The 115,343-nt window shown below is 72.5% G+C and carries 96 protein-coding genes, 3 pseudogenes and 3 riboswitches (2 of these 102 cut by a window edge); of the genes and pseudogenes, 51 read left to right on the top strand and 48 right to left on the bottom strand.

The features are described 5' to 3' along the window. Window positions 1-691, top strand: partial view of a glycoside hydrolase family 43 protein gene (locus tag O7608_RS22040; RefSeq protein WP_289206415.1) — the final stretch only. 764 nt of this gene lie to the left of the window's left edge; 691 of the gene's 1,455 nt are visible here — the last part of the coding sequence; the start codon falls outside the window, past its left edge; it ends in the stop codon at window positions 689-691. A gap of 124 nt (window positions 692-815) precedes the next feature. Then, window positions 816-1,802, top strand: coding sequence for a diacylglycerol/lipid kinase family protein (locus O7608_RS22035; RefSeq protein ID WP_289206414.1), 987 nt, complete (start codon window positions 816-818; stop codon window positions 1,800-1,802). A gap of 47 nt (window positions 1,803-1,849) precedes the next feature. Here O7608_RS22035 and O7608_RS22030 read toward each other — a convergent pair whose 3' ends face one another. Both O7608_RS22030 and O7608_RS22025 read right to left on the bottom strand, forming a co-directional pair. After that, complete coding sequence (locus O7608_RS22030) at window positions 1,850-3,937, bottom strand: amylo-alpha-1,6-glucosidase (RefSeq protein WP_289206413.1); 2,088 nt, start codon at window positions 3,935-3,937, stop codon at window positions 1,850-1,852. Continuing rightward, a complete protein-coding gene (locus tag O7608_RS22025) occupies window positions 3,885-4,322 on the bottom strand; it encodes an SCP2 sterol-binding domain-containing protein (RefSeq protein ID WP_289206412.1) in 438 nt (145 codons plus the stop codon). Before O7608_RS22025 ends, O7608_RS22030 begins: the two co-directional genes overlap by 53 nt. A gap of 280 nt (window positions 4,323-4,602) precedes the next feature. On the opposite strand from O7608_RS22025, the gene O7608_RS22020 reads away from it, so the two are divergent. Continuing rightward, window positions 4,603-5,817 (top strand): S8 family peptidase, encoded by a 1,215-nt coding sequence (locus O7608_RS22020; protein ID WP_289206411.1) that lies wholly within the window; start codon window positions 4,603-4,605, stop codon window positions 5,815-5,817. 89 nt (window positions 5,818-5,906) lie between these two features. Here O7608_RS22020 and O7608_RS22015 read toward each other — a convergent pair whose 3' ends face one another. Beyond that, the gene (locus O7608_RS22015) at window positions 5,907-6,878 is read right to left on the bottom strand and encodes a pyridoxal-phosphate dependent enzyme (RefSeq protein ID WP_289206410.1); all 972 of its coding nucleotides are present in this window, start codon (window positions 6,876-6,878) and stop codon (window positions 5,907-5,909) included. 480 nt (window positions 6,879-7,358) lie between these two features. Between O7608_RS22015 and O7608_RS22010 the strand changes: the two genes are divergently transcribed. The 3 genes from O7608_RS22010 (at window position 7,359) to O7608_RS22000 (ending at window position 13,601) form a co-directional block, all read left to right on the top strand. Further along, complete coding sequence (locus O7608_RS22010; protein WP_289206409.1) at window positions 7,359-8,795, top strand: endo-1,4-beta-xylanase; 1,437 nt, start codon at window positions 7,359-7,361, stop codon at window positions 8,793-8,795. A 226-nt stretch (window positions 8,796-9,021) separates the two neighbouring features. After that, complete coding sequence (locus O7608_RS22005) at window positions 9,022-11,079, top strand: DNA gyrase/topoisomerase IV subunit B (RefSeq protein ID WP_289210982.1); 2,058 nt, start codon at window positions 9,022-9,024, stop codon at window positions 11,077-11,079. Between the two features lie 38 nt (window positions 11,080-11,117). Then, the gene (locus O7608_RS22000) at window positions 11,118-13,601 is read left to right on the top strand and encodes a DNA gyrase/topoisomerase IV subunit A (protein ID WP_289206408.1); all 2,484 of its coding nucleotides are present in this window, start codon (window positions 11,118-11,120) and stop codon (window positions 13,599-13,601) included. Between the two features lie 55 nt (window positions 13,602-13,656). Here O7608_RS22000 and O7608_RS21995 read toward each other — a convergent pair whose 3' ends face one another. The 5 genes from O7608_RS21995 to O7608_RS21975 are packed head-to-tail and all read right to left on the bottom strand — an operon-like array spanning window position 13,657 to window position 18,312. Beyond that, on the bottom strand, window positions 13,657-14,604 hold the full coding sequence (locus O7608_RS21995) for an aldo/keto reductase (RefSeq protein ID WP_289206407.1): 948 nt from the start codon (window positions 14,602-14,604) through the stop codon (window positions 13,657-13,659). A 19-nt stretch (window positions 14,605-14,623) separates the two neighbouring features. Continuing rightward, window positions 14,624-15,874, bottom strand: a complete 1,251-nt coding sequence (locus O7608_RS21990) for a glycosyltransferase 87 family protein (protein WP_502959137.1) — start codon at window positions 15,872-15,874, stop codon at window positions 14,624-14,626. Beyond that, window positions 15,871-16,503 carry a class I SAM-dependent methyltransferase gene (locus tag O7608_RS21985; protein ID WP_289206406.1) on the bottom strand — a complete coding sequence of 211 codons (633 nt, stop codon included), beginning with the start codon at window positions 16,501-16,503 and terminating at the stop codon, window positions 15,871-15,873. Before O7608_RS21985 ends, O7608_RS21990 begins: the two co-directional genes overlap by 4 nt. Window position 16,504: 1 nt before the next feature. Then, the gene (locus tag O7608_RS21980; RefSeq protein WP_289206405.1) at window positions 16,505-17,305 is read right to left on the bottom strand and encodes a polysaccharide deacetylase family protein; all 801 of its coding nucleotides are present in this window, start codon (window positions 17,303-17,305) and stop codon (window positions 16,505-16,507) included. After that, window positions 17,302-18,312 (bottom strand): glycosyltransferase family 2 protein, encoded by a 1,011-nt coding sequence (locus tag O7608_RS21975; RefSeq protein ID WP_353850455.1) that lies wholly within the window; start codon window positions 18,310-18,312, stop codon window positions 17,302-17,304. Before O7608_RS21975 ends, O7608_RS21980 begins: the two co-directional genes overlap by 4 nt. Window positions 18,313-18,655: 343 nt before the next feature. Here O7608_RS21975 and O7608_RS21970 point away from each other — a divergent pair, with 343 nt between their 5' ends. The 8 genes from O7608_RS21970 to O7608_RS21935 all read left to right on the top strand — a co-directional run bounded on the left by O7608_RS21970 (window position 18,656) and on the right by O7608_RS21935 (window position 27,318). Beyond that, a complete protein-coding gene (locus O7608_RS21970; RefSeq protein ID WP_289210980.1) occupies window positions 18,656-19,972 on the top strand; it encodes an aspartate aminotransferase family protein in 1,317 nt (438 codons plus the stop codon). Next, window positions 19,966-21,009, top strand: a complete 1,044-nt coding sequence (locus O7608_RS21965) for an NAD-dependent epimerase/dehydratase family protein (protein ID WP_289206403.1) — start codon at window positions 19,966-19,968, stop codon at window positions 21,007-21,009. The genes O7608_RS21970 and O7608_RS21965 overlap by 7 nt, the downstream gene beginning before the upstream one ends. Before the next feature lie 13 nt (window positions 21,010-21,022). Then, the gene (locus tag O7608_RS21960) at window positions 21,023-22,015 is read left to right on the top strand and encodes a UbiA prenyltransferase family protein (RefSeq protein ID WP_289206402.1); all 993 of its coding nucleotides are present in this window, start codon (window positions 21,023-21,025) and stop codon (window positions 22,013-22,015) included. Between the two features lie 64 nt (window positions 22,016-22,079). Then, window positions 22,080-23,090 (top strand): glycosyltransferase family 2 protein, encoded by a 1,011-nt coding sequence (locus tag O7608_RS21955; protein WP_289206401.1) that lies wholly within the window; start codon window positions 22,080-22,082, stop codon window positions 23,088-23,090. Window position 23,091: 1 nt separating this feature from the next. Next, window positions 23,092-24,111 carry a glycosyltransferase family 2 protein gene (locus O7608_RS21950; RefSeq protein ID WP_289206400.1) on the top strand — a complete coding sequence of 340 codons (1,020 nt, stop codon included), beginning with the start codon at window positions 23,092-23,094 and terminating at the stop codon, window positions 24,109-24,111. Continuing rightward, window positions 24,108-25,229: an endonuclease/exonuclease/phosphatase family protein gene (locus O7608_RS21945; RefSeq protein WP_289206399.1), complete on the top strand. Its 1,122-nt coding sequence runs from the start codon at window positions 24,108-24,110 to the stop codon at window positions 25,227-25,229. Before O7608_RS21950 ends, O7608_RS21945 begins: the two co-directional genes overlap by 4 nt. A 14-nt stretch (window positions 25,230-25,243) precedes the next feature. Beyond that, window positions 25,244-26,296: a glycosyltransferase gene (locus tag O7608_RS21940; protein WP_289206398.1), complete on the top strand. Its 1,053-nt coding sequence runs from the start codon at window positions 25,244-25,246 to the stop codon at window positions 26,294-26,296. After that, window positions 26,257-27,318, top strand: coding sequence for a lysylphosphatidylglycerol synthase domain-containing protein (locus O7608_RS21935; protein ID WP_289206397.1), 1,062 nt, complete (start codon window positions 26,257-26,259; stop codon window positions 27,316-27,318). The genes O7608_RS21940 and O7608_RS21935 overlap by 40 nt, the downstream gene beginning before the upstream one ends. On the opposite strand, the pseudogene O7608_RS32020 reads toward O7608_RS21935, so the two are convergent. From O7608_RS32020 to O7608_RS21925, 3 genes and pseudogenes are all read right to left on the bottom strand, one after another. Continuing rightward, window positions 27,293-27,994: pseudogene (locus O7608_RS32020) on the bottom strand (tetratricopeptide repeat protein); the annotation flags it as partial. The gene O7608_RS21935 and the pseudogene O7608_RS32020 overlap by 26 nt on opposite strands. A 480-nt stretch (window positions 27,995-28,474) precedes the next feature. After that, window positions 28,475-30,340 (bottom strand): annotated as a pseudogene (locus tag O7608_RS32015) (AfsR/SARP family transcriptional regulator); the annotation flags it as partial. Window positions 30,341-30,781: 441 nt separating this feature from the next. Beyond that, window positions 30,782-31,762 (bottom strand): sporulation protein, encoded by a 981-nt coding sequence (locus tag O7608_RS21925; RefSeq protein ID WP_289206395.1) that lies wholly within the window; start codon window positions 31,760-31,762, stop codon window positions 30,782-30,784. Window positions 31,763-31,945: 183 nt separating this feature from the next. Between O7608_RS21925 and O7608_RS21920 the strand changes: the two genes are divergently transcribed. Next, entirely contained in the window at window positions 31,946-32,989 is a 1,044-nt protein-coding gene (locus O7608_RS21920; RefSeq protein WP_421356890.1) for a sodium:calcium antiporter, read from the top strand. Between the two features lie 25 nt (window positions 32,990-33,014). Here the strand turns inward: O7608_RS21920 and O7608_RS21915 are convergent, their stop codons facing one another. Further along, the gene (locus O7608_RS21915; protein WP_289206393.1) at window positions 33,015-33,473 is read right to left on the bottom strand and encodes an ATP-binding protein; all 459 of its coding nucleotides are present in this window, start codon (window positions 33,471-33,473) and stop codon (window positions 33,015-33,017) included. Beyond that, window positions 33,466-34,332, bottom strand: a complete 867-nt coding sequence (locus O7608_RS21910) for an MEDS and STAS domain-containing protein (protein ID WP_289206392.1) — start codon at window positions 34,330-34,332, stop codon at window positions 33,466-33,468. The genes O7608_RS21915 and O7608_RS21910 overlap by 8 nt, the downstream gene beginning before the upstream one ends. Before the next feature lie 206 nt (window positions 34,333-34,538). Between O7608_RS21910 and O7608_RS21905 the strand changes: the two genes are divergently transcribed. Next, entirely contained in the window at window positions 34,539-35,483 is a 945-nt protein-coding gene (locus O7608_RS21905; RefSeq protein WP_289206391.1) for a serine hydrolase, read from the top strand. Here O7608_RS21905 and O7608_RS21900 read toward each other — a convergent pair. Further along, window positions 35,480-35,935: a hypothetical protein gene (locus O7608_RS21900; protein WP_289206390.1), complete on the bottom strand. Its 456-nt coding sequence runs from the start codon at window positions 35,933-35,935 to the stop codon at window positions 35,480-35,482. The two genes, O7608_RS21905 and O7608_RS21900, sit on opposite strands and share 4 nt — an antisense overlap. Before the next feature lie 234 nt (window positions 35,936-36,169). On the opposite strand from O7608_RS21900, the gene sthA reads away from it, so the two are divergent. Beyond that, window positions 36,170-37,573 (top strand): Si-specific NAD(P)(+) transhydrogenase, encoded by a 1,404-nt coding sequence (sthA, locus tag O7608_RS21895; protein ID WP_289206389.1) that lies wholly within the window; start codon window positions 36,170-36,172, stop codon window positions 37,571-37,573. 8 nt (window positions 37,574-37,581) lie between these two features. Here the strand turns inward: sthA and O7608_RS21890 are convergent, their stop codons facing one another. From O7608_RS21890 to O7608_RS21875, 4 genes are read right to left on the bottom strand one after another with little or no spacing between them, the layout of a single operon-like run. Further along, window positions 37,582-38,199 (bottom strand): hypothetical protein, encoded by a 618-nt coding sequence (locus tag O7608_RS21890; RefSeq protein ID WP_289206388.1) that lies wholly within the window; start codon window positions 38,197-38,199, stop codon window positions 37,582-37,584. Then, window positions 38,196-39,050: a carbohydrate ABC transporter permease gene (locus O7608_RS21885; protein ID WP_289206387.1), complete on the bottom strand. Its 855-nt coding sequence runs from the start codon at window positions 39,048-39,050 to the stop codon at window positions 38,196-38,198. Before O7608_RS21885 ends, O7608_RS21890 begins: the two co-directional genes overlap by 4 nt. Continuing rightward, the gene (locus O7608_RS21880) at window positions 39,047-40,021 is read right to left on the bottom strand and encodes a carbohydrate ABC transporter permease (RefSeq protein WP_289206386.1); all 975 of its coding nucleotides are present in this window, start codon (window positions 40,019-40,021) and stop codon (window positions 39,047-39,049) included. The genes O7608_RS21885 and O7608_RS21880 overlap by 4 nt, the downstream gene beginning before the upstream one ends. Window positions 40,022-40,040: 19 nt before the next feature. Then, window positions 40,041-41,300, bottom strand: a complete 1,260-nt coding sequence (locus O7608_RS21875) for an ABC transporter substrate-binding protein (RefSeq protein WP_289206385.1) — start codon at window positions 41,298-41,300, stop codon at window positions 40,041-40,043. Window positions 41,301-41,540: 240 nt separating this feature from the next. On the opposite strand from O7608_RS21875, the gene O7608_RS21870 reads away from it, so the two are divergent. From O7608_RS21870 to O7608_RS21850, 5 genes are read left to right on the top strand one after another with little or no spacing between them, the layout of a single operon-like run. Continuing rightward, window positions 41,541-41,792 carry a hypothetical protein gene (locus O7608_RS21870; RefSeq protein ID WP_289206384.1) on the top strand — a complete coding sequence of 84 codons (252 nt, stop codon included), beginning with the start codon at window positions 41,541-41,543 and terminating at the stop codon, window positions 41,790-41,792. Beyond that, entirely contained in the window at window positions 41,789-42,103 is a 315-nt protein-coding gene (locus O7608_RS21865; RefSeq protein WP_282227517.1) for a type II toxin-antitoxin system PemK/MazF family toxin, read from the top strand. Before O7608_RS21870 ends, O7608_RS21865 begins: the two co-directional genes overlap by 4 nt. A gap of 58 nt (window positions 42,104-42,161) precedes the next feature. Continuing rightward, a complete protein-coding gene (locus O7608_RS21860) occupies window positions 42,162-42,764 on the top strand; it encodes a sulfite oxidase-like oxidoreductase (protein WP_289206383.1) in 603 nt (200 codons plus the stop codon). Then, complete coding sequence (locus O7608_RS21855; protein WP_289206382.1) at window positions 42,734-43,486, top strand: ferredoxin reductase; 753 nt, start codon at window positions 42,734-42,736, stop codon at window positions 43,484-43,486. The genes O7608_RS21860 and O7608_RS21855 overlap by 31 nt, the downstream gene beginning before the upstream one ends. A 28-nt stretch (window positions 43,487-43,514) precedes the next feature. After that, the gene (locus tag O7608_RS21850) at window positions 43,515-43,787 is read left to right on the top strand and encodes a DUF6510 family protein (RefSeq protein ID WP_289210979.1); all 273 of its coding nucleotides are present in this window, start codon (window positions 43,515-43,517) and stop codon (window positions 43,785-43,787) included. Window positions 43,788-43,864: 77 nt separating this feature from the next. On the opposite strand, the gene O7608_RS21845 is transcribed toward O7608_RS21850, so the two are convergent. The 3 genes from O7608_RS21845 to O7608_RS21835 are packed head-to-tail and all read right to left on the bottom strand — an operon-like array spanning window position 43,865 to window position 46,258. Further along, window positions 43,865-44,638: an aminotransferase class IV family protein gene (locus tag O7608_RS21845; RefSeq protein ID WP_289206381.1), complete on the bottom strand. Its 774-nt coding sequence runs from the start codon at window positions 44,636-44,638 to the stop codon at window positions 43,865-43,867. Between the two features lie 37 nt (window positions 44,639-44,675). Continuing rightward, window positions 44,676-45,668 (bottom strand): MerR family transcriptional regulator, encoded by a 993-nt coding sequence (locus O7608_RS21840; protein ID WP_289206380.1) that lies wholly within the window; start codon window positions 45,666-45,668, stop codon window positions 44,676-44,678. Between the two features lie 56 nt (window positions 45,669-45,724). Then, the gene (locus O7608_RS21835; protein ID WP_289206379.1) at window positions 45,725-46,258 is read right to left on the bottom strand and encodes a GNAT family N-acetyltransferase; all 534 of its coding nucleotides are present in this window, start codon (window positions 46,256-46,258) and stop codon (window positions 45,725-45,727) included. Window positions 46,259-46,374: 116 nt separating this feature from the next. Between O7608_RS21835 and O7608_RS21830 the strand changes: the two are divergent. From O7608_RS21830 to adhE, 4 genes and pseudogenes are all read left to right on the top strand, one after another. Continuing rightward, window positions 46,375-46,824 (top strand): annotated as a pseudogene (locus O7608_RS21830) (ASCH domain-containing protein); the annotation flags it as partial. Beyond that, window positions 46,798-47,556 carry a maleylpyruvate isomerase family mycothiol-dependent enzyme gene (locus O7608_RS21825; RefSeq protein ID WP_421361214.1) on the top strand — a complete coding sequence of 253 codons (759 nt, stop codon included), beginning with the start codon at window positions 46,798-46,800 and terminating at the stop codon, window positions 47,554-47,556. The pseudogene O7608_RS21830 and the gene O7608_RS21825, both read left to right, overlap by 27 nt. 108 nt (window positions 47,557-47,664) lie before the next feature. Continuing rightward, window positions 47,665-48,453 (top strand): helix-hairpin-helix domain-containing protein, encoded by a 789-nt coding sequence (locus O7608_RS21820; protein ID WP_289206378.1) that lies wholly within the window; start codon window positions 47,665-47,667, stop codon window positions 48,451-48,453. A gap of 159 nt (window positions 48,454-48,612) precedes the next feature. Then, a complete protein-coding gene (adhE, locus tag O7608_RS21815) occupies window positions 48,613-51,336 on the top strand; it encodes a bifunctional acetaldehyde-CoA/alcohol dehydrogenase (protein WP_289206377.1) in 2,724 nt (907 codons plus the stop codon). Window positions 51,337-51,415: 79 nt separating this feature from the next. Here the strand turns inward: adhE and O7608_RS21810 are convergent, their stop codons facing one another. The 6 genes from O7608_RS21810 to O7608_RS21785 form a co-directional block, all read right to left on the bottom strand. Then, a complete protein-coding gene (locus tag O7608_RS21810; RefSeq protein ID WP_289206376.1) occupies window positions 51,416-52,006 on the bottom strand; it encodes a hypothetical protein in 591 nt (196 codons plus the stop codon). A gap of 30 nt (window positions 52,007-52,036) precedes the next feature. Next, window positions 52,037-52,660: a hypothetical protein gene (locus O7608_RS21805; protein ID WP_289206375.1), complete on the bottom strand. Its 624-nt coding sequence runs from the start codon at window positions 52,658-52,660 to the stop codon at window positions 52,037-52,039. Then, window positions 52,657-53,640 carry a helix-turn-helix transcriptional regulator gene (locus tag O7608_RS21800; RefSeq protein WP_289206374.1) on the bottom strand — a complete coding sequence of 328 codons (984 nt, stop codon included), beginning with the start codon at window positions 53,638-53,640 and terminating at the stop codon, window positions 52,657-52,659. The genes O7608_RS21805 and O7608_RS21800 overlap by 4 nt, the downstream gene beginning before the upstream one ends. 299 nt (window positions 53,641-53,939) lie before the next feature. After that, on the bottom strand, window positions 53,940-54,230 hold the full coding sequence (locus O7608_RS21795; RefSeq protein ID WP_502959136.1) for a hypothetical protein: 291 nt from the start codon (window positions 54,228-54,230) through the stop codon (window positions 53,940-53,942). A gap of 98 nt (window positions 54,231-54,328) precedes the next feature. Further along, a complete protein-coding gene (locus tag O7608_RS21790; protein ID WP_289206373.1) occupies window positions 54,329-55,087 on the bottom strand; it encodes a CbtA family protein in 759 nt (252 codons plus the stop codon). A 16-nt stretch (window positions 55,088-55,103) separates the two neighbouring features. Further along, entirely contained in the window at window positions 55,104-55,304 is a 201-nt protein-coding gene (locus O7608_RS21785; protein ID WP_282227508.1) for a CbtB domain-containing protein, read from the bottom strand. A gap of 32 nt (window positions 55,305-55,336) precedes the next feature. Continuing rightward, window positions 55,337-55,513: riboswitch (cobalamin riboswitch) on the bottom strand. A gap of 112 nt (window positions 55,514-55,625) precedes the next feature. Continuing rightward, window positions 55,626-55,753: riboswitch (cobalamin riboswitch) on the top strand. Between the two features lie 80 nt (window positions 55,754-55,833). Here O7608_RS21785 and O7608_RS21780 point away from each other — a divergent pair. The 3 genes from O7608_RS21780 to O7608_RS21770 are packed head-to-tail and all read left to right on the top strand — an operon-like array spanning window position 55,834 to window position 59,854. Then, on the top strand, window positions 55,834-57,858 hold the full coding sequence (locus O7608_RS21780) for a VWA domain-containing protein (RefSeq protein WP_289206372.1): 2,025 nt from the start codon (window positions 55,834-55,836) through the stop codon (window positions 57,856-57,858). Continuing rightward, the gene (gene cobO / locus O7608_RS21775) at window positions 57,858-58,460 is read left to right on the top strand and encodes a cob(I)yrinic acid a,c-diamide adenosyltransferase (RefSeq protein ID WP_289206371.1); all 603 of its coding nucleotides are present in this window, start codon (window positions 57,858-57,860) and stop codon (window positions 58,458-58,460) included. The genes O7608_RS21780 and cobO overlap by 1 nt, the downstream gene beginning before the upstream one ends. Continuing rightward, entirely contained in the window at window positions 58,454-59,854 is a 1,401-nt protein-coding gene (locus O7608_RS21770) for a cobyrinic acid a,c-diamide synthase CobB (protein ID WP_289206370.1), read from the top strand. The genes cobO and O7608_RS21770 overlap by 7 nt, the downstream gene beginning before the upstream one ends. A gap of 34 nt (window positions 59,855-59,888) precedes the next feature. Here O7608_RS21770 and O7608_RS21765 read toward each other — a convergent pair whose 3' ends face one another. Next, complete coding sequence (locus tag O7608_RS21765; RefSeq protein WP_289206369.1) at window positions 59,889-60,449, bottom strand: TetR/AcrR family transcriptional regulator; 561 nt, start codon at window positions 60,447-60,449, stop codon at window positions 59,889-59,891. A 116-nt stretch (window positions 60,450-60,565) separates the two neighbouring features. Here O7608_RS21765 and O7608_RS21760 point away from each other — a divergent pair, with 116 nt between their 5' ends. Both O7608_RS21760 and O7608_RS21755 read left to right on the top strand, forming a co-directional pair. Continuing rightward, complete coding sequence (locus O7608_RS21760; RefSeq protein WP_289206368.1) at window positions 60,566-60,784, top strand: DUF2277 domain-containing protein; 219 nt, start codon at window positions 60,566-60,568, stop codon at window positions 60,782-60,784. Between the two features lie 143 nt (window positions 60,785-60,927). Next, window positions 60,928-61,560: an SCO2207 family protein gene (locus O7608_RS21755; RefSeq protein ID WP_289206367.1), complete on the top strand. Its 633-nt coding sequence runs from the start codon at window positions 60,928-60,930 to the stop codon at window positions 61,558-61,560. Here O7608_RS21755 and O7608_RS21750 read toward each other — a convergent pair. Beyond that, window positions 61,526-62,272, bottom strand: a complete 747-nt coding sequence (locus O7608_RS21750; RefSeq protein WP_289206366.1) for a DUF2306 domain-containing protein — start codon at window positions 62,270-62,272, stop codon at window positions 61,526-61,528. The genes O7608_RS21755 and O7608_RS21750 overlap by 35 nt on opposite strands. Window positions 62,273-62,403: 131 nt before the next feature. Here O7608_RS21750 and O7608_RS21745 point away from each other — a divergent pair, with 131 nt between their 5' ends. From O7608_RS21745 to O7608_RS21735, 3 genes are read left to right on the top strand one after another with little or no spacing between them, the layout of a single operon-like run. After that, complete coding sequence (locus O7608_RS21745) at window positions 62,404-63,570, top strand: sensor histidine kinase (protein ID WP_289206365.1); 1,167 nt, start codon at window positions 62,404-62,406, stop codon at window positions 63,568-63,570. Next, window positions 63,567-64,241, top strand: coding sequence for a response regulator transcription factor (locus O7608_RS21740; RefSeq protein ID WP_289206364.1), 675 nt, complete (start codon window positions 63,567-63,569; stop codon window positions 64,239-64,241). The genes O7608_RS21745 and O7608_RS21740 overlap by 4 nt, the downstream gene beginning before the upstream one ends. 41 nt (window positions 64,242-64,282) lie before the next feature. Then, window positions 64,283-65,122: a sugar nucleotide-binding protein gene (locus O7608_RS21735; protein WP_289206363.1), complete on the top strand. Its 840-nt coding sequence runs from the start codon at window positions 64,283-64,285 to the stop codon at window positions 65,120-65,122. Here the strand turns inward: O7608_RS21735 and O7608_RS21730 are convergent. Then, window positions 65,081-66,313, bottom strand: coding sequence for a tetratricopeptide repeat protein (locus O7608_RS21730; protein ID WP_289206362.1), 1,233 nt, complete (start codon window positions 66,311-66,313; stop codon window positions 65,081-65,083). The genes O7608_RS21735 and O7608_RS21730 overlap by 42 nt on opposite strands. A 23-nt stretch (window positions 66,314-66,336) precedes the next feature. After that, window positions 66,337-68,250, bottom strand: a complete 1,914-nt coding sequence (locus O7608_RS21725) for a family 10 glycosylhydrolase (protein ID WP_289206361.1) — start codon at window positions 68,248-68,250, stop codon at window positions 66,337-66,339. A 376-nt stretch (window positions 68,251-68,626) separates the two neighbouring features. Here O7608_RS21725 and O7608_RS21720 point away from each other — a divergent pair, with 376 nt between their 5' ends. After that, window positions 68,627-69,313 (top strand): DUF4352 domain-containing protein, encoded by a 687-nt coding sequence (locus O7608_RS21720; protein WP_289206360.1) that lies wholly within the window; start codon window positions 68,627-68,629, stop codon window positions 69,311-69,313. A 54-nt stretch (window positions 69,314-69,367) separates the two neighbouring features. Here the strand turns inward: O7608_RS21720 and O7608_RS21715 are convergent, their stop codons facing one another. The 4 genes from O7608_RS21715 to cobN all read right to left on the bottom strand — a co-directional run bounded on the left by O7608_RS21715 (window position 69,368) and on the right by cobN (window position 76,194). After that, window positions 69,368-70,606 carry an MFS transporter gene (locus O7608_RS21715; protein ID WP_289206359.1) on the bottom strand — a complete coding sequence of 413 codons (1,239 nt, stop codon included), beginning with the start codon at window positions 70,604-70,606 and terminating at the stop codon, window positions 69,368-69,370. A 22-nt stretch (window positions 70,607-70,628) separates the two neighbouring features. Continuing rightward, window positions 70,629-71,381: a lytic polysaccharide monooxygenase gene (locus tag O7608_RS21710; protein WP_289206358.1), complete on the bottom strand. Its 753-nt coding sequence runs from the start codon at window positions 71,379-71,381 to the stop codon at window positions 70,629-70,631. A 136-nt stretch (window positions 71,382-71,517) separates the two neighbouring features. Next, window positions 71,518-72,489: a pirin family protein gene (locus O7608_RS21705; RefSeq protein ID WP_289206357.1), complete on the bottom strand. Its 972-nt coding sequence runs from the start codon at window positions 72,487-72,489 to the stop codon at window positions 71,518-71,520. A gap of 48 nt (window positions 72,490-72,537) precedes the next feature. After that, window positions 72,538-76,194, bottom strand: coding sequence for a cobaltochelatase subunit CobN (gene cobN, locus O7608_RS21700; protein WP_289206356.1), 3,657 nt, complete (start codon window positions 76,192-76,194; stop codon window positions 72,538-72,540). A gap of 57 nt (window positions 76,195-76,251) precedes the next feature. Beyond that, window positions 76,252-76,378, bottom strand: a riboswitch (cobalamin riboswitch). 118 nt (window positions 76,379-76,496) lie between these two features. Between cobN and O7608_RS21695 the strand changes: the two genes are divergently transcribed. Genes O7608_RS21695 through O7608_RS21685 form a run of 3 tightly spaced genes read left to right on the top strand, consistent with a single transcriptional unit; the run spans window position 76,497 to window position 79,917 of the window. Further along, a complete protein-coding gene (locus O7608_RS21695) occupies window positions 76,497-77,762 on the top strand; it encodes a ferredoxin-like domain-containing protein (protein ID WP_289206355.1) in 1,266 nt (421 codons plus the stop codon). Continuing rightward, window positions 77,762-78,397, top strand: a complete 636-nt coding sequence (locus O7608_RS21690) for a precorrin-8X methylmutase (protein ID WP_289206354.1) — start codon at window positions 77,762-77,764, stop codon at window positions 78,395-78,397. The genes O7608_RS21695 and O7608_RS21690 overlap by 1 nt, the downstream gene beginning before the upstream one ends. Continuing rightward, window positions 78,394-79,917 (top strand): precorrin-2 C(20)-methyltransferase, encoded by a 1,524-nt coding sequence (locus tag O7608_RS21685; RefSeq protein ID WP_289206353.1) that lies wholly within the window; start codon window positions 78,394-78,396, stop codon window positions 79,915-79,917. The genes O7608_RS21690 and O7608_RS21685 overlap by 4 nt, the downstream gene beginning before the upstream one ends. Here the strand turns inward: O7608_RS21685 and O7608_RS21680 are convergent. From O7608_RS21680 to O7608_RS21665, 4 genes are all read right to left on the bottom strand, one after another. Continuing rightward, the gene (locus O7608_RS21680) at window positions 79,905-80,696 is read right to left on the bottom strand and encodes a cobalt-precorrin-6A reductase (RefSeq protein ID WP_289206352.1); all 792 of its coding nucleotides are present in this window, start codon (window positions 80,694-80,696) and stop codon (window positions 79,905-79,907) included. The genes O7608_RS21685 and O7608_RS21680 overlap by 13 nt on opposite strands. Next, window positions 80,693-81,436 (bottom strand): precorrin-4 C(11)-methyltransferase, encoded by a 744-nt coding sequence (gene cobM / locus O7608_RS21675; protein WP_289206351.1) that lies wholly within the window; start codon window positions 81,434-81,436, stop codon window positions 80,693-80,695. The genes O7608_RS21680 and cobM overlap by 4 nt, the downstream gene beginning before the upstream one ends. Further along, complete coding sequence (gene cbiE / locus O7608_RS21670; protein WP_289206350.1) at window positions 81,433-82,662, bottom strand: precorrin-6y C5,15-methyltransferase (decarboxylating) subunit CbiE; 1,230 nt, start codon at window positions 82,660-82,662, stop codon at window positions 81,433-81,435. Before cbiE ends, cobM begins: the two co-directional genes overlap by 4 nt. A 127-nt stretch (window positions 82,663-82,789) precedes the next feature. Beyond that, window positions 82,790-83,191 (bottom strand): PPOX class F420-dependent oxidoreductase, encoded by a 402-nt coding sequence (locus tag O7608_RS21665; protein WP_289206349.1) that lies wholly within the window; start codon window positions 83,189-83,191, stop codon window positions 82,790-82,792. A gap of 588 nt (window positions 83,192-83,779) precedes the next feature. Here O7608_RS21665 and O7608_RS21660 point away from each other — a divergent pair. The 4 genes from O7608_RS21660 (at window position 83,780) to O7608_RS21645 (ending at window position 88,780) form a co-directional block, all read left to right on the top strand. Continuing rightward, the gene (locus O7608_RS21660; RefSeq protein WP_289206348.1) at window positions 83,780-84,631 is read left to right on the top strand and encodes a hypothetical protein; all 852 of its coding nucleotides are present in this window, start codon (window positions 83,780-83,782) and stop codon (window positions 84,629-84,631) included. A gap of 372 nt (window positions 84,632-85,003) precedes the next feature. After that, window positions 85,004-86,683, top strand: coding sequence for a hypothetical protein (locus O7608_RS21655; RefSeq protein WP_289206347.1), 1,680 nt, complete (start codon window positions 85,004-85,006; stop codon window positions 86,681-86,683). Next, a complete protein-coding gene (locus O7608_RS21650) occupies window positions 86,680-88,161 on the top strand; it encodes an NADH-quinone oxidoreductase subunit NuoF family protein (protein WP_289206346.1) in 1,482 nt (493 codons plus the stop codon). The genes O7608_RS21655 and O7608_RS21650 overlap by 4 nt, the downstream gene beginning before the upstream one ends. A gap of 49 nt (window positions 88,162-88,210) precedes the next feature. Further along, entirely contained in the window at window positions 88,211-88,780 is a 570-nt protein-coding gene (locus tag O7608_RS21645) for a hypothetical protein (RefSeq protein WP_289206345.1), read from the top strand. Window positions 88,781-88,823: 43 nt separating this feature from the next. On the opposite strand, the gene O7608_RS21640 is transcribed toward O7608_RS21645, so the two are convergent. Together O7608_RS21640 and O7608_RS21635 are read right to left on the bottom strand one after the other, a co-directional pair. Beyond that, window positions 88,824-89,489: a DUF1345 domain-containing protein gene (locus O7608_RS21640; protein WP_289206344.1), complete on the bottom strand. Its 666-nt coding sequence runs from the start codon at window positions 89,487-89,489 to the stop codon at window positions 88,824-88,826. After that, complete coding sequence (locus tag O7608_RS21635) at window positions 89,470-93,963, bottom strand: cation-translocating P-type ATPase (RefSeq protein WP_289206343.1); 4,494 nt, start codon at window positions 93,961-93,963, stop codon at window positions 89,470-89,472. The genes O7608_RS21640 and O7608_RS21635 overlap by 20 nt, the downstream gene beginning before the upstream one ends. A 238-nt stretch (window positions 93,964-94,201) precedes the next feature. Here O7608_RS21635 and O7608_RS21630 point away from each other — a divergent pair, with 238 nt between their 5' ends. Both O7608_RS21630 and O7608_RS21625 read left to right on the top strand, forming a co-directional pair. Beyond that, entirely contained in the window at window positions 94,202-96,028 is a 1,827-nt protein-coding gene (locus tag O7608_RS21630; RefSeq protein WP_289206342.1) for a S8 family peptidase, read from the top strand. Window positions 96,029-96,048: 20 nt separating this feature from the next. Beyond that, the gene (locus tag O7608_RS21625) at window positions 96,049-97,449 is read left to right on the top strand and encodes a hypothetical protein (protein WP_289206341.1); all 1,401 of its coding nucleotides are present in this window, start codon (window positions 96,049-96,051) and stop codon (window positions 97,447-97,449) included. Window positions 97,450-97,531: 82 nt separating this feature from the next. Here the strand turns inward: O7608_RS21625 and O7608_RS21620 are convergent, their stop codons facing one another. Together O7608_RS21620 and O7608_RS21615 are read right to left on the bottom strand one after the other, a co-directional pair. After that, window positions 97,532-98,245, bottom strand: coding sequence for a methyltransferase domain-containing protein (locus O7608_RS21620; protein WP_502959135.1), 714 nt, complete (start codon window positions 98,243-98,245; stop codon window positions 97,532-97,534). Window positions 98,246-98,287: 42 nt separating this feature from the next. Further along, window positions 98,288-98,476 carry a DUF2795 domain-containing protein gene (locus O7608_RS21615; RefSeq protein ID WP_289206340.1) on the bottom strand — a complete coding sequence of 63 codons (189 nt, stop codon included), beginning with the start codon at window positions 98,474-98,476 and terminating at the stop codon, window positions 98,288-98,290. A 253-nt stretch (window positions 98,477-98,729) separates the two neighbouring features. Here O7608_RS21615 and dnaK point away from each other — a divergent pair, with 253 nt between their 5' ends. Further along, window positions 98,730-100,514, top strand: a complete 1,785-nt coding sequence (dnaK, locus tag O7608_RS21610; RefSeq protein ID WP_289206339.1) for a molecular chaperone DnaK — start codon at window positions 98,730-98,732, stop codon at window positions 100,512-100,514. 64 nt (window positions 100,515-100,578) lie between these two features. On the opposite strand, the gene O7608_RS21605 is transcribed toward dnaK, so the two are convergent. The 3 genes from O7608_RS21605 to O7608_RS21595 all read right to left on the bottom strand — a co-directional run bounded on the left by O7608_RS21605 (window position 100,579) and on the right by O7608_RS21595 (window position 105,399). Then, window positions 100,579-101,856, bottom strand: coding sequence for a mechanosensitive ion channel domain-containing protein (locus O7608_RS21605; protein WP_289206338.1), 1,278 nt, complete (start codon window positions 101,854-101,856; stop codon window positions 100,579-100,581). Between the two features lie 98 nt (window positions 101,857-101,954). Beyond that, entirely contained in the window at window positions 101,955-102,635 is a 681-nt protein-coding gene (locus O7608_RS21600) for a BON domain-containing protein (protein WP_289206337.1), read from the bottom strand. A gap of 43 nt (window positions 102,636-102,678) precedes the next feature. Then, window positions 102,679-105,399, bottom strand: a complete 2,721-nt coding sequence (locus O7608_RS21595) for a winged helix-turn-helix domain-containing protein (protein WP_289206336.1) — start codon at window positions 105,397-105,399, stop codon at window positions 102,679-102,681. A gap of 164 nt (window positions 105,400-105,563) precedes the next feature. Between O7608_RS21595 and O7608_RS21590 the strand changes: the two genes are divergently transcribed. Both O7608_RS21590 and O7608_RS21585 read left to right on the top strand, forming a co-directional pair. Continuing rightward, window positions 105,564-106,103 (top strand): redoxin domain-containing protein, encoded by a 540-nt coding sequence (locus O7608_RS21590; RefSeq protein WP_289206335.1) that lies wholly within the window; start codon window positions 105,564-105,566, stop codon window positions 106,101-106,103. 100 nt (window positions 106,104-106,203) lie between these two features. Then, window positions 106,204-107,283 carry a glycosyltransferase family 4 protein gene (locus O7608_RS21585; protein WP_289210975.1) on the top strand — a complete coding sequence of 360 codons (1,080 nt, stop codon included), beginning with the start codon at window positions 106,204-106,206 and terminating at the stop codon, window positions 107,281-107,283. Between the two features lie 201 nt (window positions 107,284-107,484). Here O7608_RS21585 and O7608_RS21580 read toward each other — a convergent pair whose 3' ends face one another. Further along, entirely contained in the window at window positions 107,485-107,688 is a 204-nt protein-coding gene (locus tag O7608_RS21580) for an STAS domain-containing protein (RefSeq protein WP_289206334.1), read from the bottom strand. 338 nt (window positions 107,689-108,026) lie between these two features. Here O7608_RS21580 and O7608_RS21575 point away from each other — a divergent pair, with 338 nt between their 5' ends. The 3 genes from O7608_RS21575 to O7608_RS21565 all read left to right on the top strand — a co-directional run bounded on the left by O7608_RS21575 (window position 108,027) and on the right by O7608_RS21565 (window position 113,654). Beyond that, window positions 108,027-109,802, top strand: coding sequence for a PP2C family protein-serine/threonine phosphatase (locus tag O7608_RS21575; protein WP_289206333.1), 1,776 nt, complete (start codon window positions 108,027-108,029; stop codon window positions 109,800-109,802). Beyond that, window positions 109,802-110,839, top strand: a complete 1,038-nt coding sequence (locus tag O7608_RS21570; RefSeq protein WP_289206332.1) for a cobalamin B12-binding domain-containing protein — start codon at window positions 109,802-109,804, stop codon at window positions 110,837-110,839. The genes O7608_RS21575 and O7608_RS21570 overlap by 1 nt, the downstream gene beginning before the upstream one ends. A 325-nt stretch (window positions 110,840-111,164) precedes the next feature. Beyond that, entirely contained in the window at window positions 111,165-113,654 is a 2,490-nt protein-coding gene (locus O7608_RS21565) for a putative bifunctional diguanylate cyclase/phosphodiesterase (protein WP_289206331.1), read from the top strand. A gap of 31 nt (window positions 113,655-113,685) precedes the next feature. Here the strand turns inward: O7608_RS21565 and O7608_RS21560 are convergent, their stop codons facing one another. Next, window positions 113,686-114,132 (bottom strand): OsmC family protein, encoded by a 447-nt coding sequence (locus tag O7608_RS21560; RefSeq protein ID WP_289206330.1) that lies wholly within the window; start codon window positions 114,130-114,132, stop codon window positions 113,686-113,688. A 285-nt stretch (window positions 114,133-114,417) separates the two neighbouring features. On the opposite strand from O7608_RS21560, the gene O7608_RS21555 reads away from it, so the two are divergent. Then, window positions 114,418-115,343 carry the 5' end (the start) of a HelD family protein gene (locus O7608_RS21555; protein ID WP_289210974.1) on the top strand. It continues 1,423 nt past the right edge of the window, so the window shows 926 of its 2,349 coding nt (coding positions 1-926); its start codon is at window positions 114,418-114,420; its stop codon lies beyond the right edge, outside the window.

Raw genomic sequence — 115,343 nt, 5'->3', positions numbered from 1 at the left:
GTCCCACCTGGGCATCTCCAACGGCACCGGCGGCGGCAACGTCGTCGAGGGGCCGATGTGGGCGCAGTTCAACGGACGTAACGAGTGGGTGCTCTGGCTGGACCAGTACGCCACCGGGCGCGGCTACCTGCCGCTCACCTCGACCAGTCTGGGCAGCACCCGCAACTTCCAGGTCCGGTCGGACCAGAGCATGGGCGGCACCCGTAAACGCCACGGCTCGATCCTCAACCTGACCGCCGCCGAGCAGTCCCGGGTGCTCGCCCGCTGGGGCTCCACCGTGCCGGTCAACCGAATCCAGTCGTACAACTACCCCGACCGCTACGTGCGGCACGCCAACTTCGACGTGCGCATCGACGCCACCGTCAGCCCCGCTCAGGACGCCCAGTTCCGGCTCGTGCCCGGTCTGGCGGCCAACTCCGGGTACGTGTCGTTCGAGTCGGTCAACTATCCGGGTCACTACCTGCGGCACTACGGCTACGACTTCGTCCTGGCCGCCAACGACGGTACCGCCACGTTCGCGGCGGACGCGACGTTCCGTCAGGTGACCGGCCTCGCCGACGCCGGCTGGTCGTCGTTCCAGTCGTACAACTATCCGCAGCGCCACATCCGCCACTACGGCTACCAGTTGCGGCTCGACCCGATCACCGACGCCGCAGGCCGTGCCGACGCGACCTTCCGGGTGACGAGTTGATCATCGCGACGCGCGCTGATCACCGGTGACCGGATCACCGTGACCGACCGCCGACCGGCTGGCCAGTCGACCGCCGCGCAGCGGTCGACTGGCCAGCCGGTGCCCCGTCGGCCAGACTGACCCGGTGGATGAGCAGACATCGGCGGTCCGGTCCGCCGTCGTGGTCAACCCGGCGAAGGTCACCGACCTCGACGGGCTACGGGCGACGGTCGACGGCGCACTGACCGAGGCGGGCTGGGCCGCGCCGATGTGGCTGGAGACGACGGTCGACTCGCCGGGTGAGGCCCAGACCCGCCAGGCCGTCGACGCCGGGGTCGAGGTGGTGCTCGCCTGCGGCGGCGACGGCACCGTGATGGCCTGCGTGGCGGGCCTCGTCGGTTCCGACGTGGCGCTGGCCATCCTGCCGGCCGGCACCGGCAACCTGCTGGCGGCCAACCTGGGACTCTCCACCGACCTGACCGCCGGCATCGAGGTCGCGGTGGAACGGGCCACCCGCCGACTCGACGTGGGCCGGCTCGACGACGGCCGCTACTTCGTGGTGATGGCCGGCATGGGGTTCGACGCGAAGATGCTCGGCGCGACGTCCGAGCAGGCGAAAGCGAGGATCGGCTGGCCGGCGTACGTCGCGGGGGCGCTGCGGCACCTGCGCGACCGGCCGATGTCGGTACGGGTCCAGGTCGACGACCGGCCGCCGGTGGCCACCCGGGCGCTGACGGTCCTCGTGGCCAACGTCGGTCGGCTGCAGGGCGGGGTCACCCTGCTGGCCGACGCCGAACCCGACGACGGGCAGCTCGACGTCGCCGTACTGACCCCGCGGACCCTTCGGCACTGGCTGGCGCTGGGCTGGGCGGTGCTGCGGCGGCGCCAGCGGGTGCCCCGGATGCAGGTGCACCGGGGGCGGACCGTGTCGGTCGTCAGCGACCGGGTGCAGCCCCGTGAACTCGACGGCGACCTGATCGAGCCCGACCGTACGTTGCGGGCCACCGTACAGCCGGCGGCACTGCTGCTGTGCGTACCGGTCCCAGCGCAGGATCCGGACCTCGCCGTCGACGCGGACGCCGCCGCCCGGCGCGGCGAGCGGCTCGTCGACCGGGCCCGCACCGACCAGTGAACCGGGCCGGTATCTGACCGGTGGCCCCGGGACCACCGGTCACCGGGTCACCGGTTCTCGCCGTGTCCCAACCGGGCGAGCAACCGGGTGTGGTTGCGGCGGCGGTGCTCGGCCCGCCGGCCGAGCGCGTCGGCCCGCCCCCACCGCCCCGGTACGTCGAGCAGTTCGATACGGGCGATCGACGACGGCAGGCACGGGTCCACCCCGAGATGGTCGTGGTACGGCGTGAGGCCGAGCATGGTGCGCAGCAGGAGCAGTACGGCCCCGGCCGACCAGCCCTGTGGACTGCACGCCGTCGGGTACTCGACCGGATAGCCGGTCAGGTCGCGCCGGTAGCCCGCGAACGCCTCCGGCAGCCGGCCGTCGAAGTACTCCGACGCCTCGATCATGCCCTCGGCGATGCGTGCCGCCTCGTCGGCGAAACCGTACCGCCGCAGACCCCAGGCGATGATCGAGTTGTCGAACGGCCAGACCGTGCCGACGTGGTAGCCGACCGGGTTGTAGCGGGCCTCGGTCTCGGCCAGGGTACGCACCCCCCAGCCGGAGAACATCGCCGGGCCGAGCAGGTGGTCGGCGACCTTTCGGGCCCGCGACGGCTCCACGATGCCGCTCCACAGCAGGTGCCCCATGTTCGACGCGAGCGCGTCGACCGGGGTGCCGTCGGGGTCCAGCGCGAGCGCGTAGTACTCACCGTCGGCGACCCAGAAGTCCCGGTTGAACCGGGCCTTGAGCTCGGCGGCCTGCCGTTGCAGCTGGTCGGCGTACACGGGGTCGTTCCAGAACTCGCGGGCCAGGCGGGCGCCACGGATCTTGGCGTCGTAGGCGTACCCCTGTAGTTCGCAGGTCGCTCGCGGCAGCGCGGACAGCCGGCCGTCGCGGTACGAGATCGCGTCCCACGAGTCCTTCCAGCACTGATTTTCCAGACCGTTACGGGTGTTGCGCCGCCAGTACGAGAGGTAGCCGTTGCCGAGCAGGTCGCCGTACTCGTCGATCCAGCGCAGCGCCGCGCGGGCCTGACGTTCCAGACCGCGTACGAGGTCGGCGTCGCCACTCCAGCGCTCGTACTCGTCGAGCAGGATCACGAACAGCGGAGTGGCGTCGGCGGACCCGTAGTAGGGCGTGTGCGGCTGCTCCTCGAACGCTGCGGACTCGCCGTAGCGGAACTCGTGCAGGATCTTCCCGGGCTCCTCCTCGCGCAGGTCGTCGAGGCTGCCACCCTGCAACGAGCCGAGCAGCCGCAGCACCGGTGGGGTCAGCCGGGGCAGGAACGGCATCGTCTGCAGGCTGATGAAGATGCTGTCGCGACCGAACAGCGTCATGAACCAGGGCAGCCCGGCGGTGGGTATCGGACCGGTGGCGGTCAACGATGCGTACCGCATCGCGGCCAGGTCCACCAGGCTACGCTCGTACGCGGTCTTGAGCTGCTCGCTGTCGGCGTGCAGTTGCGGGGCCCGGTCGATCCAGTGTTCCAGCTCCTGGCGCAGCTGTGGTCGGGCCCGGCGCCGGTAGGCTCCCCACACCGTGGGGGAGTCGGCGTCCCCACCGTTGAGGATCGGTTCGACCTGCAGTTCGGTGTGCCACTGGCCGCGTGGCTCCAGATGGATGTCGAAGGTCATCCCACCCTCGTCGACGTTCGCTGGCGCGGTGCTGGTCACGATGGTGTCCCGGCGGAACGTGTCGCGCTGGTAGGTGTAGCGCAGGGCGTCCCGGTCCACCTGCACCGAGGTGGTGCCGCGCTTGCGCTGCACCTCCTTGATCTCGAACAGGTCGGCGAAGTCGCTGGCCATGTCCACCCGGACGGTGATGGTGGTGGCCACGACGTCGTGGTTGAGCACCGTCAGTCGTTCGACGAATGTCGCGCCGATCGACTGTTCCCGGATCACCGAGACCTTGGCGTCGACGTAGTGGGTGGGCCGGCCCGGTACCAGGAAGAACCGGGTCTCGAAGAAGTGCAGGTCGTCGCGAGAGAGGACGTTCAGCGGCGCGTCGTCGACCCGGAGCAGCCAGGTCGACAGGAACCGGGTGTCGAACGAGAACAGTCCGGTGGGAAAGTCCGGCGAGAGGGTGACGTCTCCGCGTTCGTCAGTGACGACGAACGTGTTCCCGTCCAGGATGCTGACGGTCTTCTCGTTCATGCTCGGCGGCTCCCTTGCGGGCGAAGTCCCTCGGATGCTGTCCGGACGGAGCGTCGGCGAACAGGGCCCGGGAGATCTGGTCGGCGATCCCCAGATCCCCTTCGACGACGAGGCTGTTGCGAAACAGCAGGGGGATGAACCGGTCGTCGCCCCGGGCCAGTCGGTCGAAGGTGGTCCGGTCACTGCGGATGATCGAGTCCGGCTCGGACCCGGTCGACGACACCTGCACCTTCCCCCTGTCGAGCAGGACAAACCAGCTCGTGGTGCGGCCGTCGTCGAGCACGTCCAGTCGTACGGTGCCGCGCATCCGGGGCGGCAGCCGGTTCACCACCGCCGGGTCGTTGCGTCCCAGCAGGTCGAGCGCGTCTTCGATCGTATCGGCCACGGTGCCGCACCCTCCCGTTCAGAGCGTCACCTGGCGAACCTAGGCCGGGCGACGACGGCCGCACATCACCCGGTCCGGGTGAATGCGCACCCGCCGTGAGCCGGTCAGCGGGCGGTCCGGTGACCGGGTGAGCCGGTGGCCCGGCGATCGGGGTGAGTGGTGCAGGGCCGATCGGTCGACGAATCCGCAGCAACGGATCTCCTACCGGGCGGCCCGATCGATATAGCCTGCCGTCAACGCGAATGATCATCTATCGGATGGTCCGCCTAGAGGAGGCTCTGTGTCACCAGCACGTCTACGGCGCCTGCGACGCGCCGTGGCCGCCGGCAGCATCATCGCGACGACCGTCGTGGCGACTCTGGCCGTACCGCCATCGGCGGCGATGGCCGCCGGCGGCCCGTACCGCGCCGTCGCGGTGCCGGTCACCACCCCGCGGGCGGCGTCGGACGTCACGGTCGTCGCTGACGCCTACGTCGTGACGATGCGGCCCGGAACCGACGCGACGGCACCGGTACGCGCGTTGCGAACCACCGCGACCAGGTACTTCCGTACCGCACTCAATGGATTCTCGGCCCGGCTGACCGCTGCCCAGGTCGCCGAACTGGCTCACAACGGCAACGTGCTGCGGATCGAGCGGGACGTGTTCCAGAGCGACGTCGTCGATGCTGTCCAGACCGATCCGCCGTCCTGGGGTCTGGACCGGATCGACCAGGTGGGACTGCCGTTGTCGGCCAGTTACCGCTACACCGCGACCGGAGCGGGGGTGCACGCCTACGTGATCGACTCGGGCATCCAGGCCGATCATCCGGATTTCGAGGGGCGGGCCCAGTTCGTCCACAACACGATCGACGACAACGACGTCGACTGCAACGGTCACGGGACCCATGTGGCGGGGACGCTCGGTTCGGCGACCCACGGCGTGGCCAAGAACGTCCGGCTGTACGGGGTGAAGTGGCTGGACTGTTCCGGGGGTGGGACGTTGTCGGCGGCGATCGCCGCGGTGGACTGGGTGACCGCCAACGCGGTCAAGCCGGCGGTGGCGAACGCCTCCTGGAACTACACCTACAGCGCGACGCTGGCCACCGCGCTGACCCGGATGATGGACAGCGGTGTGTTCCTCGCCGCGTCGGCCGGCAACACCGGGGCCGACTCGTGTGACCGGTTGCCGCGCAATCTCGCGGCGACGCTGGTGGTCGGTGCCTCCACCTGGACCGACGCCCGGGCCAGCTTCTCGTCGACGGGATCGTGCGTGGACATCTACGCCCCGGGATCGGCGATCGTGTCGACCTATCCGACGTCGACCACCAGGTCGGTCAACGGTACGTCGATGGCTGCGCCGCACGCGACCGGGGTCGCTGCGCTGTACAAGTCGATCTACGGTGACGTGCCCCAGTCGACGGTGCACAACTGGATCGTGGCCAACGGGGTCCCTGGTGCGGTCTCCGGGAACCTGGCCGGCACGCCGAGTCTGCTGCTGAACAAGCGCTGGTTGTGACGCGGCCGGACCGCCTGCGTCTCACGCAGGCGGTCCGGCACGCCGGGGTCGGCCGGGCACCCGGCCGACCCCGGCGTGCCGGACCGCTGTCAGCCGGTGCCGAGCAGGTCAATGAAGCGTCGGGTGTCGATGTTGCCGCCGGAGATGACGACGCCGACCCGGGCGGGCATCGGGTCCAGCCGGTGGGTCAGCAACGCGGCGAGACCGGTGGCACCGCTGGGCTCGACGGCCATCTTCAGCCGGTCGAACGCGAACCGCATCGCCGCGCGGATCTCGGCGTCGTCGACCACGACGACGCTGTCGAGCAGCCGTCGGTTGATGGCGAAGGTCAGTTCGCCGGGAATCTCGGCGGCCTGGCCGTCGGCGATGGTGCGGGGGACCTCGATGGCGACCCGGTGGCCGGCCGCCAGGGACCGTCGGGTGTCGTCCCCGGCGGCGGGTTCGACGCCGACGACCCGGATGCCCGGGCTGACGCCGGTGGCCGCGACGGCGGTGCCTGCGGCGAGCCCGCCCCCGCCGACCGGCACCAGTACGGCGTCGAGCCGACCCGCCTGTTCGATCAGTTCCAGTGCGGCCGTGCCCTGCCCGGCGATCACATGCGGGTGTTCGTAGGGAGGGATCAGCACCGATCCACGTTCCGCGGCGAGTGCCGCACCGATGGCGACCCGGTCGCCGGTGTACCGGTCGTAGGTGACGATCTGCGCGCCGTAGCCGGTGACGGCGGCGACCTTCGACGTGGGCGTGTCGGTGGGCATGACGATGACCGCGGTCGTGCCCAGTTCCCGCGCGGCCAGCGCGACGGCCTGGGCGTGGTTGCCGGAGGAGTAGGCGACGACTCCGTGCGCCAGTTCGTCGGGGGACAGGCGGGAGATCGCGTGGTAGGCGCCACGGAACTTGAAGGCACCGACCCGTTGCAGGTTCTCGCACTTGACGAAGACCTCGGCACCGACCAGTGCGTCCAGCGTGCGTGAGCGCAGCACCGGCGTACGGTGCGCGACTCCCGCGATCCGCGCGGCGGCGGCGCGGACGTCGTCGAGGGTGACGGACGACAACTGCGGCATGGTGCTTCCTCCCGGAGCTAGGATCTGACACAGTTTCATACAGCGGTCGGGCGAGTCGCAGCTGACCGGCGGGTGTCCATGCCGCATGTCCGGGCGCGGTCGGGCACCTCGACGCCGCAGCGCGACAGGTACCGCTGACGTCGCGCCCGCGACCCAGGTGTGGTCGTGGGTCGCGGCTGACCGGCGCGTGGGCCGGAACCGTTCGGGGCGTCGAGTCGGGGCCAGGGTGGTCCGCCGACTGTCCGATGCTGCACCCGATGGCCACCGTTCCGAAAGATTTTCGGTGCTGTCGATCGTGGTGTGCCGACGGTTGGCCGCTTTGACGTGCGCCGATGTCGATCGGGGCCGGTGCGGCATGGCTGAGTTCAACATTGAGTTTCCGGAATATTTCCGTTAGCATCCGGGCAGAACTTCGACCATGGTCGATGCGTGGCCGAGGTTTGTGCCGTCCACATCCTGTACCGAGAGGCAATCACCGACATGACAGACCATCACGCCAGCAGATCGAGGAGAAGGGGACCGCGGGCCGCCCTGGCTTCGGTCGCGGTGGTGGCCCTCGCGGCCGGCACCGCCCTGCTGTACGCCAGCTCCGCCAACGCCGCCGAGTCCACCCTCGGGGCGGCCGCCGCCCAGACCGGCCGGTACTTCGGTGCCGCCGTCGCCGCCCACAAGCTCGGTGATTCGACGTACGTGAACATCCTGAACCGGGAGTTCAACAGCGTCACCGCCGAGAACGAGATGAAGATCAACGCGACCGAGCCGCAGCCGAACCAGTTCAACTTCACCAACGGGGACCGGATCGTCAACCACGCCCTGGCCCGGGGCATGTCGGTACGCGGTCACACCCTGGCCTGGCACTCGCAGCAGCCGGCCTGGATGGAGCAGATGGAGGGCACCGCGCTGCGGCAGGCGATGCTCAACCACGTCACCCGGGTCGCGTCCTACTACCGGGGCAAGATCCACTCCTGGGACGTGGTCAACGAGGCGTTCGACGACGGCAACTCCGGTGCCCGGCGTAACTCGAACCTGCAGCGCACCGGTAACGACTGGATCGAGGCGGCGTTCCGGGCCGCCCGGGCGGCCGACCCGGGTGCGAAGCTGTGTTACAACGACTACAACATCGACAACTGGTCGTGGGCGAAGACCCAGGCGGCGTACAACCTGGTGCGGGACTTCAAGCAGCGGGGTGTGCCGATCGACTGCGTCGGTCTGCAGTCGCACTTCAACCCCCAGTCGCCGTACCCGTCGAACTACCGCACCACGCTGTCGAGCTTCGCCGCGCTGGGTGTGGACGTGCAGATCACCGAGCTCGACATCGAAGGCTCGGGGCAGGCACAGGCCAACGCGTACCGGGGTGTGGTCAACGACTGTCTGGCGATCGCCCGATGCACCGGGATCACGGTGTGGGGCATCCGGGACAGCGACTCGTGGCGGTCCTACGGCACGCCGCTGCTGTTCGACAACAACGGCAACAAGAAGCAGGCGTACGACGCCACTCTCGCCGCGCTGAACAGCGGCACCCCGCTGCCGACCACGGCGCCGCCGACGACCGCGCCGCCGACCACGGCACCCCCGACGACCGCGCCGCCGACCACGGCGCCACCGACCACGGCACCACCACCGCCCGGCAACTGCTCCGCCACCGTCTCGCTCAACCAGTGGCAGGGTGGGTTCGTGGCGACAGTGCGGGTCACCGCCGGCTCCTCGGGCACCAACAGTTGGGCGGTGACCATGACGATCCCGTCCGGGGCCGCGGTCACCAACACCTGGAACGCCCAGGCCAGCGGCAGTACCGGCTCGGTGCGGTTCGCCAACGTGTCCTACAACGGCCGGATCGGCGCCGGGCAGTCGACCGAGTTCGGTTTCCAGGGCACCGGCAGCGGCAGCGGGATGACACCGACCTGTAGCTCCAGCTGACCGACCCGATCACCTGGCCGGCCGGTGCGCGAGGAATGACACCCTCGTGCACCGGCCGGCGGCACGTGTCCGCCACGCCGGCCCGGCTTTCCGGCCCGGCGCGGCCCTGTCGGGGGCTGCGGTTACGCTCGTCAGGCGGTGGCCCGCAGGCCACCGGGTCCCGCCCGTCGGCGTCCGTGCCGGCGTGGACAGGGGCGCGCTGGCCGGCACCCGGGAGTTCGACGCGTTGACTGCACAACCTGAGACGCTGTACGGAGCAGACGACCTCACCCACCTCGAAGGGCTGGACGCCGTCCGTAAGCGGCCCGGCATGTACATCGGCTCGACCGACAGCCGGGGCGTCGGTCACCTGCTCAACGAGATCCTCGACAACGCCACCGACGAGGGGATCGCCGGGCACGCCAGCCGGATCGAGGTCACCCTGCACGCCGACGGCTCGGTGCAGATCGACGACGACGGCCGGGGCATCCCCACCGACGTGCACACCCGGTCCGGGCTGTCCGGCGTCGAGTTGGTGCTCACCCGGCTGCACGCCGGCGGCAAGTTCGGCGGCTCCGGCTACAAGGCCTCCGGCGGACTGCACGGTGTCGGCGCCTCGGCGGTCAACGCCCTGTCCCTACGGTTCGACGTACGGGTCAAGCGGGACGGCCGGGTCAGCGAGATGTCGTTCCAACGGGGCGTGCCGGGGGTGTTCGACGGCCCCGGCCCCGCGGCCCCGTTCACCCCCGAGTCGGGGCTGCGGGCGGTCGGCCGGATGAAACGGGGCGAGGCCACCGGCACCTGCGTGCGGTACTGGTACGACGCCCGCTACTTCGACGCCGGCGCCGCGTTGGACGTCGAGGCCGTCCGGACCCGGCTGCGCAACACCTCGTTCCTCGTCCCCGGCGTCACCTACGTGCTTCGCGACGCCACCGGGACGGAGCCGGTCGAGGAGGTCTACCACCATCCGCGTGGGCTGGTCGAGATGGTGGAGTTCCTGACCCCCGGCGGGGACAAGCCGGTCTGCGGCACCCTGCTGATCACCGGTTCCGGCACCTACAAGGAGAACGCCGCCGACGCCAACGGCGTGATGCAGTCGGACGTGCAGCGTCGGGCCGAGATCGAGGTCGCTCTCTCCTGGGGCACCGGCTACGAGCGGATCGTCGAGTGCTTCACCAACACGATCCGCAACGTGCACGGTGGCACCCACCGGCGCGGCTTCGAACGCGGCGTCACCCGGGCCGTCGTCGACGCCGTACGCAACACCCGTGGGCTGCTCAAGCCCAAGGAGGACGCACCGACCGTCGACGACGTGCTGGAAGGCATGACCGCCGTGGTGCACGTGCGGATCCCGGAGCCGCAGTTCACCTCGCAGACCAAGGACGAACTCTCCACCGCCGGGATCACCCGGGTGGTGCAGGGCATCGTGGAGCGGCACATCAAGACCTGGGTCGAGGAGCGCAAGACGCGCACCGAGGCTCGGACCGTGCTGCAGAAGGTGGTCGACGCGGCCCGGGTCCGGCTCACCCAGAAACAGCAGAAGGACGCCGCCCGGCGCAAGACGGCGCTGGAGGGCGCGTCGATGCCGCCGAAGCTGGTCGACTGCCGGTCGACCGGGCTGCAGCGCAGCGAACTGTTCATCGTGGAGGGCGACAGCGCTCTCGGCTCGGCCCGGATGGCCCGGGTCGCCGAGTACCAGGCGCTGCTGCCGATCCGGGGCAAGATCCTCAACGTGCAGAAGGCCAACCTGGCCGACACGTTGCGCAACGCGGAGGTCGCGGCGATCGTCCAGGTCCTCGGGGCCGGCACCGGGCGCACCTTCGACCTGGCCGCCATGCGGTACGGCCGGGTGATCCTGATGGCCGACGCCGACGTCGACGGCTCGCACATCCGTACTCTGCTGATCACCCTGTTCGCCAAGTACCTGCGCCCGGTGATCGAGGCGGGTCGGCTCTACGCGGCGATGCCGCCCCTGCACAAGATCACTACCAAGGGGCGCAACGCGGAGACCATCTTCACCTTCACCGAGGCAGAGATGGAGCAGACCGTACGGCGGCTGACCCGGTCCGGGCGGCAGGTGGTCACCCCGGTGCCCCGGTTCAAGGGCCTCGGTGAGATGGACGCCGACGAGTTGTGGGAGACCACCATGAACCCGGCTACCCGCTCCGTGCGCCGGATCACCCTGGCCGACGCGGAGGTCGCCGACCGCACCCTGGAGCTGTTGATGGGGGAGAAGGTCGAGCCCCGCCGCAACTGGTTGATCGACTCCGCTGGTCGGGTCGACCAGGAGAGCATCGACGCCTGAGCAGGCCCCGCTCAATCGAGGAAGCGTTGGAAACGTAGATGGCACGCAGCAAGAGCAAGCAGTCCCGGGTGGACCTGTCCGCGTTCGACCAGGCCGGCGCCCGGATTCTGGACAACCCGCTGGAGACCGAGATCCAGGACTCCTACCTGGAGTACGCCTACTCGGTCATCTACGCGCGGGCCCTGCCCGACGCGCGCGACGGCCTCAAACCGGTGCACCGGCGGATCCTCTACTCGATGAGCGAGCAGGGCCATCGTCCCGACCGCGGCTACGTCAAGTCGGCCCGGGTGGTGGGCGATGTGATGGGCAAGTTCCACCCGCACGGCGACACCGCCATCTACGACGCGATGGTCCGGATGGCGCAGGACTTCTCCCTCAACGTGCCGCTGATCGACGGGCACGGCAACTTCGGCTCGCCCGACGACGGCCCGGCCGCCAGCCGCTACACCGAGGCGCGGATGTCGCGCCCGGCGATGCTCCTTGTCGGTGAGCTCGACGAGGAGACCGTCGACGTCAAGCCGAACTACGACGGGTCGCTGACCGAGCCGAAGGTGCTTCCGGCGGCGTTTCCGAACCTGCTGGTCAACGGGGCGTCCGGGATCGCGGTCGGGATGGCGACCAACATGATCCCGCACAACCTCGGGGAGGTGGTGGCCGCCACCCGGTGGCTGATCCGCCACCCCGACGCCACGCTGGACAAGCTGATGGAGTTCGTGCCCGGCCCGGACCTGCCCACCGGCGGTCTGCTGCTCGGCCTCGACGAGGTGCGCCGGGCCTTCGAGACCGGCCGGGGCGTGGTCCGGATGCGGGCCAAGGTGCAGATCGGCCCGCTGGAGGGCAGCCGTGGCCGGCAGGCGATCACCGTCACCGAGTTGCCGTACGGAGTCGGCACCGAACGGATCATCGAAAAGATCACCGAAGAGGTCACCAAGACCAAACGGCTGCAGGGCATCGCCGATGTCAAGGATCTCACCGACCGGGAGAACGGCACCCGGCTGGTCGTCGAATGCAAGATCGGCGTCAACCCGCAGGCGCTGCTCGCCGACCTCTACCGGTTGACCCCGATGGAGCAGTCGTTCGGGGTGAACAACCTGGTCCTGGTCGACGGGCAACCCCGTACGCTGGGCCTCAAAGAGCTGCTGGAAGCGTTCCTCGCCCATCGCTACGAGGTGGTGACCCGACGCAGCGAGTTCCGCCGCCGCAAACGCGCCGAGCGGCTGCACCTCGTCGACGGGCTGCTCATCGCCCTGCTCGACATCGACCGGGTGGTCCGGCTGATCCGGGCCAGCGACGACGCGCAGTCCGCCCGCGACGCCCTGATGGCCGAGTTCGGGCTGAGCACCGTGCAGGCCGGCTACATTCTCGACACCCCGCTGCGGCGGCTCACCCGCTTCGACCGACTGGAGCTGGAGACCGAGCAGGAGCGGCTGCGCGGCGAGATCACCGAGCTGTCGCGCATCCTGGACGACCCGGCGGTGCTACGCAAGGTGGTCTCCGACGAGCTGGCCCAGGTGGCGAAGCAGTTCGCCGCCCCCCGCCGTACCACCCTGGTCGACGGTGACCTCAAGGAGGTGCTGGCCGCCTCCGTACCGGCCGGGCCGCTGGAGGTCGCCGACGACCCCTGCCAGGTGATCCTGTCGGCGACCGGGCTGGTCGCCCGGACCGTGGCGCAGAGCGAGGAATCCGTCGAGGACGCCCGCCGCAACAGCCGGGAACGCCACGACGCCGTCGCGGCGGTCGTCCCGGCCACCGCCCGGGGCCAGGTGCTGTTGATCACCAGCGCGGGTCGGGCGATCCGCACCGACGTACTGCCGCTGCCGGTGCTGCCCCAGCGGGCCGGCACGGTGTCGCTGTCCGGCGGGATGCCCGCCACCGAACTCGCCGCGCTGGGCCCGGGTGAGCGGGTCGTCGGCCTGGCCCCGGCGGCCCAGCGGGACACCCCCGGGCTGGCGCTGGGCACCCGCCAGGGGGTGGTGAAGATCTGCGCGCCGGAGTGGCCGGTCCGCGCCGACGAGTTCGAGGTCATCGGCCTGCGCGACGGTGACGAGGTGGTCGGCGCCAGTTGGCTCGCCGACGGCACCGAGAGTCTCGCGTTCGTGACCACCGACGCCGCCCTGCTGCGGTTTCCCGCGAAGCTGGTCCGCCCGCAGGGGCTCAAGGGCGGCGGGATGGCCGGGATCAGTCTCGCCACCGACGCCCGGGTGCTGTTCTTCGCGGCGGTACGCACCGACGACCCGGCGCACGGCGAACCGATGGTGGTGACCTGCACCGGGCGTGGCGTGAAGCTGACGCCGTTCGCCGCCTACCCCGCGAAGGGCCGGGCGACCGGCGGCGTACGGGCGCAGCGGTTCCTCAAGGGCGAGACAGCGCTCGACCTGGCCTGGATCGGTTCCCGTCCGGTCGGCTCCACCCAGTCCGGCGAGTCGGTGGCGTTGCCGCCGGTCGACCCGCGCCGGGACGGCTCGGGCAGCCCGGTGATGCTGGTCCCACAGGTCGTCGGGCACCTGCTGGAACGCGGCTGACCGATGGGTGCGCCCTGACGGACCACGCCGTGGCCGGGGCGCACCCACCGGCGCTTCACCAGTCCAGCGGCGCGGCGGCCAGCCGCTGGTCGTACCAGGCGCGGATGGCCCCGACCACCTCGGCTGGCAGCGGCCCGTCGGCGGCGGCGGCGACGCTGCTGTGCAGTTGTGCCACCGACTTGGTGCCGGGGATGACCGTCGACACCGCGTCGTAGCTGAGCAGGAACCGCAGCGCACCGGAGAGCAGACTCACCCCGGCGGGCAGCAGCGCCGCGAACTCCCGTACCAGGCCGGCCCGCACCGCCACGTCCGCGCGTGACCAGCGGTCCCGTACGTCGGTGAACACGCTGTCGGCGGTGTACCGCCCGGACAGCCAGCCGGACTCCAACGGCACCTTGACGATGATGCCGGCGCCCCGGTCGCGGGCCCGGCCCACCGCCGGCCACGGCTCCTGGTAGAGCGCGGACAGCCGGACCTCGAACGCGGTGGAGGCGCTGGTGTCCGCGGCCATGTCCAGGTCCGCGCTCCAGTCGACCGACGCCCCGTACGCCCGGATGTGGCCCTTGTCCTGCAGCCGTTGCAGGACGTCGTAGTGGTCGGATCGGCTGCCGTCGAGGATCTCCGGCGGTGGGTTGTGCAGCACCACGATGTCGACGTGGTCGACGTTCATCCGGTGGGCGCTGCGGGCCACCGAGGCCTCGATCTCGCTGGCCGACCAGTTCTCGCTGCCGTCGGGCAGGTAGCCGACCTTGGTGCAGATGATCGCCTCGTCGCGGCGTCGGCCGGTCAGCGCCCGGCCGATGTTGAGCTCGCTGGCCCCGTCGGCATAACCCGGTGCGGTGTCGATGAAGGTGACCCCGGCATCGAGCGCAGCGTGCACGATCCGCACCGCCTCGGCCTCGTCGGGGCCGTCCGGCCAGTGTGTCGAGCGGCCCAGCTGCCAGGCCCCGAGGCCGATCGCGCTGACCTGCATCCCGGTGGTGCCGAATGGTCTGATGTGCACGGTCGTGTCCCTTCGCGGATCACGGTTGACTGCCCGACAGGGTATCGACGGTCGCCGGTCGAGGCGGCCCCGTCGGCTGGCGCAGCCGCCAGCCGGCGACGCCGATCCCGGCCACGCCCAGCAGTACGTAGAGGTTGCTGTAGACCAGCCCGAGGCCGGTGAAGTGCAGGTCCCAGCCGCCCGGGGCGGCCAGCACCCAGCTGGTGCTGGCGACCAGCACGACCCAGACGCCGACGGTGGTGGCCGTCGCCGTCCGGTGCCGGTGCCGCCAGGCGTGCCCGCCGAGCAGCAGCAGCGCCGGCACCCACCACACCCAGTGGTGGTGCCAGGAGACCGGGGAGACCAGCAGGCCGGTCGCGGCGCAGACCAGGACGGCGGTCAGCACGTCGCCCCGGCGGTGCTGACCGACGGCGACTGCCAATCCGGCCACGGCGGCCACGGCGGCCAGCACCCACCAGACGAACCCCGGCGTCGGGTCGTCCGCCACCCGGGTCACCGCACCGGCCAGCGACTGGTTGAGCACGGTACGGGGGTCACCGGTGACCCGGTCGGTGTCCAGCAGACCGCCGGAGAAGAACCACGCCGAGTCGGCCGGGCGCCAGGCGAACCCGACCGCGACGGTCGCGGCGAAGCCGCCGAGCGCGGTGGCCGCGGCCCGCCACCGGCCGGTCAGCACCAGCAGCCCGATGAAGACCAACGGGGTGAGCTTGATCCCGGCGGCGATGCCCACACCGAGCCCGTGCCACCGGCGGTGCCGGCCGCCGACCAGATCCGCCAGCACCAGCCACATCAGGATCAGCCCGACCTGCCCGACCTGCAGGTGCCCGGCGACCGCGAAGACCGGCAGCGCGGCGACCAGCGCGCCGATCGTCGTGGCCGGCCGGTGCCGGTCCGGCGTACCGACCTGGTGCAGCACCAGGCCGATCACCGCGACCAGCGCCACGACGCTGACCACGGTCCAGGTGGCGACGGCGACCGGCATGCTCAGCACCGCCAGCGGCTGCATCAGCAGCGCGGCGAAGGGTGGATAGGTGAAACCCAGGGCGATGCCGTCGGGGGTGAGGTGGCTGGCCTGGTACAGGTTGCCGTCACCGGTGGCGGCGGCCACCGCTCCGGCCCGGTAGGCACCGAGGTCGCCCCAGAACCGTCCGGTGACCTGGTGCACCACCGCCGCCGCCGCGCCAGCCAGGCCGGTCGCGATCGCCACGGCGTACAGCCAGGTCCTGACCAACGGCCGGTCCGGCGTCGTACCGGCCACCGGTGCGGTCACGGCTGCCTGCTGTGCGCCGGGTCGTCGGCACCCAGCACCAGCACGACACCGTCACCGGTGTCGCCGTCGGGCAGTTCGGCGTGGACCGTCAACCCGCACTCCCGCAGCCGGGGCAGCACCGCCGCCACCGCTGCGGTGCCGTCGTACAGCCAGATCAGGACCCGGCCGCCCGGGTCGAGCATCCCGGCCGCGCGGCGCAGCACGGCGATCGCCTCCTGCGGGGTGAGGTAGTACATCACCTCGCGCAGCAGGATCGCGTCGTACCTGGCGGTGCTCTGGTAGGTGACCAGGTCGGCGACCTCGAACGAGGTGTTCGGCCGACGCAGCGACCTGGCCCGGCGGATCGCCGTACGACTGATGTCCACCCCGTGGTAGTGCCGGTACCCGTCGGCCGGCAGCGCCAGATTGACCGTCGTACCGCAGCCCAGGTCCAGGATCCGGGGCCGGTCGGTGACCCGCTGGGCGAGCGCCAACGGCACCGGGTCGCGGCCCCGGTCGAGGTAGCGCCACAGCCCGAGGGCGTACTGCAGGTCCCAGGCGATGGCGTTGAGCCGGGGGTACGGGCGGACCAGCACGGTCAACGGCCAGTTCAGCAGCCGTCCGGCCAGTCGGAAGATCGGGTGTGCCATCTCATGCCTCCTGGTCGGTGGTGGTGGGTCGGCCGGGCACCGGCGCGAACCGCAGTCCGCGTCGCAGCAGCCGGGGCAGTACGGTGTCGAGCGCGGCCACGGTCTGCGACCGGTCGCCGCCGCCGTCGTGGCAGAGCAGGATGTGCCCGGGGCGGGCCCGGGACAGGGTCCGGGTGATGCGGTCGACGCCGGGTTCCCTCCAGTCGCTGGAGTTGACGCTCCAGTCGACCGGGACCAGCCCGGCGTCGGCGGTCGCCGCGAGCACCTCGGTGGACCAGCCGCCGCTGGGGGCGCGGAACAGTTCGGCCCGTACCCCGGTAGCGTCGAGGATCCGCTGCTGCGCCTGGGTGATCTCGGCGCGCAGCGCGGCCGTCGGCAGCGCCGCGAACGGCATCGGATGCCGCAACGAGTGGTTGCCGATCCGGTGCCCGGCGGCCGCGATCCGCCGGGCCAGCTCCGGATACGCGGTGGCCCGCTCACCGATCAGGAAGAACGTCGCCGGCACGTCGTAGCGGGCCAGCAGGTCGAGCAGCGCCGGGGTCCAGCGGGGATCGGGACCGTCGTCGACGGTGAGCGCGACCGTGTCGGCGTCGATCCGGAACACCGGCCAGGTCGGCCCGGGGTGCGCCGGGCGGATGCGTAGCCGGTGGTAGGTCCGTACCCCGAGGAACATCGCCTCCCAGGCCCGCCCCCGCGCCCGCGCCAGGCGTCCGTCGGTGGACCTACCTCCGATCAGTGGGCTCCCGCCGGGGCGTTCCTCGTCGCGTCCCCGCCCGCCGGCCGGCGGGGTCGGCCCGGTCACCGGCCCGGCCTCGGGCGCAGCTGCCGGCTCGGGCCGAAGTCGCGGTCGAGCAGGAACCGTACGCCGCCGACCGCGGCGCCGCCGACGATCGCCAGATGCACCAGCAGGTGCAGGGCGAGGAAGAAGCCGACGAACGCAGTGCCGCGCTGGCGCCGGACGAACCGGACCAGGCCGGGGTCGGCGGCGGCGAACCAGACCAGCGCCGCGCCCGGCAGCACCAGCAGCGTCGGGGTCAGCGCCGCCAGGGGCAGGGTGGCCAGCATCGCGGCGGTGGCCAGCACCCCGGCCGGTCGGTTGGCGCGCAGCCCGGCCGGCCCGCGTTCGCGCACCGCCACCGGCACCAGCAGTTGCGAGCGGCCGAACTGCTTGCGCAGCAGCGATCCCAGCCGGCTGTCGTCGTCGTGGTGGCAGGTCATCTCGGCGGACAGCCAGATGCCGTGCCGGTCGGCCATCCGGTCGCTGAGTTCGACGTCCTCGGAGGCCCGCAACCGTTCGTCGAAGAGTCCGACGTCGTCGAAGACGTCGCGGCGCACCGCGCAGAGTGCGAAGATCGCGGTCCGGACCCGGCCGACGCTGCGTAGCCGCCAGTAGTGCGCGTGCAGCAGGCGGTACGCCTCGACCGGGCCGTCGTCGTACAGCGGCTCGGTCAGGTAGATCCCGTGTACGCAGTCGATACCCGGTGTCCGAGCGAGGATGTCCAGCGCGGTGGTGAGCGCGGTGGGGGTCGGGGCGCAGTCGGCGTCCACGAACAGGATCACCGCGCCGGTGCTGGCCCGGATGCCCCGGTTGCGGGCGGCGGCCGGGCCGCTGTTGACCGGTGTGTGCAACAGCCGTACCGGGAACTGGCGGGCGATCTCCCGGGTGCGGTCGGTACTCGCGTCGTCGACCACGATCACCTCGGTCGGCGGATGCGTCTGGGCGTACACCGCGGACAGGCAGGCGTGCAGGGTGCGTTCGTTGTTGTAGGCAGGAATGACGACCGATACGTGCGTAGGCACGGACACCACCTTGTCGGAGTGCGGGGACCGGGGAAGTTCACCCCGCCGTCGTGACTGGGCGAAAGGCTATCCGTGGCAGCGTCCCTGGTCAATTGGTCCCTGTGGTCGTCCAATCGTGATCCAGCATCAATTCAGTGGCGCTCCAGTCGCCATTCAGTGCGGTCCGGAAAAATCCATGCCGACTCCTGGTGGACGCCCGACGCCGACACCGGTTTCAGGAGAATTCCACCTGCTCTGGAGAAAGGGCCGATGCGTGGTGGCTCTGTTCAGCGTCGATGACTGCGACGAGCTTCCGGTCAAGCGAGTGCACGACCTCTACCGTCAGTACGTCAACCGCAGCCAGGTCGGGCTGATGACGTCCTTCGGCTTCGGCCGCGAGCTGGTCGACCACGCCGAGGGCGCCTACCTTTACCTGCGCGACGGCCGGCGCATCCTCGACTTCACCGGCGGCGTCGGCGTGCTCAACCACGGACACAACCACCCCCGGGTGATGGCCGTGCGGCGCCGATTCGCCGAGCGACGCCGCATGGAGGTGCACAAGACCTACTTCTCGCCGTACGTCGCCGGCCTGGCGCACAACCTGGCCGAGGTGCTTCCCGGCGACCTGAACATGTCGTTCCTGCCGAACTCCGGGGCGGAGGCGGTCGAAGGCGCGGTCAAGCTCGCCTACAAGTACCACGGGGGGCGACGCCATACGATCCTGCGCGCCGACATCAGTTTCCACGGAAAACTGCTCGGTTCGGGTAGTTTGACTGGCGGCGCGCAGAACCACTTCAAATTTCCCGGCATTTCCGGGGTCGTCACGTTTCAGTACGATGACCTGGAATCGGTACGGGCCGCCGTCGCCGCCCATCCTGACGACGTGTACGCGATCCTGATCGAGCCGTTCAGTGCCTCGACGATGCGCTGGTGCAGCGAGGAGTTCCTGCGCGGGCTGCGGGAACTGTGCACCGCGCACCGCATAGTGCTCATCTTCGACGAGATCTACACCGGGTGGGGCAAGACCGGCAGTCTGTTCTATTTCATGCGGTACCCGGGTCTGCTGCCGGACGTACTGACCACCTCCAAGTCCTTCGGTGGCGGCAAGTCGTCGATCTCGGCGTACGTCGCGCGGGAGCCGATCTTCCGCAAGGCATACGACAATCCGATGGACGCGTTGCTGCACTCGACGTCGACCACCTACTACGGCTTCGGTGAGGAATGCGCCACCGCCATCGAGGCGGTCAACGTCGCCATCGACGACGACTATCCGGCGCGGGCACGACACATCGAACAGCAGCTGGCCGCCGGGCTGCGCCGCATCGCCAAGCAGCACCCCGACTCGGTAGCCGACGTGACCGGCGCGGGAGCGCTGTGGGGGGTGTTCATCGACGGCGGACCGAAGGTACTGGACCTGGCGGCGAAGCTCGCCCCGGCCGGACTGGCCCGCGACCCCCGGCTGCGGACCAAGGTGGTGACCTGCGCGGTGATCAACGCGCTGTACCGCGACCACGACATCTACACCTACTACACCCTCAACGGGGCCAGCCCGTTGGTGGTCGGCCCGCCACTGGTCGTCTCCGACGACGACGTCGAGTACTTCCTCGACAGCCTCGACACCGTGCTCGGCCAGGGCCTCACCCGGCTGCTCACCCGGTTCGTGGCGCAGAAGGTGGGCTCGCTGTGGTGATCGCGGTGACCGGCGCCGCCGGGATGCTCGGCGCATCGGTGGTGGCCCGACTCGTCGCCGACGGTGCCGAGGTCGTCGGGGTCGACCTGCGTGAGCCGGCACCCGGCGGTCCGACCGGCGGGTACCGGCACCTGGTCGGTGACGTGCGGGATCCGGCAGTGCTGCGGGTCGCCTTCGACTGCGTCGACGCGGTCGTGCACTGCGCCGCCGCGCTGCCGAGCTACCCGGCGGCGCAGATCCGCTCCATCGTGGTCGACGGCTCGCGCGCGGTGCTCGACGCCGCCCGTACGGCCGGTGTCGCCCGACTGGTCTACATCTCCTCGACCGCCGTCTACGGACTGCCCCGCCAGGTGCCCACGCCGGAGGAACACCCGTACGCGCCGGTGGATCCGTACAGCACCGCCAAGGCCGACGCCGAACGGCTGGCGATCGGCTACCGCGACACCGGTCTGGTGCTGCCGGTGCTGCGGCCCAAGACGTTCCTGGGGCCCGGCCGGATGGGGCTGTTCTCGATGCTGTTCCAGTGGGCCCAGGAAGGGCGCAACTTCCCGGTGCTCGGTGACGGCCGGGTGCGGATCCAGATGCTGCACGTCGCCGACCTGGTCGAGGCCGTCGTCACCGTGCTGCGGGCACCGGCCGCCGTCGCCAACGACACGTACAACATCGGGGCCGCCGAGTTCGGCACCCTGCGCGAGGACTTCCAGGCGGTGCTCGACGCGGCCGGGCACGGCAAACGGGTCGTGGCGCTGCCGGCCGGCCCGGCCCGCGCCGCGCTCGGCCTGCTGCAGCGCACCGGGCTTTCCCCGGTGTACGGGCGGCTGCTGCACAAACTGCGCGACGACTCGTACGTCGACATCGGTCGCGCCCGGCACCGACTCGGCTTCACCCCCCGGTACAGCAACCAGGACGCGGTGCTGGAGACGTTCCGCTGGTGGCAGGCGCAGCGTGCCACCGCCGTCAGCCCTGCCGCCAGCGGCCGGACCAGCCGGGATCCGTGGCGCCAGGGCGTCCTCGCCGCCGCCAAGGTCTTCTTCTGACAGGAGGTGCGCGATGACCGCTGTGGAGGTGGCAGCCGAGCCGATGCCGGCACCCGGGTCGGTGGCGGGCGACCCCGCCGGCCCGACGGCCGACGTCCGGCCCGGCTGGATCGCCCGGTCGGTACGCGCCGGCACGGACCTGACCACGTTGCTGCGCCCGCAGCAGTGGACGAAGAACCTGCTGGCGGTGCCCCTGGCGCTGCTCGACGCGCCGGCGTGGACCGCGGCGACGGTGGGCCGGGTCGGGTGGGCGGTGCTGCTGTTCACCCTGGCGTCGTCGCTGGTGTACGTCGTCAACGACGTCGCCGACCGGCACTTGGACCGGGGGCACCCGGGCAAACGGTCCCGCCCGGTGGCCAGTGGCCGGATCTCGCCGACGTTGGCCTGGACGATCGCTGCGGTGCTGACCGGGCTGCTCGGCACGGCCGTCGTCGTCGGACCCGACATCGCCTGGTGGCCGCTGGCCGGCTACCTGGTGCTGAACCTGGCGTACAGCCGGTGGCTCAAACACGTACCGCTGATCGACATCAGCGTCGTCGCCGCCGGATTCGTGCTGCGCGTCCTGCTCGGCTACGCCGCGACCGGCGGCCCGGTGTCCGCCTGGCTGCTGACCACGGTCTTCGCCACCTGCCTGCTGCTGATCCTCGGCAAACGTCGGCAGGAACTCGCCGTCGACGGTGCCGCGCACCGCCCGGCGCTGCGCGGCTACAACCTCGGCCTGGCCGACCAGTTGATCACCGTGAACGCGACCGTGGCGGTCCTCGGGTTCCTGCTCTACCTCAACTCCGAGGCGCCGGTCGGCGCACACCGCGACGCCCTGCTGCTGGCGGCCGTTCCGTTGACCCTGTTCGGGGTCTCCCGGTACCTGCAGGCCGTGCTGGTCCGCCGAGGCGGCGGCGACCCGGTCCGGACCCTGCTGCGCGACCGGCTGATCCTGACCACCGCCGCCCTGCTGGCGGTGGTGGTTGGCGCGGCCCTGTTCGCCGTCAACTACCCGTCGTCCTGACCCCAGCGCCACCCGAACCCACCACAGTGCAACCTCGTGACCAGTGAAAGCGGTGTGTGTGTCCATGTCTGAACCGCTCGTGTCGGTCATCGTGCCGAACTACAACTACGCCCGGGCGCTCGGGCTGTGCCTGTCCGCCCTTCGAGCCCAGACGTACCCTCGCCTGGAGATCATCGTCGTCGACGACTGCAGCACCGACGACTCGGTCGCGGTGGCCGAGTCGTACGGCGTCCAGGTGGTGCGCACCCCGGCCAACGGCGGGCCGTCGGTGGCCCGCAACCTCGGGGCCGCCCACGCCACCGGCGAGATCCTGTTCTTCGTCGACTCCGACGTCGCGGCCAAGCCGGACGCCGTGGCCAACGCGGTGGCCCTGCTCACCGAGCGGCCGCAGATCGGCGCGGTCTGCGGCAACTACGACCCGGTGCCGCTGATCCGCGACAGCCTGGTCGAGGAGTACCGCTGTATGCAGCAGTCCTACTGGCTGATCGCCGACGAGGGCCGGATCTACACCATGTACACCGCGTTGCTGGCGATGCGGGCCGAGGTGTTCGCCGAGATCGGCCCGTTCAACCCCCGGCTGCGGGAGACCGAGAACGCCGACTACGGCTTCCGGCTGGCCAGCCGGTACGAGATCTGGCTGACCCCGGCGGTGCGGGGGGTCCACGACCACGACCACGAACTGCGGGTGATGATCCGCAAGGTCTTCACCCGCACCAGGTTGCACATTCCGATGTACGCCCAGAATCCGACCTTCCCCGGCGGGCTGCGCAGTGGGCCCCGGGCCTGGAGCAGCGTCGCCGCGCTGCTGGTGGTGCTGACCGCCGTCGCGCCGCTGGTGTTCGGTCCCTGGTGGAGTGTGCTGCCGGTACTCGCCGCCGCCGGCTTCGTCACCTGCGACTGGCCGATGTACCGGTTCGTCGCGGCTCGCCGCAACCCGCTGTTCGTCGCCTACTTTGTCGCCATGCACTTCTTCCTCAACGTGGTCATGGCGGTCGCGGCGGCCACCGGCTTCGCCAGCTACCTGACCTCGCGGGCGTTCCGGCGGCTCTACGACAAGCCGGCGCAGGCGGTGTGACATGACGCTGCCGAAGGTCTCGGTGATCGTGCCGAGCTACAACTACGCCGCCTCCCTGCACGTGTGCCTGCGGGCCATCGCCGCGCAGACCTATCCGCAGATCGAGGTGCTGGTGGTCGACGACCACAGCACCGACGACTCGGTGGCGGTCGCGCGGGCCCTCGGCGTACGGGTGATCGCCCTGCCGGACAACGGCGGCTGCGGCCGGGCCCGCAACGTCGGCGTGGCGAACACCAGCGGCGAGATCCTGTTCTTCGTCGATGCCGACGTGGCGATGGCACCCGACGCCGTCGCCGAGGCGGTGGCGCTGCTCGAGGCCGAACCGCAGGTCGGGGCGGTCTGCGGGATCGAGGACCCGGAGCCGTTGCTGCACGACACGTTGGTGGCCCGCTACCGGGGTCTGCAGTACCACCACTGGTCGGCCAGCGGAGAAGGCAACGTGACGTTCCTGTTTCCGGCGATGTGCGCGATCCGTCGTCGCGTCTACGCGGAGATCGGTCCGTTCAACCCGGCGCTCAAGCAGACCGAGGAGGTCGACTACGGCTACCGGCTGTCCCGTCGGCACCAGTTGCGGCTGACCTCCCGGGTCCGCGGCCGGCACGACCACGACCACGAGCTGCTGCCGCTGCTGCGCAAGCTGTTCCACCGGGCCCGGCTACGGATCCCGCTGTACGCGCGGGCTCGCCGGTTCGCCACCGGCTTCGAGACGGCCGCCCGAGCCTGGGGCAGCCTGATCGCGACCGCCGCCCTGCCGGCGTTGGCGCTGCCGGTGCTGTTCGGGCCGTGGTGGCTGCTCGTCCCGGCCGCGCTGGTCGCCGCGTCGGTCGCCGCCGACCGCGAACTTTATGCGCTGGCCTACCGCCGGCGCGGCCCGGTGTTCCTGATGTTCTTCGTAGCGGTGCACTTCCTGGTGAACGTGACCATCACCGCCGGGGTGGCGGCCGGTGCCCTGCAGTGGCTGGTGTCGCGACCGTTCCGGCAGATCTACGACAGCACCTTTCCGGTGGAGGCGACCGCGTGACCGCGTCACCGCAGATCGCGCCGGCCCCGGTGGAGGCCGTCGCCGCCGCACCGGGGCCGGGGCCCTGGGGGCGGTGGTGGCGGCGCTGGCTGGGCCGGCTGTTCCTGACCGGCTCGGCGGTGTGGCTGCTGTACGTGCTGGCCCACCGGGCACTCAGCGGGCGGGTGTGGTGGTGGCTGCTGGCCGAGCTGACCCCGCCGCTGCTGTTCGTCGCCGTACCGTTGACGTTCGCGGCGGCGGCCGCCGGGTGCCGGCGGACCCGGCGGCCCGCGGCGCTGTTGTGCGCGGCGGCCCTGATCCTCGGGGCCGGGCTGTCCGGGATCAACCTGCCGGGTCCGCTGCGTGGCGAGCAGCCGGTGCCGGCGGAGGCGGTACGGGTGGTGTCCTGGAACACCGGCTACTGGCATTCCGGTGAGCAGCCGGCGGACTTCTACCGGCTGCTGCGCGATCAGCGGGCCGACGTGTACCTGCTGCAGGAGTACATCGCCGAGGTCGACGGGGCGATCGTGCCGATCGACGACCTGGACCGGCTGGCCCGCGAGCTGCCCGGCTACCACGTCGCGGTCGTCGGCGAACTGGTCACCGTGTCGCGGTTCCCGATCGTCGAGCAGGTGCCGTTGGAGGCCGCCGGGCTGCCCCCGGCACCGGACGACTTCGTGGACTTCTGGCACTACCAGGTGCTCCGGACCGACCTGCAGGTCGGCGACCGGGTGCTCTCGACGTACAACGCGCATCTGCCGGTGCCGCTGTGGGTGGGCGGACCGAGCGTGTTCAGCCGGCAGTTCCACGACACGGTACGCCAACAGCGGCAGCGCCGCCTCGCACAGTGGCGGGTGCTCGCCGCCGATGTGGCGGCCAACCCGTACCCGGTGCTGCTGGCCGGTGACCTCAACACGACGCCGGCGATGGGGGACACCCGCCGGCTGCCCTCGGGGTTGCGTGACGCGGTGTCGGCCAGCAGGTCCTTCTACCCGGGCTCGTGGCCGACCGAGCAGCCGTCGGCGTGGCGGCTGGACTGGGCACTGGTCTCGGATCCGCTGACCGTGCACCGGTACGAGTTCGGCGACGCGCGGGGAATGTCGGACCACCTGCCTCAGACGATGTGGGTGTCGTGGTGACCGGGGTGCCGAGGGTGTCGGTGATCATTCCGACGTACAACAAGGCCAAGACGTTGGCCGAATGCGTACGGTCGGTGTACCGGCAGACCTGCCAGCCGGTGGAGGTGGTCGTGGTCGACGACGCCAGCACCGACGGGTCCCGGGAGATCGCCGCCGGCCTGCCGTGCCAACTGGTCTGCCTGCCTGCCAACCGGGGCGTCTCGGCGGCCCGCAACGCCGGTGCCGCCCTCGCCACCGGTGAGGTGCTCTTCTTCCTCGACTCCGACATCGCGCTCGCGCCGGACGCGATCGGCAACGCGCTGCGGGTGCTGGCCGCGCACCCCGAGTGCGGTGTGGTGCAGGGCATCTACGCCGCCGAGCCGTTCGCCGCCGACGGCCCGGTGGAGGTGTACAAGACACTGTTCGAGCACTACTGGCGGCGTCGGCGCGCGGGCGTCGCGGACTCGACCCTGTTCGCACTCACCGCGATCCGTCGCGAGGCGTTCGACGCGGTCGGTGGATTCGACGAGCGCCTGCGCGACTCCGAGGACGTCGAGTTCGGCACCCGGCTGCCGCAGCGTTACCAGATCAGGATGAGCGCGCAGGTGATCGGCCGCCACGACGACGTCGACCGACTGGGGCCGTTTCTCGCCGAGCACGTCCGGCGCGCCGTCAGCTACGGCGCGCTGCTCGCCGGCACCCTGGTCGGCGCCCGGCGGCGGTCGCCGCACCGACCGCACACGTCGGGCCTGTCCGACGGTACGGACCGACCGGGGCGCGGCTTCGACGTCGCCGCGGCCGTGGCCATGTTCTGCTGTACGGCGGCGTTGGTCACCCTCCCGTTGGCGCTGTTCGACAAGTGGCTACTGGTGCTACCGGCGTTGTTCGGCGCGGCCTTCCTCGTCGTCGACCGTGGACTGCTGCGCTTCGTGTGGCGACGCAAGGGCAACCGCTTCCTGGTGTACTTCGTCGGCATGCACTTCGTCATGCACACCACCCAGTTGGCCGGCATGGCCGCCGGGTTCGCTGCTGCGGCGCTGCGGAGCAGATGGCGCGCACCGGCCAGCTCGCGGCGGGCCGACCGGTGAGCGGCGGGATGCCACCGGCGGTCGGCGGGATGCGCCCGGCGGGCCGCTGGAGTCGCTGGTGGCGGCTACTGAACCGGGCCTTCGTGGTGCTCTTCGTGGTGCTGCTCGTCGTCGGCGTGGTGACCGTGCTGCGTACCCAGGACTGGACCCCGGTCGTCGAACTGGCCGCTTCGCTGGATCCGGTGACCGGCTACCTGGCGGTGGCGGCCGCGATCGGGATCAACTGTCTCGGCCTGGCCCTCGGCGTGCTGTCCTGGCGCGCGGTCTTCGTCGATCTCGGTGCCCAGGTGCCCACCTGGACCGCACTGCGGATCTTCTTCGTCGGGTTCCTGGTGAAGTTCGTGCCGGGCCGGTTCGTCGCGGTGCCGGTGCTGCTGCGGCTGGGTAGGCAGGTCGACGTCGGTCCGGTCCGGCTGGCGTCGGTGTTCGCGGTCAGCTGGAGCATCGTGGCGCTCACCGGGCTGACCATCGGCATCGCCGCCGGCCCGGCGGTCGTCGGTGGCGGGGTGTGGTGGCTGCTGCTGGCCGCCCTGCCGGTGGTGGTCCTGCTGATCCGCCCGCAGTTGCTCGACCGGACCGTACGGTTCGCCGCGAGGCTGCTGCGGCGGCCGGAGCCGCAGTTCGGTGCCACCCCGGGTGGCGTCCGCCGCGCGATCGTCGCGCAGGCGCTGTCCTGGTGGGTCTCCGGACATCACCTGTGGGTGCTGGCCGTGGTGGCCGGGGCGCCGCCCGGCCGTTCCTACCTCGTGTGTGTGGCCGGGTTCGGGTTGGCGACGGTCACCGGGCTGCTGGTGATGATCGCCCCGGACGGCATCGGGGTGCGGGAGGCGGTGCTCGTCGTGGGACTGGCCACGGTGATGCCACTGCCCCTGGCCGGCACCGTCGTGTTGGCCAGCCGGGTGGTGTCGGTGCTCAGCGACGTCGCGGTCGGTGCCGGCGGACTGGCGCTCGCCGAGTATCTGCACCGACGTCGACAGCGGGGTGTCGGTGCGCTGGTCAGCGACCCGGTGCCGGCGCGCTGACGCCGACCTCGTCGCGGTGGCGGCCCACCGCCGCCAGATGCGCGCGGATCTGCTCGGCCTCCGGGGCACCGATGGCGCTGAAGTGCGACAGCGCGTGGCACCAGTGGTCCCACACCTCGTCCGGGGTGCGTTCCGGCCCGGCTGCCGGCGCCCGGTCGGTGTCGACCAGCCGCTGCCCGGCCCGGGCCAGCCCGGCGTGGGCCCGGGCCTGCTGCGTCCGGTCACCGATCTGGGCGGCGATCGACAACGCCTGCCGGTAGTGCTCGCGGGCGGCTGCCGGGTCCCCGACCTCCATCAGCGCGTCCGCCAGACCGACCAGCGCCGAGGCCTGACCCACCGGCTGCCTGGTGTCACGGTAGATCTGCAATGCCCGACCGTGGTGGTCGGCGGCGTCCCGGAACCGCCCGAGCCGGGCGTGGAGTTGGCCGAAGGAGTCCAGCGCGAACGCCATCCCGACCCGGTGGCCGATCCGTCGGCACAGGACGATGGCCCGGTCGAGGTGTTCGCTGGCCTCGGCGTAGCGGCCCTGCAGGACATGAATCCAGCCGAGGTTGCCCAGCGCCATCGCCTCGCCGTGGGTCTCCCCGGTGGCCCGCAGCAGCGTGAGCGCCTCCTGCAGGTGTTCCCGGGCCTGGTCGTACTGGCCCTGCTGGCCGTGGAAGACACCGAGATTGCCCAGCGCCCGTGCCTCACCGGCGCGTTCGCCGGTCTGCCGGTACAGCACCAGGGCGCGTTGCAGATGGTCGACGACCAGCTTCCGGTGCCCCTGCATGCCGTAGACGACCGCGATGTTCGTCATCATGTGGGCCTGTGAGTCGCGGTCGCCGATCGCCGCCGCGGCGAGCAGACCGTGCTGGTGCGCGGTCACCGCGTCCGGGTAGTGCCCGGCGCCTTCCAGGTAGCGGAAGACGGTGAGCACGAGCCGACGGGCATGCTCGGGCCAGCCGTGCCCGGCGGCGTGCGCCATGATGGCGACCAGGTTCGCCCGTTCCTGCTCCAGCCAGGACCGGGCGTTCGCGGGGTCGGCCAGTGGCCGGGCGGCCGCCAACGGGCCGGTGACCGCCGGTCGGCGGTGGCGCTCGGCCGGATACAGCAGGTCCATCGCTGTCGCCGCGGTGTGCAGGTAGTGGTCGAACAGCGCGGTCATCGACCGGTGCCGGTCGACCGGCGCGTCCTGCGCCTCGGCGAGGTCCACCGCGTAGGCACGGAGCAGGTCGTGCATGCCGTACCGGTGCTGGGGACCACGTTCGAGCAGGTGGGCGCGGGCGAGCAGGTCCAGCAGCCGGCGGGCGTCGGCCACTGTCGTACCGATGACCGCAGCGGCGGCGTACGGCTCCAGTCCCGGACCGGGATGCAGGCCCAGCAGCCGGAACGCGCGGGCGGCGTCCGTCGGCAGATGCAGGTAGGACCAGGAGAAGACGGCCCGCACACCGGTACGCAGGTCGCCGCCGGCATCGAGCAGGTCCAGCCGGCGGTGCTGGTCGGCCAGTTCCCGTACCAGTTCCACCAGTGGCGCGCCCGGGCGGGTGGCGGCCATCTCCGCCGCCACCCGTAACGCCAGCGGGAGTCTGGCGCACTGCGCGGCGAGCACGGCGGCGGCGGTGTGTTCGGCGGTCACCCGGGCACCGATCAGCCGGTGGATCAGGGCGACGGCCTCGTCCAACGGCAGCGGGTCGAGGTCGATGCGCCGGGCCCCGTGCCGGGCCACCAGACCGGCGAGGGAGTCCCGGCTGGTGACCAGGACGAAGCATGACGGCGAGCCGGGTAGCAGCGGCCGGACCTGCTCGGCGGAGGCGGCGTTGTCCAGCACCACCAGCAGTCTGCGGCCGTCGACCAGGCTCCGGTAGCAGGCCGCTCGTTCGTCGAGATCAAGCGGCAGGTCGGGCCCGGTGACACCGAGCGCCCGCAGGAAACCGGCGAGCGCGTGACCGGGGGAGACCGGCTGGCCGGCGTCGTAACCCTGCAGGTCGACGTAGAGCTGGCCGTCGGGGAACCGGTGCCGGACGCGGTGCGCCCAGCGGATGGCCAGCGCCGTCTTACCGACGCCGGCGGTCCCCGAGGTCGCGACGAGCGTCACGCCCGGCACGGTGCCACCGCCCGGGTCGGTGGCGTCGAGCAGACTGTCCAGCCGGGCCAGTTCGGTGCCCCGGCCGGTGAAGTCCGGGATGTCGGCGGGCAGCTGGGCCGGTGCGGCAGGGGCCGTACGGGTGTCCCGTTGGTCGGACCGCTGTGCGCCGGTCGGGGCCGGCCCCGCGGCGGCAGTGTTCGGATCTTCGTCGTGCAGCAGCGTGGTGTGCGCCGCCGACAACTCGGGTCCGGGATCGACACCGAGTTCGTCGGTGAGGCGGTGCCTGACCTGATGATAGGTGTGGAAGGCGCGGGCACGTTGGCCGGCGGCCTGGTAGGCACGGATGAGCCGGGCCTGGGCCGCCTCGTCCAGTGGCTGGGCGGCGGCGGCCTCCTCCAGCGCCGGTACCGCCTCGGCGGCCCGCCCCGAAGCGATCATGACTTCGCCGTAGCGGGCGAGCGCGGCGTGCCGTTCCTCCACGAGGGCGACCACCCTGGGATGGGTGGTGAGGTCCGGGATGTCCGCCATCGGTGGGCCGTGCCACAGGGCGAGCGCCTCCTCGAGCTCGTCGGCGGCGCGGCGCAGGTCGCCGGCGCGCTGCCGGCCGGTGGCGGCGATCAGCAGGTCGCGAAAGCGCAGGGCGTCCACGGCGGAGTCCGGCAGCTGCAGGGCGTAGCCGTCCCCGACCTGTCGCAGCACCTGGCTGGGCGCACGCGGGGGACGGTCCGGCTCGAGTCGACGGCGCAGGTGCTTGACGTGGGTCTGGATGACGTTGCGCGCACTCGGCGGCGGACTACGGTCGGGCCACACGACCGCGGAGATCTCGGCGGTGCGCACCGGCTGGCCACAGGCCAGCGCGAGCAGGCCGAGCACGGCCCGCTGCGCGGCCGGTCCGAGATCCAGCTGTTCACCGTCGCGCCAGGCGCGCACCTGGCCGAGGATCTGGATACGCAACGTCGTCACCCTCGCCGGTCGTGCTGGTGCCGCCGCTCAGGACGGGGTGGCCGTATTCGGCGGTCGGTTCGCCTCACGCTAAATCAGCATCGGCGGCTGTGCAATCCTCCGCTGTGAATGATCAGAGTGAATTCCTTCATTGGTGGCCACCTGATGTCCCTCATGGACGAATTGGCGCCGGAGGTTGCGCTGATTGGTGGTGGTGCCCATGCGCGGCCGTGGACTGCCGGGACATTGGTAATAGGACGGTTTGTTGACACCTGTCGACTCCGGGCAGCCTGCCGCCGACGTCCGTGACGGCAAAAAACGGCGTTCGTACGGGTGAAGTGGAGGTGGGTAGGCGCGCGACAATTGTCGCCGGAGGTCGACATGGTCGTGGGCATCCGCATTTGTGCGACGCGTCTCCCGCGTCGCACCCGGACGCCCACGACCGTACGTCGGTCACTCCTCGCCGAAGTCCTCGTCGCCGCCGCCGTCGTCGCCGAAGCTGTCGAACACCTCGCCGGCGACCATCCCGCCGGCGAAGCCGAGCGCGGCACCGCCGACCGCCCCCGCGACCATGCCGCCCATGCCGGACCCGCCCCGATGGGCCGGCGGGTACCCGCCGTGCATCGGCTGGCCGTACCCGCCGCCGCCGAGGAACGACTGCCGCTGGGAAAGTGCCTGTCGGACCCAGCCGTCCACCTGCGCCGTCCAGTCCACGGTGTCGGCGTCGGCGTGGCTGACCCGGTAACGGCCGTACGAGTCGTGGCCCGGGGTGAACAGCCCGCCGCGCTTGTCGAACTCCAACACGACGTCCACGCCGTACTCGCTGGCGACGAAGGTCAGCTCGACCTCCCGGATGCCGCCGGCGTACTGCGGTGCGGCGAAGTACTCGATCTCCTGGTAGAACGGCAGGGTCTGCGGTACGCCGTGCAGCCGGCCGTACTCCAGATCGGCGCCCTTGAAGCCGAAACCGAGCCGGGCGAAGGCCTCCAGGATGCGCTCCTGCACCGGTAGCGGGTGCACGTGCACCGCGTCGAGGTCGCCCCGGTCGATCGCGCCCGGGATCGCCACCTCGGTGCGCAGCCCCATGGTCATCCCGTGCAGCCGCTGGCCGTACACGTCCGTTACCGGGGTCTCCCACGGTACGGCGAACTGGAAGGGCAACGAGACCTGCTGGCCCTCCCGTAGGGAGAATCCGCCACCCACCGCGACCCGGTGGAACTCGGCCGTCGCGTTGTGGTCCTCGCCGCCGGCCTCCACCTCCACCCGGGTGACCAGGCTGACGGTGATCTGGTCGAGCTGGGTCTCGTGGCTGCCGCCGACCAGGTTGACCTGGCCGCTGAGGACCAGGCCGGGGCGGATGTTGGGGTTGGGCAGCACCGTGTCGACGCTGGGGGCGCCGATGCCCAGGGCGCCCAACATCTTCTTGAAGACCACGTACGTTCCTCTCGTTCGGTGATGTCGTATCCGTTGTGCGGGATCGGGTGCCGGAGGCAAGGCGTCCATAATGGACGTGGATCAGACGATATCAGCGGTTTCTGAACGACTCCTGTGAGCTCGCCGGGGCGCTATACGGTGATCTGCCGGGTTTTGTGCAGCTCATGGTAGAGAATGCTCCCTGTGACTGACGCGGTGCTCGCGGCGAGCTGGCCGATCTCCTGGTCGGTCGTGGCGTTCGTCGCCGCCGGCGGACTCACTGTGGTGGGCAGTGTCCGACTGGTGGCCCTCGGCGACGCACTCGCCGACCGCACCGGCTGGGGCGAGGCGCTGTTCGGGGCGATCTTCTTCGGCCTGGCGACCTCGCTGTCGGGCATCGTGATGACCGCGGTGACGGCCGCCGGCGCCGCGCCGCAACTGGCGTACAGCAACGCCGTCGGCGGCATCGCCGCGCAGACCACCGCGGTCGCGGTCGCCGACCTGTTCTACCGCCGGGTCAACCTCGAACACGCGAGCGCCTCGCTGTCCAACGTGCTCTTCGGCTGCCTGCTGCTGGCGCTGCTGGCGCTCGCCCTGCTCGGCACCTACACCCCTGACGCGACGGTGGCCGGCGTCCACCCGGTCTCGGTGGTGATGGTGGGCTGTTACGTCGGCGGCGTCATGATCGTGCACTCCACCGACGTTACGCCGTACTGGCAAGCGGTCGACACCGTCGACACCCGCCAGGACCTGCCGCAGAGCCACGGACCGCTCGACAGTCCACCGTTGCCGGCACTGTGGGTCCGCTTCGTCGCGGTCGGCCTGATCGTCGCGGCCGGCGGTTGGGTCATCGCCCTGGCCGGGGAGAGCCTGGTGGCCGCGACCGGGCTGCGTGCGGGCTTCGTCGGCGGGGTGCTGATGGGCCTGATCAACGCGTTGCCGGAGGCCATCACGGCGATCGCCGCGGTCCGCCGGGGCGCGGTCACCCTGGCCGTCGCGGCGGTCCTGGGCGGCAACTGCCTCGACGCGCTCAACCTGGTCGTCGGCGACCTCTTCTACCGCGACGGTTCGCTCTACCACCAGGCGGGCACCGACGAACTGTTCCTCACCACCTCGGCGATGCTGATGACGACGCTGCTCCTCGGTGGCCTGCTGGTACGCCAGGTGCGGGGTTGGGGTCGGCTGGGCTTCGAAGGCACCCTGCTGCTCGTCGGCTATCTCGCGGTGGTCGCGGTGCTGGCCTTCTGAGTGCATCCGGCGGGCAGGTACGGCCTCAGCCCTCGGCCCTGAGGTCGATGACCGCGGTGACGACCGCCCCCGGGGCCGGGACGGCCCGCTCGATCAGCAGGGCGACGCACAGCTGCCGGCAGATCCACACGCCCCGGCCGCCGGTGCGCTCCTGGTCCGGCGGCAAGCTGCCCACCTGCGGGTCGTCGATCCCCGGACCGGTGTCGCTCACCTGGCAGAACAGGCTGTCCTGCGCGCGCCACAGCCGCAGCCGGCCGCCCCCACCGCCGTGGCGGATCGCGTTGGTGGCGAGTTCGCCGGCGACGATCAGCAGGTGTTCGGTCTGCTCGGCGGACAACTCCAGCCGGGGGGCGTGCGCGCTGAGCGTCGCCCGCAGCCCGTACAGCCCGTCACCGTCGAACTGGTGCTCGAGGCGGCCGTCGGTCGCCGCCACGCCCTCGGGACGGCCGCCGGTGCCCGTCGGCTGCGGATCCGGGCTACTCATGGCGTCTCTGTACCCGTAGCTGGGCCACGTCATCCGCGCCGACCAGGGACAGTACCGTGCCGACCAGCCGACGACAGGAGATGGTCATCCGCCGGGACCGGGGCAGTGCCCGGGCCGCCGCGACGACGATCCCGGCGCAGGCGCCGTCGATGTAGTCGAGGGCGGTCAGGTTGAGGTGCATCCGCCGGTCGATGCGCACGGATTCGGCCAACGCCAGCTCCAGGACGTCCTTGTGCCGGTAGTCGAGCTCACCGGCGATCCGCACCCCGGGCGGGCTGTACTGCCGACAGATCCGCAGCAGTGGATGCTCGAGGTAGACCTGGGCGGCCACCGTCCGGGGGTGCGCCCGCGCGGCGAAGGCGAGCGTGACCGCGTCGAACCGGCCCCGGTCGTACTGGCAGATCAGACAGAGCTGGCCGTGGGCCAACAGTTCGCCGACCCGGGTCTCGAACTCGAGCAGCTGTTCGGCGGCGGCGAACGGTCGGGTCGCCCAGCACATGTCCGCGGTGACCCGCAGGCCGGGGTAGCCCTCCCGGGTGGCGACGTGCATCTCGTGGGCCAGCGCGTCGACCATGCCGGCGGCGTCGGCCGGTACGTCACCGAGCAGCGATCCGGTGGCCGGGGCGATGCGCAGTTGACCTCGGCGCAACGCCGAGCCGGGGCGTACCGAACGGCCGTGCAGCTCACCGGTGAGCTCGTCCGGGCTCACCGAGTCGGTCCAGCAGACGACCTTCTGCCCGGCGCGCAGGCCGCCCCGCACGAAGGCTGCGACCAGGTCCAACCGCTCCTCCTGGTCGGAGAAGGTCAGACAGGCGTGGTCACCGGCACCGAGTGCGCCAACTGCAGCCGTGTCCGCCATCGTCGGTCCGCCTGTTCGTCATCGGAGGGATGGCTGCCACCTTAAGCGGTGGGTCCGACCACGCCCGGACATGCCCCCTCGCCTGGGCGTCGTGCGTCTGGTGCGCCCTCCCTGCCGATCTGGTCCAGCCAGGCATTGAACGCTCCGGCGGTCCGGTCCGTACCACCGGGCGGCAACGGAACCGGTGGCGACGTGGTGGAGCAGACGTGGCGAGCAGAAGAGTCCGTACCGGCGGTCGGCACACGCGGCGCGGCGGGACGTCGCGGCGGTCCCTGCTCGGTCTGGGCGTCCTCGGCACGCTCGCGGCCGGTGCCGCCGGCTACGGCTGGTACGAGGCGGGCCGGTTGCCGGCCTCGGCCAACGGCAGCCGGGTGGCGGCCCGCTTCGGCGACGCGCCGGCACCGACGGCGCCACCGCGCCCGGACCCGGTCGCTCAGCAACGGGAGCGTGCGGTCCGCGCCGCGCAGCAGGTCCGCCGGTACGCCGCCGACCTGCCTGGGCAGCTCAGTGTCGCGGTCGTCGACCAGGGTACGGGGACCGGGTTCCGGATCGGCGACGGCCTGCGGTTCCAGACGGCGAGCATCGTCAAGGTGGACATCCTGGCGGCGTTGCTGCTCCAGCAGGGTCGGCTCACCGGCGCGCAGCGGCGGACCGCCACCCGGATGATCACGGTCAGCGACAACGCGGCGGCCAGTGACATGTTCGCCCAGGTGGGTGGAGTGTCCGGGTTGAACCGCGCCAACGCCGCGCTGGGGATGACCGAGACCCGGCCGACGCCGTCGTGGGGGACGACGACCACCACCGCCGCCGACCAGATCCGGCTGATGCGGGCCCTGGCCGGCGACGATGGACCGCTGGGCTCGACCGAACGCGAGCTGGTGCTGGAGTTGATGGGTGACGTCGTAGCGGAGCAGCGGTGGGGGGTGTCGGCCGGGGCGTCGTCGGCGGGTTCGCGGGTCTGGGTGAAGAACGGCTGGGTCACCGTCGACGAGCACGACGGCCGGTGGCTGGTGAACAGCATCGGGCGGATCGCCGAGGGCGACCGGGACTGGCTGGTGGCGATCCTGTCCGACCGCCACGACACCTTCGACGCCGGTGTCGCGGTGGTGGAGCAGGTGGCCCGGACCGCGTTCGACGCCTGGCGCGACTAGCCGAACACCCGTTCGCAGGCCTGCCGGAGGCTGACCTGCGCGGCCGAGATCGCCAGGTTGCCCTCGATGGGGTCCTGGTCGGCGGCCTGTGCCGTGGCCTGTTCCAGTTCCTTGCCCAGCGCGGCGATGGTGTCGTCGGTCGAGGTCTGTGCCTGCCGAGCGATCGCCCGGTTGATGTCGTGACCGAGTTCGGCCGCGCTGAGCTCGCGCAGGTCCTGGCAGGCCTGCCAACCGTCGGTGTCGGCCGGCGGGGTCGGCTGTGCGGTGGTGCCGCTGGTCAGCGGCTGCGGGGTCGCCTGCAACTGTTCCTCGCGGGTCAGCGCACCGACGGCGATGACCCCGACGGCCAGCACGACCGGGGCGAGAACCCACAGCCAGACGGAGCGGCGTCGGGACCGCCGGGGGGACCTGTATCCAGAGTGGCCGGTGGGAGCGGGGCGTGGCTGGCTCACGGTGGTGCCTCTTTGTCTGACTGGGCGAAGGGAGACGAGGGAAGCAGCTTCGTACGGCATAGCGGACATTAGCGTCCGTGACGCCATATATTCACACACGTCACGTTCGTATGCCGCACGATGCCCCATAGTAGGCTTTTCGCTGCGGAAGGCAACCCATCCATCGCCGTAGTGGGTCCGGACGGGTGGGGCGGGCGTAAGCACCCCGAAACGCGGAGCTGGCACACTGGGGCGGTGTATGACGTCGACGTGCTCGTGATCGGTTCCGGCCCCAGCGGACAGAAGGCGGCGATCGCCGCGGCAAAGCTCGACCGGCGGGTCATGGTCGTCGAACGGGCGCACATGCTCGGTGGGGTGTGCATCAACACCGGGACGATCCCGTCCAAGACGCTGCGCGAGGCGGTGCTCTACCTGACCGGACTCAACCAGCGCGAGGTCTACGGCCGCAGTTACCGGGTCAAGGACGACATCACGGTCAGTGACCTGGCGGCCCGTACCCAGCACGTCATCGGCCGGGAGATCGATGTCACCCGCAGCCAGCTGACCCGCAACCGGGTGCGGATCATGACCGGGACGGCCCGCTTCGACGATCCGCACACGGTGGTCGTGACGGACCCGTCGGGGCACGGCAACAAGGTCACCGCGGAGAAGATCGTGATCGCGGCGGGGACCCGACCGGCCCGACCGGCCAGCGTCGACTTCGACGAGCAGACGATCATCGACTCGGACGGCATCATCAACCTCGAACGCGTACCGCAGTCGATGCTGGTGGTCGGTGCCGGTGTCATCGGCATCGAGTACGCCTCGATGTTCGCCGCGCTCGGCTCCGAGGTCACCGTCGTGGAACGCCGCGACCGGATGCTGGAGTTCTGCGACCTGGAGATCGTGGAAGCACTGAAGTACCACCTGCGTGACCTGGCCGTCACCTTCCGCTTCGGCGAGGAGGTGGCGTCGGTGCAGCGCCACGCCAAGGGCGCGGTCGCCGTGCTGGAAAGCGGCAAGCGGATCGCCGCCGACACGGTGATGTACTCGGCCGGACGCCAGGGCGTCGCCGCCGACCTCGACCTGGAACGGGCCGGCCTGTCCGCCGACCCGCGCGGCCGGGTCGAGGTCAACGAGAACTTCCAGACCTCGGCCGGGCACATCTACGCGGTGGGCGACATCATCGGCTTCCCCGCGCTGGCCTCCACCTCGATGGAGCAGGGCCGTCTCGCCGCGCACCACGCCTGCGGCGAGCCGGCGCGCGGCATGCCGCAACTACAGCCGATCGGCATCTACACCATCCCGGAGATGAGCTTCATCGGCGCGACCGAGGACCAGCTCACCGACCAGCGGGTGCCGTTCGAGGTCGGGATGGCCCGCTACCGCGAGCTCGCCCGGGGGCAGATCATCGGTGACTCGTACGGGATGCTCAAGCTGCTGGTCGCCCCGGAGACCCGGCAGTTGCTCGGGGTGCACATCTTCGGCACCGGTGCCACCGAACTCGTCCACATCGGGCAGGCGGTGATGGGTTGCCACGGCACCATCGACTACTTCGTCGACGCGGTGTTCAACTACCCGACCCTCGCCGAGGCGTACAAGGTCGCCGCGCTGGACGCGATGAACAAGATCCGTCACCTGGCCCAACTGCACGACTGAGCCGGGCGTCACCCGCGTCTGTCGGCCCGTGCCGCCGGCCGGCGGGCCACCGACACCGCCGCCAGCACCACGCAGCCGGTCATCGGCACCGCCAACGGGGTCAGCTGCCAGGTGACCAGCACCAGCCCGCCGACGGCGAGCCCGAGCAACGCCGTACCGCCGGGGTCGTGCACCGTGCGGATCGTCGCGGCCCGCAGCGTCACGGCCCAGCGCGCCCCCGGCCGCCACAACTGCGCGGCCCGCAGTGCCAGCGCCGCGAGTGCCACGGCGGCGAGCAGGCAGACGGCCGCGACGAGGCCGCCGCCGGGCAGTCGCCCGGTGCGCGCCACCGCCGCGTCGAACGCCAGCAGCCCGGCGGCGGCCAGCACCGCCAGCGACCACGGCCAACTGCCCGGCAGTGCCGCCCGTACGGTCGCGGCGAAGGCCCGGACGCTGGTGCTGCCGGTGCCGTCGACGTGCGCGCGCAGGTGGGCGCAGCCGGCGGCGAGGGCCGCCAGCAGGGTCACCAGCGGTACGGTCGCGGCCAGCACCAGCACCCCGACCAGCAGGGTCTCGCCGAACAGGGCGAACTGGGCACCACGTCGCTGGCAGTCGGCCCGCGCCGCCGAGGTGTCGTCGCCGGTCACCCTTTCAGCCCCGACGTCGACATCCCGTCCACCAGGAAGCGTTGGAAGAACAGGAAGAATCCGATGACCGGCAGCAGGGCCAGCATCGACATCGCCATCAACGCGCCGTAGTCCGACAGCGTCGTCTGGTCGATGTAGAGCTGCAGGGCCAGCGGCAGCGGGTACTTGTCCGGCGTACTGAGGTAGATCAGCGGGCCGAGGAAGTCGTTCCAGGTCCAGATGAAGGTGAAGATCGCCGTCGTGATCATCGCTGGTCGCGACAGCGGCAGGATGATGTGCCAGAAGGTGCCCCACTGCCCGGCACCGTCGATGCGGGCGGACTCGTCCAGCTCGGGCGGGATGGTGCGGATGAACTGGACCATCAGGAAGACGAAGAACGCCTCCGCCGCGAGGAACTTGCCCAACAGCAGCGGTACGTAGGTGTCGACCAGTCCCAGGTGCTGGAACACCGCGTACTGCGGCACGATGAGCACGTGGAACGGCAGCAGCAGGGTGGAGACCATCAGTACGAACATCGTCGAGCGGCCCCGGAACCGCAGCCGGGCGAAGGCGTACCCGGCGAGGGCTGACGACGCGACGGTGCCGACCACGGCGAGCACCGCCAGCACCGTGGAGTTCCAGAAGAACCGCAGCGTGCTGATGCCGGCCATACCCTCGGCGGCGCGCTGGTAGTTGCCGACCGTCGGGTCGCGGGGCAGCAGTCGAAGGTCGCCGAGGATCGACGCCGACGGGGTGAACGACGCCGAGACCACCCAGCCCACCGGGTAGAGGACCACCGCCAGCAACGCCAGCGCCGCCAGGTGCCAGCCGACGCTGTGCCGCAGTCGTCGGTGACCGGCCCGCCCGCTCATCGTGCGTCTCCCGCGTAGTGGACCCAGCCCCGCGCGGTGCGGAACAGCAGCGTGGTCACCAGGCCGACGCCGAGCAGCAGCATCCAGGCCATCGCCGAGGCGTAGCCCATCCGGAAGTCGGTGAAGCCCCGGTCGTACAGGTAGACCGTGTAGAACAGGGTCGACCCGGCCGGGCTGCCATTGCGTCCGCCGACGATGTACGCCGAGGTGAAGATCTGGAATGAGTTGATCGTCTCCAGCAGGAGGTTGAAGAAGATCACCGGTGAGATTATCGGTACGGTCACCGCCCGGAACCGCCGCCACCGGCCGGCGCCGTCGACCTCGGCGGCCTCGTAGAGTTCCCGGGGCACCTGCTTGAGCCCGGCAAGGAAGATCACCATCGGTGCGCCGAACTGCCAGACGGCCAGCAGCACCAGCATCAGCAGGGAGAAGTCGGGGTTGCCGACCCAGCCACCGGTGGGCAGCCCGACCGCCCCGAGCGCCCGGTCGACGATCGCGTCCTCGCTGAACAGCGCCTTCCAGACGATCGCGATGCTGACGCTGGCACCGATCAGCGACGGTCCGTAGAAGGCCGTCCGGTATCCGCCCTGGCCGCGTCGGGGGGTGTCGAGCAGCATCGCGACCGCGAGCGCCGCCGCGAGTTTGAGCGGTACGGCCAGCAGCACGTACGTCACGGTCACCTGCACCGACTGCAGCCACCGGCTGTCGTCGAAGAGCCGTCGGTAGTTGTCCAGGCCGACCCACTCCGGGGTGGTGAACAGGTTGTAGTCGGTGAACGACAGGTACAGCGAGGCGGCCATCGGGCCGATGGTCAGCAGCGCGATGCCGACGATCCAGGGTGACAGGAACAGGTAGCCGGCGAGCCCGTCGCCGGACCGGCGGCGGCGCGGTGACGGCGCCGCCGGTCGGCGCTCACCCGTCGCGGGCTCACCCGGTGGGGTCCGCCTCGCGCCGACGGTGGACGTGCGCATCGGTCGCCCTCCTCACCGGTCAGGACCGCAGGATGTCCTCGGCCTCGGTGAAGAACTGGTCGACGGCCTGCGCCACGCTGATCCGCCCGTAGTGCAGTTCCTCGCTGATCCGGATGAAGGCCGCCTCGATGCCACCGGCACCACGCGGCGGCGCCGGCGGGGCCTGGGTCAGCTGATCGGCGATGGTCTCCTCGTAGGCGGCGACGGCGGCCAGCGGCCCGTCGAGTTCGGCCGCGTCGCGCTGGGCGTTGGTGGCCGGCAGTCCCCGGTTGCCGCCGAAGATCCGACCCACCTCGGGGTCGTTGATCATGAAGGAGATCAGCTTCGCGGCGGCCTCCGGATGCTCGGTGCGGGCCGAGGCGCTCAGCAGCATCGCCGGCTTGAGGTACTGGCCGAGCCGGCCCGGGTTGTCGGTGGGCAGCGGGCCGAGGTGGATCTCGGTGTCGGTCTCACCCGCGTAGCGGACCAGGAAGTTGTCCCAGCCCAGGTCCGAGGCGGCCAGGTCGTCCACCCACAGCGACGCGGGTTTGATCGCGACGGCGGTCTCCACCGGCAGTACGACGTCCTGCGCGATCAGGTCCATGCCCTGCTGCCAGAATCGCGCCAGCCGCTCGGCGTCGAAGCCGAGTCGGCCGTCCTCGGTGAACAGCGCGCCGCCCTCCTGGCGCAGTTGGGCCTCCAGGTTGTAGATGACCCCGGTGTAGTTGCCGCCGCCGTAGGTGCCGGTGGTGGACCTGATGGTGGCCATCGTGGCGTGGTAGTCGTCCCAGGTCCAGCCGACCTGTGGGGCGGCCACACCGGCCTGGGCGAACAGGGCCGGGTTGTAGAACATGCTCCATGTGTTGCCGCCGATCGGCACCGCGTACCGGGTGCCGTCGACCTCGCCGACCCCGTCGAAGCCCGGGAGCAGGTCGGCCAGGACCAGCGCGTCGCCGGCCTGGCCGCCCAGGTCGTACAGGACGCCCCGGTCGGCGTACTCGCGCAGGTAGGAGAAGTCCATCTGGACGACGTCGGGCATGTTGCCGCCGGCGGTCTCGGTGGTCAGCTTCTGCCAGTACGCCTCGTACTCCTGGAAGCTGGGAGTGACCCTGATGTCCGGGTTCTGCTCCTCGAACAGGTCGATCGCCTGTTGCATCAGGTCGGCCCGTTCCGCGTTGCCCCACCAGGAGTACCGCAGGGTGACCGGCCCGGAGGCGTCGTCGTCACCGCAGGCAGCGGCACCGACCGCGACCAGGGCGAGCGCTGCGGACGCAGCGAGAACTGCCCTGAATCGTTTCATTGTCGCCATGCGGATCCTCCGGTTTCGGGATGACGAACGATGCCGGTCGGGTGTGTCGTCGACCACAGGAAGCGCTTGTCAACGTAGGTTAGGAGTCTGTTAGATCCACGTCGATGGCTGTCTTGAACGTTACAATCCGCCGGGGTTCGAGCACGACGACATGTCTGCCGGCCGCGATGGCCGACACCTGCGGGCGAGCCCGGGCAGGCGTACCGCCCAGCGACGTCGTACCATCGCGACATGGCAGAGATGGTCACGCTGCGCCTGAGCCCGGAGACGGTGGCCAGAGCACGCGCCGCTGCCGAGCGGGAAGGAATGACACTTTCCGACTGGATGGACCGCGCCGCCCGCCGGGAGGCCTGCCGCGACGCCGCACGGGCCCACGAGGAATGGCTCGCCGCCAACCCCGACGTGCGCGACGAGCTCGACGGCTTCGACCGGCTCGCCGACACGCTGGAGTCCGGCTGGTCCGACCTGTCTGACGCGGCGTGAACCGCGGCGAGATCTGGACCGTCGGCGAGCGATCCGACCTGCGCTACCGGGTGGTGGTGCTCTCCGGAGACGCCCACAACGACCGGCCCCGCGCCGCGCCGTACTGCGCCCCGATCGTGCGCCAGCGCGGCGCGACCACCCTGCCGCCGTTCGTGGTGCCGTTGGCCGAGACCGACCCGCTCTCCGGCGTCGTCGTGGTCAACCGGATGCGGCGCATCTCCGGCAAGTCCGGCGCCGAGCGGGTCGGCATGGTCACCGGGGCCAGCATGGCCCGCCTGGAAGAGGCGATGCGGGACCTGTTCGACCTCTGACGGGTGCAATCCCGGCAGCCGCTGGCAGCACCGCCCCAGCCGGTGATAGAACTGTCCGATGGGTATCGTGTCGCCCGGATTTCAGGGCCGTCCGCGTTCCCCCGGCGCAGTCACCCTGCCGCCGGGGCAGTACCTGACCGAGGACTTCCCGGTGCTCTCCGCCGGCCCGACGCCGCGGATCGACATCGCCGGCTGGGAGTTCGTCGTCACCACCGAGGACGGCACCGCCCAGCGCTGGAACTGGTCGCAACTGCTCGACCTGCCGAGCGAGGACATCACCGTCGACATCCACTGCGTGACCAAGTGGTCCAAGCTCGGCACCCGCTGGCGCGGAGTCTCGCTGGACACGCTGCTGGCCGACGTCGAGACCGCCGCCGACTACGCCGTGGCCCACTCGTACGGCGGCTACACCACGAACCTGCCCCTGGCCGACCTGCTCGACGGTCAGGCCTGGGTCGCCTACCGGTACGACGACGCCGACCTGAGCCCTGAACACGGCGGCCCGGCCCGGCTGCTGGTGCCCCACCTGTACTTCTGGAAATCGGCGAAGTGGGTGCGTGGCCTCCGGCTGCTGCTCGACGACGAACCGGGCTTCTGGGAGACCGCCGGCTACCACGACTACGGTGACCCGTGGCGCGAGCAGCGGTACCAGGGCGACTGAGCTGGCGGGTGGCCCGGCTCGCCGCCGTCCGCGACGAGACGCCGACCGCCCGTACCCTGCTGCTGGACGTGCCGGACTGGCCCGGACACCTGCCCGGCCAACACGTCGACGTGCGGCTCACCGCCCCCGACGGCTACCAGGCTCAGCGCAGCTACTCGCTCGCCAACGCCGTCGACGGCGACCGGGTCGAGCTGACCGTCGCGCGGGTGCCCGACGGCGAGGTCTCCGGCTACCTGGCCGGCCCGTACGCCGTCGGTGACCCGGTGGAGATCCGCGGCCCGGTCGGCGGTTGGTTCCTCTGGCGGCCCGGCACGACCGACCCGGTGCTGCTGATCGCCGGCGGCTCCGGGATCGTGCCGCTGATGGCCATGGTCCGCGCCCGGCGGGCCGCCGGCAGCCGGGTGCCGTTCCGGCTCATCTATTCGGTACGGACCCCGGCCGACATCTACTACGCCGACGAGCTGCGCCGCCGCGCCCGCGACGATGCCGGACTCGACGTCAGTTACGTCTACACCCGGGAAGCACCCGACGGCTGGCCCGGCCAGGTGGGCCGGATCGGCGTCGCCCGGATCAACACCGACGGCTGGCCGGCGACGCTCGAACCGGCCTGCTACGTCTGCGGGCCGACCGGCTTCGTCGAGGCCGTCGCCGACATCCTGATCGCCCTCGGGCACGACCCCCGCCGCGTCCGCACCGAACGATTCGGACCCACCGGAGGTTGACATGACCGACCAGCCCGCCGTCGCCCTGCTGCCCGACGAGCACCACCTGGACGGCAACGCCCTGGCCGGACCGCTGGGCGAGATCTTCGCGGTCGACGTCACCACGGCTGTCGGGCGCTGCGCCGGCTGCGGCCGGTCCGGGCCGCTCGCCGCCCTGATGGTCTACGCTGACGCGCCCGGCCTGGTCGCCCGCTGCCCGCACTGTGCCGGGGTGCTGCTGCGCCTGGTACGCGGCCCGGCCGACGTCTGGCTCGACCTGCACGGCGCACTCAGCCTGCGGATCGCCGTACCGACGAGCTGAGCCGCCGGACCGTGACCGCCTCGATGGTCGACTCGTAGCAGCCCACCGTCAGCCGAAGGAGCCCGACGTCCGGCGCATCAGAGCGGTTCACCGGGGATGGCGCTGTACTCCCTGCCGATCTGCTCGACCAGTGGGATCGTGCCGGTCCATCGAGTGGCGTCGACCGCGATGACGCTCCGGACGCCAACGGTTGCGTTGGTGGCGAACGCTGCGGTGTAACGATCCAGCTCCGTCACGTTGACGCGGCGCTCGTGCCCCGCGCGTACCTGTTTGATCAACGCCATCGTGACTCCCGGCAACACCGGTGCCTGCGGCCACACTATGTCGTCCCCTGCGACCAGGCCGAGGTTCCAGGTCGCCCCCTCGCAGATGAAGCCCTCCCGGTCGACGAACAGCACGTCGTCGAAGCCGGCGAGCTGAGCCTGTCGGCGGTGGAACATCGTTGCGAACAGGCCGATATGCTTGACGGGCGGCACGTCCCGTTCGTACCAGCGTGCAGTGAGCACCAGCGGCGGCGGTGGTGTCGACGACACCGTTCGCGTCGTGACGAGCACCTGGGGGTGTGCTGCGCCGGCGGGGTGTCCCAGGTCGAGATCAGGGTCGAATACCGTCACCCTGGCGACGGTCGGCTCGGCGCAGCCGTCTACCACCTGGCGGACGTAGCCGCGAACCTCGTCCTGGTCGAGATCGACGCCGAAGAGTGCGCGGCAGTCCGCTGTCAGCCGGTCGAGGTGAAGCGAGAGTCCGCGCACCCGGCCGGCGTCCACTCGCATGGACGTGAAGTGGCCGTAATTGGTGAGACCCAGGATCTTCAGGTGATCCAGATCGACGGGCTTTCCGTTCAGGATCATGACGCCAGTCTTCCCCATCGGCGTGCGGCCGCCGCGATCAACGGGCCGGTAGGGCGGACGCGCGAAGCGCGTCGGCCAGCCACTCGAACGGGAACCGTTCGGGCTCCACGCCGTTCACGGTGGTGACCAGCGCCATGTACCGGTCGAGCGGACCGGGCGGGTCCGGCGGCGTACGGTCCCACTCCGCACCGGTCAGCATGTGGTCGGCCGTCTGGATCCGGAACTCGGGTGTGTCCGGTATCCCCGGGCTGTCCGGTGTCGCGAAGACGGTGGTCAGCCACCCCATCCACCGGTCGGCGATCTCCCGCCCCTGCGGCGAGTCCGGCGGGACCTGTTCGCGCGCGGCGTCCATCGCCGCCTGGCCGATCGGGGTGGCCGCTTCCAGACGGTCCAACATCGGTCCGGAGGTCATCAACGGCCCGGCTCCGGTGGTGCACACCTTGTACAGGTCACGGCGTACGGCCTGTCGGATCTCCGGATCGCGGACCAGCTCGGCCAGCTCGATCCACGCCTCCAGCTGGGCCGTGGTGGGATGGTCCGGCAGCTTCGGGTGGGCCGACCGCCACCACTGCATCATCCGCTCCGGCGGCTCCCAGCCGGTGGAGACCTCGACCCAGAACTCCTCGATCAGCCGGTCGCGCTCCTCGTCGGACATGCCGGCCAGCTTGTGCATCAGCGTCACCTGCTCGGCGGTGGATCCCTGCCGGAGGATGGTGGAGAGCACCGCGCGACGGCTACGCAGCCGTGCCTCCTGCTGAGTCAGCAGGGCCAGGTGGGTGGTGGCCAGCTCGCGCAGCGTCGCCTCGCCGGCCAGCACCCGCCGGATCTCGTCCAGGCCGGCGTCGAGTTCCCGCAGCGTGCGGACCAGCTCCAGCCTGGCGATCGCCGACACGTCGTACAGCCGGTGGCCGCCCGGGGTACTGGCGGCCGGCGTGACGACACCGGCGTCGGCGTAGTAGCGGACGGCGCTGACACTCAGACCGGTGCGCCGGGCGACATCCCCGATGGGATAGAGCTCGTTCATGTCCACGACGCCAACTATGCGACCTCAAGCGGCTTGAGATGCAAGCCCGGCGCGCGGTGCCGTCACGCCTCCTCGGCTGGCGCTGCGGAGGTGGACCCGATCGGTTTGACCATCTGCTGGGCGGTGACCGCGTACCCGGCCGATTCGTAGAGCCGGCGGGCCACCGGATTGTCCGCGAAGACGTTGAGCCCGAGCCGGGTCACTCCGCGCGCCGCCAACAGCGGTTCCACGGCGGCCAGCAGCGCCCGGCCGTACCCGTTGCCGCGCTGCGCCGCGTCGACCTCGATGTCGTAGATCCAGGCGGGCCGTTCCGGCTCGGCCGGACCGGGCAGTCCCACCCAGATCCAGCCGACCGGTGGTGCGTCGTCGGCACCCGCCGACCGGGCCACCAGGAAGAGCATTCGCTCGGTCGCGAGCCCGTCGGGCAGCAGCTCGGCGTGCTGACGGCGCGACTCGGCCAGCGCCGTCGCGGTCGTCGCCCGCCCGGACCGCAGCAGGCTGCCGGCATAGCCGGCGATCAGCGCGGGAATACGTACGTCGTACTCGGCCTGGGTCATCGGGTGCAGCGTCACCGCGCGCGATCCGGTCGTCGTCACGGGGACATCGTGGCGCACCGGGCGCGGGCCGTCACGTCAATTGCGGGACCACCCGGGAAGCGCCGGTGCACTGCGGGGGCGGGACCGGTGACACCGGCCGTCAGTAGACTGCCGCTGTGACAGCCGAGGCGGGCCGTGGCGCCGGCCAGGACGTACCGGGTCGGCACGATGATCTGCCGCCCGCGCAGTTCGCGTTCCCCGGGCCGCTGCGGGACCGACTGGTCGCGGCGATCCTCACCGGCGCGAAGACCGCGACGTCCGGACTGCTGCGTGAGTACGAGCACGACGACGAGCCGCTGCCGCTGCCCGGGGACCGGTCCGTCCTGGTGGATTCGGCGGACCGGCCGTGCGCGGTGCTGGAAACCACCGGTGTACGGGTGGTCCCGTTGGCCGAGGTGGACCTGGCGCACGCCGTGGACGAGGGCGAAGGGTTCGCCGACGTGGCCGCCTGGCGTCGGGCGCACGTCGGCTTCTGGCAGTCGGCGCCGATGCGGGCAGCACTGGGTGACGACACCTTCACCGTCGACGACCGGACCATGGTGGTGGCCGAACGGTTCCGGGTGGTGCAGCGGATCTGGCGGGCCGACGAAGTGGCGGCCGCCTACGCGGCGGAGAGCCGGGCGATGGTCGACGCGCTGCGGACGGTCCCGGCGACACATTTCGACCGGCCGACCCGGTGTGCGCCATGGACGGTGAAGGAACTGCTGGGACACACGGTGATTGCGTCGTTCCGTACCGTGGAGATGCTTGCCTGCGACGGGCCTACCGCCGGTCCCGGCGGCCTGGTGGACGCGATCGGCTACTACGTGGCGGATGCCCGGTTCCGTCCCGACGTGGACGGGGCCCGGGTCGTCGACGCCCAGCGGTGGGCGGCGGCCCGGACGGTCGACGGCGCGGTCGACGAGCTCGCGGCCCGGACGGCGAGCGCCACCGCGCACGTCGCGGCCGCACCGATGGACCGGCTGGTCGTCACCCGGCACGGTGATCCGATGACCCTGACCGACTTCCAGGCCACCCGGGTCGTCGAGTTGGCCGTCCACGGTGTCGACCTCGCCGACGGCCTCGGTGTCAATCCGTGGCTGACCGACGCGGCGGCCGACCTGGTGGTGGCTCTGGCGGCGGGCACCACGCTGGCACCGGTGCGCGCGGCACGCGGATGGGACCGGGCACATCTGCTACGGGCCGTCACCGGCCGGGTCGGTCTGGCCCCGGCTGATTCGTCGGCGGTGCGACCAGCCGGCGTTCGCGCGCCGTACTTCGGCGGTACGCACCGTTCCTCGACAGTCGGCGAAGAGTAGCGAAGCATCCCTGCCCTCGTCACGTCCTGCCGCTGCCCGTAGTTTGACAGCGGCAAGGCCACAACGAGACCCTTTCGCAATTCTGACTTTTTGCCGCTGGAGGTTGCCGTGGACTGGTCCCTCGGAAACGTACTGATTCTGCTGGTCGTCGTGCTGCTCGGTGCGGTCGCCGGTTGGCTCGTGATGAGCCGCCGGTCCGCAGCCGCGGGCACCGCCGAGCCACCCGCCGGGCCCGGGAAGTCGACGGCCGACACCCCGGCGGCTGTCGACACCCCGGCACCTGTCGACACTCCAGCGGCGACGGCAGCCGCTGACGGCCCGGATCCCCAGCCGACCACGGAGACCGCCCCCGCCGCGACGACCACCGTCGACTCGACGTCCACGGCGGAACCGGCAGCGACGCCCGATGTGACGGTGCCGTCGCCACGTGCCGAGTCCGCGCCGATCGAGACCGAGCCGGCGGCGGCGGAGCCGGTGGTCGCCGAGTCTGTGCCCGCCGTCGAGCCGCAGCCGGTGGCAGCCGCGCCTGAGCCGGTCGCCGTCGTAGAACCCGAGCCAGCGGTCGTGGAGCCTGCGCCGGTCGACGCTGCCGCTGAGCCGGCCGTCGTCGAGCCAGTTGCCGCCGCTGAGCCGGCCGTCGTCGAGCCGGCCCCGCTCACCGCCCCGGCGACTGTGGATTCCGGACCCGCCGACGACTTCCGTCGGATCGAGGGCATCGGGCCGAAGATGGCCGCCGCCCTGCAGTCCGCCGGCATCCGTACGTACGACGAGCTGGGCGCGACCGACGAGGCGACCCTGCGTGCGGCGGTGCGCGCCGCCGGCGTCCGGGCCACCGCGAGCCTGCCGAGCTGGCCGGCCCGGGCGCGGGAGCTCGCGGCGGCGCGGTCCGGCACCTGACCGCCGCGACCGGTCACCGGGGTGCGGGTGGAACCGGTGACCTAGGTCCCGACGACCGGGGACGTACGGCGGCAGCGCGCGATCACCGTCCGGAGTGACGATGAGGGTGAGCACCGGCGGCAAGGTGCCGCCGGTGCTGACCGAACGAGGTGATCGGAAATGACCGCAGGCGTCCAGGTGTCCACGAAGCCGGCCGTGTCGACCGAGACGCAGATCGCGATCGACGCCCTCGTGGCGGCGGCGTCCAAGGCGCTCGACGACTACGCAGAGTTCGATCAGGAGCGGATCGACACGATCGTCGGAAAGGCATCGGTCGCCGCGCTCGGTCGCCACAGCGACCTCGCCCGGATGGCGGTGCAGGAAACCGGCCGCGGCGTCTTCGAGGACAAAGCGGTGAAGAACATCTTCGCCTGCGAACACGTCACGCACAGCATGGCGACGTTGAAGACCGTCGGTGTGGTCGGTCGCGACGACATCAGCGGCATCGTCGAGATCGCCGAACCCGTCGGCGTGATCTGCGGGGTCACCCCGGTCACCAACCCGACGTCGACGACCATCTTCAAGGCCCTGCTGGCGTTGAAGACCCGCAACCCGATCATCTTCGCCTTCCACCCGGCCGCCCAACGGTGCAGCGCCGAAGCGGCCCGGGTGGTCCGCGACGCGGCGATCGCCGCCGGTGCGCCGGCCCACTGCATCCAGTGGATCGAGCACCCGTCGGTCGAGGCCACCGGCGCGTTGATGCGCCACGACGGGGTCGCGCTGATCCTGGCCACCGGCGGCAACGGCATGGTCCGGGCGGCGTACTCGGCCGGCAAGCCAGCGCTGGGCGTCGGCGCCGGCAACGTCCCGGCGTACCTGGAGCGGACGGCGAAACTGGCCCGGGCCGTCAACGACGTGGTGCTGTCCAAGTCGTTCGACAACGGCATGGTCTGCGCCTCCGAGCAGGCGGTCATCGTCGACGACGAGATCTACGAACCGGCGATGGCCGAGTTCGCCACGCTGCACGCGCACCGGGCGACCCCGCAGCAGAAACGCCAACTGGAGGAGCTGCTGTTCGGGGTCGCCGCCGGCTCGGCGGGCTGCGCCGGGGCCGCGCTCAACCCGGCCGTCGTCGGGCAGTCGCCGGTCTGGATCGCCCAGCAAGCGGGCTTCACGGTGCCCGCCGACACGTCGATCATCCTGGTCGAGGTCGACGAGGTCGGCCCGGCCGAGCCGTTGACCCGGGAGAAGCTCTGCCCGGTGCTGGCGGTGCTGCGCGCCGACGGGCACGCCACCGGCATCCGGTACGCCGAACAGATGGTCGAGTTCCACGGCCTCGGCCACAGCGCCGTCATCCATACCAGCGACGCCGCCCTCGCCGAGGAGTTCGGCCGCCGGGTCAAGGCGGTACGGATCATCTGGAACGCTCCGGCCTCGCAGGGTGCGATCGGTGACATGTACAACGCGATCGCACCGTCGCTGACCCTGGGCTGCGGCAGCTACGGGCGCAACTCGGTGTCGAACAACGTGACTGCGGTGAACCTGCTCAACATCAAACGGGTGGCCCGGCGGACGAACAACCTGCAGTGGTTCAAGGTGCCGCCGAAGATCTACTTCGAACCGCACGCGATCCGGTACCTGGCCGACATGCCGGACGTGCACCGGGTCACCGTGGTCACCGACGCGACGATGACCCGGCTCGGGTTCGTCGACCGGGTCCTGACCGTGCTGCAGGGCCGGGCGCAGCGGGTGGCGCTGCAGATCATCGACACCGTCGAGCCGGAGCCGAGCATCCGTACCGTCGATGCCGGTGCCGAGCAGATGCGTCACTTCCGCCCGGACACCATCATCGCCCTCGGCGGCGGCTCGGTGATGGACGCGGCCAAGGTGATGTGGCTGCGCTACGAACACCCCGGGGTGGTCTTCGCCGACATGCGGGAGAAGTTCTTCGACATCCGCAAGCGGGCGTTCACCTTCCCTGCACCGGGTGAGCTGGCCAAGCTGGTCTGCATTCCGACCACATCGGGGACCGGGGCCGAGGTCACCCCGTTCGCGGTGATCACCGACACGGTGACCGGTAAGAAGTACCCGCTGGCCGACTACGCGCTCACCCCGAACGTGGCGATCATCGACCCGGTGCTCGCCGCCGACCTGCCACCGGTGGTCACCGCCGACAGCGGATTCGACGCGCTGACCCACGCCACCGAGTCGTACGTGTCCGTGTACGCCAACGACTACACCGACGGGCTCGCCCTGCAGGCGATCCGGCTGATCTTCGCCCACCTGGAGCGGGCGGTGCGGCACGGTGGCGCCGACCCCGAGGCCAGGGAGAAGATGCACAACGCCGGGACGATCGCCGGGATGGCGTTCGGCAACGCCTTCCTCGGCATCGTGCACGCCATGTCGCACACCCTCGGCGCGACGTTCCACATCGCCCACGGCCGGACCAACGCGATCCTGATGCCGCACGTGATCCGGTACAACGGGGCCCGCCCCGGCAAGCTGTCCGGCTGGCCGAAGTACGAGAACTACCGGGCTCCGGAACGCTTCCAGGAGATCGCCCGGATGCTCGGCCTGCCGGCGGCCACCCCAGCTGAGGGCGTCGAGTCGTACGCGGCCGCCGTCGAACGGTTGCGCGACGCGGTCGGCATCGAGCCGTCATTCCAGGCCGTCGGGGTCGACGAGGCGTCGTTCCTGGCCAGCCTGCCGCAGCAGGCGGTCAACGCGTACGAGGACCAGTGCGCGCCGGCCAACCCACGGATGCCGATGCTCGACGACATGCAACAGCTCATGCGGACCGCCTACTACGGCACGAGCGGCACCGACAACGAGACCCGGCCGGACACCGAGACCGGCGCAGCCGGCCCGGTCACCGGTGCCGACACGGCACGTCAGTCAGGCTGACCATGTGCCGTGCTGCCGGGCCGGGCCACCCGCGCGGTGGTCCGGCCCGACAGCATCGCCGGTGCCGGTGCCGGTGCCGTCAGACGCAGTTGGCGCAGCCGGGGTCCGGCACGTCCGGTGTTCCGTCGTAGATCACCGTCGCTGTAGCCAGCACCAGCGGATCGTTGACCGGGATGGACTCGACGACGAGGCCGTCGGGGCCCTCGCTGAGCCGGGCGCAGCCCATCCTGACGTTGCTCGTGAGCAGCGCGCACACCCCGACACCGTCGGCGACGGGTCCGTTGCCGACGAGGAGTTGGACGCCGATGGTGGGACGGTCGACGAGGAAACTTCTCAGCTGCGAGGTGTAGACGACCGGGATCTCGTCGGGCCAGTAGACCGCCAGAGCGTACTTGCTGTCGGTTATGTACGTTCCGCAGCGGGTCACCGTACCCAGGACCAAGCCGCCCTGCGGCGGATCGACGTAGGCCTGATCGAATTCGGCGGTGGCGCACGTAGCCGGAATCCACGGGTCGATGTGCGGTGGTGGCGGATCCTTGAGGCCGGGCACCCCAGCCGTGGATGCATCGGGTGCCAACGCCTCAGCGGTAGCTGGCCCGGGCATCGCCGTAGCCACCACGAGCACGACACCAGTCAGCCAGAGAACCGCCTGGCGGATGCTCCGAATCACTGTGACTCCTTCGTGGTTCGCTGTCAGTGCTCAGGACGGCGCCTCGACGCAGTTGGCGCAGCCGGGCATCGGATGGCCCTCCGGCCGTGGGCTGCCGTCGAAGATGACGGCGCGGTCGACCAACGGGTCGTCCACCGCGACCGGCTCCACCTCCGGCATCGATTGCCCAGCGGAGACGATCTTGACGCAGTCGAGCCGCGCGGTGCTGGTCCGTAGCAGGCACACCGCCGAACCAGTGGGGGTCGCCGGACGGATCAGGACCCACAGCGAGGTGTCGCCGGTGGGCGAGTACGGCACCAGTTGATGTCCGTGGACGAAGCTGACATCGCGGTCGTTCCGAAAAGTGGCGACCGCGAACGCGCTGTCCAGCTTGTACGGCGTACAGGTCGTCGCCGACACGTCGATGTGCATGCCGAGCTGTGGATCGTGCCCGACGTCGCCGAAGCTGGCGTGGGCGCACGGCGCGGTGATCCACTGGTGGCCGCCGGCGGTCGGGACAACCGTGACCGGCTGACTGGTCACCGGGGACAGCGAGCCGATCGGGGTCGGGATGATCGACGCCGTGCCGATGCCGGTCATCGCGATGACAGTCAGCGTGGCGAGGCCGATGACCAGGAACGCTGCGACCCGGGCACGAGCAGGCCCCATCGTCATGCCTCCTCCTCGGTCGGGCCGGCCGGCTGCGTTCGGCGTACGGGCGGCAGCGGTGCGGTACCCGAGGCACCGAGCAGGATCGCCAGTTGGAAGCGGTTCTCGACACCGAGGCGGTCCATCAGGTTGCGCATCGTGTACGCCACGGTCCGTAGACTCAGCCGCAGCTCCTCGGCGGCGGAGGCGTCGGTGTGTCCGGAAGCGAGGAGCGCGACCAGCGCCTGCTCTCGCGGGGTGAGTGTGATCGCAGGTCTCCCTCCTGGACCGGACCGGCGTGCCTGCGCCCACAAACGGTCGAACAACGCGCACAACTGGTCGACGGCGACCGCGTCCGCGGTCTCCACGTACCCCGCTTCGAAATTGAGCGGATCAACGGGGAACAGGGCGATCCGGCGGTCGTACACCAGCAGTTTGATCGGTGGATCGGGCAGCTCCCGGACCCGTTCGGGGTCGGCGGTGTCGAGCTGGGCCAGATGATGGAGACTGTGGTCGTCGACAGTGGGTGGTCGCTGCAGCACCCGGACCCGGACGCCGCGTTCCACCTGCCGACGGTCCAGCGGAAGCGCGGCCGCCGAGGCCGCCGCGCTGATCACCTCGGTGTTGATGGTCAGATGTTCGTGCCGTTCGGCGGCGACCAGCCGCTGCACCCGGTCCCGGGCGGCGGCCCGGCTGACCAGGCGGCGTACCGTCGGGTCGTCCGGGCCGGGCAGGTCGATGCCGTGCATCGCACGGAAGTGCTGGCGCCAGATGTCGCGCCGCCGTACCGGTCGGGTGGGCTGGCGTAGCCGGGCGAGGACCGTGCCGGCCGGTGCCGCTCGCCACCGGCCGCCAGCCGCCACCCCCGCCGCCGACCAGCTGGTCAGCTCGTCGAGTGCGACCTTGACCCGTTTGCGTGCCAATCCCAGCTCGTGAGCGAGTTCCTCGTCGTCGCGTGCGCCGAACATGGTCAGCGCCCGGAAGACGAGGTCGGCGTCGGGCGACACGCCCCACCTGGTCAGCTGTGGAACCGCCGTCGCGTCGTGTGTCGTGATGGTCCGCGTTCCCCGTGTCACAGACATCAGCTCAACACAGCCATGCGGTCGTGGAGAAGCCCACGGCTCGGGGCGGTTGCACAATCATGCAACCAGTTCGGGACGGAACTTGCCGCAACCGCCCGGGACGGACGACCGTCGTGCAGGCAGGTGAACGTTCGGGGGCGTTGCTTGCCAGCCGCGACCACTCGGCTGGCAAGCAACGGCGGCGCGGCTGGCAGGCAACGGCGGCCGGCGACGGCGCGACGTCGTCAGGACTCCGGGGTCGACCTGCCCCACCGGGGGGCGGCGAACCGCAGCCCGGTGAGTTGGTCGGGAGGCGCGGCCAGCCCCGGTCCGCCGGCGGTGACCCACCGCGCGACGGCGGACACCGCCGCGTCGTCGAGCACCCCGCCCAGCCAGACCGGCCGGGCCCCCAGCAGACGCGCCAGTGGTGCCGGCTGGACCACGACCACGTTGGACCGGTCGCAGGCATTCAGGCACTCTGACACCTGCACCGCTCCGGCCGTGCGCAGAACGTCGAGCTGGCGGTCATGGTCCACGTCGGGGTGCTTGCGGCGGGTACCGCAACAGCATCCCCGGCAGACCGTCACCCGGGCCGACTGCCCCAGTGGTGTACGTGCGGCGTCGGCACCCTCCGTCACGCGACGTCGGCGGTGACCGGCCGCCGGTGGCCGGCGCGGGCGGGGGTGAGCAGCAGCCCGAACACCACCCCGAGGACCGTCCACATCGTGGCGAGCTGTGCCAGTGACGCCAGGCGGAACTCCCACAGCAGCGCCGCCGGGATGTCGCCCGGCACCTCGACGCCGGTTGCCGGCCAGAGCGTCAGCAGCAGCGTGTAGCCGACGACGGCGACGACCGTCGCGACCACGGCCCGGTACGGCGCGGGCCGCGACCAGGCGGCCAGCCGCCGGTGCACCAGCAGAGCCAGCCAGGTGACCGCCGCCGCCGCGACGATGAACGACAGGTACTGGCCGGTGCGTTGGTTGACGGTGTCGGGGTCACCGACGCCGGGCGGGTTCGCCGGGAAACGGATGGCCGGCAGCAACGCCACCACGACGAAGCCGAGCCCGGCCAGCAGCCCGACCCGGCGGAAGTCGTCGCGGCCGGGCAGCAGGTGCCGGGTCGCGCCGAAGACCACGGCGACGATCACCGCCAGGCAGACCTCGACCGCGACGGTCGCGACGAGTCCACCGAGGACCTGCACGCCCCGGCTGACCAGTTCCTCCTCGTGGCCGTGCCCGCCGCCGCCCGGCGCGGCCCGGCCCTCCTCGACGACCAGCGCCGATTCGATCCGGGGTTCGACGATCAGCAGGGCCGCCGCCGCGCCGGCCACCCCGGCGGCGAGCCCGGCGAGCAGACCACGACGCAGTACGGTGCCGAACGGGTGACCGCTCATGTGAGCCGACCCCCGCTCAGTGGCACGGGACGCCGAGGGCGTGCCGGCCGTCGTGGGTGAACTCGTGCACGAACTCGGCGGCGCCGGCCAGCACCAGCCCGTTGTCCTGCGCGACCAGGTAGATGACGACCGCCGCGACGGCGGCCAGCAGCCAGCCGGCCAGCGGTACGCGGATGGCGGGGGTGGTGACCTCGCCGCCGACAGAAGGTGCAGTCATGCCAGGGAATCCTCTCGTCCATGCCTCGTGGCGATGCGGTGCGTGCCACGGCCGGTCTCCTGGCTCCCGGATCGTCGCGGCCGTCCCGCCTTCCCAAGCCGTCTTCGTCGGCCCAGTGGCGTGGTGGAACGGACACTCCCCGGTCACAGTGGCGAGGACCACGCCGGAATCACACCGGCTTCCCGAACACCGTGGCCCGCGCAGCGTACCGCCGGTCCGCCCGGCCGGACAATGCCCACCGCCACGACCAGCGCAGGGACCGGGGCCACATTGACGGTGACCCGAGTGGTGGGGGAGCATGGCCGGCACGAGCGGTACGCGGAGGAACCCGGTGCGAATCCGGGGCGGTCCCGCCACTGTGACCGGGGAGTCACGTCCCCATGAGACAGCCACTGCCACGACGGCGGGAAGGCTCGGGACGTGATGTCGATCCGGCAGCCAGGAGACTCCGGCCGCTCCCTGGTCCACCGGCACGCGGGCGTGGACACCCGCGGAAGGGATTCACCATGCGCACCAGTCGGTGCCCGGCATGACGCCGTACCCGTTCACCGCCATCGTCGGCCTGCCCGAGCTGCGGCAGGCCCTGCTGCTCGCGGCGGTGCACCCCGGCATCGGCGGGGTGCTGATCCGTGGCGAGAAGGGCACCGCGAAGTCGACGATGGTCCGGGCCCTGGCCAGCCTGCTGCCGCCGGTCGATCGGGTCGCCGGCTGCCGGTTCGGCTGCGACCCGGCGGCCACCGACCCGGCCTGCCCCGATGGTCCGCACACTGGGCCGATCACCGCCCGACGCGGGCCGGCGGCGCTGGTCGAGTTGCCGGTCGGTGCCACCGAGGACCGGGTGGTCGGGACGTTGGACATTCAGCGGGTACTCAGCGCCGGGGTGAAGGCGTACGAGCCGGGGCTGCTCGCCGCCGCGCACCGGGGCCTGCTCTACGTCGACGAGGTCAACCTGCTGCCGGACCACCTGGTCGATTTGCTGCTGGACGCGGCGGCCATGGGTCGCGCGCACGTCGAACGCGACGGGGTGTCGGTCAGCCACGCCGCCCGGTTCCTGCTGGTCGGCACGATGAACCCGGAGGAGGGGGAGCCGCGCCCGCAGCTGTTGGACCGCTTCGGGTTGGTCGTCTCGGTGACCGCGCCGACGCAGGTGGCCGACCGGGCCGAGGTGGTGCGTCGGCGGCTGGCGTACGAGGCCGACCCGGCGGCCTTCGCGGCCCGCTGGCGGTCCGCCGACGACGACCTCGCACAGCGGGTACGCGTGGCGCGGTCCGCCCTGCCGGCGGTGACCCTGCCGGACGCGGAGATCGACCGGATCGCCCGGATCTGTCTGGCGTACCAGGTGGACGGGCTGCGGGCGGACATCGTGATGGCCCGTGCCGCCGTGGCCCTGGCCGCCTGGCGTGACCTGCCGGCGGTCAGCGCCGCCGAGGTCGCCGACGCCGCACGGCTGGCCCTGCCACACCGGCGGCGACGGGATCCGCTGGATCCGCCCGGTGCCGACGCGCAGCGTCTCGACGAGGTGTTGCGTGACGAGTGTCCCGACGACGATCCGGACCCCGCACCTCCGCCCCCGGGACGTCCCGCACCGCCGGACGGTACGCCGCCGACCCGCGCGGACGGACCCCCACCGCAGGCGGCCGACGGCGGCGGCGACGGCCGTGACGGTGAAGGCCACGACGGCCAGGAGGGTGCCCGCCGCGACGGCCGTGAAGGTCAGAGCCGTGCCGGCCGGGAGGGTGCCGACCGCGACGACGACAGCACAGCCGGATCGGCGACCGCCCCGGCGGCGGCCGGCCCGGCGTACCGGCCCCGGACGCTGAGGCTGCCCGGACTCGGCGACGGCGGCACACCCGGCCGGCGGTCGGTCGCCCACGCGGACCGGGGCCGGCTGGTCGGCGACACGGCCCCGACCGGACGGGCGCCGGCCCTGCATCTGCCGGCCACGGTGCGGGCCACCGCGTCGCGTGGTGGCCGGCGGATCGTCCCCGCCGATCTGCGTCAGGCCCGCTTCGTCGGCACGGAGGCGAATCTGATCCTGTTCGTGGTCGACGCCTCGGGATCGATGGCGGCCCGGCACCGGATGAGCGTGGTCAAGACCGCCGTGCTGTCGCTGCTGCGCGACGCGTACCACCGGCGTGACCGGGTCGGGATGATCACCTTTCGGGGTACGGGTGCCGACCTGGTGCTGCCGCCGACCAGCAGCCACGAGGTCGCTGTCACCCGGTTGGCGCAGCTGCGCACCGGGGGGCGTACCCCCATTGCCGCCGGGTTGCGCGCCGCCGCGACCACCGTCGCCGCCGAGCGCCGTCGGGATCCGCGTCGCCGGCCGCTGGTTCTGCTGGTCACCGACGGGCGGGCGACTGCCGGCCCGGATCCGACGACGCTGGTGCCGTTGCTCGCCGGCACCCCGATGGTGGTGCTCGACTGCGAGGCCGGCCCGGTGCGGCTCGGTCTGGCCCGCCGGCTCGCTGCCGGCTTCACCGCGCAGTGGCTGCCGCTGGCCGCGCTGTCGGCGGCGGGTTCACAGGTCCACGACCGGCGGAGGGCTGCCTGATGCCACAGGGTAAACCGGAACATGTCCCCGACGACGGGCTGACCACCCGGGCCCGGCGTCGCCAGCCGGTGCTCGCCGTGCACACCGGGCCGGGTAAGGGCAAGTCGACGGCGGCGTTCGGCATGGCGTTGCGGGCCTGGTCGGCCGGCTGGCCGGTGGTGGTCTACCAGTTCGTCAAGTCTCCGAAGTGGAAGGTAGGCGAGGAGGCGGCCCTGCGTACCCTCGGTGCCTCGGGCCAGGGAGCGCCGGTGACCTGGCACAAGATGGGGGAGGGCTGGTCCTGGATCCAGCGCCCCGGCACCGAACGCGACCACGCCGCCGAGGCCGCCGAAGGCTGGGCGCAGATCCGGCGGGATCTGGCCGCCGAGGCGTACCGGTTCTACGTGCTGGACGAGTTCACCTATCCGATCACCTGGGGGTGGATCGACGTCGCCGAGGTGGTGTCCGTGCTGCGGCAGCGGCCGGGCAGCCAGCATGTGGTGATCACCGGCCGTAACGCCGCGCCGGAGCTGATCGACCTCGCCGACCTGGTCACCGAGATGACCAAGGTCAAACATCCGATGGACGCCGGGCGCAAGGGCCAGCAGGGCATCGAGTGGTAGCCGTACCCCGGCTGGTGATCGCCGCCCCCGGTTCCGGCCACGGCAAGACCACGGTGGCCACCGGCCTGCTCGCCGCCTTCGCCGCCCGCGGCCTCCGGGTAGCCGGGTTCAAGGTCGGCCCGGACTACATCGATCCCGGCTACCACGCGCTCGCCTCCGGTCGGCCGGGCCGCAACCTGGACCCGGTCCTGGTCGGCGAGGACCTCGTCGCGCCGCTGTTCGCCCACGGCGCCACCGGCGTCGACCTGGCCGTGGTCGAGGGTGTGATGGGTCTCTACGACGGCCGGGTGGGCGCCGGCGACCTCGGCTCCACGGCGCACGTCGCGGCGCTGCTGGCCGCGCCCGTACTGCTGGTCGTCGACGCGGCCGGGCAGAGCCGTTCGGTGGCCGCCCTGGTGCACGGCTTCCGGTCGTTCGGCCAGGTCCACATCGCCGGGGTGCTCCTCAACCGGGTCGGTTCCGACCGGCACGAGCAGGTCCTGCGGGATGCCTGTGAGGAGGTCGGTACCCCGGTGCTCGGCGTGCTGCGCCGGCAGCCGTCGGTCGACACCCCGTCGCGGCACCTGGGTCTGGTGCCGGCGGTCGAACGCACCGTCGAGGCGCGCGCCTCGGTCGACGCGTTGGCGACGCTGGTCGCCGCGTCGGTGGACCTGGACGCCGTGGCGGCGGTGGCGCGCCGCGCACCCGCGCTGGCGGCCGACGCCTGGTCGCCGGCGGCGGCGGTCCGCGCCGTCGCCCCCGGTCTCGACGCCGACGCCGGATCGGTGGCTGCCGGGCGGTGCGCGCCGACCGACCGCCGACCGGTCGTGGCGGTCGCCGCCGGCCCGGCGTTCAGTTTCGGCTACCCGGAGACCGTGGAGCTGTTGACGGCGGCCGGCGCCGAGGTGCGTACCGTCGATCCGGTCCGCGACGAGCGACTGCCCGCCGGCACGGCGGCGCTGGTCGTCGGCGGCGGCTTCCCCGAGGTGTACGCCGGTGAGCTGACCGCCAACGCCGGGTTGCGCTCGCAGGTGGCGGCGGTCGCCGCCACCGGAGCGCCGGTCGTCGCCGAATGTGCCGGCCTGCTGTGGCTGTGCCGCACCCTCGACGGTGCTCCGATGTGCGGGGTGCTGCCGGCGGACGCCCGGATGACGCCCCGGTTGACCCTCGGCTACCGCGACGCGGTGGCGTTGACCGACAGCGTGGCGGTGCCGGTCGGCAGCCGGCTGACCGGGCATGAGTTCCACCGTACCGAGGTGTCGCCGCGCGCTGGCGTGGCGGCGGCGTGGGGGTGGCGTGGTGGCGCGCCGGAGGGTTTCGTCACCGCCGGGGTGCACGCGTCGTACCTGCATCTGCACTGGGCCGCGCGGCCGCAGATCGCGGCCCGGCTGGTCGCCGCCGCGCGCCGGCGGTGACCGCTGCTCCGCGCCGTGCCCGTCCGCTCGCCGGTCAGTCGCGCGGCAGGCTGGCGACGACCATGGCGACGAGCCGGTCGTAGGTCTGCTCCAGGTCCTCCGGCAGGCCGAAGCCGCCGGCGACCTCCAGCGCGACGAAGCCGTGCACGGTCGCCCGCAGGCAGCGGGTGGCGTGGACCGTCGTGGCAGGGTCCAGCCCGTAGCCGCGCAGTACGGCGAGGAACACTTCCAGCAGCCGGGTGCCGGCGGCGGCCGTGGCCGGCTGGCTCAGCGGGTCGGCCGGCATCGCCGCCCAGCGGGCCGGGTGCCGGCGGACGTAGCCGCGGCTGGCGCGCATCAGTGCGGCGACGGCGGCGTCGCGACTCAGCCCGAGGGTGTGCCGGGTGAGTTCGTCGGCGACCTCGTCGAGCACCCGTACGGCGACGAGGGCGCGCAGTTCGGTGAGCCCGCCGCCGACGTGCTTGTAGAGCGACGGGGCGGCGACACCGACCCGGCCGGCGAGCGCGCTGAGCGTCAGCGCGTCGACGCCGTGTTCGTCGATGAGAGCGATCGCGGCGTCCACCAGAGCGTCCGGGGTGAGGCCGACCCTAGGCACGCCGGCCGCCGGGACGAGGTGTCGAACTACCAGCCATAGCTGTAAAGCTAATTGCGTTAGCCGTCGGTGTCAACGCGGGGTCCCGCGACGCCGCCGGGTCAGGCACGATGGAGCGCATGTGCCGAAGCATCAAGACCCTGCGTGAGCCGTACACCCCGGACGTGACCGACGCCGACATCGAGGCCGCCGCCCTGCAGTACGTACGGAAGATCTCCGGCTTCCGCCAGCCGGCCGCTCACAACGCCGAAGCGTTCGACGCGGCCGTGGCCGCCGTCGCCGCCGCCAGCCGTGACCTGCTGGAACGCCTGGTGGTGCGGGCCCCGGCCGGCCGATAGGCCCGCCGTCTGCCGGGGCACCGCCGCCTCTGTGAGGATTCTTAAGCAAAACTTCAGTCCTGCGGTAGATCCACCCAGTGTCGCCACCCGTACCGGTCGGTGGGCTGCGCCTCGCGCAGCCGTGCGACGAGAGGAGCGGGTGCATGTACGGGTGGGACGTCAGAAGCGGACGGGCGCGCAAGGTGTTCATCGGGGTCGCGGCAGCCGCCCTGCTCGGCGGCGGACTGGCGGTCGGCACCGGGCTGGGCAACGCGGGGGAGAACTGCGACGGTCTGGACACCGCGCTGCGCAACAATCTCAGTTTCATCGCCGACCAGCGGGCCAACCCGGATGCTCTGTCCGCCGACCGGATCGCCAACCGGCAGGCCGTCGTCGACCTGATCCAGCAGCGGCGGGCCGCTGCTGGCTGCACGGCCGACGTACAGGCCGACGCCCCGGTCGCGGCCCCGGCCACCCCGGCGGCGCCGCAGCCGGCGCCACCCGGCGGTACGGACACCGGTGCCGCGCCGCCGGACACCGGGGCGCCCGGTGAGGTCGTCTGCGCCGGCTCGACGGTGACTCTGTTCAACGAGGACGCCGCCCCGGCCGCCTCCAGCGGCACCTTCCCGATCGGCACCGTCCTCAAGGTGACCAACCTCGACAACGACCGGAGCATCACCGTCACGGTGACCAGCCCGTCGGCCAGCTGTGTGCTGCTCAACGACGCCGCCTTCGAACAGGTCCGGGAACCGGGCAAGTTCGTCATCCGGCGGGTCGTGGTCGAGCGGATCCGCTGACCCGTACCGGGTCGCGTCGCCGGCGAGAGCCGGCGGCGCGACGCCGGACGACCCACTCCGCCACCACCACGTTGATCAGCCAACCGGCAGCCATGGTGCCGGTCCGGCCCGACGCCGTCACCGGGCCGACCACGGCCAGCCAGGCCAGCTGGGTGAAGAACTGGGTGCCCGCACCCATCCCGATCGCGTAACCCCGGATCATCCAGGCCCGGTGCGCGGCGAAGTCGCGGCGCCGGACCGCGAGGAAACCGACCCCGACACACACCGCCATCGCCACACTCACCACCACCCGGATGACGACCAGCAGCTCGCTGTCGACCGCCGCCGGCGGCAGGAACAGGGTCAGCCACAGGCCGGTACCGGCGGTGAGCAACCCACAGACCACCAGGACCCGCCCGGCGGCCCGATGCCAGGCCCGGCGGCGTCGCCGCAGGTCCGGCGCGAACTGGAACGCGCCGACGAGGCTGAAAACGGTGACACTGACGATGTGCGTCACCAGCGCCACCGGGGCAGCGGTGACCCGGTCGCCGTCGGGCACGATGGGCGGCCCGCCGACCAGCTCGACCAGTCGCAGGCTGCCGGCGACCACCGGCACCAGGCTGAGCAGCACCAACCCGGTGGGGATCAGCCAGTTGGCGGGGGAGGATCGGCCCGCGACGGTGTGGGCGGTGGACCGGGGCATCGACCGTGGGTGCGGTACGGGTGTGGACATGCCTCGATCGTCGCGGCGGGGCGGCGAGCGGTCATCGCCGCGCGGGCCGGCGTCGTCCCCGCCGTTGGACGGGGCCGCTCGTCGTACTTGTGGCCGGTACGCCGTCGCGGCCCGCTGCGTACGATCGCGGTGTGCGTGCGCTGCTGCGGTCGCTGTGGGCCGAGCCCCGCGTCGCCGACCCGCCGACGCGGGTCTGGCGGGACTGGGTGCTGCTCGGCGCGGTCTGGGTCGCGGCGACCCTCGAAGGGCTGCTGCGCACCGACCTGATGTCGCCCGCGTACTCGACGATCGTCGCCCTGGTGCTGGCGCCGACGCTGTGCTGGCGCCGGACCAGGCCGCTGCTGATGGTCGCCGTCGCCTTCCCGGTCACCGCCGTCACCGCGCTGCTGGCCGGCCACGAACCGGAGCTGGTCACCGGTGTCTACCTGCTGATCCTGCCGTACGCGCTGTACCGCTGGGGTTCCGGCCGGCAGATCGTGGCCGGTACGGCGATCATCCTGGCCAAGATGGGCCTGTCGGCGGCGGTGGGCCACCTCGACCTCGCCGACCTGGTCGGCGGGACGGTGGTGGTCTCCGCCGCGATGGCCGTGGCCACCGCCCTGCGGTACCGGGCGACGCTGTGGGCCCGCGAACTCGACCAGGCCAAGCTGGCCGAACGGGAACGCCTCGCCCGCGACCTGCACGACACGGTGGCCCACCACGTGTCGGCGATGGCGATCCGCGCCCAGGCGGGCATCGCGGTGGCGCCGACCCGCCCGGCGGCGGCGCTCGACGCGCTGGCTGTGATCGAGGCCGAGGCGACCCGCGCCCTGGCCGAGATGCGGCTGATGGTGCGCGGCCTGCGCCACGGCGAACCAGCCGGGCAGCTGGGCCCGGCGGACCTCACCCCGAACCCCGGAATCGGCGACGTCGCCCGACTCGCCAGCCGGGCGCAGCCCGGGCCGGTCGTCGACGTCACCCTGCACGGCGACGTCGACGACATTCCGTCGACCGTCGCCACCGCGGTCTACCGGCTGGCCCAGGAGTCGGTGACCAACGCCCGCCGGCATGCCCGGCACGCCACCCGGATCGAGGTCCGCGTCGACGTCGACGCCGACGCGGTACGGCTGCGGGTCAGCGACGACGGCGACACCGGCACGGCGCGGCCCGCCGCCACCGGCGGCTTCGGCATCGTCGGCATGACCGAGCGGGCGGCCCTGCTCGGCGGCACCTGCGACGCCGGCCCGGACCGTGACCGGGGCTGGACCGTCGCTGTGGCCCTGCCCCGCCAGGCCCCGGCCGGTCGGGCCGGGACGTGACCATCCGGGTGGTCGTCGCCGACGATCAGGAGATCGTGCGGACCGGGCTGACGATGATTCTCGACGCCCAGCCGGGCATCGAGGTCGTCGGCGAGGCGGCCGACGGCCGCCGGGCGGTCGACCTCGCCCACCGGTTGCGTCCGGACGTGTGCCTGTTCGACATCCGGATGCCCGATGTGGACGGCATCGAGGCCACCCGTCGTCTCGCCGGCCCCGGCGTCGTCGACCCGCTCGCCGTGGTCGTCATCACCACCTTCGACCTCGACGAGTACGTCTACGCGGCGCTGCGCGCGGGCGCCCGGGGGTTTCTGCTCAAGGACGCCGGCACGGCACTGCTCACCCAGGCCGTCCGGGCCGCCGCCGCCGGTGACGCGCTCATCGCGCCGGCCGTCACCACCCGGCTGCTCAGCGCCTTCGCCGCCGCCGGTCCGGTGGCACCGGCCCGCCAACCGTTCGACCCGTTGACCGACCGCGAGGAGCAGGTGCTCGTCGCCGTCGCCCGGGGCCGCACCAACACCGAGATCGCCGGCGAGCTGTACATCAGCCTCAGCACGGTCAAGAGCCACCTGGCCGCCCTGATGACCAAGCTCGGCGTCCGCAACCGGGTCGAGGTCGCGATCTGGGCGTACGAGACCGGCCGGGTCCGCGCCGGCCTCGACCGTCCGACGTAGCGTGCGACGCGCGGGCGGACCGCCGGGCCTACCGTGGTCGGGTGAGGCTTCTCGTGGTGGGTGGCAGTGGGTTTCTCGGCCGGGAGATCGTTCGTCAGACTCGGCGCGCCGGGCACCGGGTGGCCGCGACCTTCCACCGCCGTCCGCCCAGCGCTGATCTCGGCGCCGGAGTCGACTGGCACGCGCTCGACATCCGCATCCGTGACGATGTCGCCCGTGTCGCCGCCATGGCCCGGCCCGACGTGATCGTCAACGCCACCTACCGCCAGAGCGACTGGGCGAGCACTGCCGACGGCGGTGCCCATGTCGCCCACGCCGCCGTGGCGGTGGCGGCCCGGCTCGTCCACGTCTCCAGCGACGCGGTCTTCGCCGGTGCGGCGGACGCCTACGACGAGACGTGCCCACCGGACCCGACGACGCCGTACGGTGCGGCCAAGGCCGCCGCCGAGACGGCGGTCGCGGCGATCACACCCGACGCCGTCATCGCCCGGACGTCACTGATCATCGGGTACGGCGAGTCCGTCCACGAGCGACACGTACATGCTCTGGCTGCCGGCGTCGGCACCGGTGTGCTGTTCACCGACGACGTGCGGTGCCCGGTGCACGTCGCCGACCTCGCCGCTGCACTGCGCGAACTCGCCGGGTCGCCGTACTCCGGGATCCACCACGTCGCCGGTCCGGACGCGATCAGCCGGCACCGCCTGGGGGTGCTCATCGCCCGCCGAGACGGCCTCGACCCCACGGCGTTGCCCACCGGCCGACGTGCCGCCAGCGGTGTTCCCGGACCGGCCGAGCTGCGGCTGGACTGCGCCCGGACCCGTGACCGGCTGACCACCCGGCTACGTGGTGCCCACGAGTTCCTCGCCGCCGGGCGGAGCTGACCGCTGCGCGAGCAGGTCCGCCTCGGTCAGCCGGCCGGACAACCGACCGGCCTCGTGGATGTCGTCCACACTCATCTGCGCCACGAAACCGTGGGCCTCGTGGATGCCGTCACCACTGCCGACGTCGAGCATCGCCAGGCACCAGCGCAGCGCCTGCACCAGGTCGACCGGACCGCCGAAGCCGTCGCGGTACCAGCAGGCCGCCGCCAGCATGCTGCCCTTGTCGCCAGCGTCGGCACCACGGACGTACCAGCGCAGGGCCTCCTCGTCGAGGTCCTGCTCGCTGAGTCGGTCACCGAGCCGTGGGTACGCCTCGACGACGCCGTTCGTCGCGGCGCGGCGCAGCCACGTCACCGCCCCGGGGGAGTCGGGGTGCAGCACCGCGAGGTTGAACGCGGCCGGGCCGTCACCCGCGTCCGCCGCCGACCGGTACAGCTCGGCGGCCCGGTGCGCGTCCCGGTCGGTGCCGATGCCGCGTTCGACCAGGAAGCCGAGGGTCCGCTGCGCGACCGGGTCGCCCTGGCCCGCCGAGGCGGTCAGCAGCGGCACCGCGGCGGCCGGATCGTCGAGGTGGAAGGCCAGGATCACCCCGAGCAGGGTCTGCGCCCGCCGATCGGCCGCCGTCCGTTCGCGCAGCCGGGGCGCGAGCCGTGCCAGTTCCTCGCCGACCGTGCTGTCGCCGGACTTCGCGGCCTCCAGATACCAGAACGCCGCCTCGGCTGGATCGTCCCGGCGCTGCGCGTACAGGGCACCCAGATCACGCATCGCCGGTGCCTGGCCGCCGGCGGCCGCCGCCCGCCAGTGCCGCTCGGCCTCGGCGTCGTCGGCCGGCACACCCTGACCGTGGGCGTACATGACGCCGACCATCCGGCGGGCGTCGGCGCTGCCCAGCTCGGCCGAGCGCAGGTACCAGGTCAGCGCGGCCGCGTCGTCGCGATCGCCACCACGCCCGGTGGCGTACAGTGCCGCCAGGTGGTACGCGGCATCGGCGCTGCCGAGTGCCGCGGCCCGCGCGTACAGCCGACGCGCCCGCGAGGGATCGGCCGGCTCGCCGTCACCGGCGTTGGCCAACCGCCCCAACAACAGCAGCGCCCGCGGGTCCGCCCCGGCCGATTCGAACTGGGCCCGGGCAGCGGTGACGTCGCGACGCCCGAGGCAGATCAGTCCCTGTTCGTACGCCTGCCATGCCACGGCGGGCAGTGTAGGACCCCGTGTCAGCCGACCCGGGTCAGGCGTACCGCGTCGGCGACGATGTGGCCGCCGGCCGGTGCCCACCGGCTCACCCCGACCACCGGCCGCCGCCCCGCCGCCAGCGCGAAGACACCCAGCTCCCGCCACCGGCCGCCGCCGGTGCGTTGATCCACCGGCCGGCTGACCAGCCCGGTGGTGGTCTGCACCAGATGCGGCGCGGCCGGGTGGTAGCCCGACGCCGCCGGATGCCACACGTCGACGCGGTAGCTGCCGGCCGCGGGCACGGTGACGGTGAACCAGGCCGGGTCGCTGACCGGCTGCGGGCTGGTGAACCGGTAGTCGGCGCCGTAGCGTCCGGCCGACCAGCTCGACGTGCCCCAGGCGGCGCTGGCGGTGAATCCGCCCGGCGTGCCGTTGTCGACGATCACGCTGAACGCGTCGCTGCCGGCGGCCAGCACCCGCGCCGGCCCGGTCGGGCTCTCCCGGTGCTGGCGGTCCAGGGCGGCGACAAGATACGTGTACGCAGAACCGTGCGCCGCCGTCACGTCGGTGAAGGAGCCGCCGGTGCCGGTGGCCCGTACCGTCGCCAGCAGGTGCCGGGCGTCGTCGAACGCGGTCGGGTCGGCCGCGTCGGTGCCGGGGCAGCGGTAGAGCGCGTACGCCGTCGGGACGGTGGCGCCGGTCGCGGCGAGCCAGTCCAGCCGTACCCCGGTCGGGGTGCGGGTCGCGGCGGTGATCGCCGGCGGCGGCGGCGTGCTGCCCGGGGCCGGTACGCCGCCGCGCCCGGCTGCGACCGGCACCAGCGCGGGCCGGGCGTAGTGGTCGGCGACCAGCCGGCTGACCCCGCCGAGCCGGTCGGCGCGCACGTCCTTGCCGCTGAACTGCAGGTCGCCGCGGACCTGCGGGTAGCTGTGGTGCAGCGTCAGGTGCCGGCTCAGCTCGGCCGGGTCCTGCCAGGCCGGGTCCTGCCCGGCGACGCCGACCCGGTAGGTCGACTGCCCGACGAGCAACTCCACACTGGTACCCGACACCGTCGCCGACCACCAGCGGACCAGCTCGGTGTAGTCGGCGGCCGGGTGGCCGAGGTGCCAGTACAACTGCGGAGCGATGTAGTCGATCCACTGTTCCCGCACCCAGCGGCGGCTGTCGGCGTGGATCGCGTCGTAGGACTGCAACCCGTTCGTCCGCGAACCGAGCGGGTCGGTGGCGGCGTTGCGCCAGATGCCGAACGGGCTGATGCCGAAGCGCACCCACGGCTTGACCGCCCGCAGCCGGTCGCTCATCTGCGCGACGAGCAGGTCGACGTTGTGCCGGCGCCACGCGGCGAGGCTGTCGAAGCCGGCCCCGTACGCGGCGAAGCTGGCCTGGTCGGCGAAGGTCTCCCCGGCGACCGGGTACGGGTAGAAGTAGTCGTCCCAGTGCAGCGCGTCGACGTCGTAGCGGGTGACCGCGTCGAGCATCGCGTCCTGGACGAACGACCGTACCGCCGGTTGGCCCGGGTCGTAGTAGAGCCGGCCGGCGTACGCGATGACCCACTCCGGGTCGCGGCGGGCCGGATGGCCGGCGACCAGCCGGGTCGGGTCGGCGTGGTTGGCGACCCGGTACGGGTTGCACCAGGCGTGCAGTTCCAGGTTGCGGGCGTGTGCCTCGTCGACCAGCACACCCAGCGGGTCGTAGCCGGGGTGGGTGCCCTGCTGGCCGGTGAGCACCGCCGACCACGGCTCGTACGGCGACGGCCAGAGCGCGTCGGCGCTCGGGCGTACCTGCACGACGACGGCGTTGCAGCGCAGCTGCCGGGCCAGGTCGAGCCAGCCGCGCAGCTCCGCCTGCTGGGCGTCCGGCGTCAGTCCGGGTCGGCTCGGCCAGTCCAGGTTGGCGACCGTCGCCAGCCAGAAGCCCCGGAACTGCCGCTTCGGCGGAGGACCTGCTGCTGACATGGCCGCAAGGGTGGCGCACATACCGTTATCGCACCGTCGCGCCTGCGGCACCGGTCGGTCAACAGATCGTGTGCATCATAGCCGTTTGGGTAGTGGGCGTTTCGCCGTCAGGGTGGCTGATCCCGCCTACCCGTCGCCGCGTCTGCGCTGGTGGGAGGGCATTCAGCGAGCGATAGTGGATCTTGTTGGAGCCGGCCGGCCCATGCGAGCGTCATCGCCGATCACCGATAGTGAGCCGGTGACTTACCCGCCTTCGAACCCGCCTGGTGGATACGGCAACCCGAACCCGGGGCCGTACCCGCCTGTTCCCCTGCCGCCTGGTGGCTACCCGCCGGGGGCCCACCACCCCGGGACCGCACCCCCGTACGGCGTTCCCGTGCAGCCGGTGCCACCGGGCCGGGGCAAACTGACGCCGCTCGGGATCGTCGGGATCATCGCTGCCGTGGTCGTCCTGTTCTGCTGCGGTGGCGGCGCGCTCATCGGCGCGTTCAACGGGTCCACCGACGAGACGACGTCGACTGCCCGCAGCGGGACCGAGCAACAGGTGGAGTCGGCTGCCGAGGGTGAGGTGTCTCAGGACGGGACCGATACGGCAGTCGCGCCTGCGGACGGCGGCGAGCCTGACGCCCCTGCCGAGGAAGCGCCCCCTCCTGCTCCGGCAGCGGAGCCGGGGATCGGCGACCCGGTCCGCGATGGCAAGTTCGAGTTCGTTGTCAACAAGATCGAATGCGGCAAGTCCAAGGTCGGTAGCGGGTTCTTCACCGAGACCGCGCAGGGACAGTACTGCCTGGTGACAATGCTTGTCACCAATATCGGCGACGAGGCCCGGACCTTCCACGACGGTAGCCAGCGCGCCTTCGACAAGGACGGCCGGCGGTTCGAGGCGGACACTTCCGCCGGGCTCGCGGTCAACCAGGATGCCGAGTCCTTCCTGACCGAGATCAACCCCGGGAACCAGGTGACCGCCATCGTCGCCTTCGACGTGCCGAAGGGCGTCGACCTCGTCTCTCTGGAACTGCATGACTCGATGTTCTCCGGCGGCGTCACCGTGCGCCTCAACTGACTGTCGGTCCGGAACCGGGTCGGGCACGTCGCCGGCAGTAGAATGATCCGGTGATCAGGCTGGCTGCACCAGTGGTGCGTCGCCCCGGGTGGCCAGCCACCAGCCGGCGGTGGCGACCACGGCGACCAGCCCGGCGAAGCCGAACGGGGCGGCCAGCCCGACCCCGGCGGCCAGCGCGCCACCGAGCAGTGCACCACCGCCGGCGGCACCGTAGATCAGCGTCTTGGACGCCGCCGTCACCCGCCCCAGCAGTCCGTCCGGTACGGTGCGCTGCCGTAGTGCCGCCGCGCAGATGTTCAGCACCGCGAACGCGCCGCTGGACACCACGGTCACCATCACCGCCACCCAGATCTGCGGTACGGCGATGAGCAGCGCCGGCACCCCGGCGGTGACCGCCAGGGAGACCGCCAACACCAGCCGGTGCCGGCGGCCGGCGACCAGCCGGTCGGCCAGGAACGCCCCGGCCAGCCCGCCACCTGCCCCGGCGGACAGCAGCAGGCCGTAGCCGAGCGCGCCGACACCGAGCACGTCCCGGGCGTACAGCAGGAAGATCGCGAACCAGGCGGCGTCGGCGGCGGCGACCGCCGCGACCACCAGCGCCAGGGCGCGCAGCGTCCGGTGGCGGGCCAGCCAGCCCAGCCCGGCCCGGACGCTCGGGCCGACCGTCGCGGCGGCGGTCGCGGCGGCGGTCGCGGCGGCAGCCGTGGCCGTGGGAGTACGGGCCAGGCTCAGCGGCAGCGACAGCACCAGCATCACGGCGAGCGCCAGGCTGGCCCCGTTGGCCGCGAACGGTACGGCCGCGCCGACGACGAACAGCGCGGCACCGACCGGTGGGCCGACGAACTCGTTGCCGACGATGGTGCCGGCGGTGAGCCGGCCGTTGGCCCGCTCCAGCGCGGCCGGCGGCACCAGTTTCGGCACCGCCACCTGACCGGCGGTGTCCCGTACCGCCTCGCCGACGCCGAGACCGAACGCGCAGACGGCGACCAGGGCGATGGTGGCGGTGCCGGTGGCCACCGTCGCCACCAGGGCCACCAGCAGCAGGGCGCGTACCGTGTCGGCGGCGGCGAGCAGCGTACGCGGCGCGACCCGGTCGGCGAGCGCGCCGGCGGCCAGCCCGGCGACGAGCCAGGGCAGGGTCTGCGCGGTGGCGACGACGGCCAGCCCGAGCGGGTCCCCGGTCAGCGACAGGGCCAGCAGCGGGAGTGCGGCGAGGCGGATCCCGTCACCGATGTTGGCGAGGGTGGCGGCGCTCCAGAACCGCCAGAACGGTCGACCGAGCGGTTGCGACATGTGTACATCATGCACCGACCGGTCAGAGCCGCTGCCACAGTGCCGGCACGTTCGGCGGTTCCCAACCGACGAGGGCGGTGTGTGCCTGCCGGCACCGGTAGTCGACGCCGGCGTAGCTGACGACGGCACCGACCTGGTACGCAGTGCCGGCGGCCCAGGTGCCACCGGGCTGGCCGGGCGGCGCGGTGGTCGGTGGCGCGGTGGTCGGCGGCGGTGGCGTCGGAGTGGGTGACGGCGGTGGCGGGGTCGGCGACGGGCCGGGCCCGGCCCCGATCTGGACGTCCACGCAGGAGTAGAAGGCGTTCGTGGTGTCGGCGACATTCCAGATCGCCAGCACTTTGTGCCGGCCGGTGCGGCCACCGAGGTGCACGGTGTGCGACACGGTGGCGTTGGGCTGCCGGCCACCGTCGTCGAACACGGCGATCCGGGTGCTGCCGACGAAGTACTCCCAGGTGCTGGTGGCATGCCGGGCGGTCAGCGTCCAGGTGAAGGTGGCCGCCCCGCCGACCGTGGTGGCCGGCCAGTTGACGCTGTCGTCGTCGAGAATGGCGAACCGGCTCACCCCGCCGTGGCAGGTGCGCTGCCCCTTGGGGCCTTCGACGCTCTGCGGCTCCCACACGATCGGGCCGCAGTTGGCGACCCGGCCCTGCGCGCACATCGCCTGTCGGCTGGGCGGGTAGGAGACGTAGCCGTGGGCGCTGGCCGGCGTGGCGACCAGCAGGGTGCCGAGGATGGTGCCGGTGGCGAGCAGGGGCAGGAGAAGTCGTCGTTGCATGGGGCGCTCCGCACGTCGTGGGTGGCGGTGGGGGCGGCCGGCCGTTGCCGACGAAGTTAGCGTAAAGACAGTTAACAGTAAAGATTGTGAACGAAGAATTTCGATACGTCGACGCCCGTGAGTCGCCGTGCGACGGTCAGCCGACGGTGCGACCGTGCCGGTCGCGGGCCTTGATCCGGGTGGTCGGCATCTCCGGGGCCGGCAGCGGGGCGTCCACGCAGCCGGCCACCGTGCCGAACCGCCGGCCGGCCGCCCAGTCGTCGCGGGCCGCCACCAACTCCTCGTGGCTGCGGGCGACGAAGTTCCACCACATGACGAGCGGCTCGTCGAACGGTTCACCGCCGAGCAGGAACAGTCGGGCCGGGCCGTCGGTGGTCACCGTCGACGCCGACCGGCCCTCGCCCAGGTAGAGCAGCCCACCCGGGGCCAGCTCCGTCCCGTCGACGCGGGCCGTGCCGGACATCGCCAGCAGGGCGTACTCGAAATCGTCGCGCAGCGTCAGCGCGACGGAGGTGTCGGTGTCGATGTCGATCTGTGCTCCGACGATCGGGCTGGCCATCTCGGCCGGGGACCGGACGTCGGCGTACTCGCCGACCACGACGGTGATCCGCGCGTCGCCGGCGGTGACCTGCGGCAGCGCGGCATGGTGCGCGAACCGGGGCTCGCCGTGCCGGGCGGCCTCGGGTAGCGCCACCCACAGTTGCAGCCCGTGCATGACCGGCGGATGCGCGGGCGGCGACTGCTCCGAGTGGGCGATGCCGTGCCCGGCGGTCATCAGGTTGAGCTGCCCCGGCACGATCGGCTGCACGCTGCCCAGGCTGTCGCGGTGCAGGATCTCCCCGTCGACGAGCCAGGTCACCGTCTGCAACCCGGTGTGCGGGTGCGGCGGAATCTGCATGCCGGGCCGCCCGGCCACGTCGTCGGGCCCGAAGTGGTCGACGAAACACCAGGCACCGACCATCCGCCGGGGTCGCTGCGGCAGCAGCCGCCGGACCGTCGTGTAGCGGCCCAACGGTACATCGTGGCCGGGTAGCAGGACGCTTTCCGGCTGCGCACCGGCGACCGTGGTCCCGTCGTACCGGATGCTTCCCGACGCCGCCGCACTCATGCCTCGACCCTACGCGGGATGCCGCCGGGCCGCCGCCGGGATGCGCGGTCACCCGGCGCGGTCCTCCAGGTCGCCCTCGGTCCGCAGGAACACCTCCCGCAGCCCGTCCAGCACCGCCGGGTCGGGGTACTCCCACAGTTTGCGGTCGGCCGCCTCCAGCAGCCGCTCGGTGATGCCGTGCAACGCCCACGGGTTCGACTCGGTCAGGAACCGCTGATTGACCTCGTCGAGCACGTACGTCTCGGCCAGTTTGTCGTACATCCAGTCGGCCACCACCCCGGCGGTGGCGTCGTAGCCGAACAGGTAGTCGACGGTGGCGGCCAGCTCGAACGCCCCCTTGTAGCCGTGCCGGCGCATCGCCGCCAGCCAGCGCGGGTTCACCACCCGGGCCCGGAAGATGCGAGCGGTCTCCTCGTGCAGGGCGCGGGTGCGCACCGCCTCCGGCCGGGTGCTGTCGCCGACGTAGGCCGCCGGGGCCGACCCGGTCAACGCCCGGACGGTGGCGATCATGCCGCCGTGGTACTGGAAGTAGTCGTCGGAGTCGGCGATGTCGTGTTCGCGGGTGTCGATGTTCTTCGCCGCGACCGCGATCCGCCGGTACGCCGACTCCATCTGGTCGCGGGCCGGCGCGCCGTCGAGGTCCCGGCCGTAGGCGTAGCCGCCCCACACCGCGTACACCTCGGCCAGGTCGGCGTCGTCGCGCCAGTTGCGGCTGTCGATCAGCTGCAGCAGCCCGGCACCGTAGGTGCCCGGCTTGGAGCCGAAGATCCGCATGGTGGCCCGCCGGGTGTCGCCGTGGGCGGCCAGGTCGGCGCGGGCGTGCGCGGCGACGAAGTTCACCTCGTCGGGCTCGTCGAGGGCCGCGACCAGTCGGACCGCGTCGTCCAACATGGCCACCACATGCGGGAACGCGTCGCGGAAGAAGCCCGAGATCCGCACCGTCACGTCGATGCGCGGCCGGCCCAGCTCCTCGGCCGGGACCACCGTGACGCCGGTCACCCGCCGCGACGCCTCGTCCCACACCGGCCGTACGCCGAGCAGCGCCAGCACCTCGGCGATGTCGTCGCCGGAGGTCCGCATCGCCGACGTGCCCCACACCGACAGCCCCACCGAGCGGGGCCAGTCGCCGGTGTCGGCCCGGTAGCGGGCCAGCAGCGACTCGGCCATCGCCTGCCCGGTCTCCCAGGCGAGCCGGCTCGGCACCGCCTTCGGATCCACCGAGTAGAAGTTGCGTCCGGTCGGCAGCACGTTGATCAACCCGCGCAGCGGCGACCCGCTCGGCCCGGCCGGCACGTACCCGCCGGCCAGCGCGTGCGTGACGTGGGTCAGCTCGTCGGTGGTACGGGCCAGCCGGGGCACCACCTCGGTCGCCGCGAAGCGCAGGATCCGGGTGACCAGCGCGGTCCGCTCGCCTTCGGAATCGGCGTCGCCGCCGGACGGCCGGTCCGGGTCGGGTCCGCCGAGCACGGCGGTGGTGACCTCGGCGGCGGCGTCCGGCCGCCAACCGCGTGCCTCCATCGCCGCGACCAGCTCCCGGGCGGTGGCCTCGGCGGCGTCGGTGCCGTCGCGGTCGGCCCCGGACTCGTCCAGGCCCAGCGCCTCCCGCAGGCCCGGCAGCGCGGCGACCTGCCCGGCCCACATCTGCCGGGCCCGCAGCATCGCCAGGACCAGATCGACCCGGGGCGCGCCGACCGGGGCCGCCCCGAGCACGTGCAGCCCGTCGCGGATCTGCACGTCCTTGACCTCGCAGAGCCACCCGTCGACGTGCAGCAGGAAGTCGTCGAACTCGGCGTCGTGCGGCCGGTCGTCCAGGCCGAGGTCGTGGTCGAGCCGGGCGGCCTGGATCAGCGTCCAGATCTGCGCCCGGATCGCCGGCAGTTTCGCCGGGTCCAGGGCGGCGATGTTCGCGTGCTCGTCGAGCAGCTGCTCCAGCCGGGCGATGTCGCCGTAACTGTCCGCCCGGGCCATCGGCGGCACCAGATGGTCGATCAGGGTCGCGTGCGCCCGGCGTTTGGCCTGGGTGCCCTCGCCGGGGTCGTTGACCAGGAACGGGTAGATCAGCGGCAGGTCACCGAGGGCGGCGTCCGGCCCGCAGGCGGCGCTGAGCCCGACGGTCTTGCCCGGCAGCCACTCCAGGTTGCCGTGCTTGCCGACGTGCACCACGGCGTGCGCGCCGAAGCCGTGCTCCAGCCACCGGTACGCGGCCAGGTAGTGGTGGCTCGGCGGCAGGTCCGGGTCGTGGTAGATGGCCACCGGGTTGGCCCCGAAGCCGCGCGGCGGCTGCACCAGCAGCACGATGTTGCCGGTACGCAGCGCGGCCAGCACGATCTCGCCGTCCGGATCCCGGGACCGGTCGACGTACAGCTCGCCCGGCGGCGGACCCCAGTGCCGTTCGACCTGTTCGCGCAGCTGCGCCGGGAACTCGGCGTACCAGCGACGGTAGTCGGCGGCCGGGATGCGCACCGGGTTGCCGGCCAGTTGCTCCTCGGTGAGCCAGTCCGGGTCCTGCCCGCCGGCGGCGATCAGCGCGTGCATCAACGCGTCGCCGTCGCCGTCGGTCAGCCCCGGCAGCGCGTCGGGGCCGTCGGGCGGCCCGACGTCGTAGCCGGCGTCGCGCAACGTGCGCAGCAGCGCCAGCACACTGGCGGGGGTGTCGAGCCCTACCGCGTTGCCGATCCGGGCGTGCTTGGTCGGGTACGCCGACAGCAGCACCGCGATCCGTTTGTCGCCCGCCGCGATGTGCCGCAGCGCGCCGTGGCGGACCGCGATGCCGGCAACCCGGGCGGCCCGCTGCGGGTCGGCGACGTAGACCGACAGCCCGTCGGCGTCGATCTCCTTGAACGAGAACGGCACGGTGATCAGCCGCCCGTCGAACTCGGGGATGGCCACCTGGGTCGCTGCGTCCAACGGGGACAGCCCGTCGTCGCTGGCTGCCCAGGTCTGCCGGGAGCTGGTCAGGCAGAGTCCCTGCAGGATCGGCACGTCCAGTTCGGCGAGCGCGCCGACGTCCCAGGCGTCGTCGCCGCCGGCGCCAGCGGTCGCCGGTCTGGTCCCGCCGGCGGCGAGCACCGTCACCACCAGGGCGTCGGCCTGGCGCAGGGTGGCCAGCAGCTGCGGGTCGGGCGAGCGCAGCGAGGCGCAGTAGACCGGCAGCGGTCGGCCGCCGGCCGCGTCGATCGCGTCGCACAGCGCGTGCACGAAGCCGGTGTTGCCGGCCAGGTGGTGGGCCCGGTAGTAGAGCACCGCCACGGTTGGCCGGCCCGGTCCGGTCGGCACGTTCGGGCGTTCCAGCACACCCCACTCCGGGGCCGGCCGCGGCGCGGCGAAGCCGTGCCCGGTGAGCAGCACCGTGTCGGACAGGAATCGGTGCAGTTCGGCCAGGTTGGCCGGGCCGCCGTGGGCCAGGTAGGCGTGGGCCTCGGCGGCCACCCCGGCCGGTACGGTGGACAGCTCCATCAGGGCGGCGTCGGGTGCCTGTTCGCCGCTGAGTACCACCACGGGGCGTCCGTCGGTCAGCAGCGCGTCCAGTCCGTCCGGCCAGGCCCGGCGGCCGCCGAGCAGCCGGACCACCACGAGGTCGACGTCGGCAAGCAGGGGCGTGAGGTCGTCGACCGACAGCCGGGCCGGGTTCGCCAGGCGCCAGTCGGCACCGCTGGCCCGTCCACTCAGCAGATCAGTATCTGAAGTGGACAGAAGTAGCATCATCGGACGCCTGGTCCTCCCTCGGGGTCCGCGCCCCGGGTCGTCGGTCGCGGCGACCGGAGTCTCCTGGCTCCCGGATCGAGGCTCGCCCCGGCCTTCCCGCCCCGTGGATCGGGGCCGTGGCCGTCGGTGGGGTCCGCTCCCCGGTGACAGTGGCGGGACCGCGCCGGAATCACACCGGCTTCCTCCACTTGCCGCCGCAGTTGGCTACCGACCACTGTCACGACCCGGGGACGTTTCGTCAAGGTGTGATCTATTCGCCGCGAGGGCGTCGCCTCCCGGTGGCAGCCCGTAGTATCCGCCGCGTGTCCGCCTCGCCGCTGCCGCCCGTCCGGGGCGGCCCCGATGCCTGCCCCGGCACGCTGGCGCTGCATCCGGCCGCCGACGGGCACCTCGCCCGGGTCCGCTGCCCCGGTGGGCTGCTAGCCGCCGGCCAGCTGACCGTACTGGCCGCCGCCGCCCGTGACCTCGGTGACGGACACCTGGAGCTGACCAGTCGGGCCAACGTACAACTGCGGGGGGTGGCCGCCGACGCCGCCGGGGTGCTCGCCGGCCGGCTGAGCGCGGCCGGGCTGCTGCCCGCACCCGGACACGACCGGGCCCGCAACATCCTCGGCTCCCCACTGGCCGGTGTGGACAGTGTGCCTCGGTGGGACGTCGCGGCGCAGGTCCGCGCCCTCGACGCGGCGATCTGCGCGCAGCCGGACCTGGCCCGGCTCTCCGGCCGGTTCCTGTTCGCCGTCGACGACGGCCGGGGCGCCACCGTCGCGGCGCGCCCCGACGTGGGCCTGCTGCCCGGGTCGGACGGCCGGGTCGGTATCCGGCTCGCCGGGGTCGACCACGGCCTACGGACCACGCCGACCGACGCGGTCCGGGTGGCGGTCGCCGCCGCCCGGATCTTCCTCGCCGACGAACGTGCCGTGGCCGGCACCATCTGGCGCATCGGCGACCTCGCCGCCGCCGAACTGGCACGGTTCGTCGCGGCGCTCGCCACCACGCCGGGCGTCCACCGGGTCGCGGCCGATCCGCCGACCGCACCGCGACGGTCCGGCGTACCGCCGGTGGGCGTGCTGCGCCGCCCCGACGGCGACCAGGCACTCGTGCTCGCCGTACCGCTGGGTCGGCTCACCGCCGCGCAGGCCGACCTGCTCGCCGCCGCCGCACCGCAGGCGCGGATCACCCCGTGGCGGACCGTGGTGCTGCCCCGGCTCACCGACGCACCCGGCTGGGCACGCCGGCTGCACCGTGCGGGCCTCGACACCGATCCCGGGTCGCCATGGCTCGGCGTCACCGCCTGCGCGGGCCGGCCCGGCTGTGCCCGGTCCCGGGCCGACGTACGGGCCGACGCGGCGGCGACGCACGCCGAACGGCCGGACCCGACCGGCGGGGCGCACCTGCCGGTGCACTGGATCGGCTGTGAGCGCGGCTGCGGCACCCCAGCGGGGCCGGCGCTGCGGGTCCTCGCCACCGGCGACGGCTACCAGGTGAGCGCGCCCGGCCGCCCCACCGTCCACGTCCCACCAGGGGCGGCGCTGGCCGCCGCCGTCCGCACCGCACGCGAGGAGCCGTGATGGACCACGTCCGCGACGGGGCCGAGATCTACCGGCAGTCGTTCGCCACCATCCGCGCCGAGGCCGACCTGAGCCGGCTCACCGCCGAACAGGCCCGGGTCGCCGTCCGGATGATCCACGCCTGCGGGATGGTCGACCTGGTCGACGACCTGGTCTTCTCGCCGCAGGTGGTGGTGGCGGCCCGGGCCGCGCTGCGCGCCGGCGCGCCGATCCTCTGCGACGCCACGATGGTGGCCGCCGGGGTCACCCGACGCCGGCTGCCGGCCGCCAACCCGGTGCTGTGCACCCTGGCCGACCCCCGGGTGCCCGCGTTGGCGGACAAGCTCGGCACCACCCGCAGCGCCGCCGCCGTCGAGTTGTGGGTCGACCATCTCGACGGCGCGGTGGTGGCCGTCGGCAACGCGCCGACCGCGCTGTTCCGGCTGCTGGAGCTGGTCGACGCCGGTGCCGGCCGGCCGGCGGCGGTGCTCGGCGTACCGGTCGGCTTCATCGGCGCCGCCGAGTCCAAACAGGCGCTGACCGACCATGGTGGACTGGAACACCTGGTGGTCCGGGGCCGACGCGGGGGTAGCGCGATGGCGGCGGCCGCGCTCAACGCGATCGCCAGCGACGACGAGGGACAGGTGGGGCGTTGAGCACGCGGCAGGACGCAACGGGTCGGCTGTACGGCGTCGGCCTCGGCCCCGGTGACCCGGAACTGGTCACCGTGAAGGCGGCACGGCTGATCACCGCCGCCGACGTGATCGTGCACCACAGCGCCCGGCACGGCCGCAGCGTCGCCCGGTCCATCGCCGAGCCGTACCTGCGCGCCGGGCAGATCGAGGAGGCACTGGTCTACCCGGTGACCACCGAACGCAGCACCCACCCCGGCGGCTACCGGGCGGCGATGGACGAGTTCTACGCCGACTGCGCGCGACGGCTCGCCGCCCACCTCGACGCCGGTCGGACCGTGGTCGTGCTCGCCGAGGGCGATCCGCTGTTCTACGGCTCCTACATGCACCTGCACAAGCGGTTGGCGCACCGCTACCCGACCGAGGTGGTGCCCGGGGTCACCTCGATGAGCGGGGCGGCCGCCGCACTCGGCCGGCCGCTGGTCGAGGCCGACGAGGTGCTGACCGTCCTGCCCGGCACCCTCGACGGCGGGGAGCTGACCCGGCGGTTGGCCGACACCGACGCCGCCGCCGTACTCAAGCTGGGTCGGACCTTCCCGGCCGTCCGCGACGCGTTGACCGCCGCCGGCCGCCTCGACGACGCCTGGTACGTCGAGCGGGCCAGCACCGGCGGGCAACGCGTCGCGCCGCTGGCCGACGTCGACCCGGCGACGGTGCCGTACTTCTCCCTCGCGCTGCTGGCCAGCCGACGCGGCGGCACCGTCGCGGCGGGCCCCGCCGAGCCCGACCGGTCGGGCCGGGGCGAGGTGGTGGTGGTCGGCCTCGGCCCGGCCGGCCGGGACTGGATCACCCCGCAGGCGCAGGCCGCCCTCGCGGCCGCCGACGACCTGGTCGGCTACGGACCATACCTGGACCGGGTGCCGGCCAACCCCCGGCAACGCCGGCACCCCTCGGACAACCAGGTCGAGGCGCAGCGCGCCGCCCACGCGCTGCGGTTGGCGGCCGACGGAGCCCGGGTCGCGGTGGTCTCCTCCGGTGATCCCGGGGTGTTCGCGATGGCCACGGCGGTGCTGGAGGTCGCCGCCGAGCCCCGCTGGAAGGACGTGCCGGTCCGGGTGCTGCCCGGGGTGACCGCCGCCCAGGCGGTGGCCAGCCGGGTGGGGGCACCACTCGGGCACGACTACTGCGTGCTGTCCCTGTCGGACCGGCTCAAGCCCTGGCCGGTGATCGAACGGCGGCTGCTCGCCGCTGCCCGCGCCGACCTGGTGATCGCGATCTACAACCCGGCGTCGCGCAGCCGGACCTGGCAGCTGGCCAGGGCCCGGGACCTGCTGCTGGAGCACCGGTCGGCACACACCCCGGTGGTGGTGGGCCGCGACGTCGGCGGTCCGGGTGAACGCGTCGACGTGGTGGCGTTGGCCGACCTGGATCCGGCCATGGTCGACATGCGGACCCTGCTGATCGTCGGCTCGTCGGCGACCCAGGTCAGCCACGACGCCGCCGGGCCGCCGGTGGTGTTCACCCCACGGCACTACCCGGGCTGAGCGCCCGCCGCCACGCCGAGGTCGGCGAGCCAGGTCAGGGCGGCGTCGACGTCGGCGACCGTCGGCGCGGACGGCGCGGCGGCCCGGTCGACCATCAGCACCGGGAGTCCGAGCTCGCGCGCGGCGACCAGTTTGGCGGACGTCTCGTCGCCGCCGCTGTCCTTGGTCACCAGCACGTCGATGGCGTGCGCGCGCATCAGCGCCCGCTCGCCGTCCACGGTGTACGGGCCGCGGTCGAGCAGCAGCACCCGGTCGGCGGGCAGCGGCGGCTGCGGTGGGTCCACCGTACGGATCAGGAAGAAGATCCCGGCCAGCGGCGCGAAGGCGGCCAGACTCTGCCGACCGGTGGTGAGCATCGCCCGGGTGCCCAACCGGGGCAGGGCGGCGGCGGCCGCGCCCAGGTCCGGCACCCGGTGCCAGACGTCGCCCGCACCGGCGACCCAGCCGGGCCGGCGCAGCACCAGCAGCGGCGTACCGGCCAGCGCGCAGGCCCGCACCGCCGAGGCGGAGATCCGGGTGGCGAACGGGTGGGTGGCGTCGACCACCGCGCCGATGTGTTCGGCCCGCAGCCAGCGGGCCAGCCCGTCCGGTCCGCCGAAACCACCGACGCGGGTCTCGCCGTGCGGCAGCCGGGGCCGGGCGACCCGGCCGGCGAGCGAGGTCACCACCCGCGCCGCCGGGTCGGCCGCCAACGCGGCGGCGAGCTGACGAGCCTGGGCGGTGCCGCCGAGAATGAGCACCCGGGGCCCGCCGTCCGGGCCGGGCCGGTGATCGGTCACGGCCGGCACCGGTCGGCGCTGTACAGGTGGCTGTCGGGGAAACCGGCGGCGGTGAGCACCGCGCCGACGACGATCACCGCGGTGCGGACGATGCCGGCGGCGTGCACGGCGGCGGCGATGTCGGCCAGGGTGCCGCGCAGTACCACCTCGTCGGGTCGGCTGGCCCGCGCCACCACCGCCACCGGACAGTCCACGCCGTAGTGCGGCACCAGGTCGGCGACGACCGCGTCGATGCGCTGCACCGCCAGGTGCAGCACCAGGGTCGCCCGGCTGGCACCGAGGACGGCCAGTTCCTCACCGGGGGGCATCGGGGTCGACCGGGCCGACACCCGGGTCAGGATCACCGTCTGCCCGACCTCGGGAACGGTCAACTCCCGGCCGAGCGCGGCGGCCGCGGCGGCGAACGCCGGCACCCCCGGGACGATCCGGTACGGCACCCCGGCCGCCGCCAACCGGCGGATCTGTTCGGCGACGGCGCTGAACACCGACGGGTCACCGGAGTGCAGCCGGGCCACGTCGTGCCCGGCCGCGTGCGCGTCGACCATCTCGGCGACGATCTCGTCGAGGGTCAGCCGGGCCGTGTCGACCAGCCGGGCGTCCGGTGGGCAGTGGGCGAGCAGCGCGGTCGGCACGAGGCTGCCGGCGTACAGGCAGACCGGGCTGGTCGCGATGACCTCGCGGCCACGGACGGTGATCAGGTCGGCGGCACCGGGGCCGGCCCCGACGAAGTGGACGGTCACCGGCGGTGCACCGCCCACTGGGTGACCGGCCGCGCCGGGCGCCAACCGGTGAAGCCGCCGACCGGCGCGGCCCGACTGATCGCGATCCGGGTGAGGTCCCCGCCGTGCCGGGCGTACCAGTCGGCGAGGAGCACCTCGGACTCCATGGTGACCGCGTTGGCGACCAGCCGGCCACCCGGCCGCAGCGCCGCCCAGGCGGATTCGAGCAGTCCGGCGGTGGTCACCCCGCCACCGACGAAGACCGCGTCGGGTGGTGGCAGTCCGGCCAGCGCGGCCGGGGCGTCGGCGACGAGGACCCGCACCCCTGGTACGCCGAGCGCGGCCGCGTTGGTGGTGATCCGCTCGGCGCGCTGCGGGTGCCGTTCGACGGCGATCGCGCGGCACTGCGGGTGTACCCGGGCCCATTCGATGGCGATGCTGCCCGAGCCGGCGCCGACGTCCCAGAGCAGTTGTCCCGGTGCCGGTGCCAGCCGGGCGAGGGTGATCGCCCGGACCTCCCGTTTGGTCAGTTGACCGTCGTGTCGGTAGGTGTCGTCGGGTAGTCCCGGCACGGTCGGCAGGGTCGGCGCGTCCGGTGCGGGCCGGCAGTGCACGGCGACCACGTTGAGCGGATCGGCCTGCGGACCGGCCCAGTCGGCGGCGGTGCCGACCCGGATCCGTTCGCTGGGGCCGCCGAGCTGTTCGAGCAGGGTCAGGGTGCTCGGGCCGTAGCCGCGGGCGGTGAGCAGGGCGGCCACCTCGCCGGGGGTGTGCGGGCCGGCGCTGAGCACCAGCAGCCGGCGGTCGGGCTGCACCCGTGGGTGCAGCAGCTGCACCGGGCGCCCGACGGTGCTGACCACGTCGGTCTCCTCGACCGGCCAGCCGAGACGGGCGCAGGCCAGCGAGGCCGCCGACGGGTGCGGCACCGCGTGTACCCGGTCGGCACCGACGAGTCGCATCAGCGTGGCCCCGATGCCGAAGTGCATGGGGTCGCCACTGGCCAGTACGACGAGCCGTCGCCCCTGATGCTCGTCGAGCAACCGGGGCAGGTGGGTCAGCAGTGGGGTGGGCCAGGTGACGGTCGTCGCCGGCCGGTGCGGTGGCGGCACCACATCGATCTGCCGCCGGCTGCCCATGAGGACGTCGGCCCGCCGCAGCGCCGCCCGGCCGGCGCCGCAGAGCCCGTCCCATCCGTCGGCGCCGATGCCGACGACGGTGATCCTGGCGGGCGTGGCGACGGGTGGCATGGCTGCGACCGTAACCGGTGCCCCGGCTGTCGGGGTAGTCGCCCTGTCGCCGGTACGGTCGGTGGGGCCGCTGCCGGCTCCGGCGGTGCCGGGCGGGACCAGCCGGTGCTGGCGGCCCGTCGGGACCTCAGACGTTGCCGAGCCGCCGGGTGATCGTGATCACGATCACCACCCGCTGGGGGTTGGGGCGTGGCACCCGGTACCGCTGGGCGTAGCGCTGCTCCGCGTCCCGTACGGTCTGCGGGTCGTCGTGGACCCGGGCGATGCCTTCCAGCGTCGACCACCGCGCCCCGTCCACCTGGCACACCGCCACCCGGGCACCGTCGGCTCCGCTGGCCCGCACGTGGGCGGCCTTGCGGGATCCGCCGGAGGTGATCACCCGGGCGGTGCCGGTGTCCGGGTCGACGGTCACCCCGACCGGTGCGACGTGCGGGGTGCCGTCGCGGCGCAGGGTGGTGAGCGTGCACAGATGTCGCTCGCGCCAGAAGTCGACCAGTGCGTCGCTGAACCAGGATTCCGAGGTGCTCATCAGGGGCATTGTCGCACCGTCGGGCCCGGGCGTCCGGCAGCGGCGCGGCGGGGCCCGTCGCTGAGTGACGACTCACTGACGCAACGGCCACCGGCTGGTCGCCCAAGCAATTGCTAGTCCGCTACAGCGCGTCCAGCGATCCTTTTCGCAGGGTGCGGGAGTAGGGTGTGCAGCCGGGGCGGCGCGCCTTAACGTCGGTCTCCCGCAAGAGTCGGCTGCGTCGCCCCACCTAATCTTGCCCCGGTTGACCGCCCCGCCGCCTGTCGCGCCGTGACGCCGTCGACCGGGTGTGGCGCTGATCGCACGATGATTCGCCTGTGTCGATCGGTCGGGCCTCGCTGGATCGGGGCGGCGGGAAAATCCGCGCAACATCCACCGGGCGGTGTTGAACCGTCCCTGTGGGGCCACCGTATGCATGGTCGAGACCCGGCGGAAACCGTCGACGACTCACCGAAACATTCCGACAGTGTCCGGTGACCCCACGCTCGGGGCGTCATCCGGACACGGGCCGAACGGCCCCCGGGACGCCGTCGATCGAGCGGCGCGGCTACCGGCAGCTGTCCCCAGAAGGGTTGGGTTGTCAGTCCCATGTATTCCCGTGCTCCCCGCCGTAAGGTGGACCACCCGGACGCTGCCTCGCCGTTGAACTCACGGCGCTGGAAGATCGCCGGCACGGTCGGTCTGGCCGCCGTCATCATGGGGGCAGGACTCGGCCTGGCGTCGGCCGACACCTCCAGTTCGGCCGATGTCGGTACGATCGTCTGCCCGAGCGTGGCCGACCGGTTGCCGGCGGTTCCGGCGGCGGCGCGGGCCGAGGTGGACCGGAACCTGCAGCAGTTGCAGACGCAGATCGACGAGGCGAACGCGCGGCTGGTCAGCAGCCAGGGTCAGGGTGGTCCGAACTTCGTCGACAACGCGATCCTCGGGCCGCTGGAGGACAAGCGGACGGCGGCGTTGGAGCGGATCGCGATCTCGATCGGCCGTCAGGGTGACCGGCCGGTCGGCCTGGAGTCGCTCGCGACCTGCCAACTGGTAGCCGGTTCGGCGGCCGGCGGGGGTGCCGCCGCTGACCTGCCCGCCGCGCCTGCGGCACCTGCCCAGACGCAGGCGCCCGCCGGCAACAACGGCAACGGTGCCAACACCGGTGCCGGCACGATCGTCTGCCCGAGCGTGGCCGACCGGTTGCCGGCGGTTCCGGCGGCGGCGCGGGCCGAGGTGGACCGGAACCTGCAGCAGTTGCAGACGCAGATCGACGAGGCGAACGCGCGGCTGGTCAGCAGCCAGGGTCAGGGTGGTCCGAACTTCGTCAACCTCGCGATCCTCGGGCCGCTGGAGGACAAGCGGATCGCGGCGTTGGAGCGGATCGCGATCTCGATCGGCCGTCAGGGTGACCGGCCGGTCGGCCTGGAGTCGCTCGCGACCTGCCAGCTGCAGAGCTGAACCGACCGTCACGAACGGGTTCCCGCCGCTCACCCGGGAACCGGCCCCTCCGGTGCCGCACTCCTCGCGGCGCTGGAGGGGCATCTTAATTTCCACTGAAGATTCCTGGTGATGAAGCAATCACATCGGGTCATCTCCGCAGCGTCAGGCGGCAGGATCCGACCGGGAACTAGCGGGATGATTCCGGCGCAGCGGCCAGGCCGCAATCAAATTGCGGCACCGTTCATCCGCCGACGCCTCCGGTACGTAGATGCTGAGGGACGGGCACTGGAGCGGGTGAAACAACCGGGAAGCGGTACGGTTTCTCCCGGCGCCAAGCCGAGGGCAGGATACTGACGGCGATCCGGGCACACAGCGCGGAGCGCCGCAGGTGTGGGTGGCACCGAGCGGGAGATCGAGGAGCATATGGCGCGGACGAACCAGAACCAGCGACCCGCCGGACCCAGGCCCGAACTCGCCGGCGGACGGCAGCCGTCGCGGTTGTCGGTCCTGATTCTGTCGGCATCGGTCCTGGCGGTCTTCTGGGCACTGGCGATGCTCACGTCGGCGGGCCGGGTGGCCTACGTCTACACGTTCTTCTTTTTGGACTTCTTCGGTGGCGTCTTCGCGCTGGTGGCGCTGAGTCTCACCGTGATGATCGGGCTGGCCGCGACCGACCGCATCGTGCTGCTGCCCCGGCACCGGGTGCTGCTGCAGTCGGCGCACCGGACCACCGGGATCATGGCGATCGTCTTTCTGGTGCTGCACATCGTCACCCAGATCACCACGGGTGCCGTCTCGGCGGTGGGGGCGTTCATCCCGTTCCTCGGTGGTGGCCAGGCCGTCTACGTCGGGCTCGGCACTTTCGCGGCGTACCTGATGTTCGCGATCCTCTGGACCGGCCTGGCCCGGGCCCGCTGGGTCGGGGTCGGCCCGCCGTGGCTCTGGCGGGCCCTGCACAGCGGCGCGTACGTGGCCTGGCCGATCGGCATCACCCACGGGCTCGGTGCCGGGCGGCCGCCGGCGACCTGGGTGACGCTCAGCTACCTGGGCTGTGTGCTGATGGTGGTCATCGGGCTGCTGGTCCGCTTCGCGACCGGGGTGGGCAAGAAGAAGCCGTTCGTGTCGCAGGCCACCGGGACGTCCATGAAGCCGGTGGGCAAGATGGCCGACGACTCCCGCTCCTCGTCGAGCCGGCGGCGGGGCAGCCGGGACGAGGGGGTCAGCCTGGAACCGGCGACCGCCCGGTTCGGCTCCTTCGGGGACCGTCCGGTCGACATGATCGACTCCTGGGCGCAGGCGGGCGCCGGGCGCGGATCGGCCGGCCGCTCAGCTGACCGGTACCGGGTACCGGAGGTGCCGCAGCCGGCCGCCCGGTCGTCCGTGGCCGAGCCGACCCGGGCGTACCGGCAGATCGACGCACCCCGCGAGGAGGACAACGGCCGCGGCCGGTACGCCGAGGACCGTCCCGCCGCCCGGCGTGGCACGACCGGTCGCGGCGACGCCGTCGACCGGGACCGGCGGGACGAGGAACCCGCCGGCCGGGGCCGGTACGCCGACGACGACACCGGGTCGCGACGGCGCTACAGCGACGACGCCGAGCGTCGGCGCCAGGCCGAGCCGGACGGCGCCCGTCGCCGCTACGCCGACGACGAGCGCGACTACGACGACCGTGGCTACGACAGCCGGCGGGCGGAGGAACCGGTCGGCTCCCGGGGCCGGTACGCCGACGACCGTCCGGTCTCCGGCGCGGGTGCGCGCAGCCGGTTCGCCGACGACCGTCCGGTCTCCGGAGCCGGGCCACGTGGCCGCTTCGACGACCGTCCGGTCTCGGCCGAGCCGGCCCGTAGCCGGTCGGCCCGCCGGCGGGCCGAGGCGCAGGCGCCGGTCGGTCGGGAGATCGACGACTACCCGCCGGGTGACGACACCCCGACGCTGGTCGACCTGGCATCCCGCCGCGCCCAGCGGGCTGCGGCGGCCGAATCTGCCGGCCGCCGCACCCGTGGTCGCCGTGGTGCGGCCGACGACACCGACGAGGACTACTGGACCCAGCTACGAGGAGAGGCGAATTGAGGGCGACGACGACCGTTCCTCCCGTCGCGACCGTCGGCCCGCCCCGGCTGACCGCCGGGTTCGAGGAGTTCGGTCGAATGGACCTGCGGGCACACGAAGAGGTGCACGGAGGTGTGGGGCCGCTGTCGGTCAACGATCTGATGCGCCTCGGTGAGGCGATCGATCTCAAGGGCCGCGGCGGGGCCGGATTCCCGTTCCACCGCAAGGTCAAAGCGGTCGTCGATTCGGCCGACAAGCAGGACAAGCCGGTGGTCGTCGTGGTCAACGCGACCGAGGGTGAGCCGGCCAGTTGGAAGGACAAGGTGCTGCTCACCCGGGCCCCGCACTTGATCCTCGACGGTGCCGCGCTCGCCGCGTTCGCGCTGGAGGCCGAGGAGATCGTCATCGGGGTGGCCGACGACGGGGTCGGTGGTGGCTCGCTGTCGGCGGCCCTGGCGGAACGGCGGATGCCGGTACCGACCAGCATCGTCACGGTGCCGCACCGGTTCATCTCCGGCGAGGGTGGTGCGCTGGTCCGCGGCATCAACGGGTTGCCGCACATCCCGCCCGGGGTCAAGGTCCGGGCCAGCGACTCCGGCGTGTCCGGCCTGCCCACCCTGCTGTCCAACGCGGAGACCTTCTCGCAGTTGGCCGTCGCCGCCCGGCTCGGCCCCTACGAGTACTGCGCGGTCGGCCTGCCCGACGAGCCCGGTACGGTGCTGCTGACCATCGGCGGGTCGGCCGCCCGTCCGGCGGTGGTCGAGTGCCCGACCGGCACGCCGCTGCGCGACATCCTGGAGTTGTGTGAGGCGCCGGTCGGACCGGGCCTGCTGATCGGTGGGTACCACGGTAAGTGGATCACGCCGGAGGCGGTGGCCACGGTGGAGGTCTCCCGCAAGGGCTTCACCAAGGTGGGCGGCACCCTCGGTGCCGGGATCACCATTCCGTTGGGGGAGGGGACCTGCCCACTCGGCGAGGTCGCCCGGGTGGTGCACTACATGGCGGGCGAGTCCGCCGGTCAGTGTGGGCCGTGCCGGCTCGGCCTGCCCGACATGGCCCGCACCATCGACTCGCTGGTCATCGGCAGCGCCGCGGTCGACGCGGTCCGGGCCGCCGCGAGTGTGATCAAGGGCCGGGGGGCGTGCAGCCATCCGGACGGCACCTCGCGGTTCGCGATCTCAGCGCTGGACGTCTTCGCCGAGGACCTCGCCGCGCATGCTGGCGGTGACGGCTGCGGCAAGCCGGTGAAGGGCATCCTGCCGTTGCCGGTGGACGCGCCGTCCGGTGGCACCAAACGGCTGAGCGTGGACTGGACCCGTTGCGACGGCCATGGGCTCTGCGCGCACGTGGTGCCGGAGTACATCCGGCTGGACGCCAACGGGTACCCGGCCTTTCCGTCCAGTCCGGTGCCGGTGTGGCTGGAGCCGGGTGCCCGCAAGGCGGTCAACGTCTGTCCGGCGTTGGCGTTGCGGCTCAGCGAGGGCAAGAGCGGCCACTGACGGGTCGACGTAGCTTTTCTTCCCGGCACTCACCTGCGACACTGCAAGGGTGTCGAGAGATGTCGATTCATCGCTGGTCCGGCGGCGTCGGTCCGGCTCCTGGTGGCTGCTGCCCGAGGCGCTGGCGCTGGCGCTGCTCGGCGTCGGCTTCTACTACTCGACGGCGGTGGCCGCACCGACGTTGACCGAGGGCCAGGCACGTGCGGACGCGGCGGCGCGGATCGCGGTGACGATTGAGCAGTCGACCAGCGACGAGCACGCCGCGCACGGCCACGAGGTGAATCCGGACGAGCGGATGCTGTGTACGGCCGAGGTCTGGAAGATCGACGAACCGGCCACCGCCAGCGGTGCCGCGACCGCCTACGGCTACTACCTCTGTGCCACCGGCACCCCGGGCACGCCGTACATGCTGTCGCGGATGAACGCCGGTCCGATCGTCGCGCAGTTGACCGATCCCCCGCAGATCACCGTCACCGCCCTCGACGAGGACTTCCGCTCCCAGGTCGAGGCGATGATGCCGGCGGAGTTCGTGGAGCAGTCGTTCAAGGGGTTCACCGACCCGGGCCGCGCGGACACCTTGCGCAAGCGGTTCGAGAGCCAGGTCAGCCGGGCCGCCTGAGGCACCGCCGACCACGTCGACCACCCCATCCGCGTCGTGCCCCTCAGCGCACCAGGCTGCCGATGAGGTTGATCAGCACCGCGAGGATGACCGCGCCGAACAGGAACGACAACATCGCGTGGCCCAGTACGCTGCGCCGCATCGCGCTGCTGGTCAGCTGAGGATCGGAGACCTGGAACGTCATGCCGACGGTGAACGCCAGATAGGCGAAGTCGCTGAACCGGGGCGGCTCGTTGGTGTGGAAGTCGATGCCGCCGATCTGACCTCTCCCGTAGTACAGGCGGGCGTAGCGTCCGGTGAACACCTCGTGGATGACCGCCCAGGACAGCACCACGGTGCCGACGCTCACCCCGATGTGCAGCGTGCCAGCCGGGTCGTGGGCGACCTGCGGTGCGCCGAGCAGCGCCGCCACCGCCAGCAGGCTGGCCACCGCCGCACCGAGCAGCACCACGTCGGCGAGGATCCGGCCGGGATCGACCTGGTCGACCGCGCGGGCGGTCGCCGCGGCGTCGCTGCGCCAGATCACCGGCCACCGCCACGCCAGGTAGCCGCCAGCGGTGACGCCCCAGCCGACCAGCGGCCCCAGCGACGTCGGCCCGGTCACCGCCACGCCGACGGCCACCCCGACGCCGAGACCGGCGAGCGCCACCAGCTGCCAGGGCGGGTGCCGGGCGCCGACCCGGCGTGGCTCAGACCGGCTGCGGGGCATCGGCGCCGGTCGGCGTGAGTCGACGGACCGGCCGGACCGTCCGACGGGGCCGCAGGTCGCGGCTGCGGCGGGCGACGTCGACCGTGAGCCGGCCCAACCGGGTACGCCGGAGCTGGTCGATGCGTTCCAACGGCAGCAGACCCAACGCGGCGCCGGCGGCCGCCGATCCACCGACGATGGACCAGCCGACCGGCCCCAGCGGCCGGCAGCCGAAGAAGTGGCTGACCAGCGGGGTCTGCACCACCCCGAAGAGGGCGCCCATCGAGACGCCGGCGGCGGCGAGCACCATCGGGTCGCCCTTGGCCGCGACGGCGGTCTGGGCCAGCTGCGCGGCGACCAGGCTGGCGAGCGCGACGCTGCTGGCCCGCGCGGGGGTGCCGGTGAACCGGGCGGCCAGCCAGCCGCCGGTGGTGGCCAGCGCGGTCGCTGCGGCCCGCCGCGCGACCTCGCGGTGCAGGCTCGCGCCCAGTGACGATTCCGGCCCTTCGCGGGCCAGCTCGTCGGCGGTACGTCGGCGCGGTGGACGGGCGGCGACGGTGATCGCCGGGAGCAGGTCGGTCATCAGGTTGACGAACAGGATCTGCCGGGGGTTGAGCGCCTGCTGTCCGGACAGCAGCGAGCTCAGTACGGAGAAGAGGATCTCGCCCAGGTTCCCGCCGAGCAGCAGCGCGAGGGACTCCCGTACCGAGATCCACATCGCCCGGCCCTCGGTCACGCCCTCGGCGATGCTCTCGATCCGGCCGTCCACCACGATCATGTCGGCGGCCTGCCGGGCGGCGCTGGTGCCGTGGTCGCCCAGCGCGATGCCGACGTCGGCGAGCTGGATCGCGGGGGCGTCGTTCGCGCCGTCGCCGGTGACCGCGACGACCCGGCCGGCCTGACGCAGCGCGCGCACCACGGCGACCTTGTGCGCTGGGCTGACCCGGGCGAAGACCGCCGTACGCGACACCAGATCGGCCAGCTCGTCGGCACCGGCCGCGTCGAGCTCGGCCCCGGTGACCACGGCGCTGCCGTTGAGCAGGCCGAGCTGCGCACCGATCGACTCGGCGGTGCTCGGATGGTCGCCGGTGAGCATCACCACGGCGATGCCGGCCTGGCGGAGCCGCCCGATCGCTGCGGCGGCGCTGTCGCGGGGCGGGTCGGCGAGTCCGAGCAGCCCCCGTAGTTCGAGTTGGCCGACCCGGTCGTCGTCGAGGTCGCGCCGGCCGGACGCGGTCCGACCGGCCACCGCCAGCACCCGCAGCCCGTCGTGGGCGAGCCGGTCGATCGCGGCGTCGATCTCGCGGCGGCCGGTGTCGTCCAACGGGACCACCTCGCCGTCGCGCCGCCAGGTCGCGCACCGGGGCAGTACGGTTTCGGGTGCGCCCTTGACGCTGATCGTCGCCCCGTCGGGGCAGGAGCCGAGCACCGCGTGGAAGCCACGTCCCGGTTCGAACGGCAGTTCGGCCAGCAGTTCCCAACCGTCGGCGCCCTCTCGGATGCCGACCCCGGCACGGTGCCCGCCGTCGACGACGGCCTGGTCGGTCGGATGCGGAAGCCGCTGGTCGCCGTCCGGAACCGGAGTGGCCCGCAGCGCCGCCGCCAGGATGTGCCGGTGTCCGTGGCCGAGTGCGTCCACCGGTTCGGTCTGTCGACCGTCGCAGACCGCCTGCAGCTGGATCGCCCCCTGGGTCAGGGTTCCGGTCTTGTCGAAGCAGATCACGTCGACCCGGCCGAGTGCCTCCATCGCCCGGGGGTCGCGGATCAGCACGTTGTGCCGGGACAGCCGCTTGCTGGCGCTCAGTTGCGCGGCGGTGGCGACGAACGGTAGCCCTTCGGGGATGGCTGCCACCGCCAGCGCGACCGAGGAACCGACCGATTCGCCGAGCCGGCCCCGCAGCAGTCCACTGCCGAGGGTCGCGGCGGCGGCGGCCAGCGCGGTCGGCACCGAGGCGGCGGCGAGCTGCCGCAGCCGGGCCTGGACGCCGCCGCGCGGTGCCTCGTCGCGGACCTGGTCGGTCGAGCGTCCCGCCTCGGTGGACCGGCCGGTGGCGACCACGACCGCGGTCGCCGTTCCGGCGGCGACGGTGGTGGCGGCGTACACCATGCTGGTCCGGTCGGCGAGATCGGTGGCACCGGTGCGGTCTGCGGACTTGGCGACCGGGGTCGACTCGCCGGTCAGGTTGGACTCGTCCATCTCCAGGCCGTTGGCGGTGACCAGCCGACAGTCCGCGGGCACCGAGTCACCGGGTTCCAGGCAGATGAGGTCGCCGACGACGAGGTCCTCGGCCGGTCCGACGCGCTGTTCGCCGCCGCGGCGCAGCCGTACCCGTAGCGCACCGGCGCTGAGCAGCCGCCGCAGGGCCCGTCCGGCGGTGACCTCCTGGGCGCCGGCGAGCAACGCGTTGGCCATGATCACGGATAGCACCATGAGGGCGTCGACGGTGGATCCGGTGATCGCCGAGACGCCGGCTCCGGCGGCCAGCGGCCCGGTCAGTGGGGTGTCGAGTTCCTCGGCGGCGGCCTGCCACAGTCCGCGGGTGGTGTCCGTTTCGGTGCGTTCGCCCTGCTCGGTCCGGCGCTGCCGGGCCTGCGCCTCACTGAGCCCGTCGGGACCGGCGTCGAGCCGGTCGAACACCTCCTCGACCGGCATGGTGTGCCACGGTGTGTCGGTCGCCGGCGCGGGCGTCGGCCGGTGCCCGAGGTCGCGGGCGGCGCGGTGGCCGAGGGCGAGGTTGACCAGTCCCGCCACGTTGTCGATCAACAGGGACCGGGCGGCGCCCCGCTGCGTACCGTCGAGCACCCCGAGCGCGGCGGCGGCCAGGGAGCCGATCATGGCCCGCTGTGCGCTCGCGGCGCTCACCGAGCGGGCCAGGGCGGTCGCCTCCAGGACCAGCCAGGCAGTCTCCAGGCCGGGTGCGCAGATCAGGTGGGCGCCCCACGGGGGTCGGCGGGCGGCGGTACGGATCACCCCGATGCCGCAGTCGGCGGCGGCCAGGGCCACGTCGTTGCGGGCGGCCACCAGGATCACCCCGTGGCCGGCCTGTTGCAGGGTGCGTACCGAGGCGGCCAGTTTCGAGCCACTGGCCACGGTGCCGTCGGCCTGGCAGCGCCGGGCCAGGGCGCTGCCGGAGGAGCCGCTGGCCGGGTTGCGTCCAGCGCTGGCGCGTCCGGCGATCAGCAACCGTCCGACCCGGCGGGCGGCGGCGGTCAGCGCCTCGGCCTGCGGGTCCAGCTCCGCCTCCGCCCGGACCAGGGCGATCAGTTCGCCGTCGCGGGTCAGCGCCAGTACGTCGGGTGCCGCGCCGTTGCCCGTCGGCCCGGCACCGACCCGGTCCAGCGCGTCGGCGGGCACCGGACGGTGCAGCCGGTGCGGTGGGGTCAGCGCCCAGCCGTCGTTGCACCCGGCGGTACCGCGGCCCGCGCCGGTGTCCACCAGTCGCGTCGCCTGCTGCCGGGCCTGCTCCTCGGTGCCGCTGACGGTGACCACGGCGGTGATCAAGGTACGGCCGGTGAGCAGCACCGAGGCGTCGACGACCACGGTGTCGACGCGGTCCAGACGTCGGAGCGCGGCCGCCTCACGGACCACCACCCCGTGCCGGGCCAGGGTCCGGCCGAGCTGACCGGCGTAGGCGTCGCGGCCGGTGCGGGCGCTGCGGGGGGAGGCGACGGCGGTGACCCGGGCGGCGCGTTGCCGGCCGCCGGGCAGCACGGTGAGGATGCCGGCGGCGACCAGGGTCATCGTGCTCATCCGTTGGGCGTACTGCTCGATCGGCCCGTCGGGCAGCGGCCGGGGACGGGTCGGCGGCGGCAGCACCGGGGCGCGGCTGGCGTCGGCGTCGGGATGCAGCTCGTGGACCCGCCGGGCCCACACGTCGTGGTACGCGGCGTCCTCGGCGATCAGCGAAGCCCGCAGCACGGCGTCGGTGAGGCTGGTCAGCGGGCGTTGGGAGGCGGCGGCCACCGCCGTGCTGAACAGGGCCTGGCCCAGGTCCGCCCCGACCGGGCCGAGGGCCCGGCGCAGCCAGGCCCGCAGCTGCGGTACGTGTTCGAAGGCCGCCGGTAGCGCCGCGATCTCGTTGGGCATCGCGGGCAGCCGGAGCACCTTGCCGAGCGCACCGACGCCGGCGCCGATCAGGTCACCGGCCAGCGAGACCATGTTGCCCGTGCCGGAGTCGACGTGGGTGGTCCCGGTGGCCCGCGGGGCGACCTGCTGCTCGGCCCGGGTGAGCGCGGCGATCAGCCGGCTGCCGCCCAGGACCTCGGGGTCGAACCGGACCACCATCCGGCACAGGGCGCCGTTCCATGCCGCCCACCGCACCCCGTCGACGCTCTGCAGCGCCTGCTCCAGCTCCGCGACGTCGGCGACGACCTGGCCGTGGTCGTCGGTGCTGACTTCCAGGTGGGCGTGGCCGTCGTAGGCCCAGGCGTGCCGGGCGTGCGCCATCCGGTGTCGCCGTACCGACCTGACGGTGGCTGCCGGACGCTCCAGCATGGGGCGTCACCTCCCTGTGGGCGGCCCGCCGGGGGGAGGACGGTGATGGTCATGTCGCTTACCCACCGTAGATCCGCCAGCGACGGATCCGAGGTGCTTTCTTCTTTTCCGGATCTGTCCGCCTGCTCGAGAAGTGGCCAACTGGTCACTTTGAGTAACTGGATGCTCGCTCTATGCTGGAAATGGTCGCTGTGGTCGTCGATCGACCGACCGGGGTGGCCCGCAGGGAGGGACCGCCATGGCGGAGCCGGACGAATGGGACAGCCGGACGCTGCTCGCCCTGGCGGGCCGCTCTCGGGCGGCACCCGGCCTACCGGCCGTACTGCGGGAGGTCGCCTTCCGGTTCGCGGAGACCTTCACCGACGCCGACCGCGCCTGCCTCGCCGGTGAACCCGCCTGGCATGCGGCCGTGCGGGCCGCGCTCGACCGGTTGCGGGCCGCCGGGCTGGTCGACGGGGTACGCACCGTGCGGCTCACCCCGGCCGGCCGGCAGCGGGCCACGGTCCTCGCCGCCGCGGCACCGGTCACGCCCGCCCTGCCCGAAACGGATCCCCTGACCGGCCCGGACCCGCCGTCACCGGCCCCGATCGCCGCCCCCGGCGTGATCGCCGACCCGCTACGTGGCGTCGGCGGCCGCCGACGCCTGGGTTTCCCCGCCGGCCCGGACGAGCCGATGCCGGTCCTGGTGGCGCTCAACCTGCACTTCGTCGGCGGTGCGCAGCGGGCCACCGAACACCTGGCCGGACTCTGGTTCCGGGTCACCGCCGGGCAGCATCCCCGCCCACTCGCCGGCGAGTACGTCGTCGGGGAACTCAGCCTCAACCAGATGAAACGGCTGGTAGCCGCCGACACGGTGGCTGCTGACCCGGCCGGCCGCAGCGTGCACCGGATCTGGCCGGACTTCCCGGTTCGTCCGCAACTGGACGTATCGGCCGCGACGATCAAGGCCGACGCGGCCCGCCGTACCTTCGGCGCCCGGGGCGACCGGATCGTCTGGGCGGTGGTCGACTCGGGCATCGACGCCGGCCACCCGCACTTCACCAGCTACGCCACGCTCAGCGCCCCAGAGGTGCGTGACCTGCACCGCAGCTTTCCCGCCGGCGGCGCACCGCACCCCGACGGCGCACTGGTCGACGACAGCGGCCACGGCACCCACGTCGCGGGCATCATCGCCGGCGGAATCGACCACTGGGCGTCCCAGGACCCGCGACGTACCGCGCGGATCATCGAGTACCACCACGACCTCGACAACCCCGACGAGCCGATCCCGGTGCCGCGAGAACAGGTGGACCCGGACCGACTGACCGGGATCGCGCCGCAGACCCGACTGGTCAGCCTCAAGGTGCTGCACGGTGGCGGCGGACTCGCCGAGCGGGTGTCCCGGGTGATCAGCGCGCTCGCCTACGTCCGGCAGGTCAACGCCCAGAGCGACCGGGTCATGCGGATCCACGGGGTGAACCTCAGCGTCGGCTACGAGTTCGACCCCGAATGGTTCGCCTGCGGGCAGTCACCGTTGTGCCGGGAGGTCGACAAACTGGTCCGCTCCGGAGTCGTCGTGGTCACCGCGGCCGGTAACTCCGGCTACGGCACGGTCGGAGCACCGTACGGCGTACCGTCACGGTTCGTCCTCGGATCGACGATCAACGACCCCGGCAACGCCGAACGGGCCATCACCGTCGGCTCGACCCACCGCGACATGCCACACACCTACGGGGTGTCGTACTTCTCGTCCAAGGGGCCGACCGGTGACGGGCGGGCCAAACCCGACCTGGTCGCCCCCGGCGAACGGATCGTCTCCTGCGCGGCCGGCGCCCGGTTGACGGCGGCCCTCACCGGCTGGACCGGTCCGCCGGTCGCCGTCTACCTGGAGGAGTCCGGCACGAGCGTGGCCGCACCGCACGTCTCCGGCGCGGTCGCCGCGTTCCTGTCGGTGCGCCGCGAGTTCATCGGCCAGCCCGACCGGGTCAAACAGGTGCTGCTCGACACGGCCGTGCCGCTCGGCCGGGACCGACGTTTCCAGGGCCGTGGCCTGGTCGATCTGCTCCGGGCCCTGCAGGCGGTGTGACCCGCTCGGAGGAGACGGAGATGACGCTTCGACGCATCGGTGGGCTGCCGTTCTGGCAGGTCCGTTTCGACGCGGCCGGCGACGCCGATCCGGCGGCGGTCGCGGCGCTGCTGACCGGGGTACGCGCCTGCGCCGTCACCGATCTGGTGGTCTTCGCCCACGGGTGGAACAACGACGGACCCATGGCGGCGACGCTCTACGACGGCTTCCTGGGTCTGCTGGCCGCCCAGGCCCGCCGGGACGGACCGTGGGCGGACAGCATCGGCCTGCTCGGCGTGCACTGGCCGGCGCGTCGATGGCCGGACGAGCCGGTGCCGGACTTCCCGCCCGGCGACCCGCTGACGAGCCATCTGCCGGCGGGTGCAGCCACCGTCACCCGCCGGCCCGACGACGGCGCACCGCACCCGGCGTGGCTGGACGACGCCACCCTGCGCCTGCTGCGGTCGACGTTTCCCGCCGGTGCGCCGGCGCTGGACCGGATGGCCGCGTTGCTGCTGACCCGGCCGACCCCGACCCTGGTCCGGGCGTTCGCCACCGAGCTGCGCGGGTTCGCGCTGGCCGTGGCGGACGGGTTCGACGACGGCGAGAGCGGGCCGGCCCACCCCGACACGGTGCCGCTGCCAGGGATGCTGGCCGCCGAACCCACCGACGTCTACCGCCGGTTCCTCGACGAGCTGCGCCGGTGCCGGACACCGTTGGCCGAACCCGCGCCCTCCGGCGCGGCGGCCCTGGCCGATCCGCTGCGCGGGATCTGGCACGGTGCCAAGGAGGCGCTACGGCAGCTGACGTACTGGCAGATGAAGAACCGTGCCGGGGTCGTCGGGCAGATCGGCCTTGGCCCGGTGCTGGACCGTGTGCCGGCCGTGGCACCCGGCATCCGGGTCCATCTGGTCGGCCACAGCTTCGGCGCCCGCCTGGTGAGCTTCGCGGCGGCCCACACCGACGTCACCGTCCGGTCGGTGACGCTGCTGCAGGGGGCCCTGTCCCGGTACGCGTTCGCCCCTCGGCTGCCGTTCGCCGTCGACCGGCGCGGCGCGCTGGCCGGACTTGCCCAGCGGATCGACGGACCGGTGGTGGTCTGCCGCTCGGTCAACGACGCGGCACTGGCCGTGTTCTACCCGCTCGCGTCGGTGGCCGTCGGCGACGACGCGGCGGCGCTGCCGTCGCTCGGGCGACGCTGGGGCGCCCTGGGCTACCACGGCGCGAGCGCGGTCGACGCGGTGTCCGTGCCGGTGGTCGCGGCCGGGGACCGGGCCGGCTACCGGCTCGAGCATCGGCGGATGGTCAACATCGACGTCTCTGCGGTGGTGCGCCGGGGTGGTCCGCCGGCCGGTGCGCACAGCGACATCGTCCATCCCGAGCTGAGCTGGCTGGTGCTGGCCGCTGGCGGCCTGGTCGGCCGCACCGGTGCACCGGCCTGACCCCTGCGCCGGATCACGGACCCGCCGCGCACGCCCCCGCTACGTCCGGTCCCGGTCCGAGGACGGGTGTAAAGCCGACGGGTCAGTCGAAGAACCGGGCCAGGTGCTGCGGGTCCGGCTCCGGATCCGCAGCCCGGGCGGCGACCAGGTCGGCGAAGACCGTGGCCCCGTCACAGGACGCGTGCTGCGGGTACCAGCGACCGGCCGGAGCCGGCTGCTGGCAGATGCCCTTGATCGTCTGCAGGTCGAAGAACCGCAGGTGGGTCGGGTCGGCGACCGCGTTGACGTGCCGCCACCAGGGCGAAAGCACATGCAGTACGCCGCCGGGGCGCAGCACCCGGTGGCACTCGTCGAGCAGCTTCAGGTAGTCGGTCAGGTGCTCCAGGACATGCACCGCGAAGATCTGGTCGGCCGATCCGTCGCGTACCGGCAATCCGTTACGCAGATCCGCCACCACCGACACGGCCTTGCCTGGTCGCTGGTCCAACCCGATGTTGCCCGGATACTGGGGACACTCGCCACAACCGATGTCGAGGATCACCGGGTTCCGCCCGGCGACCCGTACCCGGTCCCACACCCCGTGCACCCCGGCGAGCCGGCCGAGCGCCTCGCGTACCCGCTGGAGCTGGTCGTCGTCGGCGACGTCGCCGGTCAGATGGGCCACCCCACCGTCGAAGCGGACCTCGACGTCGAGGTCGCGCAACCGGGGATCGGTGGCCAGCAGGTCAGCGGCGACAGCCGACAGGTACCCGTCGTGCAGCCGGTGCCGGGCGTGGGAGAATTCCGTGTAGAACACCCGTCGCCGGTACCCGGTGCCAGGTCGGTGAAACGCCGTCGGTCAGCGTGGTTCGCCTATCGCCGCGAGCAGCTCCTCGACGCTGGTGAACCGCTCGACCGGCAGCGCCCGCAGCGCCTGCAGCACTGCGGTGTCGGCGCCGAGCTCCTGCGCCCGGCGGACGAGATCCTCCCGGGACAGCGGGAAGTCCAGACCCTCGGCGTGGTCTGCCAGCCACAGCGCGTCCGTCATCGGATTCCTTCCGTGGGTCCCTCTGTCTTCAGGCCAGGGCGAGCAGGATTGTCAAGACGCACACCTACCCGCCGACCGGTGGGTCTACGCCCCGGCCGACCGATCATTCCCGCAGGATGAGCCGGGATCGCCCGGCCCGCCGCCACGATGGCGCTGACACCGGACGCCGCAGGGGCGTCGGCGCCGACCCGGACCGTGCCGTCGACAGCTGACGTCAGCCCTGCGCCGGACACCGGCACGAGGGGGAACGGCCATGCCGCGCGCAGTGGGTATAGACCTGGGCACCACCAACTCGGTCGTCGCCGCGGTCTGCGGGGGACGTCCGTCAGTCGTGCCGAACACCGTCGGGCTGCGGACCACACCGTCGGTGGTCGCCTTCACTGACGCCGGTGCCCGCCTCGTCGGCGACGCCGCCCGGCGCCAGGCGGTCCTCAACCCGAAGGGCACGATCCACTCCGCGAAACGGTTCATCGGACGTCGCCACGACGAGGTCGGCCGGGAGGCCGCCGCGGTGCTGTTCGATGTCGTCGACGAGGGCGCGATGGCCCGGTTCGAGGTCAAGGGCCGGCGGTATGCACCTGAGGAGATCAGTGCGGTGGTGCTGCGTACCCTGGCCGACGAGGCGGCAGCGGTCCTGGGCGAGCGAATCGACCAGGCGGTGGTCACCGTACCGGCGCACTTCGACGACGCTCAGCGCACCGCCACCCGGCGGGCCGGCCAGCTCGCTGGACTGGAGATCCTGCGGATCATCAACGAGCCGACAGCCGCGGCGCTCGCCTACGGCCTGCACCTGCGCCACCGGCGGACGGTGCTGGTGGTCGACCTCGGCGGCGGCACCTTCGACGTCAGCGTCCTGGACGTCGGTGACGGGGTGGTCGAGGTCCGGGCGGCAGCGGGGGACACCCATCTGGGCGGCGACGACTTCGACCACCGGCTGGTGGAGCACCTGGTGGCCGAATTCCACCGCGACCACGGCATCGACCTGGCGGCCGACGCCCAGACCGGCCAGCGGTTGGCCGAGGCGGCGCGGCGTGCCAAGGAGGAACTCTCCTCGGCCACCGAGGCCGAGGTGAACCTGCCGTTCGTCGCCTCCGACCCGACCGGGCCGCGACATCTGCGTACCCTCGTCGACCGGGCCTGTTTCGACGAGCTCAGCGCCGATCTGGTCGGGCGCTGCCAGGCACCGGTGGAGCAGGCGATGCGCGCTGCCGGCATCGGCCCGGCCGACCTCGACCAGGTGCTGATGGTGGGCGGGGCGACCCGGATCCCGGCAGTGCGCGACCTGCTGCGGCGGCTCACCGAGGGCCACGAGCCGCAGTTGCTGATCAACGCCGACGAGGTGGTGGCGCTGGGAGCGGCGGTCCAGGCCGGGGTGCTCACCGGGGGCGGCACCCGGGCGCGGCTGCGGGAAGTGACCCCGTTGGCGCTGGGGCTACAGGCGCACGACGAGACGATGGTGACGATCGTCGAGCGCAACACCGCCCTTCCGGTCCGCCGTACCCAGGTCGTCTCCACCGCGCGCGACGGCCAGACAAGTGTCGACGTCGTCGTGCGGCAGGGTCAGCGCACCCGCGCGGCGGACAACCGGATACTGGGCCGGTTCCGCCTCACCGACATCCGGCCGGCGCCGTGCGGCGTACCGCGGATCGAGGTCACCGTGGACATCGACGTCGACGGCATCGTCACCATCTCGGCCCGCGACGTCGACGGTGACCGCTGCCGGTCGGTCACCGTCACACAGGTCGAGGTGCCGGCCACGGCACCGGCCGGTCCTGCCCCGTCGCCGGACGTCGACGACGACACCGCCGATCCGGGCCGCGAGCTGGCGGCCCTGGTCGACCTGGTCGACCGGGCCCTGACCGACGCCACCACCGCGCCGGTACACGAGCAGACCCGGGCGCGGATGCTGGTCGACGACGCCCGCGGTGCGATCGCTGAGCGGGCGCCGGCGGACCGGCTGCGTACCCTCGCCGCCGAACTGCGGCAGGTTGCCGCCGTCTTCGCCACCGAGGACACCAGCGGACGTCGTCGTCGGTGACGCGTCGGCCGACCGTATCCGTCGTCCGCCTTGTCGCCGACGGTCAGCGCCTTGTCGCCGACGGTCAGCCGCCGGCTGCCGACGGCCGGTCCGCCGCCGACCCGATTGCCTGCTGGCGACGGGCCTCGGCGTTGCCAAACTGCTGGCGGCCCCCGGCGGTGCGGGCGGCCCGACCACGCGGACCGGTCCCCCTGCTGCTGCCCGGGTCGGGCCCGCCCGCACCCGGGCGGCCCAGCCGCGCGGTCGCCGGCCGGCCCACCGCTGCGGTCGGGTGGCCGCCCGGCGGTGCCAGCTCTGCCGCCTCGGACGGCCCGGCGAGCTCGCTGCGGGCCCGGGGCAGCCAGTCCGGATGATGCCGCCGCAGGAACCCGAACAGTCCTTCGCGCAGTTCGCAGCGCAGATCCCAGGAGCTGGGCGCGTCGGCGGCCGAGGCGATGACGCGGACGCAGATCGTCGTCTCGGTGGCGTCGACCACCTGCATCACCCATTCGCGACGGTCCCACAGTGCGGAGGCGTCGACGATCCGGTGCGCCTCGGCCCGCAGCACGTCGATGTCGGCGGTGAAGTCCAGGTGCAGGATCACGCTGCCGAGCACCTGGGCCTCGTTGCGGGTCCAGTTCTGAAACGGCGTAGTGGTGAAGTAGGACGTCGGTAGGATCAGCCGACGCTGGTCCCATACCCGGACGACGACGTAGGTGAGCCGGATCTCCTCGATCCGGCCCCACTCCTGGTCGACCACCACCACGTCGTCGAGGCGCAGTTCGTCGCTGAACGCCAGCTGCAGGCCGGCGAAGACATGGCCCAGCACCGACTGCGCCGCCAGGCCGGCGACCACACCGGCGACCCCGGCCGAAGCCAGCAGCGATGCGCCGAGGGCCCGCAGCTGGGAGAACGTCATCAGAGTCGCGGCCAACGCGACGATACCGATGATCACTGCGGTGAGGCGGCGCAACAGCCCGATCTGGGTACGGGCCCGCCGACGTCGGCGGTTGTCGGCCATGTCCACCGGAAGTCGACGGAAGGCGGTGTCCTCGAAGACGAAGAGGATCCGGATCACCAACCAGGCACCGGCGTAGATCAGCCCGAGCAGCAGGATGTGCAGAACGTCACCGCGCAGGTCACCGGTGACGCCACTGAACGGCACCGCCATCAGCAGCCCGCCTACCAGTAACGTCGCCCGCCACGGACGGTGGCACTCCCGGTGCAAGGTGGTGAGGAACGCGGCGTACCGGCCCCGCGCGGCCAGGCGGATCACCCGACCCGACAGCCAGGCGACGGCGAGCGCCCCGCCGACCGAGGCGATCACCGCCAGCACCAGACGGCCCACCTGCTCGTCCCACATCCTCCGGTCGCCTCCCCACCCACGTACGCGTCGTGTCGCGTCGCCCCCGGCGGCGGCCCGATGGATGCGGACCGGCCAGTCGCTGCGCCGTCGGTCGGTCAGGCGCCCGGATCGACGGTCAGCCGGTTCTCCACCGAGGTCACCCCCGGTGCCGACCAGGCGATCCGTTCCGCCTCCTCACGTTCCAACCAGGACCGGACCACGCCCTTGACGACGACCCGGCCGCCGTCGGTGTCGACGGTGATCTGCCGTGCGTCGGTGGCGGCGCTGCGGACCAGCGCGTCGGTGATGCTGCGGCGCAGCTGCGGCGCCGACGGGTTGATCCGGGGCCGGACCGCGATCAGATTGGTGACGCCACGGACCCCGGACAGGCGGCGGACCGCCCGCTCCGCGGCCCGGCGCTGGAACTCCCACTCCACTTCGCCCTTGAGCGTGACCCAGCCCTGCGCCACCGTCACCTCGAGACGTTCGATCGGGACGAACGCGTCCCACTCCAGGGCCCGGGTCGCGGCGCCCGCGACGTCGGCGTCGGTGCGCTCCGCCGAACTGGGCAGCCGTACCTCCACGTCATTGGCGACGGCCACGACGCCGCGTACCCGGTGCGTGGTCCGCTCCGCCGCCCACTTCTTGCCATAGTTGTCGACCCAGCCGAGCAACGTCACCACCCCGTCCTGCACGGTCACGCCGATCTGGTTGGGTTGCACCCGGGCGTCCCACTTGAGCTCCTCCAGGACGTCGCGCTGGATCTCCTCGTCGGTACGTACCGTGGCGGCGGTCATCTGTCCTCCCATGGCGTTGCCTGGCCCGGCTGCCGCCCGGCGGCTAGAGCAGCCGTAGCTCCCGGGCCCGGCGCACGGCTTCCCGACGGCGTGGGGCGCCGAGCTTCTGGTAGATGTTGCGCACGTGGGTCTTGACGGTGTTCACCGACAGGAACAGTTCGGCGGCGATCTCCCCGTTGGACAAGGTGCCCTGCAGGTAGCGCAGCACCGTCAGTTCCCGCTCGGTGAGCGGCTCGGCCAGCGTCGTCACCGGCCGGTGCCGGTCGGCGGGCCGCCGACCGGCGGAGTCGACGAGATCGTTGACGTACCCCCGGTGTCGGGTGCCCGAGTCGAGATGTTCCACCAGCAGGTCCCGCACCGGCGTACCGGCCTGGGTGAACACTCGCCGGTGACCGTCCGACACGGCCCGGTCGAGCACCCCTTCCAGCAGCTCGCGGGCCCGCCGCTGGTCACCCAGCGCTCGCGTCGCCACCGCCTCGATCAGGCCGCTGTCCAGCCGCTGTAGCCGGGTCAGTGCGTCGTGGTCCGCCGGGGAGTCCAGGGGCAGCCCGGCCAGGGCGGCGGCCGGCTCACCGGCCAACAGGTGCAGCCGGGCCAGCGCGATCCGGGCCTGCGTACGGACCAGTTCCGGGTAGGCCGCCGGGCCGGTCGCCGGCCCTGGACCGGTGTCGGCACCCGCCAGTGTGGTCAGCAGCTCCCGGGCCCCGCCGAAGTCGCCACAGGCCATCAAGGTCTCCGCCACGGCCAGCCGACGCAGGCCCGCGTGATGGCCGGCGGCATCCGCGCCGTCGGCCGCAGCGAGCAGCTCGGTGACCGCCCCGAAGTCGCCCTCCGCGTGGCGTAGCCAGGCCTGCGCCAGGGGCTCCAGCCCGGTCACGGTAGCCACCGTGCCGGGCCCCGCCAGCGCGGCGACCTGGCCCAGTTGGCGGGCGGCGTCGGGCAGGTCGTCGCGGTGCAGGGCGATCAGCGTCAGCGCGAGATGCGCGGCGGCGGCGTGGCCGGCACAGCGCCGCCCCGGGCAGGCCGGCGTGGTCAGCACGGTCTGTGCCAGCCGGTGTGCCTCGGCGAGCCGGCCGCCTCCGGCATTCAGCAGCGCCAACTGAGCGGCGGCCGACCGACGCGCGCAGGGGGACACCCCCTCACCGGCGTCGACGACCTCGGCCAGTAGGGCCTCGGCGCCCGACAGGTCGCCTGACCCGTACCGGGCGGTGCCCAGCAGCACCGCCGCCACCGTTCGTGCCCGGTCCGCCACCGGTGGCGGCATCGCGGTCGCGGTGGCGAGCAGCTGCTCCGCGTACCGCACCGCCGGGGTGAACCGGCCCTCGACGAGGGCCGCGGCCAGTCGCGCCGCGATGACGACCGGCTGGCCGACGTCGACCGGCGGGTCGGCACCGTCGGGGTCAACGGCGGGCATCGTGCCGGCGGTGCCGTTCGTTTCGAGCCGGTCGAGGTCGGCCGCCAGCAGCAACGCCGGGTGGTCGTCGGTGGTCGTCGGTAGCGGACCGGTCGCGGCGTCCTGATGGCCGCAGAGCAGCAGCTCGGGCCAGTGCGCGTCGGCCAGCGCCCTCGCCCCGGCGACATCTGCCACGACCAGTGCGTGCCGCAGCGCGGCGAGCGGGCGGCCCTGGTCGCGATGCCAGGTGTAGGCCCGGTGGTGCAACCGTGAGACCTCGTCGGGGTATCGCTGCAGCAGTTCGGCGCGCAACGTGTCGGCCAGCATCGGGTGACAGCGGTACCAGGTCGGGTCACCGCCGCTGGTGCTGACGAACCCGGTCGCGACGCGGGCGGCGGCGGACAGCTGGTCGGCGGCGTCGGTCCGGCCGGTCAGCGCGTCGGCCAGTGGGGCGCAGACCTGGTCGAGCAGCGCCGTGTGTACGAGAGTCTGCCGCCCCGCCGGGTCGAGCGCACCCAGCACCTCGGCCCGCAGATAGTCGGCGATACCCGGGTCCGCCGCGCCATCGACGCCGGACCGGCCGGCCGCACCCTCGTCGGGCGGACCGACCGCCAGACTCGCCAGGCGGACCCCGGCCGGCCACCCTTGCGCCCGCCGGTGCAGGTCGCGGACCACTTCCGGCGGCTGGTCGATGCCCTGCTCGGCGACGAGACGCCGAGTATCCTCCCAGGTCAACGCCAACTCGGTGGTGCCGATCTCGGTGAGTTCACCGGTCAGCCGCAGCCGGTGCAGGGCCATTGGCGGCTCGCTGCGGCCGGCGATCACCAGACGCAACCGGCCCCGGCAGTGCCGCAACAGGAATTCCAGGCCGCTGAACACGTCGGCGTCCGACACGGTGTGCATGTCGTCCAGTACCACCAGCACCGGCTCTGGTTGGGCGGCGAGTGCCGAGGCGAGCCGGGGCAGGAACTGCTCCACGTCGTCAGCTGGCACCGGCAGCACGGGGCGATCCGTCGGCCAGCGGGTGAGCGCGGTGTCGAGTGCGGCATGCAGATAGGTCCAGAAGCGGGTGCCCCGGTCCGCCGGTTCGACCGTGAGCCAGGCGAGGATACCGGACCCCTGCCGCGCGGCGAACCAGCCGGCGAGCAGGGCCGTCTTGCCCCAGCCGGCAGGAGCCACCAGGAGGGTCAACGGTCCGCGCGTACCGGTGTCCAACCGGCTGGCCAGGCGCGGCCGCTCGACCAGACCCGCCGGCGGGCCGGCGGCGGTGATCTTCGAGGCCAGCAGCGGTACCGGGCCGACGCCCACCGGGTCGGTCGGCCGCAGCGTGTGGTTCGGCTCCGCCACGGTGTCCTGTCCGGCTGTGCGCATCCGCCGCTCCCGTCGCGATCCGGCCGTACCGTTGATCGGCCGGCCTGAGGTCGTTGTCGCCGCAGCGCGTTCCCCGACCGCCGCGGATCTAACGCGCCGGCCGGGACATGACCACCCCGGGCGAGTGAACGGCGCTCATCCGCGGCGGCGCGACGATCGCCCGTATGAGCACTGGAGAAGGCGTACCGATGCCGGACGCTGCGGCGCCGGACTTCTGCCTGCCGGTCGGTGCCGGGCGGTGGCTGCGCCTGGCCTCGCTGCGTGGACGTCCGGTGGTGCTGTTGTTCTACCCCGCCGACGACAGCCCGGTCTGCGCGGCCCAGCTGGCCGGCTGCACGGCGGCGTTGGCGCAGTTCGACCGGTACGGGGCGGTGCCGCTGGGGCTGTCGGTGGACGGGTACCGCTCCCACCGGGCGTTCGCCCAGCGACAGGGGATCGGGTTCCCGCTGTTGTCGGACTCGGTACCCCGGGGCGCGGTGGCCCGCCGCTACGGCGTCTACCAGCCGCAGGGCGCCGTCGCCGGTCGGGCGGTGTTCGTGCTCGACCGCGACGGTGTGGTCACCTACACCCACCTGTCGTCGATCGACGACGATCCGGGTGTGGACGGGATCCTGGACGCGATCCGGCGCCTCCCGCCGGGTGAGCCGGCTACCGTCCCTGCCCACTCATCAGATATCAGTTTTTATCCCGCTTTCACGGGGTAAGCCGAACCTATCCGGCCGTAGTGTCGGCTAACGCGGGGGGTGCGCCGTGAACGATGTCCCGTCCACGCACACCGAGCAGCAGCAGCCGTTGCGGATCGCGATGATCGTGCCGCCCTACTACGAACTCCCGCCACCCGGATACGGCGGCGTCGAGCAGGTCTGCGCGGCGCTCGTCGACGCGCTGGTGGCCCGAGGAAACGAAGTGACCCTGTTCGGTGCCGGGAGCAGGACCGGCACCGCGGCCAACTTCGTCAGTACCGTCCGGGAGCTGCAGGCCGACCGGCTCGGCCATTCGCTGCCTGAGCTCGTGCACCTTGCCCGGGTGGACCGGCTGATCGAGGACGACACCTTCGACGTCGTACACGACCACACGACGGTGGGCCCGCTGGCCGCCGCCCAGCGCCGGGTGCCGACCGTGGTCACGGTGCACAATTCACCTGACGGCGAACTCGGCGAGTATCTGCGGGGTATCGACCGGGCGGTGGCCCTGGTGGCGATCTCGTACGCCCAGCGTCGGGTGGGTGCCGGTCTGCCGTGGGCGGCAACCGTACACAACGGCCTGGCCGCCGACATCCGGCCCAAACCGACACCGACCGACGGCCCGGTGCTCTGGCTGGGCCGGTTCTCCGCTGACAAGGGCCCGGACCTGGCCATCGAGGCCGTCCGGGAGGCCGGTGTCCGACTCGTGCTTGCCGGCAAGGCGACCGAACCGTCGGAACAGCGCTACCTCGACGAGACGGTCCGCCCGATGCTCGGCCCTGATGTGGAACTACTGGTCAACCCCGACAGGGGGCGCTGTTGGCAGTTGTTGGGCGCGGCGCGGTGTCTGCTGATGCCGATCCGCTGGGAGGAACCGTTCGGCATGGTGATGCTGGAGGCGATGGCGTGTGGTACCCCGGTGGTGGCGCTCAACCGGGGCGCCGTACCCGAGGTGATCCGCCACGGTGAGACCGGAGTGGTGTGTGACGACCCGGCGGAGTTGCCGGCGGCGATCGAGCGGTCGCGTGAGTTCGATCCGCAGGTCTGTGCCGAGCATGTCCGGAGGTCGTTCTCCCCGGATCTGATGGCGTCCCGGTACGAGCGCATCTACCACCGGTGGAAGCACGCGATGCCGGCGACGGCGTCGGCCGGGCCGGCGGTCACGTCAGCCGAACTGCTCCCGGCGGTCGTCAGCGGCTGACCGGCGTGGTGCGGGGCCCGGTGTCTCGCGGGCCCCGCGTGAGCGTACGGCCGGCGTCCCGCGGGCCGGTCAGGCCGTGCTGGCATCCGGGTCGGCTGCCTCGGGCAGCGGCCGTGCCAGCAGCTCACCGACACCGGTGATGTCGAGCACGCTGGCGAGGAATGCGGGAACGTCGTGCAGCTGCACCGTGGCCTGCTGGTCCTAGGCGGCGCGCCAGGCGTACACGATCGCCGCGAGGCCGGTGCTGTCGATGAAGGTGAGCCCACGCAGATCCAGGACCAGCCGGGCCGGTCGCCCGGCGAGGGCCAGATCGACCCGCTGGTGCACCAGGGCGGCTGTCTGGAAGTCGAGATCGCCGGCGAGACGCAGCACCGCGTCCTGCGGCGAGGCCGGGCCTGCGGTCACGACGAGTGGGGCCGCCGTGGTGTCCGATCCGCCACCCCACACCGGAGAATCACCCCTTCTGCGCCTGCAGCGGCGTTTCGTTGTGCCGCCGGACATGGTGGTCCGGCACTTCCTGCCCACCCGCGTCTCTTGTCCGCCCGCGTCGGTGTCCGCCATCGTCATCGGACGGCGGAAGATCGGGACTGGCTCAGCTACAGGGTAGACCCGGCCGCGCCGGCGTGCTCGGGCGCACGCTCGGGTGGCGCTTCGCCGGCCGCCGCGTAGGGTGGAGGCACGGGCAGTGACGCCGGGCGCCGTCCCGGTGTCGACGATCGATACGAGGAGTGGGGCCTGGGCTGGTGAGCACCGCCGACGTCACGAACTGGGAGTCGGGCGACGGGCGGATCTCCACACCCGGGCCGGCGACGGTGGCTGGGGGGTCTGATCCGTCCGATGCCGGTACGCCGCCCGCGCAACGCCCCACGGCACCCACTGCCGCGCCCTCGGCGGAGCCCGGTTTCGAAATGACCGCCGTGGTGGACAACTTCCGCGAGGGGCTGGTGATCTGCGACGCGGCTGCCGTGGTGCGACACATCGACGCCACGGCGCGTCGGTTGCTGCCGGAGCTCGTGGTCGGACAGGTCGTCGTGGTGAGCGGGGTCGGTGGCCTCGACGCGGCGATGCGCGATGACGGTGGCGAGCTGACCCATCGCGGGCTGCGCCTGCGGCTGCGCCGGGTGCCCCTGGACCGGGACCGGACCGCGTGGTACGTCGACGACGCCACGGAGAGCACGACACGTTCCGACGCGCTGCTCGCCGAGCGGGCCCGCTGGATGTTCCTCGCCACGGCCAGCCAACGGCTGGGTAATCCGCTGCACGAGGACCGCGCCGCCCGGGCCGTGGTGCGCCTCGCCGTACCGACGCTGGGTGAGGTCGCCGTGCTGGTCGTCGCGCCACGCCGGGGTCAGGCGCGGTGGTGGCGGGCACGCGGCGGGGGCAGCACCGGCCCGCAGGTCGACGGCGGCGTACTCGCCGTCGGTGACCTGCCGGCGGCCTTCGTCGAAACGCTCGCCGGTACGGGGGCGACATCGGTGGACTGGCTCGCCGAGCAGGCCGTCGACCTCGGCTGGCTGGCTCCGGCACAGGCGTCCGATGCCGCCGTACGCGTGGTGGGGCTGCCCGGCAGCGCGCAACCGACCGGTGCCCTGCTCGTCGCGCGGCGCGGCGCGGTCGGCTTCGACGACGCGGACCTGCACCTGCTGCGTGGGTTCGCCGCCCGCGCGGGTTCCGCACTCGACGCCGCCGTGCTCTACCGGCACCAGTCGGAGATCGCCGAGACGTTGCAGGCCAGCCTGCTGCCGACCGAGCCGCACCCGGTGCCGGGCGTGCAGTGGGGCACCGCGTACCGACCGGCGCAGTCGTCGTTGCGGATCGGCGGTGACTTCTACGGTGCCTTCGGGCTCGCCGACCGCGACGTCCTGTTCTTCCTGGGTGACGTCTCCGGCAAGGGTGTCGACGCGGCCGTCTTCACCGGCCAGGTCAGACAGGGACTGCAGGCACTGCGCAACGTCGAGACCGATCCCCGACGGCTGCTGCGGTTGCTCAACGAGTCGGTGCTGGAGACCACCCAGGCGCACGGCCAGGGCCGGTTCGCCACGATGGTGCTGGGGACCGCGAGCCCGACGGGTGACGGCGGGCTGAGCCTGACCCTGGCCGGCGGCGGGCACCTGCCGCCGCTGGTGCTACGGGGTGACGGCACGGTGGAGACGGTGCCGTTGAGCGGGATGCTGATCGGGGTGGTGCCGGACCCGCGGATCGGCCAGCTCACCGTGGAACTCGCGGCGGGGGACACCTGCCTGCTCTACAGCGACGGGGTGACCGAGGCGCGCGGCGGGCGGTACGGCACCGAGCAGTACGGCCTCGCCCGGCTCTGTGAGGCGCTGCGTGGGTGTCATCGGATGCCGGCGCCGGCGCTGGCACAGCGGGTCGAACAGTTGGCCGGGGACTGGTTGGCCGGTCGCGACCACGACGACATCGCGGTCCTGGCGATCCGGGCGCAGCCGCCGGCGCGCCGCCAGCGGGACCGCCACCTGCGCGCCGTTCCCGACCCCGAGGCGGCGGAGGACGGACGGTAGTGGCCGCTGTCTCGACCGTCGACGTCACTTCGGCATACCCGGCGTTTCTCGACTGTCTGGCCGAGGCAGACGAGGCCGGCGCCAGGGACCTGGCCGACGACCTGCTGGAGGCCGGGATCCCGGCGGAGTCGGTGCTGCTCGACCTCGTCGCGCCGGCCCAGGCACAGGTCGGTCAGTGGTGGCAGCGCAACGAGTGGTCGGTGGCCCAGGAACACGCGGCCACGCACATCAGCGAACAGGTGGTGGCCGCGGTCGTCGCCCGGGCCGCTCCCCGAGCGTACCGGGGGCGGGTCGTCGTGGCCTGCATGGACGGCGAGTGGCACGCGTTGCCGCCCCGGCTGGTCGCCGAGGTGTTGCGACTGCGCGGTTGGCAGGTCACCTTCCTCGGCGCGAGTGTGCCCGCCGTACACCTGATGGCCTACCTGCACCGACACGACGCGGTGGCGCTGGCCCTGGCCTGCGCGTTGCCGATGCGGCTGCCGCAGGCACATCAGATGATCGAGGCCTGCCGCCGGGCCGACGTGCCGATTCTGGTCGGCGGCCGTGGCTTCGGTCCGGACGGCCGGTGGGCGCGGGCGTTCGGGGTGGCCTGGGCGCCGGACGCCCGCGCCGCCGCCGACCTGCTCGCTGCCCCGGGCGAGGTGTCGTCCGGGGCGGCGGCGCCGACGGGCCGGCTCGGCGGCGAGGAGTACGCGGGGCTGGTGAAGCGGCGGGCCGAGATCATCGACCTGGCGCTGGACGACCTGCGCCGCTCCGAACGGATCACCTCCGGCTACACACAGGCACAGTGGGATGCCACGATCGCCGATCTCGGTCATCTGGTGGATTTTCTCGCGGCGGCTGTCTACATGGACGACGGTGCCCTGTTCGTCGATGCCATTTCGTGGACGGTCGAGGTGCTGCGGGCGCGTGGCGTTCCGCAACGTGGGGTGCTTAGAACGCTGAGTGTATTCTCTGCGACCCTGCGTGATTTCCCTCGTGCGTACGACTTTCTGCGCGACGGCCGACGTGCCGTCGTCCACGCGATTGCGCGCTGAGTCCGGCGCTACCGGTCGTGGTGGCACCTGTGGTGTCCTCGCCGATCGGCGTCAAGAGTGAGCTTCACGGGCTGTTTCCAGAGACGGGCGTAAAGTTATATTGGCAATATTGCTCGCGTACTGGAGTAAAAGACATTTAGCTATACCAAACGTCACTTATCTTCTTTACCCTTCGCTTCGAAGCGTCGGATGGAGGAGGTGGCGAGATGCGTGACAACGATTGGATCTGAGTCGGGGCCTGTTGTGTGGACGGTGAGTTATGAGACGCTAACGCGAGGCTCATGTGGAGGGTGCTGTCCGAACGGGAAGTGAGGCGACGGCGGCGGTGCGTAATGATGAGGCGGACCGGCGGCTGGTGCCTCTCGTCGGACTCATCGTCTGCTGTGGCCTGGTGGCGCTGGCATGGGCGGTGTCGCGGATCGCGGCAACGCCCAGCCTGCCCGCCCTGCACCACCCGCTGGTCCTGGCCTGCCTGGTCGCCGTGGCGAGCGGATGTACCGTACCGATCCGGATCCGTGCTCCGCAGGGTATCTCGCCGACCAGCGCGGCGGTGCTGGTCTCGGTGGCGGTCCTGCCACCGTCCTGGGTGGTGGTCTGTACGGCGCTGGGCGTAGCTGCCGGCCGACTCGTCGCCGGATCCACCCCGGTCAAGGTCGCCTTCGCCAGCGCCAAGGAGTCGCTCGGCGCGCTCGGTGCCGCCTCGGCCGCCGCCTGGTGGGGACTGTCCCCGGCCCTCGGGTCGACCACCCACCTGACCCGGTCCTGGGCCACGACGGCACTCGCGTTGTGCGCAGCCGCCCTGGCGTACGCCCTGGTGGACGAGACCCTGCCGGTGCCGGTCGTCTCGCTGGCGGAACGCACCTCCTGGCGACGGGTGGTCCGCCGGGGTGCCGGGATGCGCGCGGTGGTGAAGGCCGCCACGCTGCTGATCGCGATGCTGACCGTGGTCGTCGTCGCCATCGATGCCCGGCTGCTCGTCGCCACCCCACTGGCCGTGCTGCTGCTGCATTCCGGCTACCGCCGCAGACTGCACCTCGCCGAGGAACGGGCGGCGTGGCGGCAGCTCGCCGAGACCACCGACGCCCTCAACGACGTCGACCTGGACGCCGTGGTGCGGACCGCGCTGTCGGGAGCCGGCCGGTTGTTCGCGGCGCGACTCGTCGAGATCGAATTCCAGCACGGCCCGCAGCGCCGCCTCGTCCGGGGCGATGAGCACGGCCTACGGTACGACGGCCCGGCCGATCGCGCACCGCCGCGTACCGACGACGGGGTGGTCAGCGTGCCGCTGGGGGCGGCGACCACGCCAGCGGGCCTCGGCACGTTGCGGCTCGGCCTCACCGGCGCGGCGCTGTCCGACCGGGAGCGTTACACCCTGCGGACCTTCGGCTCCGCCCTCGGCACCGCGATCCGCAACGCTGTCGCCTACGCCCAGGTCACCGAGCTCGCGGCCCGGCATGAGCACGACGCCACCCACGATCCGTTGACCGGGCTGGCCAACCGTCGATACCTGCGGGAACGCCTCGCCGCCGCGTTGTCGGATCGGCGCAGCCTGCCCCGGACCGCGTTGCTGCTGATCGACCTCGACCACTTCAAGGAGGTCAACGACACCCTCGGGCACTCCGCCGGCGACCAGGTGCTGATCGAGGTCGCCCGGCGACTCGCCCGAGGGGCGGCCGACGACCTCGTGGCCCGGCTCGGCGGCGACGAGTTCGCCATCCTGCTCACCGGTCCGACAGCCCCCGCCCGGGCCGAGCACCACGCCCGGCAGATCCTGCAGGTCCTGCGGGAGCCGATGGACCTCGACGGGATCCGGATCAGCCTGCGGGCGAGCGCCGGGCTGGCCACCGCGGACGGCAACACCAGCACCGAGGAACTGTTGCGTCGGGCGGACGTCGCCATGTATCAGGCCAAGGAGCACGGGCAGGGCCTGTGCCGCTACGACCGCAGCCGCGACACCGCCGACCCCGACCAGCTGGCTCTCGGCGGCGAACTACCCGGTGCGCTCGCGGCCCGCCGTTACACGGTGGCCTTCGACCCGGTCGTCGACCTCGGCAGCGGTACGGTCGTGGCCGCCGGGGCGACCGTCCGGTGGGGTCAGCCTGATCTCGGTGACCAGCCCGCCCAGCGCCTGCTCACCCTGGTCGAGCGGTCCGGCTGGCTGGCCGAGTTCACCCGGGGCACGATGGACCGCGCGCTGGCCGCCGCCCGGTGCTGGCGCGACGGCGGGTTCGCCCTGCCGGTGTCGATCGGAATCAGTTCGCGCAGCCTGCTCGATCCGGCGTTTCCCGCCGAGGTCCGACGGCTGCTGGCGGCCCATCAGGTGCCGGCGGATCTGCTGACCGTCGAGTTGACCGAGACGACCGGGGCCACCTGCCCGGAGCTTGCACTGCGCGCGCTGCACCAGTTGCACGACGACGGCGTCCGGATCGGGTTCGCCGGATTCGGCACCTCGGACGCGCCGTTGTCGGCGCTGTTGCGGATCCCGGTGCACCTGGTGAAGGTGGACCATCAGTCGCTCGTCGCGGCGGACAACTCCCCGCTGGCGCTACGGTCCCTGATCGGGCTGGGGCGCGACCTCGCCGACACCGTCGTCGCCGACGGAGTGTCCACCGAGGCGCACCGGCGTACCCTCTGGGAACTCGGCTGCGCGGCCGGGCAGGGCCGGTTGTTCGGGCCGGCGGCCGCCGGTGCCGACCAGTTGCTCGCCGCGCTGCGGCGCGGCTGTGACGGAGTGGTCGGGGCACTCGTACCCCGGCTGCACCCCGGCGCCCACGTGGTCCGGATGCCACGCCTGCGCCGGACCGGCTCGGGCTGACCACGCCGGTGCCGCAGTGGCCGGCGCGAGGTCAGCCCGGTGGGACGCCGACCCGGCTCTCCTCCGGTCGGGCGGCCACCACGTCGACGGTGTGCCGGCTGCCGTCGGTGGCGCAGAACGGCCAGAGCAGGTCCGCCCGGCGGACCAGGGCGGCCAGTTGCTCACCGCTGAGGCCGCAGGACGAGACACTCGCCCGTACGTCGGCGCGGTAGCGGCCGTCCGCGTCCCGGTGCAGCCGGGTCTCGGCGCGGACCTCGACGGTGTGCGACTCGTCGATGATCTCGGTGGCTGCCTCCACCGCCGCGTGGTGCAGACAGGAGGCGAAGGCGGCGGCGAGCAGTTGCTCCGGGGTCAGCCCCGAGCCCTGCGGTGCCAGTGGTGAGGACAACCGGCTGGAGAACTCGCCGTCGTCGGTCCGGACCCGACCCGCCTCGGCGGTTGCTGATGCCTGATGGATCCAGGTGTCTGAGTCGCCCATCGTGCCCCCTCCGCGTCGTCCGCCCACCCCGCGTACCCCCCGGGTGGGCGGGGAAACACCGCCGGTCGGTGCCGGGGCGGGCCCGGGTCGGGGCCCGGTCGGGCGGCGACGCGGCCGGCGGGTCGGCCGGCGGTCGCACGCTATCGTGGGATCTTTCGTGGGCTGCGGACACGGCCGGATCCACGCACCGGTCGGCGCGGGCGCGTCGAGGCGGACAAACAGGGGGAAAGTGTGTCAAGTGTCGTGGGCGCCCGTGGTCGTGACAACGTCGGCGACGCGCACCGGATCGCCTCAGCCGCCCCGGCCCTGGCCGCTGAGCTCGCCGCCGAGCAGCAGTACGTCACCACGCTGTACGAGCAGGTGGACCGGTTACGGCAGCAGGCGCAGCAGCGACTGGCGGCGGCCCTGCGCTCCACCGGCGGCACGCCGCAGGCCCGCTCCGAGCGGGAGAGCACGGTGGCCCTGCACAGCGAGCGGATCGCCCAGTACGGCGCCGTGGAGAACGGCCTCTGCTTCGGTCGGCTCGACCTGACCGACGGCACCCGCCACTACATCGGCCGGATCGGGCTGTTCGACGAGAACGGCGACTACGACCCGCTGCTGATCGACTGGCGGGCACCGGCCGCCCGACCGTTCTACCTGGCGACGGCGGCGGCACCCGACGGGGTGTGGCGGCGGCGGCACCTGCGTACCCGGCTGCGGACCGTGACCGCGCTCGACGACGAGGTGCTCGATCTGGACCTGGCGCGCGACCGGCCGACGACCGCGGTGACCGGTGAGGCGGCGCTGCTCGCCGCGATCACCGCCGGGCGCACCGGCCGGATGAAGGACATCGTCGCGACCATCCAGGCCGAGCAGGACGAGATCATCAGAGCGCCGGTGGACGGGGTGCTCGTCGTGCAGGGCGGTCCGGGCACCGGCAAGACCGCCGTCGCGCTGCACCGGGCCGCCTACCTGCTGTACACGTACCGGCGGGAGCTGTCCAGCCGTGGCGTGCTGGTCGTCGGCCCCAACGCGACGTTCCTGCGCTACATCGCGCAGGTGCTGCCGTCGTTGGCGGAGACCGGTGTGCTGCTGCGCACCCCGGGGGAACTGTTCCCCGGGGTACGCGCGACCCGCGTCGAGCCGGCGGCGGCAGCTCAGCTCAAGGGGCGTGCCGAGATGGCTGCCGTGATCGCCGCCGCGGTCCGCGATCGCCAGGAGGTGCCGGA

Origin of the sequence: Solwaraspora sp. WMMA2056, assembly GCF_030345095.1 — a bacterium.
GTDB lineage: Bacteria > Actinomycetota > Actinomycetes > Mycobacteriales > Micromonosporaceae > Micromonospora_E.
The sequence above is the reverse complement of the archived record's forward strand: the minus strand, read 5'-3'. Positions and strand labels throughout refer to the sequence as shown.

Coding starts and splice junctions, on each gene's coding strand:
- O7608_RS21755 (WP_289206367.1), top strand. CDS start 60,928: ATGTACGGGTGGGACGTCAGAAGCGGACGGGCGCGCAAGGTGTTCATC.
- cbiE (WP_289206350.1), bottom strand. CDS start 82,662: ATGCCACCCGTCGCCACGCCCGCCAGGATCACCGTCGTCGGCATCGGC.
- O7608_RS21935 (WP_289206397.1), top strand. CDS start 26,257: ATGGCGCGCACCGGCCAGCTCGCGGCGGGCCGACCGGTGAGCGGCGGG.
- adhE (WP_289206377.1), top strand. CDS start 48,613: ATGACCGCAGGCGTCCAGGTGTCCACGAAGCCGGCCGTGTCGACCGAG.
- O7608_RS21560 (WP_289206330.1), bottom strand. CDS start 114,132: ATGGGCGACTCAGACACCTGGATCCATCAGGCATCAGCAACCGCCGAG.
- O7608_RS21790 (WP_289206373.1), bottom strand. CDS start 55,087: ATGAGCGGTCACCCGTTCGGCACCGTACTGCGTCGTGGTCTGCTCGCC.
- O7608_RS21885 (WP_289206387.1), bottom strand. CDS start 39,050: ATGAGCGGGCGGGCCGGTCACCGACGACTGCGGCACAGCGTCGGCTGG.
- O7608_RS21950 (WP_289206400.1), top strand. CDS start 23,092: ATGACGCTGCCGAAGGTCTCGGTGATCGTGCCGAGCTACAACTACGCC.
- O7608_RS21875 (WP_289206385.1), bottom strand. CDS start 41,300: ATGAAACGATTCAGGGCAGTTCTCGCTGCGTCCGCAGCGCTCGCCCTG.
- O7608_RS21705 (WP_289206357.1), bottom strand. CDS start 72,489: ATGAGTGCGGCGGCGTCGGGAAGCATCCGGTACGACGGGACCACGGTC.
- O7608_RS21860 (WP_289206383.1), top strand. CDS start 42,162: ATGGGTATCGTGTCGCCCGGATTTCAGGGCCGTCCGCGTTCCCCCGGC.
- O7608_RS21785 (WP_282227508.1), bottom strand. CDS start 55,304: ATGACTGCACCTTCTGTCGGCGGCGAGGTCACCACCCCCGCCATCCGC.
- O7608_RS22010 (WP_289206409.1), top strand. CDS start 7,359: ATGACAGACCATCACGCCAGCAGATCGAGGAGAAGGGGACCGCGGGCC.
- O7608_RS21760 (WP_289206368.1), top strand. CDS start 60,566: ATGTGCCGAAGCATCAAGACCCTGCGTGAGCCGTACACCCCGGACGTG.
- O7608_RS21630 (WP_289206342.1), top strand. CDS start 94,202: ATGGCGGAGCCGGACGAATGGGACAGCCGGACGCTGCTCGCCCTGGCG.
- O7608_RS21660 (WP_289206348.1), top strand. CDS start 83,780: ATGTATTCCCGTGCTCCCCGCCGTAAGGTGGACCACCCGGACGCTGCC.
- O7608_RS21880 (WP_289206386.1), bottom strand. CDS start 40,021: ATGCGCACGTCCACCGTCGGCGCGAGGCGGACCCCACCGGGTGAGCCC.
- O7608_RS21915 (WP_289206393.1), bottom strand. CDS start 33,473: ATGAGTAGCCCGGATCCGCAGCCGACGGGCACCGGCGGCCGTCCCGAG.
- O7608_RS21985 (WP_289206406.1), bottom strand. CDS start 16,503: ATGGCACACCCGATCTTCCGACTGGCCGGACGGCTGCTGAACTGGCCG.
- O7608_RS21600 (WP_289206337.1), bottom strand. CDS start 102,635: ATGACCGCCGCCACGGTACGTACCGACGAGGAGATCCAGCGCGACGTC.
- O7608_RS21635 (WP_289206343.1), bottom strand. CDS start 93,963: ATGCTGGAGCGTCCGGCAGCCACCGTCAGGTCGGTACGGCGACACCGG.
- O7608_RS21710 (WP_289206358.1), bottom strand. CDS start 71,381: ATGCAACGACGACTTCTCCTGCCCCTGCTCGCCACCGGCACCATCCTC.
- O7608_RS21955 (WP_289206401.1), top strand. CDS start 22,080: ATGTCTGAACCGCTCGTGTCGGTCATCGTGCCGAACTACAACTACGCC.
- dnaK (WP_289206339.1), top strand. CDS start 98,730: ATGCCGCGCGCAGTGGGTATAGACCTGGGCACCACCAACTCGGTCGTC.
- cobO (WP_289206371.1), top strand. CDS start 57,858: ATGCCACAGGGTAAACCGGAACATGTCCCCGACGACGGGCTGACCACC.
- O7608_RS21725 (WP_289206361.1), bottom strand. CDS start 68,250: ATGTCAGCAGCAGGTCCTCCGCCGAAGCGGCAGTTCCGGGGCTTCTGG.
- O7608_RS21960 (WP_289206402.1), top strand. CDS start 21,023: ATGACCGCTGTGGAGGTGGCAGCCGAGCCGATGCCGGCACCCGGGTCG.
- O7608_RS21590 (WP_289206335.1), top strand. CDS start 105,564: ATGAGCACTGGAGAAGGCGTACCGATGCCGGACGCTGCGGCGCCGGAC.
- O7608_RS21780 (WP_289206372.1), top strand. CDS start 55,834: ATGACGCCGTACCCGTTCACCGCCATCGTCGGCCTGCCCGAGCTGCGG.
- O7608_RS21870 (WP_289206384.1), top strand. CDS start 41,541: ATGGCAGAGATGGTCACGCTGCGCCTGAGCCCGGAGACGGTGGCCAGA.
- O7608_RS21625 (WP_289206341.1), top strand. CDS start 96,049: ATGACGCTTCGACGCATCGGTGGGCTGCCGTTCTGGCAGGTCCGTTTC.
- O7608_RS21585 (WP_289210975.1), top strand. CDS start 106,204: ATGATCGTGCCGCCCTACTACGAACTCCCGCCACCCGGATACGGCGGC.
- O7608_RS22030 (WP_289206413.1), bottom strand. CDS start 3,937: ATGAACGAGAAGACCGTCAGCATCCTGGACGGGAACACGTTCGTCGTC.
- O7608_RS22015 (WP_289206410.1), bottom strand. CDS start 6,878: ATGCCGCAGTTGTCGTCCGTCACCCTCGACGACGTCCGCGCCGCCGCC.
- O7608_RS21665 (WP_289206349.1), bottom strand. CDS start 83,191: ATGAGCACCTCGGAATCCTGGTTCAGCGACGCACTGGTCGACTTCTGG.
- O7608_RS21690 (WP_289206354.1), top strand. CDS start 77,762: ATGGACCACGTCCGCGACGGGGCCGAGATCTACCGGCAGTCGTTCGCC.
- O7608_RS21640 (WP_289206344.1), bottom strand. CDS start 89,489: ATGCCCCGCAGCCGGTCTGAGCCACGCCGGGTCGGCGCCCGGCACCCG.
- cobN (WP_289206356.1), bottom strand. CDS start 76,194: ATGATGCTACTTCTGTCCACTTCAGATACTGATCTGCTGAGTGGACGG.
- O7608_RS21805 (WP_289206375.1), bottom strand. CDS start 52,660: ATGACGATGGGGCCTGCTCGTGCCCGGGTCGCAGCGTTCCTGGTCATC.
- O7608_RS21715 (WP_289206359.1), bottom strand. CDS start 70,606: ATGTCGCAACCGCTCGGTCGACCGTTCTGGCGGTTCTGGAGCGCCGCC.
- O7608_RS21910 (WP_289206392.1), bottom strand. CDS start 34,332: ATGGCGGACACGGCTGCAGTTGGCGCACTCGGTGCCGGTGACCACGCC.
- O7608_RS22000 (WP_289206408.1), top strand. CDS start 11,118: ATGGCACGCAGCAAGAGCAAGCAGTCCCGGGTGGACCTGTCCGCGTTC.
- O7608_RS21595 (WP_289206336.1), bottom strand. CDS start 105,399: ATGCGCACAGCCGGACAGGACACCGTGGCGGAGCCGAACCACACGCTG.
- O7608_RS21750 (WP_289206366.1), bottom strand. CDS start 62,272: ATGTCCACACCCGTACCGCACCCACGGTCGATGCCCCGGTCCACCGCC.
- O7608_RS21615 (WP_289206340.1), bottom strand. CDS start 98,476: ATGACGGACGCGCTGTGGCTGGCAGACCACGCCGAGGGTCTGGACTTC.
- O7608_RS21970 (WP_289210980.1), top strand. CDS start 18,656: ATGACGTCCTTCGGCTTCGGCCGCGAGCTGGTCGACCACGCCGAGGGC.
- O7608_RS21845 (WP_289206381.1), bottom strand. CDS start 44,638: ATGATCCTGAACGGAAAGCCCGTCGATCTGGATCACCTGAAGATCCTG.
- O7608_RS21605 (WP_289206338.1), bottom strand. CDS start 101,856: ATGTGGGACGAGCAGGTGGGCCGTCTGGTGCTGGCGGTGATCGCCTCG.